We start from the raw sequence: 115,343 nt of genomic DNA on the forward strand, positions 1-115,343 counted from the left end.
CTCACCAAATTTTTGCTGCCTTACTACATGGGGGGCAACGGGGCGCTACTATAGGGAGTTGGAGCAAAACGGTCAAGAAGAATTTATTTAGATTGATTTGTTTGGTTACGCAATGAACACACGATTCATTCGCCCGAGATTATGGCCGTATGCGTTCTGGTCAATTGTTTATCAAAAGCTACGAGGGAAATATGAGAGTGAAGAAATACCAATCGACCCATTTTTTTAGAGTGACATGTAACTCATTGATTTTGTTTATTACTATTTTGACATCTCGAAAAAGGGTATGAACCTATGATTTTGTGATTTTTAACAGTAAATCAATCGGATAGTCTGCTATTATTTCAGTTCACTGCCGTACAGGCAGCTTAGAAAAATCAGGTCGTCAATTTTTCGCGGCTGTGTAAGTTCACTGCCGTACAGGCAGCTTAGAAAGCTGGCTTTAGCGCGTGAACAGTACTGTTAACGTTCACTGCCGTACAGGCAGCTTAGAAAGATCAGCATCCCGACAGCTTCCCCCATGGTCAGTTCACTGCCGTACAGGCAGCTTAGAAATCAATCCTCCCCGCCTGCGCCGCGTTGTAGTTGTTCACTGCCGTACAGGCAGCTTAGAAAACTGATGATAAGGGCGTCTGGTCACAACTCGTGTTCACTGCCGTACAGGCAGCTTAGAAAGATAACGGCATCAGTGTTCGTGCCTGGATTAAGTTCACTGCCGTACAGGCAGCTTAGAAACAGCTCAGAGAAAACCGCTTTCAGCCTTGATAGTTCACTGCCGTACAGGCAGCTTAGAAAAGTAGAAGACACGCAGATCGGCTGGAAAAATGGTTCACTGCCGTACAGGCAGCTTAGAAAGGATTACCCTGGACAGCCAGGGATGTTAACAAGTTCACTGCCGTACAGGCAGCTTAGAAACAGCAGTACAGCCTCTTCCATGCCGTCAGCGCGTTCACTGCCGTACAGGCAGCTTAGAAAGGCAGTGTGGCCACTTTTACGTTACGCGTAATGTTCACTGCCGTACAGGCAGCTTAGAAATCGGAAAGCTTGTCAGCGTTGCTCACGTAACTGTTCACTGCCGTACAGGCAGCTTAGAAAAAACCCCTCTGTCGTTACTTTGCATTCAGCCGGTTCACTGCCGTACAGGCAGCTTAGAAAACAGCAAACGGCGGGTGTATCGACTCGACGGGGTTCACTGCCGTACAGGCAGCTTAGAAAAACTGCGGCCTTTGAGTCGGTCCCCATCGCATGTTCACTGCCGTACAGGCAGCTTAGAAAACGATGCTGAATAAAATCACTGATATCATGAAGTTCACTGCCGTACAGGCAGCTTAGAAAGTAGTGATAAACTCCGGCGCACCAGACGACTGGTTCACTGCCGTACAGGCAGTTTTTAAAATCCATACCCCAATATTTATTTTCTTCCTTAATCCCGGGCGCAAAAAAGGCCGGTTAAACCGACCTTTTACTCGTTCTTTCTCTTCGCCCGTCAGGCGGCAAAACAATCAGCGACTACGGAAGACAATGCGGCCTTTGCTCAGGTCGTACGGGGTCAGTTCAACAGTCACTTTGTCGCCCGTCAGGATGCGGATGTAGTTTTTGCGCATTTTACCGGAGATGTGTGCAGTAACCACGTGACCGTTTTCTAACTCTACGCGGAACATGGTGTTAGGTAACGTTTCAAGAACAGTACCTTGCATTTCAATATTGTCTTCTTTGGCCATCTAATCCTCTGGGGTATCACTACCGTAATTTGAACCGGCAAGATAATGCCGAAGTTCTGTAAATAAGTAAAGATTTGCGCGCTAAATCGCAACAAACAGGTTTGGCACATAACTCCGAAAACACACGGCTAAGCCGCACCAAAAGCGCAACGTATAAGGGAACGGTGAGATAAACGATGGGCGTTACCTGACGCGAAAAATTCCTTATCGGCAGCGGAGTAATGAGCGTAACCAACTCTGCGAGCGCAATTATAACACTCTGGAGAGAAATGTGCCGAAAACATTCATTTCTGTGGCGAAAACAATTGCCGCGGCACCCAGAAATTATTCGGTAATCGTTCCGGGCGCATTTGATTGAGGTAATTGAGGTAATCCCGCCGGGGAATTTCGCAGGCTCCAAGCGAAGCCGTGTGATCATTAAGCACCTGGCAGTCGATCATTTTGCCGCCATGACGGATAAATTCTTCGCAGAAGATCATGAGCGCCGTTTTGGACGCATTTTCCATCCGGCTGAACATCGATTCGCCACAAAATAGCGTTCCCTGCGCTACGCCATATATGCCGCCGACAAGCTCGTCTTCATGCCAGACTTCAATGGAGTGGGCATGACCCAGCTCGTGTAAGCGGTGGTAGGCTTCAATCACATCGCGCGTAATCCAGGTTCCTTCTTCGCGATCGCTGGCACAGCCTTCAATGACCTGACCAAAGGCATGATTCATCGTGACACGGTAAGGCGAGCGTTTATGAAATCGTTTCATACTGCGACTGATGTGCAGTGATTCCGGCCATAATACTGCGCGTGGATCCGGCGACCACCAGAGAATGGGGTCGCCAGGAGAAAACCATGGGAAAATACCACGCTGATAAGCCATTAACAGGCGCGCGGGGCTAAGATCGCCCCCCAGCGCCAGCAGGCCGTTAGGCTCACGTAATGCGCCTTCCGGAGAAGGGAAGGCTATTGAATGGCGAGAAAGCTGAACCAGGCGCATGACCGCAAAACTCCACTACGCAAGTCGGATCGTTCAATAATAGCTTACAAACCCTGCTTAAACTGGTAATAACGCCCCTGTCTGGCAAGCAGTTCTGCGTGAGTACCTTGCTCAATAATTTGCCCGTTGTCCATCACTATTATTTGCTGGAAATGAGAGAGTCCGCGAAGTCGGTGAGTGACCATTAACACCGTTTTCTCACGCATCATTTCTGCAAGTAATTCAAGGATCTGACTTTCTGTTGTGGCATCTAAACCTTCGGTAGGTTCGTCCAGCAATACCAGCGGCGCATTGTGCAATAGTGCGCGGGCGATAGCCAGACGGCGCAGTTCACCACCAGAGAGTTGACGTCCGCCTTCACCTAACCAACTGTTGAGTCCTGCATCTTCGAGCAATTTCTCCAGACCGACGCGGCGCAAGATCTCCGCCAGAGCCTCATCACTACTGCCAGGCGAAGCGAGTAATAGATTATCTCGCAGCGTGGCGCTAAACAGATGCACACGCTGCGGCACAACGCTGATGGTCTGGCGCAGAGTCGCTTCGTTCAGGCTGGCAATGGGGCTACCGTTAAGCAGAATCTCGCCTTGTTGTGGATCCCATGCGCGAGTCAGCAGTTGTAACAGAGTTGATTTGCCGCATCCGGTTCGCCCGAGAATCGCAATATGTTCTCCGGCGTTTGCCTGAAGGGAAATCCCTTTAAGCGCTTGTTGTGATTGTTCCGGATAAGTGAACTGAACATCACGTAATGTCAGGGATACCTGATCGGCAACACTGGATTGGGTATCAGGAAAGGTAACTTCCGGCTTTTGGTCCGTTAAGTCAGTGATTCGCACGGCAGAGGCAATCACTTGCCCCAGATGCTGAAATGCGCCAGTCACCGGAGTCAGCGCTTCAAATGCAGCTAACGCGCAGAAGACAAACAGCGCAATTAACGCGCCAGGCTGATTATTACTACCAACGCCACCGGAGGCCATCCATAGCATCAGGATCACCGCCAGCGCGCCAATCAGCAGCATAATCGCTTGTGATAACGCGGTCAGTTCGGACTGGCGGCGTTGCGCTTCCAGCCACTGAATTTCGGTATTCTCTAACTGCGTGCGATAACGATCGCTGGCGCCAAAAATGGTCAGCTCGGCTTGCCCTTGCAGCCATGCGGTTAATTGTTGGCGATACTGACCGCGAAGGTGAGTCAGATTTTGCCCAGTGCTCTTTCCGGCGCGATAAAACAGCGGAGGCATCAGGAACAACGTCAGCAACATAATGCCGCCCAGCGTAAAGGCGAGGGTGAAATCAAGGAAGCTTAACCCGACGGTCACCACCATAATCACCACAAAAGCACCTACCAGCGGCGAAATAACGCGCAGATAAAGATGATCGAGCGTATCAACATCCGCCACGACACGGTTGAGTAATTCACCCTGGCGATAGCGGGCCAGCCCGGCAGGGGAGAGTGGCAATAGTTTGCTGAAGGTGTAAATGCGCAGATGCTGCAATACGCGGAAAGTCGCGTCATGACTCACCAGTCGTTCAAAATAGCGCCCGGCGGTACGGGTGATTGCCGCGCCACGCACACCTGCGGCGGGCAGCATATAGTTAAAACTATACAGGCCTGCGACACCGGCTACAGCCGATGCGGAGAGGAACCAGCCGGAAAGTGTTAACAGACCGATACTGGCGAGCAGAGTAATAATCGCCAGCACAATACCGAGGCTTAACATCCACTTATGGCGTTTATACAGTGCCAGATAGGGTAGCAAAGCGCGCATTTAAATCTCCTCCTGACGATGGGCCAGTAATGTGGCGAAAGGACCGTTAGCCACGCTTAACTCCGCGTAACGTCCTTGCTCGACAATCTGACCATCCTGCATTACCCAAATGGCATCCCAGTCAGCAAGATCTTCTAACTGGTGGGTGACCATTAACGTAGTCTGGCGCAGTGAGGCGGCATTCAGTGCTTCCATCACGCGCTGCTCGCTGTGAGCATCGAGGCTGGCAGCGGGTTCATCCAACAGTAATAGCGAGCAGGGATTTAGTAACGCACGAGCCACCGCCACGCGTTGCGCCTGACCCACGGAAAGGCGGGCTGCCTGGTCGCCAACAGGCGTATCAACACCTTGTGGCAGGAGCGGTAGAAACTCACTGACCCACGCGTTATCCAGTGCTGTTTGTAACTCTTGTTCGCTGGCATCAGGTCGCGCTAGCAGTACGTTATCCCGTAGTGTTGCCGCCGGTAATTGCGGATTCTGCCCAACCCAGGAGAGATGTTTGCGCCACGATTCCGGTGATAAATCGCTCAATTCTATGCCGTTGACTCGTAGCGATCCCTGATAGGAAAGAAAACCGGAAAGCGCATTCAATAGTGAGCTTTTACCTGAACCGCTACGACCAACTAACACCGCACGTTGGCCTGCTGGCAGAGTAAAATTCAGCGGGCCGACCAGCGTTTTACCTTCTGGTGAAGTGATAAACAGATCCTCGGCTTCAATGGTCACCGGATCGTTAGACGCTAACTCCGCCTCACCGCGTTGTGGATGAGCGAGTGGGGTTTCCATAAACGTTTTCAGGCTGTCGGCTGCGCCAACCGCCTGGGCTTTAGCATGATAAAACGTACCGAGATCGCGTAATGGCTGGAAAAACTCTGGCGCAAGGATGAGTGCGAGAAAACCCGCAGCCAGCGTCACCCCAGTATCGTAGTGACCAAAATCCAGCTCACCGAGGTAGGAGAAACCAAAGTAGACCGCTACCAGAGCAATTGACAGCGAGGTGAAGAATTCCAGAATGCCGGAGGATAAAAATGCCAGTCGCAGCACCTCCATCGTCCGTTGACGGAAATCTTCCGAAGCAGAACGAATGCTTTCAATTTCGGCTTCACCACGACCAAAAATACGCAGTGTTTCCATGCCGCGCAGGCGATCGAGGAAATGTCCACTTAAGCGAGCAAGCGCGAGAAAGTTACGTCGGTTCGCATCGGCTGCGCCCATCCCAACCAAAGCCATAAATAACGGGATTAATGGAGCGGTGCCCAGCAGAATGAGCGCCGCAGCCCAGTTAGAAGGGAAGATCGCGACCACAATCAGTAGCGGCACTGATACCGCCAGCGCCATTTGCGGCAGGTAGCGAGCATAGTAATCATGCATATCGTCAATTTGTTCAAGTACCAGCGTCGCCCAACTCCCGGCTGGCTTGCCCTGAATCCATGCAGGCCCTGCTTGTTGCAGGCGGTCGAGAACCTGGCGGCGAATGGCAAAACGGATATGCTGCCCGGCGTGATAACCCACCCGTTCGCGTAACCAGACCACCCATGCGCGCAGCACAAAGGTCAGTACCAGTAAAGTAAAGGGAAGCAGCAGGGCTTCGCGGGGAATATTCTCCATAATCACATGTTGCAGAATACGCGCCATGAACCAGGCCTGGGCAATTATTAATATGCCGCTCACAAAGCCCAGCAGACGAGAAATATTCAGCCAACGTTGGGAGATGACGCTTTGCTGTTTTAACCAGCGGGTTAACTCTTTTTGACGGGATTTATTCATTGCACGCTTAGCAGGTGAGTTATCAGAATTTTTTGCAGGGCAATGTTACAACGGGGAAATAATAAAGGCGACCCATAGTCGCATGGAGTCGCCTTTTTTACTTTTGTTACTGATATGTAAAATTATTTTTCGCCGTATAAACCGTCGAGGTAGCGTTCAGCATCAAGTGCCGCCATGCAACCTGTACCAGCAGAAGTAATGGCCTGGCGATAAATGTGATCCATTACATCACCTGCGGCAAACACGCCCGGGATACTGGTCTGGGTGGCATTGCCATGAATACCCGACTGTACTTTGATGTAGCCGTTTTCCAGTTCCAGTTGCCCTTCAAAAATGGCGGTGTTCGGACTGTGGCCGATAGCAACAAACAGGCCAGCAACGTCGAGTGATTCGATGTTATCGCTGTTTTGCGTATCGCGCAGACGAACGCCTGTGACGCCCATCTGATCGCCAGTCACTTCTTCCAGCGTGCGGTTGGTGTGCAGAATGATGTTGCCGTTCTCCACTTTATCCATCAGACGCTTAATGAGGATTTTTTCTGCGCGGAAACTATCGCGGCGGTGGATCAAATGTACTTCGGAAGCGATGTTAGACAGATACAGCGCCTCTTCAACCGCAGTATTGCCGCCGCCGATAACCGCTACTTTTTGGTTACGATAGAAGAATCCATCGCAAGTCGCACAGGCAGAGACACCACGACCTTTAAAAGCCTCTTCAGAGGGCAGGCCGAGATAGCGTGCAGAAGCCCCGGTGGCAATAATCAGCGCATCGCAAGTGTATTCGCCGCTGTCGCCAGTCAGGCGAAACGGACGATTCTGCAAATCCACTTTGTTGATGTGATCAAAGATGATTTCAGTTTCAAATTTGGTGGCATGTTCATGCATGCGCTCCATTAACAACGGTCCGGTCAGATCGTTTGCATCGCCTGGCCAGTTTTCCACTTCCGTGGTGGTGGTCAGTTGGCCGCCTTTTTCCATGCCGGTGATCAGCACCGGTTGCAGGTTGGCGCGTGCCGCGTAGACAGCAGCGGTATAGCCCGCCGGGCCTGAACCCAGGATAAGCAGTTTACTGTGTTTGGTCGTGCCCATGAGATCCCCATAGTTGTTGGCAGACAATAGGCAGGATTGTAGGGAATTTACAGGCGTAAAAAAAGAGTATGACGATTTTGTTAACGATTTGTGCAATCGTCAAAAGCGATAAGCGTGTCAAATTCTTCTGTCATTATCACCTCTGCTACTTAATTTTTCCGGTTTATAAGCCGATTAAATGATGATTAAACGCGACTGTTAATGAATATCTGGCATGTTGTACTAAAAAACGATGTTTTGCTTTGACAATCACCTGGCGTTTTGCGAAAACATTCGAGGAAGAAAAAAACAGTATTCTTATATGCGCATAATCATGCATGTAAATACCATGTTTACCGTGCTAGTGAAATCTACGCATGGCGTGGACAGACGCCATTCGTGATGTCGATAGCTGCCACAAGGCAACGGTCTTCTCACCGTAGACCCAGGCATTGCGCGCCGTGAATCTTAATGATTTCGGTCTATCGTGACGGGTAGCGACTCTGGACAGTGATGTTTTCAGGGTCAGACAGGAGTAGGGAAGGAATACAGAGAGACAATAATAATGGTAGATAGCAAGAAGCGCCCTGGCAAAGATCTCGACCGTATCGATCGTAACATTCTTAATGAGTTGCAAAAGGATGGGCGTATTTCTAACGTCGAGCTTTCTAAACGTGTGGGACTTTCCCCAACGCCGTGCCTTGAGCGTGTGCGTCGGCTGGAAAGACAAGGGTTTATTCAGGGCTATACGGCGCTGTTGAACCCGCATTATCTGGATGCATCACTTCTGGTATTCGTTGAGATTACTCTGAATCGTGGCGCTCCGGATGTGTTTGAACAATTCAATACCGCTGTACAAAAACTTGAAGAAATTCAGGAGTGTCATTTAGTATCTGGTGATTTCGACTACCTGTTGAAAACACGCGTGCCGGATATGTCAGCTTATCGTAAGCTGTTGGGGGAAACTCTGCTGCGTCTGCCTGGCGTCAATGACACACGGACATACGTTGTTATGGAAGAAGTCAAGCAGAGTAATCGTCTGGTTATTAAGACGCGCTAACACGGAACAGGTGCAAAATCGGCGTATTTTGATTACACTCCTGTTAATCCATACAGCAACAGTACTGGGGTAACCTGGTACTGTTGTCCGTTTTAGCATCGGGCAGGAAAAGCCTGTAACCTGGAGAGCCTTTCTTGAGCCAGGAATACACTGAAGACAAAGAAGTCACATTGACAAAGTTAAGCAGCGGGCGTCGACTTCTGGAGGCGTTGCTGATTCTTATTGTTCTGTTTGCCGTCTGGTTGATGGCAGCTTTATTAAGCTTTAATCCTTCGGATCCCAGTTGGTCACAAACGGCCTGGCATGAGCCTATCCATAATTTAGGTGGGGCACCTGGCGCATGGCTGGCCGATACCCTGTTCTTCATTTTCGGCGTCATGGCTTACACCATCCCCGTCATTATCATCGGTGGCTGTTGGTTTGCCTGGCGTCAGCAGGCCAGCGACGAATACATTGATTATTTTGCCGTCTCGCTGCGAATTATTGGTGTGCTGGCGATCATCCTTACTTCCTGTGGTCTGGCGGCGATCAATGCTGACGATATCTGGTATTTTGCCTCCGGTGGCGTAATCGGGAGTTTATTAAGCACTACGCTGCAGCCACTGTTACACAGTAGTGGGGGAACGATTGCGCTGCTTTGCGTCTGGGCGGCAGGCCTGACGCTGTTTACCGGTTGGTCCTGGGTGACTATTGCCGAAAAACTGGGCGGCTGGATTTTAAACATTCTCACATTTGCCAGTAACCGTACTCGTCGCGACGATACCTGGGTTGATGAAGATGAGTATGAAGACGACGAAGAGTATGAAGATGAGAGTCACGGCAAACAACATGAGTCGCGCCGTGCCCGGATCCTTCGTGGCGCATTAGCGCGTCGTAAACGTCTGGCCGAAAAATTCATTAATCCGATGGGGCGGAAAACTGACGCTGCGTTGTTCTCCGGCAAGCGGATGGATGATGAAGAAGAAATTACCTACACGGCGCGCGGTGTCGCCGCCGATCCTGATGACGTCCTCTTTTCGGGCAATCGTGCAACGCAGCCAGAATATGACGAATACGATCCGTTATTAAATGGTGCGCCGATTACCGAACCTGTAGCTGCTGCAGCGGCTGCGACCACTGTGACACAAAGCTGGGTTGCGCCGGTTGAACCGGTAACCCAGACACCACCATCTGCACCTGTTGATATTTCACCAACACAGCCCACAGTGGCCTGGCAACCTGTTCCTGGACCGCAAGCGGGTGAACCGATAATTGCACCTGTATCCGAAGGTTACCCGCAGCAACCGCAATATGTGCAGCCAGCGGTGCAATATAACGAATCGCTGCAACAACCGGCGCAGCCTCAGCAGCCATATTATGCGCCTGCGCCGGAACAACCGGTGGTTGGTAACACCTGGCAAGCTGAAGAATCGCAATCCACTTTTGCTCCACAACCTACTTACCAGCCGGAGCAAACTTATCAGCAGCCGACCGTTCAAGAGCCGTTGTATCAACAGCCACAACCTGTTGAACAGCAGCCTGTCGTTGAACCGGAACCTGTTGTTGAAGAGACAAAGCCTGCACGTCCGCCACTTTACTATTTTGAAGAAGTGGAAGAGAAGCGTGCGCGTGAACGTGAGCAACTTGCGGCCTGGTATCAACCGATTCCTGAACCGGTTAAAGAACCAGAACCGGTCAAGCCTGTTTTGGCACGACCAGGTGTTGCAGCAGTGCCGCCGGTAGAATCCGCAGCCGCAGTCTCACCGCTGGCATCTGGCGTGAAGAAAGCGACCTTGGCAACGGGAGCCGCAGCGACGGTGGCTGCACCTGTCTTCAGCCTGTCAAATAGCGGTGGACCGCGCCCGCAAGTGAAAGAGGGTATTGGCCCTCAGTTGCCAAGGCCGAAGCGTATTCGTGTTCCGACGCGTCGTGAACTGGCGTCATACGGTATTAAGCTGCCCTCACAGCGTGCAGCGGAAGAGAAGGCACGTGAAGCGCAGCGCAACCAGTACGATTCTGCCGGGCAGTATAACGATGATGAAATAGATGCAATGCAGCAGGATGAACTGGCTCGTCAGTTCGCCCAGACGCAGCAGCAACGCTATGGTGAACAGTATCAGCATGATGTGCCAGTTAACCCGGAAGATGAAATAGATGCCGCTGCAGAGGCAGAACTGGCTCGTCAGTTCGTCCAGACACAGCAGCAACGTTATTCCGGTGAACAACCTGCGGGGGCGAATCCGTTCTCGCTGGATGATTTTGAATTTTCACCGATGAAAGCATTAGTGGATGATGGTCCACACGAGCCGCTGTTTACGCCAATTGTTGAACCTGTTCAGCAGCCGCAACAACCGGTCGCGCCGCAGCCGCAATATCAGCAGCCGCAACAACCGGTCGCGCCGCAGCCGCAGTATCAACAGCCGCAACAACCGGTCGCGCCGCAGCCGCAGTATCAACAGCCGCAGCAACCAGTCGTGCCGCAGCCGCAGGATACCCTGCTTCATCCGCTGTTAATGCGCAATGGCGACAGTCGTCCGTTGCACAAGCCGACAACGCCGTTGCCATCGCTGGATTTGTTGACGCCGCCGCCGAGCGAAGTGGAGCCAGTAGATACCTTTGCGCTCGAACAAATGGCACGTCTGGTGGAGGCGCGCCTGGCTGATTTCCGCATTAAAGCCGATGTTGTTAACTACTCACCAGGGCCAGTTATCACTCGCTTTGAACTGAACCTGGCACCGGGTGTAAAAGCCGCGCGTATTTCTAACTTGTCACGTGACCTTGCCCGTTCGTTATCAACAGTGGCAGTCCGTGTAGTTGAAGTAATCCCAGGTAAACCTTATGTAGGTCTGGAATTACCGAATAAAAAACGCCAGACCGTTTATTTGCGCGAAGTGCTGGATAACGCCAGGTTCCGTGATAACCCATCACCGTTGACGATTGTATTGGGTAAAGATATTGCCGGTGAGCCGGTGGTTGCCGATCTGGCGAAAATGCCGCACTTATTGGTTGCGGGGACTACCGGTTCCGGTAAGTCTGTCGGTGTGAACGCTATGATCCTGAGTATGCTCTATAAAGCGCAGCCGGAAGATGTGCGTTTCATCATGATCGACCCGAAAATGCTGGAGCTTTCGGTTTATGAAGGTATCCCGCATCTGTTAACGGAAGTCGTTACCGACATGAAAGATGCAGCTAATGCTCTGCGCTGGTGTGTCAACGAGATGGAACGTCGTTATAAGCTGATGTCGGCACTTGGTGTGCGTAACCTGGCAGGTTATAACGAAAAAATTGCTGAAGCTGATCGTATGATGCGGCCAATTCCAGATCCGTACTGGAAGCCGGGCGATAGTATGGATGCACAGCATCCGGTGCTGAAAAAAGAGCCGTATATCGTGGTGCTGGTGGACGAATTTGCCGACCTGATGATGACGGTGGGTAAAAAAGTGGAAGAGCTGATTGCACGTCTGGCGCAAAAAGCCCGTGCCGCGGGTATCCACCTCGTACTGGCAACGCAACGTCCTTCGGTTGATGTTATTACTGGTCTGATTAAAGCGAACATTCCGACCCGTATCGCCTTCACGGTATCCAGCAAGATCGACTCACGTACCATTCTTGATCAGGCTGGCGCAGAATCGCTACTGGGAATGGGGGATATGCTCTACTCCGGGCCTAACTCCACCATGCCAGTACGTGTTCACGGTGCCTTTGTTCGCGATCAGGAAGTACATGCGGTGGTGCAGGACTGGAAAGCCCGTGGTCGTCCGCAGTATGTTGACGGCATCACTTCCGACAGCGAAAGTGAAGGTGGTGCGGGTGGCTTTGACGGTGCTGAAGAGCTGGATCCGTTGTTCGATCAGGCGGTGGCGTTTGTCACTGAAAAACGCAAAGCGTCTATTTCCGGTGTTCAGCGTCAGTTCCGCATCGGTTACAACCGTGCCGCACGCATCGTAGAACAGATGGAAGCGCAGGGGATCGTCAGCGAACAGGGTCACAACGGTAATCGTGAAGTGCTGGCCCCACCGCCATTTGACTAATTGGTGAATCGTAGGCCGGATAAGACGTGATAACGTTGCATCCGGCACTCCATCAACTGAAAATTCAGTATTTTCTTCTTTCCTCAAGCTGATTATTAGCCTGGAATAGAGAGTAGAGGGAACTCCCGTTTGGGAGTGACGTAATTTGAGGAACAATGATGAAAAAAATTGCCATCACCTGTGCATTACTCTCAAGCTTCGTGGCGAGCAGCGTTTGGGCTGACGCCGCAAGCGATCTGAAAAGCCGCCTGGATAAAGTCAGCAGTTTCCATGCCAGCTTTACGCAAAAGGTCACTGACGGTAGCGGCGCTGCTGTACAGGAAGGTCAGGGGGATTTATGGGTGAAACGCCCTAATCTGTTTAACTGGCATATGACTCAGCCGGATGAAAGTGTTCTGGTTTCTGACGGTAAAACACTGTGGTTCTATAATCCCTTTGTTGAACAAGCCACGGCAACCTGGCTGAAAGATGCCACCGGCAATACGCCGTTTATGCTGATTGCCCGTAACCAGTCCAGTGACTGGCAGCAATACAACATCAAACAGAATGGCGATGACTTTATCCTGACGCCGAAAGCCAGCAATGGCAATCTGAAGCAATTCACCATTAATGTGGGGCGCGATGGTACGATCCATCAGTTTAGTGCGGTAGAGCAGGACGATCAGCGCAGTAGTTATCAACTGAAATCCCAGCAAAACGGTGCTGTGGATGCAGCGAAATTTACCTTCACCCCGCCGCAAGGCGTAACGGTAGATGACCAACGTAAGTAGAGGCCCTGAGTGAGCAATCTGTCGCTCGATTTTTCGGATAATACTTTTCAACCTCTGGCCGCGCGTATGCGGCCAGAAAATTTAGCACAGTATATCGGCCAGCAGCATTTGCTGGCTGCGGGGAAACCGTTGCCGCGTGCTATCGAAGCGGGGCACTTGCATTCCATGATCCTCTGGGGGCCACCCGGTACTGGTAAAACGACCCTCGCAGAAGTCATTGCCCGCTATGCGAATGCTGATGTGGAACGTATTTCAGCCGTCACCTCTGGCGTTAAAGAGATTCGCGAGGCAATCGAGCGAGCGCGGCAGAACCGCAATGCCGGTCGGCGCACCATTCTGTTTGTTGATGAAGTTCACCGCTTCAACAAAAGTCAGCAGGATGCTTTTCTACCGCATATTGAAGATGGCACCATCACTTTCATTGGCGCGACGACTGAAAACCCGTCGTTTGAACTTAACTCGGCATTGCTTTCCCGTGCCCGAGTTTATCTGCTGAAATCCCTTAGCACAGAGGATATTGAGCAAGTACTGACTCAGGCGATGGAAGACAAAACCCGCGGTTACGGTGGGCAAGATATTGTTCTGCCAGATGAGACGCGTCGGGCGATTGCTGAACTGGTGAATGGCGATGCGCGCCGGGCGTTAAATACGCTGGAAATGATGGCGGATATGGCCGAAGTCGATAACAGCGGTAAACGTGTTCTGAAGACAGAATTATTGACGGAAATCGCCGGTGAGCGCAGTGCCCGCTTCGATAACAAAGGCGATCGCTTTTACGATCTGATTTCCGCGCTGCATAAATCTGTGCGCGGTAGCGCCCCCGATGCGGCGCTTTACTGGTATGCGCGAATTATTACTGCCGGTGGCGATCCGTTATATGTCGCACGTCGCTGCCTTGCAATAGCGTCGGAAGATGTCGGCAATGCTGATCCGCGTGCGATGCAGGTGGCAATAGCTGCCTGGGATTGCTTTACCCGCGTGGGTCCGGCAGAGGGCGAGCGCGCCATTGCCCAGGCGATTGTTTATCTGGCTTGCGCACCAAAAAGTAACGCTGTGTATACTGCGTTTAAAGCCGCGCTGGCCGATGCTCGCGAACGTCCGGATTATGACGTGCCAGTTCACTTGCGCAATGCGCCGACCAAACTGATGAAGGAAATGGGCTACGGGCAGGAATATCGTTACGCTCATGATGAAGCAAACGCTTATGCCGCCGGTGAGGTTTACTTCCCGCCGGAAATAGCACAAACACGCTATTATTTCCCGACCAACAGAGGCCTTGAAGGCAAGATTGGCGAAAAGCTCGCCTGGCTGGCTGAACAGGATCAAAATAGCCCCATAAAACGCTACCGTTAATGTTATCGTTGCGGTAATGTTGTTACTGTATCCCTGTGGTCGCAGGCTGTGGCCACATCTCCCATTTAATTCGATAAGCACAGGATAAGCATGCTCGATCCCAATCTGCTGCGTAATGAGCCAGACGCAGTCGCTGAAAAACTGGCACGCCGGGGCTTTAAGCTGGATGTAGATAAGCTGGGCGCTCTTGAAGAGCGTCGTAAAGTATTGCAGGTCAAAACGGAAAACCTGCAAGCGGAGCGTAACTCCCGATCGAAATCCATTGGCCAGGCGAAAGCGCGCGGGGAAGATATTGAGCCTTTACGTCTGGAAGTGAACAAACTGGGCGAAGAGCTGGATGCAGCAAAAGCCGAGCTGGATGCTTTACAGGCTGAAATTCGCGATATCGCGCTGACAATCCCTAACCTGCCTGCAGATGAAGTGCCGGTAGGTAAAGACGAAAATGACAACGTTGAAGTTAGCCGCTGGGGCACCCCGCGCGAGTTTGACTTTGAAGTTCGTGACCACGTGACGCTGGGTGAAATGCACTCAGGTCTTGACTTTGCAGCAGCAGTTAAGCTGACCGGTTCGCGCTTTGTGGTGATGAAAGGGCAAATCGCTCGCATGCACCGTGCGCTGTCGCAGTTTATGCTGGATCTGCACACCGAGCAGCATGGCTATAGCGAAAACTATGTCCCGTATCTGGTTAACCAGGACACGCTGTACGGTACTGGTCAGTTGCCGAAATTTGCTGGTGACCTGTTCCATACTCGTCCGCTGGAAGAAGAAGCTGACACCAGTAACTACGCGCTGATCCCGACGGCGGAAGTTCCGCTGACCAACCTGGTGCGCGGTGAAATCATCGATGAAGATGATCTGCCAATTAAGATGACCGCCCATACACCGTGCTTCCGTTCTGAAGCTGGTTCTTATGGTCGTGACACTCGCGGCCTGATCCGTATGCACCAGTTCGACAAAGTTGAAATGGTTCAGATCGTGCGTCCGGAAGACTCTATGGCGGCACTGGAAGAGATGACCGGTCATGCAGAAAAAGTCCTGCAACTGCTGGGTCTGCCGTACCGTAAAATCATTCTTTGCACTGGCGACATGGGCTTTGGCGCTTGCAAAACTTACGACCTGGAAGTATGGATCCCGGCACAGAACACCTACCGCGAGATCTCTTCCTGCTCTAACGTCTGGGATTTCCAGGCACGTCGTATGCAGGCACGTTGCCGCAGCAAGTCAGACAAGAAAACCCGTCTGGTTCATACCCTGAACGGTTCTGGTCTGGCTGTTGGTCGTACGTTGGTTGCGGTAATGGAAAACTATCAGCAGGCTGATGGCCGTATTGAAGTACCAGAAGTTCTGCGTCCGTACATGAACGGACTGGAATATATTGGCTAATATCTAAATATGCCGAATCTAAAAAGCGCCTACGGGCGCTTTTTTTGTCTCCTTTTGATACCAAACAATAATTACATTTCACTTACGCGTAATACTACTTTCGAGTGAAAATCTATCTATCTCGTTGATTTTCAAATCATTCGATGTATACAAGCCTATATAGCGCACCGCTATAAAAATAATTACACAATACGGTTTGTTACTGGAATCAATCGTAAGCAAGCTTGAGTGAGCCATTATGAAAACGAAAATCCCTGATGCGGTATTGGCTGCTGAGGTGAGTCGCCGTGGTTTGGTAAAAACGACAGCGATCGGCGGCCTGGCGATGGCCAGCAGCGCATTAACATTACCTTTTAGTCGAATAGCGCACGCTGTCGATAACGCCATTGCGGCAAATTCTGACGAGAAGGTTGTCTGGAGCGCCTGTACAGTTAACTGTGGCAGCCGCTGCCCGCTACGTATGCATGTCGTGGACGGTGAGATCAAATACGTCGAAACGGATAATACCGGTGATGACAATTACGACGGCCTGCATCAGGTGCGCGCCTGTCTGCGTGGGCGTTCCATGCGTCGTCGCGTTTATAATCCTGATCGTCTGAAATATCCGATGAAACGGGTAGGGGCGCGTGGTGAAGGCAAATTTGAGCGCATTAGCTGGGAAGAAGCCTACGACATTATCGCTACTAATATGCAGCGTCTGATTAAAGAATATGGCAACGAATCCATCTATCTGAACTATGGTACAGGTACGCTGGGCGGCACCATGACCCGCTCCTGGCCACCGGGAAATACCCTGGTGGCGCGTTTAATGAACTGCTGTGGCGGTTACCTGAACCATTATGGTGACTACTCCTCCGCGCAAATTGCGGAAGGTCTGAACTATACCTACGGCGGCTGGGCTGATGGCAACAGCCCGTCAGATATTGAAAACAGTAAGCTGGTGGTACTGTTTGGTAATAACCCGGGCGAAACGCGAATGAGCGGCGGCGGGGTGACTTATTACCTCGAACAGGCGCGTCAGAAATCAAATGCTCGCATGATCATTATCGATCCGCGCTATACAGACACCGGTGCCGGGCGCGAAGATGAATGGATCCCGATCCGTCCGGGAACAGATGCCGCACTGGTTAATGGTCTGGCATATGTCATGATCACTGAAAACCTGGTTGATCAAGAGTTTCTCGATAAATATTGTGTCGGTTACGACGAAAAAACGTTGCCTGCCAGTGCGCCGAAAAACGGTCACTATAAAGCCTACATTCTGGGTGAAGGGCCGGACGGCGTTGCTAAAACGCCGGAATGGGCTTCGCAAATTACGGGTATTCCGGCGGACAAAATCATCAAACTGGCGCGGGAAATTGGCAGCACTAAACCGGCGTTTATCAGCCAGGGTTGGGGACCACAACGCCACGCTAACGGTGAAATCGCCACTCGTGCTATCTCAATGCTGGCGATCCTCACCGGTAACGTCGGTATTAACGGTGGCAACACCGGGGCGCGCGAAGGCTCATACAGCTTACCGTTTGTCCGTATGCCGACCCTCGAAAACCCGATCCAAACCAGCATTTCCATGTTTATGTGGACCGATGCGATTGAACGCGGTCCGGAAATGACAGCGCTGCGTGATGGTGTGCGCGGTAAAGATAAGCTGGATGTTCCGATTAAGATGATCTGGAACTATGCCGGTAACTGCCTGATTAACCAGCACTCGGAAATCAACCGCACCCATGAAATCCTTCAGGATGATAAGAAGTGCGAATTGATTGTAGTTATCGACTGCCACATGACCTCATCAGCAAAATATGCTGACATCCTGTTGCCGGATTGCACCGCCTCTGAGCAGATGGACTATGCGCTGGATGCTTCCTGCGGAAATATGTCCTACGTAATTTTCAATGACCAGGTGATTAAACCGCGCTTTGAATGTAAGACCATCTATGAGATGACCAGCGAACTGGCAAAACGCCTTGGCGTCGAGCAACAGTTTACTGAAGGACGTACCCAGGAAGAGTGGATGCGCCACCTGTATGCCCAGTCGCGAGAAGCGATTCCTGAATTGCCGACCTTTGAAGAGTTTCGTAAGCAGGGGATCTTTAAAAAGCGTGATCCACAAGGGCATCACGTTGCTTATAAAGCCTTCCGGGAAGATCCGCAGGCAAATCCATTGACCACGCCATCGGGCAAAATTGAGATCTATTCACAGGCACTGGCTGATATTGCAGCTACCTGGGAATTGCCAGAAGGCGATGTGATCGATCCACTGCCGATCTACACGCCGGGCTTTGAAAGTTATCAGGATCCGCTGAATAAACAGTATCCGCTGCAACTTACAGGTTTCCACTACAAATCTCGTGTGCACTCCACCTACGGTAACGTTGATGTGCTGAAAGCGGCTTGTCGCCAGGAAATGTGGATCAACCCAATTGATGCGCAAAAACGCGGTATCAACAATGGCGATAAGGTGCGGATCTTTAACGATCGCGGTGAGGTTCATATTGAGGCGAAAGTAACGCCACGAATGATGCCGGGCGTGGTCGCATTGGGTGAAGGTGCCTGGTATGACCCCGATGCGAAACGTGTCGATCAGGGCGGTTGTATCAACGTACTGACCACTCAACGCCCATCTCCTCTCGCCAAGGGGAATCCGTCACATACAAACCTCGTTCAGGTTGAAAAGGTGTAAGGAGTAACCGATGACAACCCAGTATGGATTTTTTATTGATTCCAGTCGTTGCACCGGTTGCAAAACCTGCGAACTGGCTTGTAAAGACTACAAAGATTTGACACCAGAAGTCAGCTTCCGCCGAATTTATGAATATGCGGGCGGCGACTGGCAGGAAGATAACGGCGTCTGGCATCAGAACGTATTTGCCTACTATCTCTCGATTTCATGTAATCACTGCGAAGATCCGGCGTGTACCAAAGTCTGCCCGAGCGGCGCGATGCATAAACGTGAAGATGGTTTTGTCGTTGTCGATGAAGATGTGTGTATTGGCTGTCGTTACTGCCATATGGCTTGCCCGTATGGTGCGCCACAGTACAACGAAACCAAAGGACATATGACCAAATGTGATGGTTGTTATGATCGTGTCGCGGAAGGTAAAAAACCGATCTGTGTCGAGTCTTGCCCGCTGCGGGCGCTGGATTTCGGCCCTATCGACGAGTTGCGTAAAAAACATGGCGATCTGGCCGCCGTTGCGCCGTTGCCAAGAGCGCACTTTACCAAACCAAATATTGTGATCAAACCTAACGCCAACAGCCGCCCAACCGGGGATACCACTGGCTACCTGGCAAATCCGAAGGAGGTGTGAGATGGGAAGTGGATGGCATGAGTGGCCGTTGATGATCTTCACGGTCTTCGGGCAGTGTGTAGTGGGCGGTTTTATCGTTCTGGCATTTGCCTTGTTGAAAGGTGAACTTCGGGCCGATACCCAACAGCGGGTTATTGCCTGTATGTTTGGCTTGTGGGTACTGATGGGCATTGGCTTTATTGCCTCAATGCTTCACCTTGGTTCACCGATGCGCGCCTTTAACTCACTCAATCGGGTTGGCGCTTCGGCGTTGAGTAACGAAATCGCCAGCGGTTCGATCTTTTTTGCCGTTGGTGGCATCGGCTGGTTGCTGGCAATGCTGAAAAAGCTGTCACCGGTATTACGCGCGCTGTGGCTGGTGGTGACGATGGTTCTCGGTGTGGTATTTGTCTGGATGATGGTACGTGTGTATAACAGCATCGATACCGTACCGACCTGGTACAGCATCTGGACACCGATGGGCTTCTTCCTGACCATGTTTATGGGTGGCCCGCTGCTGGGATATCTGTTACTGCGTCTGGCGGGGGTTAATGGCTGGGTGATGCGTTTACTTCCGGCAATTTCAGTGCTGGCGTTGGTGGTGAGCGGTGTAATGCAGGGGGCTGAACTCGCTACGATTCACTCTTCTGTACAACAGGCTGCGGCGCTGGTGCCGGATTACGGTGCACTGATGGCCTGGCGGATTGTGCTTATCGCTGTGGCACTGTGCTTGTGGATTGCTCCGCAGTTAAAAGGTTTTCAGCCTGCGGTGCCGCTGCTTTCCGTGTCATTCATCCTGCTTCTTGCAGGGGAATTAATCGGTCGCGGCGTATTCTACGGTTTGCATATGACCGTGGGTATGGCTGTTGCCAGCTAAAGCGTTATAACCGGGGTTTCGGCCCCGGTTCTCTTTTATTTCTGTTTCGTTAAGGTGTCGTAACTGGTCATCAAATTACGATAATCAGGAATGTGGTTAGAGAACAGCGTCGCCAGGCCTTCGATATCGTTACGCCAGTCACGGTGCAGTTCGCAGGCGACACCAAACCACGTCATCAATTGCGCCCCCGCTTGTGACATGCGATCCCATGCCGAATGCCGGGTAATTTCGTTAAAGGTTCCTGACGCGTCAGTCACCACAAAGACATCAAACCCTTCTTCAATTGCGGAAAGTGCCGGAAATGCTACGCAAACCTCGGTTACCACCCCTGCAATAATCAGTTGTTTTTTACCTGTCGCTTTAACTGCTTTGACAAAATCTTCGTTATCCCAGGCGTTAATATTTCCAGGACGCGCAATATAAGGTGCATCCGGAAACTGTGCTTTCAGTTCAGGGACCAGTGGGCCGTTAGGACCAGTTTCAAAGCTGGTGGTAAGAATGGTAGGCAAATTGAAATATTTAGCTAAGTCACCCAGCGCCAGCACGTTATTTTTAAATTTGTCAGGTTCAATATCCCGCACAAGGGAAAGTAAACCAGCCTGGTGATCAACTAACAAAACAGCAGCATCATTTTTATCGAGACGAACATACGGTTTGGTCATTCTCTTCTCCTTTCGAGAGTCAGTGGTACGCCTGAAATCGTTCAGACGCGATGCGTTGCCCTGAAAGCATAGACGGGAAATCCAGGTTTGCTGTGACCATGAAATTTTTCGACTGAACGAAATGCATGAACTTTATGTTAGTTCAATAAAAACAAGTAGATGAGACTGATTATCTTTTCGTCATTAGTGTTATGAATGAGTAATATAAATCGATAATACAGCCGCTACGTTATGTACGTATTTTCACCCATTGACAATGTTTTTGGTGGTGGCATGATGCGCATGAAATTTGAGCTTCCTCACGGTTTTAATTCATGTCCACGTATACCCGGCCTGTCATGCTTTTGCTGTCTGGCTTACTTTTGTTGACTCTGGCGATCGCGGTGTTAAATACACTGGTGCCGCTATGGCTCGCCCAGGCGCATTTGCCCACATGGCAGGTCGGTGTCGTCAGTTCATCTTATTTTACCGGCAACCTGGTCGGTACTTTACTGACAGGGTATGTCATTAAACGCTTTGGGTTTAATCGCAGTTATTACCTTGCTTCCTTCATTTTTGCGGCAGGCTGTGTCGGGCTTGGTTTGATGATTGGATTCTGGAGCTGGTTAGCCTGGCGTTTCGTCGCAGGCGTCGGTTGCGCCATGATTTGGGTTGTGGTGGAAAGCGCGCTGATGTGCAGCGGAACGTCACGTAACCGTGGGCGGTTACTTGCTGCCTATATGATGGTTTATTATGTGGGGACGTTTTTAGGCCAGTTACTGCTCAGTAAAGTTTCAACCGAATTGATGAGCGTATTGCCGTGGGCTACGGGGTTGACCCTGGCGGGGATCTTGCCGCTGCTGTTTACTCGTATCCTGAATCAACAGGCTGAAAATCATGCTTCGACGCCCATGACGTCAATGCTAAAACTTCGCCAGGCACGACTTGGCGTGAATGGCTGCATTATCTCGGGAATCGTTCTGGGTTCTTTGTATGGTCTGATGCCTCTGTACCTCAATCATAAAGGGATTAGCAATGCCAGCATCGGATTCTGGATGGCGGTACTGGTTAGTGCCGGTATCCTCGGGCAATGGCCAATTGGCCGTCTGGCGGATAAATTTGGTCGTCTGCTGGTACTGCGTGTTCAGGTATTTGTCGTCATTCTCGGTAGTATCGCGATGTTAAGTCAGGCGGCAATGGCTCCAGCATTGTTCATCCTCGGTGCAGCCGGTTTTACGCTCTATCCGGTGGCGATGGCCTGGGCTTGTGAGAAAGTTGAACATCATCAACTGGTCGCAATGAATCAAGCATTGTTGTTGAGTTATACCGTGGGTAGTTTGTTTGGGCCGTCTTTTACTGCCATGCTAATGCAGAATTTTTCTGATAATCTGCTGTTTATCATGATCGCCAGTGTGTCGTTTATCTACTTACTGATGCTGCTACGCAATGCCGGACACACGCCAAAACCCGTTGCTCACGTCTAAATGAATTAGTGCAGAGTGTGAACTTGTTGTCCGCACTCTGTTTTCTTATTCCCTCTTTACACGAGCTTTCAGCAAAATTTATTTGTAAAAATAAAATGTACAGCAGATTGTAATTTTTATTCCACCATTTTCGCATTTCTTATTTTCCACACAATCCCCCTGTTTAGAGATATCTATTAAATATTAGCGAAAGATCGGTCTATGCTGAGAGCGTTCAGGAAAAACAGTTGCGCTGGTACAACATTGTGCTGATGTCATTTATCACCGATTGGGGTTTGGGCAGGAAATAGATTAAAAGAACGAGTCGATCTGATAACGCTAAAGTTAAGTTTTTCTTAAGAGATGAATGTTGATAAATGTTGTCGTGATAATACGAATTTAAGTTATCGGAAAGCTTTATTTTTAGATATGGTGATAATTTAAATTATTGGCTATTTTGCGCGTTATTATTCTGAGTTCCGCAGTGAACTATTTCTTATGGTAACAGTTTGATTTTTGAGGACAAAATTTAAACAACGCCCAGCACTATAAAATCGTTTTTTTTGATCTGCATCAACAATGTTGCATGTTATCACTTTTGGTTAAATTTGCTGAAAATAGTTGCAACTATTGTTTCGTTATGTAGAAAATACATTTCTAATCTGGTTTAAAATTCTGCTAATTTGATGTTTTATAGGATTTTAAACTTACAAAAACCTTCTCTCACTAGAATCTACTCATACCAGGCATGGTTCACAGACTATTGTTTTAAAAATAAAATAGTCGTCTGCCACTGCACCTTATTGTTTTATTGATCGTGTATTCCTCAACGTATTTATCTGTTCAGGTTGATGGGCGCTCTACAGCCTTAGCAATCAACTAATAATGACCACTTTCTCTAAGGTTATTGATTAATTTATTTGGGTTAAAAGAGTCACATTGCTCATATCTGAAGAACAGATAAATAAACGGAATGGATTGCTGAGATTACATATTAATGCCTCTTTTGGGTGGTAAAAGTGGCGATGGCGCAACTGTGCGGTATGTGACAGTTATGTCGACATTTATAAATATTTTCATATCTTAATTATTTCGTTGAAAATTAACGAAAGGCGGTAGCGTGGGCAAAAGAGACAAAAGCACGAATATTAAGTATAACAATGTTGGTTCAGTTAAAGTAAAAACTATGATAATCACTTTGGTAAATTAAGGAAAAATGAATCTTCTCATCATGGTATATTCGTTGGGAGGAAATGTTTCAAGTAATAAAATCATAATGAGGGATATTAACACCATCAATTATAAGTAATTTTATACGATGTAATATCGGAACTATTGATAACACTTTAGTCAGAACTCCAATATGTATAGCATTACTGAAAAATTAAATTCAAAATTTAACACTGCGCTTATATTAGCCGTTACAGTCTATATTATTTTGTCATTTATTACGGCGATTGATTTTCATAAAAAAATAGAAGAAAATTCTTCGCGTATTAATCTTATACTTATTAACAATAATTTAAATAATTTTTTTTCTAAAATTGAAAAAGAAGCTGATGCGTTAAAAGATGCTATTTATCTGTTACATGATGAAAATGAAATCAAACAAGCAGTCATTCATCGGATGAAAAAAATAGATTCCGTTAATCTAGTTGGGATAATGTTGAATAACGGGAAGTATCTTAGCTTTATTCGAACTGATGGTGGTGTGATTAAGTTTTTTGGCCAATCAGAACCCGGTAAACCTTTTACTGGGGTTGATGGTGAAATTAGCGATAAATACTTTGACCCTGAATCTCGCCCCTGGAATAAATTGCCGAAAGGGACTTATTCAAAATGGTCACCGTGGTATAACTGCTATGGCATTGCAGGGAAAAAATGTTTCTCGTTTTCATTACGTCCATCCGAAGAAGAAAAAAATTCGTTTGCTCTGAAGTTAATGCATTTAGATCTTGATGAAAGATATTTTAGTAATTATCTTAATAAATTGGCTGGTGAAGCTGATATTTTATTCATGGAGCAGAATAAAAAAATTATGGTAGGTAATGAAAAATCAATGCTGCATCTTATTGTTCGTAACTCATCAGGTAGTTATAACATAAGTAATGACAGTGGCAACTATACCGATAATGTCATATCACTCCCCAGACTTCCTGATGTCAGATTCCATTATTTTCACTATCAGAAATCAGAGGATGCAAACATCAATAAATATTTTACATTGATGTTTTTATGTGGTTTGGTTTGCTTCTGTTTATTATGGTATGTTGTTGAAAAGATAACAAAGAAAATTAAAAAAGAGTCCAATAAACTGATAGAGCATTTGAAAAAATTAGCGAATTCAGTATACCGCAACGACAAAATTGAAATTGTGCAAAATGACAGCAGTGAGATTATTGAGCTGAAAAAAATCATTAATAACATAAGTGATAAATACAAAGAACGAATGGAGCGGTTACTTAATCTTGTTTCTTGTGAGCAAGGAAGTTGCTTCTATATCAATAAATCTGTTATTGAAACCAACAATAAAACCTACTTAGCAGTTGGCATACTTTGTATCTATGGATTAGAGTTTGTTGAGGCGATACATGGAAGTAAAAAATATGACGAGATTATAAATGATATAAAATCAAAAATATCAGAAAAATATTCTCGATACTGTGACATACTGAAAGTCTCAACTGAAACATATTTGTTGCTATGTCATACTCATTGTGAAGAGTTCATCGAGCAATTATCAATTTTAAATCTCCCTGATCATATTATTTGTCTAAGAAATATTTATGTTCATAAAATTGCTATTTGCGAAACTTTTGTGGGGGAAAATGTATCAAACTATGAAGGCAAGCTGAAACTGGCATTAACGGCTATGCGAGAAAATAAAGAATCTGAATTTATGTTTTATGATGACATCAAGGCTCATGAACTTGATCAAAAAGTCTGGGTCGCTGGAAATATAAAAAAGGGGATTGCGAGTAGTGAGTTTTATTTAGTCTATCAACCTATTATTGATATGGCTAATAATAAGGTTGTAGGTGCGGAGGCGTTATGCCGTTGGTTGTCAGTTGAAAATGGCATAATACCACCATCAATTTTCGTACCTGTTGCTGAAGAAATTGGCTTAATTAAAGAATTGGGTGATTTTGTACTGGAAACGGCTATTGGAGAGTTTGGGGCATTTAGCCGTGAATATGAAATTACGAATGATTTTCTCCTGCATATTAATGTATCTCCGTGGCAATTAAATGAATTTGATTTCCACTTCCGGGTTTTGTCATTAATTAATACGTTTAGTATAAATGCTGATCAAATCTGCCTGGAGATCACCGAATCGGCAGTAAAAGACATAAATGATAGCTTTTACAATAATATAAATATTTTAAAAGAAAACGGTATTAAGATTTCACTTGATGATTTCGGCAGCGGTTTAGCTGATTTGAAAAAACTTTATAAAGTAAGGCCTGATAGCATTAAAATTGATTCGGAGTTTACCTCAGGAATTTTCGATGAAACAAACAGAATTGTCTATTTCATATCCAGTCTTGCCCGTGAAGAAAATATGCCGGTTATAGCTGAAGGTGTTGAAACCGAAAGCCAGGCCAGAGAATTACAAAAGTTAGGATTCTCTCATGTCCAGGGATACTTATACCAGAAACCGTTACCATTTTCAGAGTGGCATATAGACAATAAACCGAAAAAAAGAAAATAACGCAATGTTCAAATATAAAAAAAAGGCCGCAGGAATCTGTTTTTTGTATTTTTTGTGCGTCTCTGTAGTCACTTGTTATTTATACACTATGTATGTTAAAGACCGAGTTAATTCGGTAAAGGTATCTATTATTGATAGTGGGCTTGCTATTGCTAATGTGTCTGAGTATCGTCGTTCAGTATCTAATAATGTATTTTATGAACTAGAGATATCACCAGATGAACTGTTAAATAAAATACGCGATAGCTTTTCAAATTTCCAACATCCTGGATATTTATATGATCTGGGTCCTTATATGATTAGTGATGATAAATGTATCAAAATTACGTCAAAAGGAGATGATTTTTGTGACGACATAGTTTCCTCTGTTCGGGTAATTAACGAATTTGAAAGAGGTGTTATTAGTTTAAAAGATAAATACTATGTTTATTATGCACATCCCATAGCAAAAAGAACTAGTTTGATATCAGTAGTGGATCCAGAACGTTATTTATCTCTGATAAGAAATCAGTCAGGGGAACGAGAAGATATCTATGTCTCATTTTATGATATTAATGATAATGAAAAGAAAATTGCGGGTGATGATTTTTTGATAAATGATGCTGTATTTGAGATCTCGGCCATCACCCTGACATATTCTTACATCCCTGAAATGATATTTATCGTGGCTTACAAAAAAAGCAAGTATATTTATATGTGTTTGCTATTTGTTTTTGCTTCGGCGGTATCTGCAGTCATAATATATTACTATTATATTAATTTGCTGCAAAACATTATATATAAGGGTAGGTTGGAAAAAGAATCTATATTGTCGGATCATCATTATGGTTTACGTGGAGAAAATCTATTCTTTAATACTGAAGAGATCAATGCAATTAGAGAAATATATGATTTTGGTACTTATGATGCGCTTACACGGGCTTCTGGTCGCCGGAGTTTTGATAAAGATATCAAAATATTGAGCGAAAAATTTGGATACTTATGTCTGTTTGACATAGATAAATTTAAAACCATTAATGATAAGTTTGGCCATTTGTTTGGTGATGAGGTACTCATAAAAATAGTTAATCTTATTAAAGATGAATTGCCTCGCAGTAAAGGTGAAATTTATCGGTTTGGCGGCGATGAGTTCGCTATCATTTATCATGATAAAGATGTAAATCAACTAACAAGAATTTTGCACCGAATTGTTCATTTCTCGATGGGTGGGTTGAATTGTAGTTGCAGCATTGGCGTAGCTAATACTGACGAGTGTATGAATAATATTGAACGGTTGAAATTGTTGGCAGATGAACGATTATACAAAAGTAAGCAAAATGGTAGAGCTCAGATAACATGGTGTTAATGTGTTAAATTTCATTGAATTGGTTACTTATGTTTCAAAAAAACACACAGTTTGAATAATAGTATTAATGAATGACTAGATGCCATGATCTTTAAAAATAAAGAAGCATACAACAAAATCCTTCTGGTTGTTGCTATATTGCTATGTTTTGTTTTTATATCGATTGTCGAACAGCCTCTTGGACTTTATCAACAAATATTATTCTCTATTATCATTTGCATCTCTGTTTTTCTCATCAATTTTGTTAAGGGAAGGATAATTACCCTTATTTTGATGGGGATTGGCGTACTCATATCTTCCAGATATCTATGGTGGCGTTACTCTTCTTCAGTTATCCTGGATGAGGTTCCAGACAGCTTCTTTTCAGTAACGCTATTAGTTGCTGAGACGTATGCTTGGCTTGTCTTATTACTGGGTTACTTTCAGGTTTGCTTTCCATTGAACAGAGAGTGTATACCCTTACCAGACAATAAAGAAGAATGGCCTAATGTTGATATATTAATACCCACTTATAATGAACCTCTGACGGTTGTGAAGAATACAGTTTATGGTGCACTGGCATTAGACTGGCCAAAAGATAAATTACACGTCTGGATCCTTGATGATGGCGCCAGGCAAGAGTTTAGAAGATTCGCAGATGAATCAGGCATTCATTATGTCGCAAGAGAAACACATGAACATGCTAAGGCCGGAAACATAAATAATGCGCTTAAAATAGCTAACGGAGAATTTGTTGCTATTTTTGATTGCGATCATATACCTTCTGTTTCTTTTTTAACGAAAACAATGGGTTGGTTTATTGCTGATGAAAAACTATCGATGTTGCAAACACCACATCATTTTTTCTCCCCTGATCCTTTTGAGCGAAATCTGGGACAGTTTCGGCAAAAGCCAAATGAAGGGCATCTCTTTTATGGATTAATCCAGAATGGAACGGATACCTGGAATGCTTCATTTTTTTGTGGTTCGTGCGCAATTATCCGTAGATCTGCTTTGGATGAGGTGGGTGGCATTGCAGTCGAAACAGTAACGGAAGATGCGCATACGTCGTTACGTTTGCATCGTGCAGGTTACAGCTCTGCGTACCTTCGCTATCCTCTGGCTGCCGGACTTGCCACCGAAACATTATCAGCCCATATTGGGCAACGGATTCGGTGGGCCAGGGGAATGATCCAAATCTTGCGTATTGACAATCCATTATTAGGCAAAGGCCTGACATTATCACAGCGCCTTTGCTATCTCAGCAGCATGATGCACTTTTTATCAGGTGTGCCACGACTGATTTTCTTGTGTGCACCATTATGCCCCATTTTCTTTTCAGTTAATCTGATAGATGCATCGATAGCGGATATTATGTCTTATGTTTTGCCTTATCTATTTGTTATCGTTTTAACTAACTCAAGAATACAAGGAAAATACAGGCATTCTTTCTGGAATGAGATTTATGAAATGGTGCTGGCTTGGTACATTACGCTACCGACGCTTGTTGCATTACTTGCTCCGGCAAAAGGGCGCTTTAATGTTACGGCTAAAGGGGGATTAATAAAAAATAAGTTTGTTGACTGGCGAATATCATATCCCTACCTCATTTTTGCTATTTTAAACTTACTTGGATTGATAATGGGTATTGTTAATTTTTATAATTTGCAAGGGCATATTGCGATCCTGAATCTCTTTTGTTTAGTTTGGTTGCTTTATAATACAATTATTATTGGCGCAACTTTGGCTGTCTCTATTGAACAAAAACAGGTGCGTTTTTCTCCGCGTATCGACGTGTCTTTCAAAGGTGTGATCCAACTGACTGATGGGCGAAACTACCCTTGTTCTGTTCTTGATTTTTCCGAAGGAGGACTAGGGGTTATCATTGATAATATTTCCGACCTAAAAGATTTTGATAAAACACAGCAGTTGTCTCTTCATCTGGATGATGGTTACGGAAAATGCGATATTCCAGTACAAATAGTTCATGCTTACAATAATAAAATTGGCCTGAAGATTATGCCAATGAGCCATGAACAAAGTATTAATTATGTTAGAGCGACATTTTCTCGTGATTCAATATGGCAAGAATGGAATGATAAAATATCCCGGGATAATATTCTAAAGAGCTTTTTTGAAATATCTTTCATCTCTCTGAAAGGTTACTGTAATATGATTTTTTATATTCTCCAGAATATTAAAGGACGTTCTAAGGGTTAGTTTTGTTTCTGGTTGCTAACTAAATATTTATTGTGTGTATTTGTTTTTGGTTCTTGAGTTTTTAAAATGGGAAGAAAGTTTTTTAAGGCTGGTTTTGCAATAATTTTCTTGGGGTTGTTATGCATTTATCAGGCAAATGCAGCATCGACTACACATACAACGATTAATAAACCTACCACCGGGATAATATTACCTTCTGTGCAGAAGGAGAACGTTTCTATTTATGAGAAAGTGCCATCCCGCCAGTTAAAGCTCCCATTTACGCAAATAGCAGCAGTGCCAGGTAATATTGTTCTGAGTGGAGTCAACCCTCAGGGTCATATTGAGTTTGGTATGCGCAGTGATGAAATGGTTTCAGAAGCGAAACTAAAACTTGAGTATACCCCATCGCCGTCGTTACTCCCTGTCCAGTCACAACTTAAGGTTTATCTTAATGATGAGTTGATGGAGGTATTACCGATTTTCAAAGAACAACTGGGGAAAAAAACGTTGACGGAAATATCTCTCAATCCATTGTATTTCTCCGATTTTAACCGCTTGCGTTTCGAATTAATTAGTCACTACCAGAGTGCATGTGAAAATTTGACCAGCAGCAGCCTGTGGCTTGATATTGGGCGCAACAGCGAACTGGAACTGACGTTTCAGAGACTCAATCTGAAAAATGATCTTTCATATTTTCCGGTGCCATTCTTTGATCCACGAGATAACCGTACCAATACATTGCCGATGGTATTTGCCGGTACTCCTGACAAAGGGTTGCAGCAGGCATCAGCAATTGTCGCTTCGTGGTTTGGTGCACAATCGGGATGGCGTGGTCATCGATTCCCTGTTTTCTATGACCAGTTACCAGAAAGTAATGCAGTGGTATTTGCCACTAATAATAGACGACCAGACTTTCTACGTGATCATCCGTTGGTGAATGCACCTGTTATTGAAATGATCAACCATCCGCAAAATCCTTTCGTCAAATTGTTGGTACTTTTTGGTCGCGATGACAACGATTTATTACAGGCGGCAAAAGGCCTTGCGCAGGGAAATATACTGTTTCGCGGCGATAGTGTGGTCGTCAATGATGTGGAGCCGCTTTTGCCGCGCAAACCTTATGATGCGCCAAATTGGGTACGCACTGACCGTCCTGTAACTTTCGCAGAGCTTAAGACATATGAAGGGCAATTACAGGCAAGCGCCCTGGAGTCTGCGGCAATTAATATCTCATTTAATTTGCCACCAGATCTCTTTCTGCTACGTAACCGCGGTGTTGATATGAAGATTAACTATCGCTATACCACACCAATGGTGAGTGGTTCGCGCGTGGATGTCAGCCTTAATAATCAGTACCTGGAATCTTTTCGTCTAAATACTCAATCTGCTACGGATCGACTGCTGTTACGTTTACCGTTATTGCAAGAATTGTTGGATGACAATAATAAAATTACCGTTCCGGCGTTGACACTGGGGGCGCTCAATCAATTGCGATTTAATTTTGAATACGTTAATACGATACCGCGCGCTGATGCTGATAGCTGTATTATTTCCCGGCCTTTGAAAAATCATGCAGTCATTGCAGATGATTCCACTATCGATTTTTCAAAGTATCATCACTTTATCGCCATGCCTGATTTACGCGCCTTTGTCAGCGCAGGCTTTCCTTTTAGTCGAATGGCTGATTTATCAGAAACAGTTGTCGTTATGCCTGAAAAGCCTGGTGCAACGCAGGTTGAAATATTGCTAAATACCCTGGGATTGATTGGTGCTCAAACCGGGTTTCCAGCCATTAATCTGACAATTACTGATGATATAAGCTCCGTTCGGAGCAGGGATGCAGACATTCTGTTGATAGGGACACTTCCACAAGAATTAGAAGACAAACAGCAAATAAATCTGCTTATTGAGGCAACGACACGTTGGGTAAAAAGTCCAATGCGGCACGCTAAATATGTCCAAATTGAGGCAGATAAAAACGATCAAAATTCGGAAACACAATCAACCATAGTTTCCCCATCGCCAATGGCTGCGGTGGTTGGTTTTCAGTCCCCGTATCATACCCAACGTAGCGTAATTGCATTGATGACCGAAGGTGCACGCGGCGATGGGTTACTCAACAATGCGTTGGTTGATAGTGTAAAGCGCGGCAATATCTTTGGCTCAGTCGCGGTTATTCGTGAATCTGGTGTCGATAGTTTACGGGCTGGAGATACTTATTATGTGGGGGATCTTCCCTGGTTTGAGCGTATCCAATACGTGTTAGCGAGACATCCCGTTCTGTTGGCGGTGTTGGCAACACTCAGTGTGGTGCTATTGGCATGGGTGGCCTGGCGTCTGCTACGCATTATTAGCCGCCGTCGTCTGAATCCTCATCAACAGTAATTCATCGTCATTTTTATTTTGCAGCTCAATCCTGTCCTGGCCTTAAACAGGCAGGGCGGGGAGCTGCACTCATTCTGTTTCTAATAAAAAGTGAGTTAACACCTGATTGAGGCCAGGCATGTACAAATTTACCCTAAATTTGCTCACACTATCCCTTGGTTTGTCGATGCTGTCGATGGCGGAAGCCGCGCCAACTGCTCATCAGTTGTTGATGGCGCAGGTTCGGTTAGGCGAAGACACTCACCGCGAAGAGCTGGTCGAGCAATCGCTTTATCGTCTTGAATTGGTGGAACCCAATAATCCAGATGTCGTTGCGGCTCGTTTTCGCTATCTGCTGCGAAGGGGAAATATTGACGGTGCACAAAAACAACTTACCAGGCTTTTCCTGCTCGCACCGGATTCAAAAATATATCAAGCATCACACACGGCTATGCGACTTTCCTCGCCTGATGGCCGTCAGGCACTGCAAATGGCACGTTTACAAGCTATCTCCGGGCGTCACAAAGAGGCTATTGCCAATTACGACAGGCTATTTAATGGGGCACCGCCAGATGTCGAAATGGCGATGGAGTACTGGAGTACAGTGGCGCAAATAGCATCCCGTCGCAACGAAGCGATTAGTCAGTTGAGAATACTTAATAATGATAACCCTGACACTGGTGCAATATTGGGGGCGCTGGGCCTAGCGGTTGATCTCCAGCACGATGCGCACTTGATGCAACAAGACCTTCTTTCATTCAATGTCAGTACTGAAAATGATGACACTGAAGATGCTTTACCGTGGCATGCACGGCTGAAAGAGCGGTTAAGCAGTTTTACTGCGCGCCGGGCTGTCACGGCACCGACAGCGACAGAAATTATGACTACCTCAATCCAGGTGCTGGAAAACCGCCTCAAACGAAACCGCATGGCTGGAGACCCGCCTGATATTCTGATTCAACCTTTATGTCCGCAGATATCTACCCTGGATTTTCATCGTGCCAACGCCGCGATTGCGGCAGGACAATTGGCGGTAGAAAAGAAAATGGATGAACTTTTACCGCTGGTTCGAACTAACGTTTTAATCTGATTTTTTATCTACACTTAAGTTAATTCTGACAGGCACTGATGGCAATAGCATGTCACTATTGAATAAAGCCAGTCAGGGGAGAGAACATGACGCAGCCATTGGTCGGAAAACAGATTCTCATAGTTGAAGATGAGCCAGTCTTTCGCTCGCTTCTGGATTCGTGGTTTTCCTCATTGGGAGCGACAACGGTACTGGCGGCTGATGGGGTGGATGCCCTTGAGCTACTGGGAGGTTTCACACCCGATCTGATGATATGTGATATTGCAATGCCAAGAATGAATGGCTTAAAAATGCTGGAGCATATCCGTAACCGGGGGGATCAAACCCCTGTCCTGGTGATTTCTGCTACGGAAAATATGGCAGATATTGCGAAAGCGTTACGCCTGGGGGTAGAAGATGTTTTGCTGAAACCGGTTAAAGATCTTAATCGCCTGCGTGAGATGGTTTTTGCTTGTCTTTATCCCAGCATGTTTAACTCCCGGGTTGAGGAAGAAGAAAGACTTTTTCGCGACTGGGATGCAATGGTGGATAATCCCACCGCTGCCGCGAAATTATTGCAAGAATTACAACCACCGGTTCAGCAGGAGATTTCCCATTGCCGGGTTAATTATCGCCAACTCGTAGCTGTTGATAAACCTGGTCTGGTACTTGATATTGCAGCACTATCGGAAAATGATCTGGCTTTTTATTGTCTTGATGTAACCCGAGCTGGACATAATGGCGTCCTTGCCGCTTTGTTATTACGTGCGCTGTTTAATGGCTTATTACAGGAACAGCTTGCGCACCAAAATCAACGTTTGCCAGAGTTAGGCGCGTTATTGAAGCAGGTAAACCATTTACTACGCCAGGCCAATTTGCCTGGTCAGTTTCCGCTATTAGTCGGCTATTATCATCGTGAATTGAAAAATCTCATTCTGGTTTCCGCAGGCTTGAATGCGACGTTGAATGCGGGCGAACACCAGATTCAAATCAGTAATGGCGTTCCGTTAGGGACATTAGGTAATGCCTATTTGAATCAATTGAGTCAGCGATGTGATGCCTGGCAATGCCAAATTTGGGGAACCGGTGGAAGGCTGCGGTTGATGTTGTCTGCGGAATGAGCAAACGATAATTTTGGATAAAATTGCATTACCCGCTAATGTTGGCTGGTGGTACTATCGTCGCCATTCGTATAAGTAATTGTCTTAATTATGTTAACTCACATCCTTTTCGGAACCAGGCCTTGTCAGGGTACTGATATACTGGGATGTGATACAGAAATATGAACACGTTCAATACACGAACAGTCCAGGAGAATTTAAATGGCTGCCATTAACACGAAAGTCAAAAAAGCCGTTATCCCGGTAGCGGGATTAGGAACCAGGATGTTGCCGGCGACAAAAGCTATCCCGAAAGAGATGCTACCGCTTGTCGATAAGCCATTAATTCAATACGTCGTGAATGAATGTATTGCGGCTGGCATTACTGAAATTGTGCTGGTTACTCACTCATCTAAAAACTCTATTGAAAACCACTTTGATACCAGTTTTGAACTGGAAGCTATGCTGGAGAAACGTGTAAAACGCCAGTTGCTTGATGAAGTGCAGTCTATTTGTCCGCCGCACGTGACTATTATGCAAGTTCGTCAGGGGCTGGCGAAAGGTCTGGGGCACGCGGTATTGTGTGCTCACCCGGTCGTTGGTGATGAACCTGTGGCTGTTATTTTGCCAGACGTTATTCTGGATGAATACGAATCCGATTTGTCGCAGGATAACCTTGCAGAGATGATCCGCCGCTTTGATGGAACTGGTCATAGCCAGATCATGGTTGAACCTGTTGCTGATGTGACAGCATATGGTGTTGTGGATTGCAAAGGTGTGGAATTAGCGCCTGGTGAAAGTGTGCCGATGGTTGGTGTAGTAGAAAAACCGAAAGCAGATGTTGCACCATCTAATCTCGCTATTGTTGGTCGTTACGTACTTAGCGCTGATATTTGGCCGCTGCTGGCAAAAACTCCTCCGGGAGCAGGCGATGAAATTCAACTGACCGATGCTATTGATATGCTGATCGAGAAAGAAACGGTTGAAGCCTATCATATGAAAGGGAAGAGCCATGACTGTGGTAATAAATTAGGTTACATGCAGGCATTTGTCGAATACGGTATTCGTCACAATACACTGGGTACTGAATTTAAAGCCTGGCTTGAAGAAGAGATGGGCATTAAGAAGTAACATCTATAGCGATGTTTTCTACGGAACGGCATTGAGTTATCAATGCCGTTTTTTTATAGCTTATTCTTATTGGATAGTCTTAAAACGGACAATAAAAAATCCCGCCAATGGCGGGATTTTAAGCAAGCTGAATCTAAAAAAGATTATTGCTTGATCAGGAAATCGTCGAGAGATTTACCTTGCTCATCCATTGCTTTTTTGATTACTGCCGGAGTACGACCCTGGCCAGTCCAGGTTTTGGTTTCGCCGTTCTCGTCAACGTAGCTATATTTAGCCGGACGCTGTGCACGTTTAGCTTTGGTGCCAGATTTAACAGCAGCCATGCTATTCAGCAGTTCGTTCGGGTCAATACCGTCAGCGATCAGCATTTCACGATATTGCTGCAGTTTACGAGTGCGCTCTTCAACTTCAGCAGCAGCCGCACTTTCTTCTTCGCGACGTTCGTTAACGACAACTTCTAATTTTTCCAGCATTTCTTCCAGCGTTTCAAGTGTACATTCTCTTGCCTGCGCACGAAGAGTACGGATGTTGTTCAGAATTTTAAGTGCTTCGCTCATTGTAGTAATCTCAAACTTATATTGGGGTGGTTTGTTGAGGTAATAATAGAGCCTTAAATTCAGTTGTGCAATAGCCAGGAATGTAAGGAATTCAAAATTGTTCTTTATTTTGTGCCGCCAATAAATATCTTTTCATAAAATTAGTCAGAAAAGACGCGGCATATAGCCCTATTTGCATCGGTACTTTTGCACCACCTAAGGTTAAAACTTCCTGATTCATGTCACATTTTATGTAGGGATTAACATGTGCTGGCACCTTTTACTCTTCGGTATTAGTCATGTTTACGAAATCCCCTATTAAGCGAATGATGAAAAGTAGAACAGTTGCAATAAGTGCAGGGACTTTGTATTGCCGTATGCTGGAGGTCAACAGGGGGTTATTACTTGTGCAACAAGTTAAAGATTGTGAATAGTTACCAGGAGTCATTTACGCAGTTATAACAAGCAAAGCAGTCGCAATGATAGCTCTGAAGGATTATGCCATCCTTCTAAAAGAATGACGTATATACCTCTTCTGCGCGTACTGTTGCACTGTAAAACTGGCGAATTATGATAAACTTCAACCAACTTTATTTCATATCATTGAGGGTCTGTGGCTGATGGCACAGCTATATTTCTACTATTCCGCAATGAATGCGGGTAAGTCTACGGCATTGTTGCAATCTTCATACAATTACCAGGAACGCGGTATGCGCACTGTCGTATATACGGCGGAAATTGATGATCGTTTCGGAGCTGGGAAAGTCAGTTCGCGTATAGGCTTGTCATCACCTGCAAAATTATTTAACCAAAATTCATCATTATTTGATGAGATTCGTGCGGAGCATGAACAACAGGCAATTCATTGTGTATTGGTTGATGAATGCCAGTTTTTAAGCAGACAACAAGTATATGAATTATCGGAGGTTGTCGATCAACTCGATATACCTGTACTTTGTTATGGTTTACGTACCGATTTTCGCGGTGAATTATTTACCGGCAGCCAATACTTACTGGCATGGTCAGACAAACTGGTCGAATTAAAAACCATCTGCTTTTGTGGCCGTAAGGCAAGCATGGTGTTACGTCTCGATCAGGAGGGTAGACCTTATAACGAAGGCGAGCAGGTGGTTATTGGTGGTAATGAGCGTTATGTCTCAGTTTGCCGTAAACACTATAAAGAAGCGTTAGAAGTCGGCTCTCTGACGGCTATTCAGGAAAAACACCAACACGATTAATAAGATTTTCTTTACTGACAGGATGAACGGGACGCCTTTATCCTGTCAGTTCGTTTTACTAACTTCTTCCGGGTCATAAATCCTTCCCTACTCTTAACCATCGCTAAAAGTGTAACCAAACGGTTTTAGTGCTCCGATGCTTCGTCATCTACGAAGTAGAGTCGTTTACAGGTTATCGCAGTTTTCGCACATTAGATAACAGTATAAATATGAGAATACTAACGCTGCTGAGTTATTTGATCTTGCATAGTATCGGTTTATGACAAAAACAAAAAACGGCCCCAAAAGGGACCGTTTATACTGTTATACAGAGTTATTGATTAAGCGGATTTCTTCGCTTTTTTCTCTGCTTTAGCCGGAGCTGCTTCCTTTGCTGCTGGTGCACCTTCTACATAATCACGACCATAGTAGGTATCCAGCAGAATCTGTTTCAGCTCGGAGATCAGCGGATAACGCGGGTTAGCGCCGGTGCACTGGTCATCGAATGCATCTTCAGACAGTTTATCTACGTTCGCGAGGAAGTCAGCTTCCTGAACGCCAGCCTCACGGATAGATTTCGGAATACCCAGTTCTGCTTTCAGCGTTTCCAGCCATGCCAGCAGTTTCTCGATCTTAGCAGCAGTACGGTCGCCCGGTGCGCTCAGACCCAGGTGGTCTGCAATTTCAGCATAACGACGGCGTGCTTGCGGACGGTCATACTGGCTGAATGCAGTCTGCTTGGTCGGGTTGTCGTTTGCGTTGTAACGAATAACGTTACAAATCAGCAAGGCGTTTGCCAGACCGTGCGGAATATGGAACTGGGAACCCAGTTTGTGCGCCATTGAGTGACATACACCCAGGAAGGCGTTCGCAAACGCGATACCTGCGATAGTTGCCGCACTGTGAACACGCTCGCGTGCTACCGGGTTTTTAGCCCCTTCGTGGTAGGACGCTGGCAGGTATTCTTTCAGCAGTTTCAGCGCTTGCAGAGCCTGACCATCAGAGAACTCAGAAGCCAGTACAGAAACATAAGCTTCCATAGCGTGAGTGACTGCATCCAGACCGCCGAAAGCACACAGGGACTTCGGCATATCCATAACCAGGTTGGCGTCAACAATCGCCATATCCGGGGTCAGCGCATAGTCTGCCAGCGGATATTTCTGACCAGTAGCGTCGTCAGTTACAACCGCAAACGGAGTAACTTCAGAACCTGTACCGGAAGTGGTGGTGACTGCGATCATTTTCGCTTTCACGCCCATTTTCGGGAACTTGTAGATACGTTTACGGATGTCCATAAAACGCAGCGCCAGTTCTTCGAAGTGAGTTTCCGGGTGTTCGTACATAACCCACATGATCTTCGCAGCGTCCATCGGGGAACCACCACCCAGCGCGATAATGACGTCCGGTTTGAAGGAGTTCGCCAGTTCTGCGCCTTTACGTACGATGCTCAGAGTCGGGTCTGCTTCAACTTCGAAGAAGACTTCAGTTTCTACGCCAGCCGCTTTCAATACGGAAGTGATCTGGTCAGCATAGCCGTTGTTGAACAGGAAGCGGTCAGTCACGATGAGCGCACGTTTGTGGCCATCAGTAATCACTTCATCCAGCGCGATTGGCAGGGAGCCACGGCGGAAGTAGATAGATTTCGGAAGTTTGTGCCACAACATGTTTTCAGCTCGCTTAGCAACGGTTTTCTTGTTGATCAGGTGTTTCGGACCAACGTTTTCAGAGATGGAGTTACCACCCCAGGAACCACAACCCAGAGTCAGGGAAGGTGCGAGTTTGAAGTTATACAGGTCACCGATACCACCCTGAGACGCCGGGGTGTTGATCAGGATACGGGCAGTTTTCATTTTCTGACCGAAGTAAGAAACGCGTGCCGGTTGGTTATCCTGGTCGGTGTACAGGCAAGAGGTATGTCCGATACCGCCCATAGCAACCAGTTTCTCTGCCTTATCTACCGCGTCTTCGAAATCTTTCGCACGGTACATTGCCAGAGTCGGGGACAGTTTTTCATGAGCGAACGGCTCACTTTCATCAACAACAGTCACTTCACCGATCAGAATCTTAGTATTTTCTGGAACAGAGAAGCCTGCCAGTTCAGCAATTTTATACGCCGGTTGACCAACGATAGCTGCGTTCAGCGCGCCATTTTTCAGGATAACGTCCTGAACTGCCTTCAGTTCTTTGCCCTGCAGCATGTAGCCGCCGTGGGTCGCGAAACGTTCACGCACAGCATCATAAACAGAATCAACCACAACAACAGATTGTTCAGAAGCACAGATTACGCCGTTGTCGAAGGTTTTGGACATCAGTACAGATGCAACAGCACGTTTGATATCAGCAGTTTCATCAATAACAACTGGGGTGTTACCTGCACCTACGCCGATAGCTGGTTTACCGGAGCTGTATGCCGCTTTAACCATACCTGGACCACCGGTTGCAAGGATCAGGTTAATGTCAGGGTGGTGCATCAACGCGTTGGAGAGTTCAACAGAAGGTTGATCGATCCAGCCGATCAGATCTTTCGGCGCACCAGCAGCGATAGCAGCCTGCAGAACGATGTCAGCAGCTTTGTTAGTTGCATCTTTTGCACGCGGGTGTGGAGAGAAAATGATGGCGTTACGGGTCTTCAGGCTGATCAGCGATTTGAAGATAGCGGTTGAAGTCGGGTTAGTGGTCGGAACGATACCGCAAATAATACCGATTGGTTCAGCGATAGTGATAGTACCGAAAGTGTCGTCTTCGGACAGAATACCGCAGGTTTTTTCATCTTTATACGCGTTGTAGATATATTCTGAAGCGAAGTGGTTTTTAATCACTTTGTCTTCAACAATACCCATGCCGGATTCAGCAACGGCCATTTTCGCGAGTGGGATTCGAGCATCTGCGGCAGCCAGAGCGGCGGCGCGGAAGATTTTGTCAACTTGCTCTTGAGTGAAACTGGCATATTCACGCTGGGCTTTTTTTACACGCTCTACGAGTGCGTTAAGTTCAGCGACATTAGTAACAGCCATAATGCTCTCCTGATAATGTTAAACTTTTTTAGTAAATCATCTGCTCGAATACGAGAGTATAGTCAGTGCGATGATGATTTGCTTAACCTTTGAAAATCAAAATCTTACTCGTGCTCACACTCACTGTGATTTACTAAAAGAGTTTAAACATTAGAGTCATTGAACTCTAATGCGTCACTTCCAGGTGGCGTAAGCAAGATTACTCACTTCTGGGTACTGATTGCGTGATCTAGATCAAAATTCAGCAAAGCTGACACCTTTCAGCTCCGCTTTTAGCTACAAAAGCTAATAGTTAATAAATTGTAGTATTTATTGTTGGCTACATTAGCATGTTTTGTACGTCTAGATAACAATAATGAATGATAGTGATTTTAAGCAGTTAGGAGGTGAAAAATGCTGCCAAAAGGCGTATTGTCAGCGCGTATTTTTTACCCTTGGTTATGACTAACATTATCCGGCCTTTGCTTCGGAGCTAACTGTGATTCAGACACTCTTTGATTTTCCCGTTTATTTTAAGTTTTTTATCGGGTTATTTGCGCTGGTTAACCCTGTTGGGATCATCCCTGTGTTCATCAGTATGACCAGCTATCAGACCGCGGCAGCGAGAAACAAAACAAATCTGACCGCCAACCTGTCGGTAGCGATCATCTTGTGGATTGCGCTTTTTCTTGGCGACACGATTCTGCAACTTTTTGGCATCTCGATTGATTCGTTCCGTATCGCGGGCGGCATTCTGGTGGTCACAATTGCGATGTCGATGATCAGTGGCAAACTTGGCGAGGATAAACAGAACAAACAAGAAAAATCAGAAACCGCAATTCGTGAAAGCATCGGCGTTGTACCGCTCGCATTGCCTTTGATGGCAGGGCCGGGAGCGATCAGCTCAACTATCGTTTGGGGAACGCGTTATCACAGCATTGGTTACTTGTTCGGTTTTTTTGTGGCAATCGCGTTGTTTGCTTTATGTTGTTGGGGCTTATTCCGTATGGCTCCCTGGCTGGTAAGGGTTCTGCGCCAGACCGGCATCAACGTGATTACCCGTATTATGGGGTTGTTACTGATGGCATTAGGGATTGAATTTATTGTTAATGGAATCAAAGGGATTTTCCCTGGCCTGCTCAATTAATTCCTTTCATCCGAAACGGAGTCATAGTGCTCCGTTTTTTCGTCATTATTTTTACTTTGGCCCAACGCAGTTATCAGAAGCAAACGAAATAGATAAATATTTTTTCTCATATTACAGCCAGTTATAAGAATATCCTTACCTCGCGCTCCTCCTCATCATGTTATTTTCGCGACATCATAATTCAGGGTCTTGCTGAAGAATAATTGAAATGATATTAGTAATTCCACTGGATTTGGTAGAGGAATGTGCTAAATAATGAGCTGTTGTTAAATTATTGTGCATTTCTCTATCATAATGGTTACCAGAAAAGACAGTCTTGCTTCCTGATTTTCTATCTTTATGTTTTTAAATGACTTTATTGGCAGCTTGATGGGGGTTTAGGTACTGTCATGGTCAATAAAAGAGAATTGCTTAACAATTTTGCAAAATGTATTGGCGAGCAAGAAGCGCATTTGATACTTTCCGGCCAACCATCAGGCAATTTTATTGGTAATGGGAATTATTAACAATAAAAATTGCTGCAGTAAATAAATGTGTCTCGACAGGGGGGGCACAGTAAGAATCGACGTAAGGTGGTCGTCCGAATCACCAGAATAAACAAAGTCGGTGATAGTAAAGCGTAACGATAAAGTAACCTGGCAGCAGAAAGTCTCCGAATCTGTCCAGGGTCCCAATCCGGGATTACACATGCTGGTTCAAACCAGTAATTATAATGAGGGAGTCCAAAAAACAATGACCAACATCACCAAGAGAAGTTTAGTCGCAGCAGGCGTTCTGGCTGCGCTTATGGCAGGGAATGTCGCGTTGGCGGCTGATGTGCCCGCGGGTGTTCAGCTCGCAGAAAAACAAACGCTGGTGCGCAATAATGGTTCTGAAGTTCAATCATTAGATCCGCACAAAATTGAAGGGGTTCCGGAGTCTAATATCAGCCGCGACTTGTTTGAAGGCTTATTGGTCAGCGATCTCGACGGCCATCCGGCTCCGGGCGTTGCTGAATCCTGGGATAATAAAGACGCTAAAGTCTGGACATTCCATCTGCGTAAAGATGCGAAATGGTCTGATGGCACGCCAGTCACTGCGCAAGACTTTGTATATAGTTGGCAACGTTCTGTTGATCCGAACACGGCGTCTCCCTATGCAAGTTATCTGCAATATGGGCATATTGCCGGTATTGATGAAATTCTCGAAGGGAAAAAACCGATTACCGATCTCGGCGTGAAAGCCATCGATGATCACACGTTAGAAGTTACATTAAGTGAGCCTGTTCCGTACTTCTATAAATTGTTGGTTCACCCGTCTACTTCTCCGGTGCCAAAAGCCGCCATTGAGAAATTTGGCGAAAAATGGACTCAGCCGGGTAATATCGTCACCAACGGTGCCTATACATTAAAAGATTGGGTCGTTAACGAACGTATCGTTCTTGAGCGCAGCCCGACTTACTGGAACAACGCGAAAACGGTTATTAATCAGGTGACTTATTTGCCGATCGCTTCTGAAGTTACCGATGTAAACCGCTATCGCAGCGGTGAAATCGATATGACTTATAACAACATGCCGATCGAGCTGTTCCAGAAACTGAAAAAAGAGATCCCGGACGAAGTTCACGTCGACCCATATCTGTGTACCTACTATTACGAAATTAATAACCAGAAAGCGCCATTCAACGACGTGCGCGTGCGTACAGCGCTGAAACTGGGTATGGACCGCGATATCATCGTTAATAAAGTTAAAGCACAGGGCGATATGCCAGCCTATGGTTACACACCTCCTTATACTGATGGTGCAAAATTAACTCAGCCAGAATGGTTTGGCTGGAGCCAGGAAAAACGTAACGAAGAAGCTAAAAAACTGCTGGCCGAAGCGGGTTATACTGCAGACAAACCGTTAACGATTAACCTGCTATATAACACGTCCGATCTGCATAAAAAGCTGGCCATTGCCGCCTCTTCGCTGTGGAAGAAAAACATAGGTGTTAACGTCAAACTGGTTAACCAGGAATGGAAAACCTTCCTTGACACCCGTCACCAGGGAACTTTTGATGTGGCTCGTGCAGGTTGGTGTGCCGACTACAACGAACCGACCTCCTTCCTGAACACCATGCTGTCGAACAGCTCGATGAACACCGCGCATTATAAGAGCCCGGCGTTTGACAGTATTATGGCGGAAACGCTGAAAGCCACTGACGAGGCGCAGCGCACGGCGTTGTACACCAAAGCAGAGCAACAGTTGGATAAAGATTCGGCCATTGTTCCGGTTTATTACTACGTGAACGCGCGTCTGGTAAAACCGTGGGTTGGAGGTTATACCGGTAAAGATCCGCTGGATAACACCTACACCAGAAATATGTACATTGTGAAGCACTAATGGCAATACGTGGGGTAGGCGAGTCCTGCTCCACGGTGTCTGGTTTTTATCGCATTACAGAAGGCACAGGCCAGAAGGTACGGCAATGTTAAAATTTATTCTACGTCGCTGTCTGGAAGCGATTCCGACGCTATTTATTCTTATTACTATTTCGTTCTTTATGATGCGCCTCGCCCCGGGAAGTCCTTTTACTGGTGAACGCACGTTACCGCCAGAAGTGATGGCCAATATCGAAGCGAAATATCATCTTAATGATCCGATCATGACACAGTATTTCAGCTACCTGAAACAACTGGCGCATGGCGATTTCGGTCCGTCTTTTAAATATAAAGATTATTCGGTCAATGACCTGGTAGCATCCAGTTTTCCTGTTTCTGCAAAATTGGGTGCCGCTGCATTTTTCCTCGCGGTGGTGCTGGGTGTGAGTGCTGGCGTTATTGCCGCATTAAAACAAAACACCAAATGGGACTATACCGTGATGGGGCTGGCAATGACCGGGGTGGTTATCCCCAGTTTTGTGGTTGCGCCATTATTAGTCATGATATTCGCGATCATTTTGCATTGGCTACCCGGCGGCGGATGGAATGGCGGGGCGCTGAAATTCATGATATTACCGATGGTGGCGTTGTCACTCGCCTATATCGCCAGTATCGCGCGTATTACCCGTGGTTCAATGATTGAAGTTTTACACTCCAACTTTATTCGCACTGCCCGCGCGAAAGGTTTACCTATGCGCAGAATTATCCTTCGCCACGCATTAAAACCTGCGCTGTTACCCGTACTTTCATATATGGGACCCGCATTTGTCGGCATTATTACCGGTTCTATGGTCATCGAAACCATTTATGGTTTACCTGGGATCGGGCAATTGTTTGTTAATGGCGCGTTGAACCGTGACTATTCATTGGTTTTAAGCCTGACCATTCTGGTTGGTGCATTAACCATTTTGTTCAATGCCATTGTCGATGTGCTATATGCGGTTATCGACCCGAAAATCCGTTACTGATACTGGAGCTCGCGATGATGTTAAGTAAGAAAAACAGCGAGACGCTGGAAAATTTCAGTGAAAAGCTGGAGGTCGAAGGGCGCAGTTTATGGCAGGACGCACGCCGTCGTTTTATGCATAACCGTGCGGCGGTCGCCAGTCTCATTGTACTGGTGCTGATTGCTCTGTTTGTTATCCTGGCACCGATGCTTTCGCAATTTGCCTATGACGATACCGATTGGGCGATGATGTCCAGCGCTCCAGATATGGAGTCCGGTCACTACTTTGGTACTGACTCATCCGGACGCGATCTGCTGGTACGTGTTGCAATTGGTGGGCGTATCTCACTCATGGTCGGGGTTGCTGCGGCGCTGGTGGCTGTAGTCGTAGGTACGCTTTACGGTTCGCTTTCCGGTTATCTTGGCGGCAAGGTGGACTCGGTAATGATGCGTTTGCTGGAAATCCTCAATTCCTTCCCATTCATGTTCTTCGTCATTTTGCTGGTGACCTTCTTTGGCCAAAACATTCTGCTGATTTTCGTGGCGATTGGCATGGTTTCCTGGCTGGATATGGCGCGTATCGTACGTGGGCAAACCCTTAGTCTGAAGCGCAAAGAGTTTATTGAGGCAGCACAAGTTGGTGGAGTCTCTACGCCCGGTATCGTGATTCGCCACATTGTGCCGAACGTGCTCGGCGTAGTGGTGGTGTACGCATCGCTACTGGTGCCAAGCATGATCCTCTTTGAGTCTTTCCTTAGCTTCCTGGGGCTGGGTACGCAAGAGCCGTTAAGTAGTTGGGGCGCATTGCTAAGTGATGGTGCGAACTCGATGGAAGTCTCGCCCTGGTTGCTGCTGTTTCCGGCCGGTTTCCTTGTGGTGACGCTGTTTTGTTTCAACTTTATCGGGGATGGCTTACGTGATGCCCTCGACCCGAAAGATCGTTAAGGAGTGCAGCCATGAGCGTAATTGAAACTGCAACCGTACCGCTTGCACAGCAACAGGCTAACGCACTGCTGAACGTGAAGGATTTGCGAGTGACATTTAGTACCCCGGACGGCGACGTCACAGCGGTCAATGATTTGAATTTTTCTCTGCGTGCCGGAGAAACGTTGGGTATCGTAGGTGAGTCTGGTTCCGGTAAGTCGCAAACCGCGTTTGCTTTAATGGGACTGCTGGCCGCGAACGGACACATTGGTGGATCGGCCACTTTTAATGGCCGTGAGATCCTCAACCTGCCAGAACGCGAACTCAATAAACTGCGCGCTGAACAAATCTCGATGATTTTTCAGGACCCGATGACTTCGTTGAACCCGTATATGCGCGTCGGTGAGCAGTTGATGGAAGTGCTGATGCTGCATAAGAGTATGAGCAAGGCTGAAGCGTTTGAAGAGTCGGTGCGGATGCTTGATGCCGTAAAAATGCCGGAAGCGCGTAAGCGCATGAAGATGTTCCCGCATGAATTTTCTGGCGGTATGCGTCAGCGTGTAATGATTGCGATGGCATTGTTGTGTCGGCCTAAATTGCTGATTGCTGACGAACCTACCACTGCGCTGGACGTGACTGTGCAGGCGCAAATCATGACGCTATTGAATGACCTGAAACGGGAATTCAATACTGCCATCATTATGATCACCCACGATCTGGGTGTGGTGGCGGGGATCTGTGACAAAGTATTGGTGATGTACGCCGGGCGCACCATGGAATACGGCAACGCGCGCGATGTCTTTTATCAGCCCGTTCATCCTTACTCTATCGGTTTACTCAATGCGGTGCCGCGTCTTGATGCGGAAGGTGAAGCTATGTTGACCATACCGGGAAATCCACCAAACCTGCTACGTTTACCAAAAGGTTGCCCGTTCCAGCCGCGCTGTCCACATGCGATGGAAATTTGTAGCAGTGCGCCGCCGCTGGAAGAGTTCACGCCAGGTCGCCTGCGCGCCTGTTTTAAACCAGTGGGGGAACTGTTATGAATGCTGTTACGGAAGAAAGAAAAGTTCTCCTGGAAATTGCCGATCTGAAAGTTCACTTTGAGATTAAAGATGGCAAACAGTGGTTCTGGCAACCGGCGAAAACCCTGAAAGCCGTTGATGGAGTCACACTTCGACTTTATGAAGGGGAGACATTAGGCGTAGTAGGGGAATCCGGTTGCGGTAAATCCACCTTTGCCCGCGCTATTATCGGCCTGGTTAAAGCGACCGATGGGCGCGTCGCGTGGTTAGGAAAAGAGTTGTTAGGGATGAAGCCTGATGAATGGCGTGCCGTTCGCAGTGATATCCAGATGATTTTTCAGGACCCGCTGGCGTCTCTTAACCCACGTATGACGATTGGCGAGATCATCGCTGAACCGCTGCGTACCTATCATCCGAAAATGTCACGCCAGGAAGTCCGTGAGCGCGTGAAGGCGATGATGATGAAAGTCGGCTTGCTACCTAACCTGATTAACCGCTATCCGCATGAGTTCTCCGGGGGGCAGTGCCAGCGTATCGGAATTGCACGTGCACTCATTCTTGAACCGAAACTGATTATCTGCGATGAGCCTGTTTCGGCGCTGGACGTGTCAATTCAGGCACAGGTGGTGAACCTGCTCCAGCAGTTGCAACGTGAGATGGGATTGTCATTAATTTTTATTGCTCACGATCTGGCAGTGGTAAAACACATTTCCGATCGCGTGCTGGTGATGTATCTCGGACACGCGGTGGAGCTGGGGACGTATGATGAGGTCTACCACAATCCGCTGCATCCTTATACCAAAGCCTTGATGTCGGCGGTGCCAATTCCTGATCCGGATCTGGAGAAGAACAAATCCATCCAGTTACTGGAAGGGGAATTGCCTTCGCCCATCAATCCTCCGTCTGGTTGTGTGTTCCGCACACGTTGCCCGATCGCCGGCCCGGAATGTGCCAAAACGCGCCCGGTGCTGGAGGGCAGTTTCAGACATGCGGTCTCTTGCCTGAAAGTCGATCCGCTTTAAAAACAAAAGGGCTGACAACCGTCAGCCCTTTTTCACACCAAAAGCGATATTTATTCACGCCAGATGATATGGCAAAGTTTGTGATCTTTTTCGCGACATAACAGGATACGGGCGAAAACATCGTTAATTTCACCATCTTCACTGTCCGCCAGACCAATCACCACTTCTGCAAAAAAGTCCGGGTTCAAATCGTAATCAACATGTTCCTGCCAGTCTTCTGCCGGGTCGAATAACTCCGCACCGCCACGTTCTTCAAACTGAAGATTGAACAGCAGAACATCCGCCGGATCGAGATTATCTGCGGCCAGTTCGAGAAAAATATCATAAGCCTGCTCAAGCGTTTCATCTTCAGTCAGGCGATTGTTTAAATCCATATCCATAGTCACTACCCGTTTAACATCTGTTGGCGACGTTTTACAGCAACGGACTGAAGAAGTAAAACAGTCGCTCGGCAACGCGCTGCCAGAGCGGTCGTTTTGCCCACAGCCGCGCATCAAGCAGACGTGAGCGCGAGATATAATCGTCCTGAACAGCAGCCAGGTCAGCACCAAAACCTTTATCGTCGATCGCCAGCGTGATCTCAAAATTTAACCACAGGCTGCGCATATCAAGGTTCACAGTCCCCACCAGACTTAGTTCGCCATCGACCAGCACGCTCTTGGTATGTAATAACCCGCCTTCAAACTGATAAATTTTAACCCCAGCGGCCAACAGTTCAGTAAAGAATGCGCGGCTGGCCCAGCCTACCAGCATTGAGTCATTTTTACGCGGCAGAATAATACTGACATCAACTCCGCGCTGTGCTGCTGTGCAAATCGCGTGAAGTAAGTCATCGCTGGGCACGAAGTAGGGCGTCGTCATGATTAAATATTCGCGTGCTGAATATGCAGCGGTGAGTAACGCCTGGTGAATCAGGTCTTCCGGGAAGCCGGGGCCAGAAGCTATGGTATGGATCGTATGACCGCTGGACTGTTCAAACGGCATAATATTGACATCAGGCGGCGGTGGCAGAATGCGTTTTCCGGTTTCAATCTCCCAGTCGCAGGAATAAATAATCCCCATGGCGGTAGCAATAGGACCTTCCATGCGGGCCATCAGGTCAATCCATTGTCCTACTCCCGCATCCTGTTTGAAGAAACGTGGATCGACCATATTCATGCTACCGGTATAGGCAATGTAATTATCGATCATGATCATCTTGCGGTGCTGGCGCAGATCCATGCGGCGTAAAAATACGCGCATCAGGTTAACCTTTAAGGATTCGACCACTTCGATACCAGCATTACGCATCAGCTCCGGCCACGGGCTGCGAAAGAAAGCCACACTCCCGGCAGAGTCGAGCATCAGTCGGCAATGAATACCGCGGCGTGCTGCGGCCATCAACGACTCAGCCACCTGATCTGCCATGCCGCCGGGCTGCCAGATGTAAAACACCATCTCAATATTATGGCGAGCCAGTTGGATGTCACGGATCAACGCCTGCATCACATCATCAGACTCGGTCATCAGTTGCAGTTGGTTACCTTTAACGCCCGCGATACCCTGACGGCGCTCGCAGAGCTTAAATAACGGCCCGGCGACACTGCTATTTTCTTCCGCGAAAATGTGTTTACAGGCTTTAAGATCGTTAAGCCATTTAGCCGTAGAAGGCCACATCGCTCTTGCACGTTCGGCGCGGCGCTTGCCTAAATGCAGTTCACCGACTGCCAGATAGGCAATAATTCCGACCAGAGGCAGAATGTAAATGACCAACAGCCAGGCCATAGCGGAGGGAACGGCGCGTCGTTTCATTAGAATGCGTAATGTTACGCCTGCAATGAGCAACCAGTATCCCAGAATGGCCAACCAACTCACCAACGTATAAACGGTTGTCATAGATTAGAAATCCTTTTGAAAGCGCATTGTTATGAGTTTACGCATATGGATTCATCTGGCAAATAAAAACACCGGAAAAGCACTGGTCAGCGTCGGGGGCGGAGGTATAATGACCACTCTGTTATTGCATAGAGTAGTTAACATGAAGCGGAGTAGAACGGAAGTGGGGCGCTGGCGCATGCAGCGTCAGGCTAGCCGACGGAAATCGCGTTGGCTTGAGGGGCAGTCGCGCCGAAATATGCGTATCCACAGCATCAGGAAGTGCCTTCTAAACAAACAGCGTAACTCGTTATTGTTTGCGATCTACAATATCTGAATGAGCCGGGCACCATCACGGTGCCCATCCGGTTTTATTTTTTCACAGTTTCGTTGCCATCATCGTCGTTCTTATCGCTGAAAATACCATGCCCGGAGTTCAGCAACATTGAGACGAGCATATCATTATTAACTTCTTCACCATTGAGAATACGCGCCAGGATTTCACTGCCGAACAGTTGCGGCGAGAGAATGATGTCCGGATGTACCATTTTAATTTTGTTGAGATTTTTGCTATCACTGACGGCAAGCACTGTTTTGACATCTTTGCTCATATCTTTAGCCGACAGGACGACAAAAGCGTTATCTGCATCGTTATCACTGAGCGCCAGAATAGCCCGGCAGTGATCGATTCCCGCTTTCTTTAATACCGAACTGTCATTGCTGTCCCCGGAAATAACATCAGCATTGTCACCTAATCGCTGTTCGAGTTGTTTGATGTCATCTTCTGGCAGATTACTGATAACAGTCACATTTTGTCCGCGTTGATTCAGTTGCAGAATCGTGTTGATTGCCAGAATGGAGTGCCCGCAAACAATAAAGTGATCTTTACGATTCATCGTATGCTTGTTTCCTTTCACAAGTTTATTGAATCCTCCGCGGATAAGCGGACCAAAAATAGACGTCATGGAGGTGGCGAAAACAGTAATGCCGGAAATAATGACCGAAATAGTAAACAGACGTGCCGATTCAGAAACAGGGACGATATCGCCATAGCCCACCGTTGACATCGTTTCTATCGAAAAATAGAAGGCCGTCATCAGACTCTCTATTCTCGGATTAAAACCTTCGCTTAAATAAAGCGCGCCATAGGTGGAATAAAACAGTAACGTCGTAAAACTAATAAAAGCGAAAATTGTTCCGGCTGCGGCACTACTGTGGGAGAAGTCTTTGCGCAGCACCAGCAAAATCACCAGTGTAAAGATGCAAAACCCAATGCTGAATTTCAGCCAGGGATAGAAGTGTAGGGTGTAGATAAGTGTAATCAGCAATAAAATGATACTGATCGCCCACGCCAGTTTTGCCCGAAACAGCAAGCCGATTGAGTTCAGTACAAGAAAGACACCCAGCATAAACAGAGGCGCATTCGCCAGAAGGGAGAGGTCAAGTTCTGAAAATGCCTGGATATGGAAAATATCGAGCAGATTGACCGACATGCCATAGATTGTTTTGAAAATAAGCAATCCATTTAGAAAGACGGCCAACGCGATAATATCGTGCCGTAGTGTCACCCATAAATTTACCGCTGTTTGCCGGAATGTAGCCCAGTGACTCACTGATACCTCTGTAACCACAATTTTGTTTAATTATCTTTACGCGTACATAATGTGAACATACATACGACTCATGAATGTGTTAATCAATAGTAGATGACTTTATCCGTCGCAATCAAAGGTTTTAAGGCGCTCTGTCGCATAAGGGGAGGATATTATGTATTTTTCCCCTGAATATGCTGATGATATATCAGGATATACAGATAAAGTTATTAACTGTTTGTTGCTGCTGGAGCAATCATTGTGTGGTGTACCTAAGCCAGGAAACAATAAATAAGGGCACGATTTTCACCATCGTGCCCCTTAGAAGAAGAGAAAATGTTCAGAATACTTTTTTGAAGGGTTTCACTGATACTTGTTCATATACACCGGCCGCTACGTAAGGATCGGCATCGGCCCAGGCTTGCGCTGCTTCCAGAGATTCAAATTCAGCAATCACCGTCGATCCGGTAAAACCCGCGGCACCCGGATCATTGCTATCAACCGCAGGCATTGGTCCTGCCGTCAGTAAACGGCCTTCATCATGCAGTAATTGTAAACGTGCTAAATGTGCCGGACGAACGGAAAGACGTTTTTCGAGGCTATCAGCTTTGTCTTGAGCGTAAATAACATACAACACGGGCGCAACTCCTTGTTCGGAAAAGTTGTAAAGTACGTTATTTGAAAGGACAAAGATCTGCAACGGAAAGATGATGTCTTTGTTAAGGCTGTACTTAAAGTAAGGTCAATTGAGCCAAAAAATGCATTTTCACTGATCCTGATCGCCTTGCCTTATTGAATATGATTGCTATTTGCATTTAAAATCGAGGCCTGGTTTTTCTACTGAAACGATTATGACTTCAATGACCCTTGATTTACCTCGCCGCTTCCCCTGGCCGACGTTACTTTCGGTCTGCATTCATGGTGCTGTTGTGGCGGGTCTACTCTATACCTCGGTACATCAGGTTATTGAACTACCTGCGCCTGCGCAGCCGATTTCTGTCACCATGGTTGCACCAGCGGATCTTGAACCGCCACAAGCTGTTCAACCGCCGCCAGAGCCGGTGGTGGAGCCAGAACCGGAACCTGAGCCGATACCAGAGCCGCCAAAAGAAGCGCCGGTGGTCATTGAAAAGCCGAAGCCGAAACCTAAGCCGAAACCGAAGCCGGTGAAAAAGGTGCAGGAACAGCCAAAACGCGATGTTAAACCGGTAGAATCGCGCCCGGCGTCACCGTTTGAAAATACGGCACCGACTCGCCCGACATCCAGTACGGCAACGGCTGCAAGCAGCAAGCCAGTTACCAGTGTGGCGTCAGGTCCGCGCGCACTAAGCCGTAATCAGCCGCAGTATCCAGCGCGCGCGCAGGCATTGCGCATTGAAGGGCAGGTCAAGGTTAAGTTTGACGTTACACCGGATGGCCGGGTGGATAACGTACAAATTCTTTCTGCCAAACCTGCGAATATGTTTGAGCGTGAAGTGAAAAACGCGATGCGCAGATGGCGTTACGAGCCGGGTAAACCAGGGAGTGGAATTGTGGTAAACATTCTGTTTAAAATTAATGGCACTACCGAAATTCAGTAAGCAAAAACTCAAAAGCCTCCAACAGGAGGCTTTTGACTATTACTCAACGGGTAAAGTGCGAGGCTTTCCTTCAGGATCAACAGCGACATACTTAAATAACGCTTCTGTCGCTTTATAGCGTTGCCCAATCGGTTCGGACGCCACTTTTTTCACCCACACTTCAATATTGATACTGACCGATGTTGTCCCTTTTTGGACACAGCGTGCATAGCAGCACACCACATCACCGACTGCTACAGGTCGCAGAAAGGTCATGCCTTCCACGCGAACGGTCACGACGCGACCGTGTGCAATTTCTTTTGCCAGAATGGCACCGCCAATATCCATTTGCGACATCAACCAACCACCAAAAATATCGCCATTAGCATTGGTATCGGCAGGCATGGCTAAAGTTCGTAAAACCAGATCGCCCTGGGGGACGTTATGTGTTGTTGACATGGTAAAACCGACTAAAAAGGAAAATCACAGGCGCGATGCTACTATGATTTTCCTGATGAGAACAGAGGAGATGCAGCGCCAGTCCCGCAGGACTGGCTGGCAGATTATGATTTATCTTCCTGTGGCATGTGGCGATAGATATAGATACCGCTTAACAGTGTGAAGATTAAAGTGAGGGCGGTCAGACCAAACACTTTGAAGTTGACCCAAATATTTTGTGGCAGCCAGAATGCGATGTAGATGTTCGCCAGCCCACAAAGGATAAAAAAGATTGCCCAGGCCAAATTCAGCTTCGACCACACCGGTTGTGGCAGAGTAAGCTCTTTACCCAACATACGTTGAATCAGCGGTTTCTTCATTACCCATTGGCTAACCAACAGGGCACCGGCAAACAGAGCGTAAATGACGGTGACCTTCCATTTAATAAACTCATCATTGTGGAAGAACAGCGTCAGACCACCGAAGACGGCCACCAGAACAAAGGTGATCAGGGCCATCTTCTCAACTTTACGAAAGCGAACCCAGCTATAAATAAGCACAATCGCCGTGGCGACGATCAGCGCCGCAGTTGCCGCATAGATGTCATAAATCTTGTAGAACGCGAAGAAGACAACCAACGGTAAAAAATCAAGAAACTGCTTCATTTTACGATTCCGTAATCAAATGCTTCAGGATTATTGGCGAATTAACATGTACAGGCGGAACAGATAGATGAGCAATACGGCTGAAATCAGATTGCTCAAGGTGTTCGCCAGTACAGCGCCAATTTCTGGGGTTAATGCGGCAAACGAAGAGGCAAACAGCAACAACAATGTTTTTGCCAGTAACCAGCTCAATACCGCAGGTGCCACCAGACGCATATTCGCCCATGTCAGTCGCATACTGCTGCGCATGGAGGCGAAAACGCCCATTTTATCCTGGACCAGCATCACGGGGGCCAGTGCTAACAGGATGGCCATGATGATACCAGGAACGACCACCAGCATGATGCCTATTTGCACAATTAACGTCGTCAGAAGGATTAGCAAGAATAACTTCGGTAATACCGGAGCGCTCGCGCCAATTGCCCGTAATGCGCTGACCCGCTGACCTGCGGACACTAGCTGGATAATTAATAATACGCCGCCCGCGAGAATGGCGTTACCGATTAATCCTGAAAAGGTGGACGCGGCAGACGCACGCAGCAAAATTTGCTGCTGTTCCGGGGACATATTTTGTACCAGATCGAACAACCCACCGCTGCCACTAACGGGAACACCGTCATTGAGCTGCGCAAGTTGTGCGTCACTGGGTGAGAAAACATGTCCTGACACCACTGTGATAAATGCACATAGCAGTGATACCAGCAGAATGGTCATAAATTGATTACGGAAGAAATTTCCGGTGTCACGGTATACGGACTGCGCCGTGATAGACATGCACTCTCCTTGAGTTTTATGCAGGTGTTAATTAGCGGGCAATTGTACCCTGGTTAGCCTCTCAGTGGCAGCATCAGGACATGTATGGAAAAGCATATCTTTGTAAAGCACTGGTAATCCGCCGAGGGCGTGGGCGCGATTACAGGTTTCGTTGATTTCCCAGACTTCTCCTGATATGGCAAATTTCTGCCATATGGACGGTCTGTTTGCATAAATACCGCAGTTTACCGTTTTCCAGAGGTGCTTTTCAGAGCGACACACTGACGGTTTTTTGGGGGGGGGCAGAGCAAAAAGGAACCAGATTCAAGAGGCAATAAGGTAGCAAAAGGATGTATTTGGAGTGAAATACGGTGGAATTGATTTACATCACATTAACTAGGATTTGCAATGCAACTTCTAAATTAATCCAGATCAATAAATGGTGATTTAGAAAATGTAGTGTGATCTGTGTAGGATCACTTGTTACTCCAATGTGGGTATATTCGTCACGTTTTTATAACCATAACGACGGAGCGAGCATGAAAAAATTAACAGTGGCGGCATTGGCAGTAAGTACACTTCTCTCTGGCAGCGTTTATGCGCATGAAGCAGGTGAGTTCTTCATTCGAGCAGGTTCAGCGACTGTACGTCCAACTGAAGGCGCGGGTGGGACTCTGGGAAGCCTGGGTGGATTTAGTGTGACCAATAACACCCAACTGGGGCTGACCTTTACCTATATGGCGACCGATAACATTGGCGTTGAACTGCTGGCAGCATCACCGTTCCGCCATAAAGTTGGCACAGCCACGACCGGAGATATTGCGACAGTCCACCATTTACCGCCAACATTGATGGCGCAGTGGTATTTTGGTGATGCCAGCAGTAAATTCCGTCCTTACGTCGGTGCTGGTATTAACTACACCACCTTCTTTAATAATGACTTCAATGATACCGGTGAAGGTCTTGGATTATCCGATCTTAGTCTGAAGGATTCATGGGGAGTGGCGGGGCAAGTTGGTCTGGATTATCTCATCAACCGTGACTGGTTGCTTAATATGTCGGTCTGGTACATGGATATCGATACCGACGTGAAATATAAATCCAACGGCGCAGTACTGCCGGCAGGACATTATTCTGACCATGTGCGCCTTGACCCGTGGGTGTTTATGTTCTCTGCGGGTTATCGTTTTTAATTCTTTGCTATCAACAAACCGCCAGATACTTTCTGGCGGTTTGTTGATGCCGGATGCGGTGTGAACGTCTTGTTTGGCTTACAAAATATTGAAAAATCAATGTATTGTATGGTGTATGCAGGCCAGATAAGCGTAGCGCATCAGGTAGTTTTGCATTTGTCATCAGTCTCAAAGACGCGTGGCGTCTTTCATCGGGCGAACAAACGTTTTCAGCTCTGCCAGCATTTTCTCTGGCTGATTAATATGTTGCTCAATGATTTTCACAATTGCTGACCCAGAAATAGCCCCCGCAGCGCCTGCCTCAATCGCCGCTTTTACCTGTTCCGGCGCGGAGATACCGAACCCTTGTAATGGAGGCGCAGCGTTATACTCTTTCAGCTTCGTGACCAGATGATTAAGCGGTAATGCCGCGCGGTTTTCCGCACCCGTCACACCCGCACGCGACAACAAATAGGTATAGCCACGACCATAAGAGGCAATCTGGCGCAGCAAATCATCGTCGGCATTCGGCGGACAGATGAAGATAGGTGTGACGTTATGGCGCAACGCGGCCTGGCGGAAAGGCGCGGACTCTTCTACAGGTACATCAGCAACCAGCACTGAATCGACGCCGACTTTCTCGCACTGCGCATAAAACTCATCAATGCCTTTGTTAAATACCAGATTGGCATACATCAGCAGGCCAATGGGAATGGTTGGGTGCTTCTGGCGAATCAGCGCCAGCATTTCAAAACACTGAGCCGGAGTTACGCCTGCGGCAAAAGCCCGCAGGGTCGCGTTTTGAATAGTTGGCCCATCAGCCAGCGGGTCGGAGAAAGGAATGCCCAACTCCAGCGCGTCGGCACCTGCTTCAATCAAGGCATCGATAATTTTCAGCGACTGTTCAATGCCGGGGTCACCGAGGGTAACAAAAGGAACAAATGCGCCTTCGTTGCGCTCCTTCAATTGGGCAAACAGAGTTTCATAGCGTTCCATCAGATTTCCCCTCGTGCTTTCAAAATATCGTGAACGGTGAAGATGTCTTTATCGCCGCGGCCAGAAAGGTTAACCACCAGCAGTTGCTCTTTCTCTGGGGCTTCGCGCATCATTTTTAGTGCATGGGCAAGGGCGTGGGAGGATTCCAGCGCCGGGATGATCCCTTCATGCAGGCACAGTGTTTTGAACGCTTCCAGTGCTTCATCATCGGTAATTGAAACGTAATCTGCGCGCCCAATGCTGTTGAGATACGCATGTTGTGGGCCGACGGACGGGAAATCCAGACCGGCAGAAATGGAGTAAGACTCTTCAATCTGCCCGTCTTCGGTCTGCATCATCGGTGATTTCATACCGAAATAGATGCCCACGCGACCATGTTTCAACGGTGCACCGTGCTCGCCGGTTTCGATGCCATGACCACCTGGCTCAACACCTATCAGACCGACGTCAGTTTCATTAATGAAATCAGCAAACATACCGATAGCATTCGAGCCGCCGCCAACGCAGGCAATGACGGCATCCGGCAGGCGACCTTCTCTTTCCAGAATTTGCGCTTTCGTTTCTTCGCCAATCATCCGCTGGAACTCTCGCACAATGGTTGGGTAAGGGTGCGGGCCGGCAGCAGTACCCAGCATATAGTGAGCAGTTTCGTAGCTACCAGACCAGTCGCGTAACGCCTCGTTACAGGCATCTTTCAGTGTTGCGGAACCGCTATGTACAGGAATCACTTCTGCACCCATTAAGCGCATCCGAAAAACGTTTGGCGACTGGCGTTCGACATCTTTGGCACCCATATAGATGCGACATTTCAGACCGAGCAGGGCGCTGGCAAGCGCAGAAGCCACACCATGCTGACCGGCCCCGGTTTCCGCGATGATTTCGGTTTTACCCATCCGCTTTGCCAACAATGCCTGCCCCAACACCTGGTTGGTTTTATGCGCGCCGCCGTGGAGTAAATCTTCACGTTTCAGGTACAGCGTGGTGTTAGTTCCCGCCGTGATGTTCTGGCATTTGGTGAGTGCGGTCGGACGCCCGGCATAATTTTTCAGCAGGTCGTTAAACTGCGCCTGAAACTCAGGATCTTTTTGCGCGCTGACGAAGGCTTCTTCCAGTTGGCGCAGAGCAGGCATCAGGATTTGTGGCACGTACATGCCGCCAAATTCACCAAAATAGGGGTTAAGTAATGTTGTCATTGTTCCTTTCCTTAATATGCGCGCAGTGTCTGGAAAACCGAGGCCAAAACGCGTGCATCTTTAATGCCCGGTTGAGACTCTACAGCAGAATTAAAATCAAGCCCGGCGCAGCCGGTTTGTGCCGCTTCCACGCAGTTATCTGCGCCTAAACCACCCGCCAGCAGAACGTTGCTTAGCGATTGACCATGTAACAGTGACCAGTCGAAACGTTGTCCGCTGCCGCCCTGGCCGTTGTCGAAAATATATTTATCGACGAACTGAAGATCGCGTGCAGGCAGGACTTCACCGACGCTTAATGCTTTCCAGATGGCAACATTTTCAGGCAGAGCGTCACGTAGGGCGTCGATATACTCCTGATCTTCACTGCCATGCAGTTGTACTGCCGCCAATGCCAGGGTATTCGCTTTATCAACGACCTCATTAATATCGTGATTGCGGAACACGCCGACATATTGCAATGGTGCTGCAGCTATCACTTCCAGCGCCTGTTCAACGCTGATATAGCGCGGTGATGTGGCAACAAAAATCAATCCGCCGTAAATAGCACCAGCGTCATAAGCCGCTCTGGCATCTTGCCCACGAGTCAGGCCACACACTTTATTCTCACCCAGTAACACCCGACGCACGGCGGCGTTCAAATCGTCATGGGCCATCAGCGCCGAACCAATCAGAAAGCCGTTAGCAAAGTGGCTCAACTCGCGCACCTGAGCATAAGTATTGATTCCGGATTCGCTGATCACCGTCACGTTGTGCCCCAGTTTCGGCGCAAGCTCACGGGTACGGTTGAGATCAATCGACAAATCACGCAGATCGCGGTTGTTGATGCCAACGACTTTTGCTCCCAGCACAATGGCGCGTTCCAGTTCCTCTTCATTACTGACTTCGGTCAGCACGCCCATACCCAGACTATGGGCGACGGCGGAGAGCTGGCGATACTGTTCATCGTCCAGCACTGAAAGCATTAATAAGCAGGCATCAGCCTGATAATAGCGAGCCAGATAGATCTGGTAAGGGTCGATAATAAAGTCTTTACATAAAATTGGCTGTGGTGCGATTTGGCTGACAATAGGGAGGAAATCAAAACTCCCCTGGAAATATTTTTCATCAGTCAGCACCGAAATTGCTGAAGCGTAATGTTTATAAATGGAGGCAATACGTGCAGGATCGAAATCATCACGGATCACACCTTTTGATGGCGATGCTTTTTTGCACTCCAGAATAAACGCGGTGCGTGCGCCCTGCAGCGCATCATAAAAATGTCGCGTGCTCGGCTGAATTTCATTCTGGAAACTGGCCAGCGGTTGTTGCTGTTTGCGGGCTTCTACCCAAATCGCCTTGTCTGCGACAATTTTCGCTAAAACGGTTTGCATCATTTACCCTCGTGCCGCCAGTGCGGTGACTCTGTCGTAAGCGGAACCACTGCGCAGTACCGCAAGAACGGTTTGCGCATTGGCTTGCAGATCTTCATGGCCATGCAGGCGCATTAACATGGCGACATTCGCCGCGACGGCTGCTTCATGAGCGGCGTCACCTTTACCTTGTAACAAGCGTGTTAAAATGTCACGGTTTTCTTCCGGAGTCCCACCAGCCAGTTGCTCCTGGTGGTAGGGCGTCAGGCCAAAATCTTCAGCAGTCAGTTGATAACTTTTGATTTCTCCATCGTGCAATTCCGCAACAATCGTTGGCGCGTGCAAAGAAACTTCATCCATTCCGCCGCTATGCACCACTGCTGCACGTTGATACCCCAGTACGCGCAGGGTTTCGGCAATAGGCAGTACCAGTTCCGGGCTATAAACACCTATTAACGCCAGCGGCGGATGCGCCGGGTTAATCAATGGCCCCAGCACGTTAAACAGGGTGCGGGTTTTCAGTTGCTGGCGAACTGGCATCGCGTGGCGAAAACCGCTGTGGTACTTCGGCGCGAAGAGGAAACAGACACCTAACTCGTCCAGCGCCTGGCGCGATTTATCGGCATTCATATCCAGGTTAATACCAAATGCTGCCAGCAGATCGGACGAACCGGATTTACTGGAAACGCTGCGGTTGCCGTGTTTCGCAACTTTCAGTCCACAAGCCGCGGCGACAAAAGCACTGGCGGTAGATATGTTGATGCTGTTGCTGCCGTCACCGCCGGTGCCGACGATATCGGCAAACAGATAATCAGGTCGCGGGAACGGCGCAGCATTTTCCAGCAGGGCAGTTGCCGCCCCGGCGATTTCATTCGGGTGCTCGCCGCGAATTTTCATGCTCACCAGCGCCGCCGCCAGTTGTTCGGACTTCAGTTCGCCGCGAACTACGGCTGAAAATAACAGGTGGCTCTCCTGCTGGCTAAGCGTCTGTGCCTGATACAGCTTTTCCAGAATCGGTTGCAGCGTGTTGGCCGGTTCCAGCTTCTGTTGCGCCCACGCCAGCGTTTGCTCCAGCAGTTGTGCGCCCTGGGTGGTGAGAATCGATTCCGGATGGAACTGGAAACCGCAAACGCGATCTGCATCATGACGCACCGCCATCACCATGCCATTAAAATGGGCGTTGATGGTTAAACCGGCCGGAATGTTACTGCCAACCAGCGAGTGATAACGCGCCACCGGCAGCGGGTTGCTTAACCCGGCAAACATCGCCTGACCATCATGTTCAATACTGGAAGCTTTGCCGTGGAGTATTTCCCCCGCCTGGCCGACATAACCGCCGTAAGCCTCGACAATCGCCTGATGACCGAGGCAAATACCGATAATCGGCAGCTTGCCACGCAGACGGGTGAGTAGCTCCGGCATACACCCGGCTTCACTCGGCACACCGGGGCCGGGTGAAAGCATCAGCACCGGATTGCTCATCGTCGCCAGACGTTCAATTAAGGTTTGCGCCGGAATATGGTTGCGGTAAATCACCACGTTATGACCATTGCTGCGCAACTGATCTGCCAGGTTGTAAGTAAAAGAGTCGATATTATCGAGCAGCAGAATGTCAGCCATCAGAAAATCTCCTGTGCATGATGCGCGGTGGCGATAGCGCGCAGTACAGCGCGGGCTTTATTACGGGTTTCGTCGGCTTCCGACTGCGGAACAGAATCAAGCACCACGCCAGCACCGGCTTGCACGGTAGCGACGCCGTTTTCCACCAGCGCCGAACGGATGACAATGCAGGTATCGAGATCGCCGTGCGCGGTGAAATAACCTACCGCGCCGCCGTAGCTGCCGCGTCGACGACCTTCTGCTTCGGCAATTAACTGCATGGCGCGCACTTTCGGCGCACCGCTTAACGTGCCCATATTCATACAGGCGCGGTAAGCGTGCAGGGCGTCAAGGTCGTGGCGCAGTTCACCGACCACGCGGGAGACGAGGTGCATCACGTAGGAATAACGGTCAACTTTGGTGAGGTCGGCTACGTAGCGGCTGCCGGGGGTGCAAATGCGCGCGAGGTCGTTACGGGCGAGATCCACCAGCATCAGATGCTCGGAAAGCTCTTTATGGTCGGTACGCATCGATAGTTCAATCCGGCTGTCGAGGTCTCTGTCCAGTGAACCATCGGCGCGACGACCGCGTGGGCGTGTTCCGGCAATCGGGTAGATTTCAATCTGACGACTGGTGGCGTCGTATTTGAGTGAACTTTCCGGCGACGCGCCGAACAGAGTGAAATCATCATCCTGCATAAAAAACATGTACGGGCTGGGGTTACTCTTTTTCAGCACGTAATAAGCTGCCAGCGGTGACGGGCAGGGCAGTGAGAAACGGCGAGATGGCACGACCTGGAAAATCTCTCCGGCGCGAATCGCTTTTTGCAACGAACGCACGACACCGCCGAACTCTTCATCGCTCTGATTACATTCACAACGCATATGCGGCACGGAAACCACTGGCAGTGGCGGCGCGATTTCGGTGAGTTGCTGGCGAAGTTCGTTCAGGCGAGCAGTGAGGCGCTGTTTTTCTTCTTCATTCTGACCAAAAAGGCTGGCCTGGATGCGTGTGCTTTTCTTCTGATGGTCAATCACCATCAGCGTTTCAGCAAGATAAAAACAGAAATCAGGGCAGTTATTTTCAGCCGCCAGTTGCGGTAAATCTTCAAATCCTGCGACCAGGTCGTAAGAGAACAGGCCGCCAAAGAACATCGCTTCTCGTTCTTCCTTCGGCACATTCACCAGATCCTGCAACAAACGAAAAGTGTCAAAAACCGAAAGGGAGCATAAACGGGCATCTTCATCCAAAAGAGTGCTGACGGGCGGAAAACGCAGCACGCGACAATCTGGCGATTGTTCATTTTCTACGCCAGCAGGCAGAGTGCTATCCAGCAATGCAAGCAGAGATGTCCCATTGTCAGTTAGCGCTTTAATTGTGACAGTGTCACCTAATGCGGTAATACGCAGCGCACTATCCACTAACAGCAGACTTTTCAGATCATCTTTGCTGTCAATATCTGCCGATTCCAGCAGCAGCGTAGCAGAGCGTGCTCCGCACAACTGGTGAAAAAGCGCGGTCGGATTATCGCGATAAGCACCTGCGCAGGTTAACAGTTCGAGAGTCGGTTTTTGTGTTTGCATTGTTATTCTCTAATTTTGTTCAAAAAAAAGCCCGCTCATTAGGCGGGCTGGGTATCTGGTTGCTTTACGCATGGTGAATACACTGCCCGTTTCAGGAAGTGCGCCACCAACCTTTCAGTACGAAAATCGCTTTCATTGTCGATACCCTTTTTACGTGAACTTGCGTACTAGTTAACTAGTTCGATAGTTAATTGTCAACAGCTCATTTCAGAATATTTGCCAGAACCGTTATGATGACGACGCAAAAAACATTATCCAAAATGGGAGTGCGCCTTGAGCGACACGAATTACGCAGTCATTTATGACCTGCACAGCCATACTACGGCTTCCGATGGCTGCCTGACACCGGAAGCGCTGGTACACCGTGCCGCAGAAATGCGCGTCGGCACCCTGGCGATCACCGACCATGACACCACGGCAGGGATCTCGCCAGCAAGAGAAGAAATTTCACGTTCGGGACTGGCACTGAATCTTATTCCTGGCGTGGAAATTTCCACCGTATGGGAAAATCATGAAATTCATATTGTCGGGTTGAATATTGATATTTCTCATCCGGCAATGTGTGAATTCCTGGCACAGCAAACTGAACGGCGTAATCAGCGGGCGCAGTTAATCGCAGAAAGGCTGGAAAAAGCGCAAATACCGGGCGCGCTGGAAGGGGCGCGAAGACTAGCGCAGGGCGGCGCGGTAACTCGCGGACATTTTGCTCGTTTTCTGGTCGAGTGTGGCAAAGCCAGTTCAATGGCGGACGTCTTTAAAAAATATCTGGCGCGCGGGAAAACCGGATACGTTCCGCCACAGTGGTGTACAATAGAACAAGCTATTGATGTCATTCATCATTCTGGCGGTAAGGCGGTGCTGGCTCATCCAGGGCGGTACAATCTTAGTGCTAAATGGCTGAAAAGATTGGTTGCGCATTTTGCCGAACATCACGGCGACGCGATGGAAGTCGCGCAATGCCAGCAATCGCCCAATGAACGCACCCAACTGGCGACACTTGTACGCCAGCACCATTTATGGGCATCACAAGGCTCTGATTTTCATCAGCCGTGCCCGTGGATTGAACTGGGGCGTAAACTCTGGCTGCCCGCAGGCGTTGAAGGCGTCTGGCAGCTTTGGGAACAGCCACAGAACAAGACAGAGAGGGAAGTATGAGTCAGTTTTTTTATATCCATCCAGATAATCCGCAACAGCGTCTGATCAACCAGGCGGTGGAGATTGTGCGTAAAGGTGGGGTGATTGTTTATCCTACCGATTCAGGCTACGCACTGGGCTGTAAAATTGAAGATAAAAACGCGATGGAGCGTATTTGTCGCATTCGCCAGTTGCCGGACGGTCACAACTTTACCCTGATGTGTCGTGATCTTTCCGAACTCTCGACCTATTCCTTTGTTGATAACGTCGCGTTTCGCCTGATGAAAAACAACACGCCAGGTAACTACACCTTTATCCTGAAGGGAACGAAAGAGGTGCCGCGCCGACTGTTGCAGGAAAAACGTAAAACCATTGGTATGCGCGTGCCATCTAACCCCATCGCCCAGGCATTACTTGAGGTGCTGGGTGAACCGATGCTTTCTACCTCGCTGATGCTACCTGGCAGTGAATTTACCGAATCCGATCCGGAAGAAATTAAAGATCGTCTGGAAAAACAGGTGGATTTGATTATTCACGGCGGCTATCTCGGACAGAAACCGACAACGGTTATCGATCTCACTGATGACACACCAGTCGTGGTGCGTGAAGGCGTAGGTGATGTGAAACCTTTCTTATAAGAAATTGCGTTCCACGGATGGAAGATTATGGCAGGGATATATCGCTGCATTTTGCTGTTGATAGTTGGGCTTTTTTTCTCTTCGTTGAGTTATGCGAAAAACACGGAGATCCCTTCATATGAAGAAGGGATCTCGCTCTTTGATGTTGAAGCCACTCTGCAACCGGATGGGGTGCTCGACATCAAAGAGAATATTTATTTTCAGGCGCGAAATCAGCAGATTAAGCACGGATTTTCTCGTGATTTACCACGACTATGGATGCAGTCTAATGGGGACGCTGCACTGCTGAACTATCGTATTGTTGGCGTTACCCGTGACGGCGTTCCTGAACCCTGGCATCTTGACTGGCATATTGGGTTAATGAGTATTGTCGTGGGCGATAAACAACGTTTCTTGCCTCAAGGCGACTATCATTATCAAATTCATTATCAGGTTAAAAATGCTTTCCTGCGTGAGGGAGATTCTGACCTGCTAATCTGGAACGTGACCGGTAGCAACTGGCCGTTTGAAATCTATAAGACCCGATTTTCACTCAAGTTCTCTAATATTGCGGGTAATCCATTTAGTGAAATCGATATCTTTACCGGAGATGAGGGCGACACATATCGAAATGGCCGCATCCTTGAGGACGGAAGAATTGAATCTCGCGATCCGTTTTATCGAGAAGACTTCACGGTTCTCTACCGTTGGCCTCATGCCTTGCTGGATAATGCCCCAGCACAACACACGACGAATATTTTTAGCCATCTTTTTGGACCCTCAACATCGTCTCTTATCATTTGGTTACCGTGTTTGCTCTTGGCGTGTGGATGGTTATATCTCTGGAAGCGCAGGCCGCAATTTACGCCGGTAGATGTGATTGAAACCGATGTCATTCCGCCAGATTACACGCCCGGAATGTTACGTCTCGATGCGAAGCTGGTTTACGACGATAAAGGTTTTTGTGCCGATATCGTAAATCTGATTGTGAAAGGAAAAATTCATCTGGAAGATCAGTATGACAAAAATCAGCAAACCCTGATCCATGTTAATGAAGGCGCCACCAGAAATAATGCGGTATTACTGCCCGCAGAGCAGTTATTACTGGAAGCGTTATTTCGTAAAGGCGATAAGGTCGTTCTCACGGGGAGGCGCAACAGCGTCTTACGCAGAGCATTTTTACGGATGCAGAAATTTTATCTGCCGCGTAAAAAGTCTTCCTTTTACCGACCTGATGCGTTTTTGCAATGGGGGGGAATGGCGATATTGGCGGTCATTCTCTACGGTAATCTGAGTCCCATAGGTTGGGCAGGAATGAGTCTGGTGGGCGATATGTTTATTATGATCTGCTGGCTTCTTCCTTTTTTATTTTGTTCCCTTGAGCTTTTGTTGGCCCGCGATGATGACAAGCCTTGCGTTAATCGTGTAATAATCACTTTGTTTTTACCACTGATTTGTTCAGGCGTGGCCTTCTATTCTCTCTACATCAATGTCGGAGATGTATTCTTTTACTGGTATATGCCAGCGGGTTATTTTAGCGCTGTTTTCCTGACCGGTTATCTCACTGGCATGGGGTATATTTTTCTGCCAAAGTTTACCCAAACTGGGCAGCAACGTTATGCCCACGGTGAAGCTATCGTTAACTATCTTGCGCGTAAAGAGGCGGCAACGCACAGTGGGCGGCGGCGGAAAGGGGAAACACGGAAACTGGATTACGCTTTGTTAGGTTGGGCTATATCAGCAAATTTGGGGAGGGAATGGGCGTTACGCATCGCCCCTTCGCTCTCTTCGGCTATTCGCGCTCCAGAGATTGCCCGTAACGGCGTTTTATTCTCATTACAGACGCACCTGAGTTGCGGGGCCTATACCAGTTTGTTGGGGCGGAGCTATTCCGGTGGTGGTTCTGGCGCTGGTGGCGGTGCGGGAGGTGGAGGCGGTGGTGGTTGGTAACCAAACCGATGTTAATCGAAACAAGCTTTAACCATAAAGATAGTGTAGTATGTTGCGCCTCAAAGCCAGGCCAGTTAAAACGTCGAGTCGTTTACTTAAGGCCTGAAGAGTTCAAACAGACTTTACTATCAGTGAGTCAGATGTAAGTTCTGACTCATTGTTGCACAAAAGCATATCAGACGCCTGGGAAGGCGACACCAAAAGGAAGCTCTATGAGCGAAAAGCTACAGAAAGTGCTGGCGCGTGCCGGCCACGGTTCTCGCCGTGAAATTGAATCTATTATTGAAGCCGGTCGTGTGAGTGTTGATGGCAAAATTGCTAAACTCGGCGATCGCGTTGAAGTTACCCCTGGGCTGAAAATCCGTATCGATGGTCACCTGATTTCGGTACGCGAGTCCGCTGAACAAATTTGTCGCGTTCTGGCCTATTACAAGCCAGAAGGCGAGTTGTGTACTCGTAATGACCCGGAAGGGCGTCCGACCGTGTTTGATCGTCTGCCGAAGCTGCGTGGGGCGCGCTGGATTGCCGTTGGCCGTCTCGACGTTAACACCTGTGGTCTGTTGCTGTTCACCACCGATGGTGAACTGGCAAACCGCTTAATGCACCCAAGCCGTGAAGTTGAACGTGAATATGCCGTGCGTGTATTTGGTCAGGTTGACGATGCAAAACTGCGTGATTTGAGTCGCGGCGTGCAACTGGAAGATGGTCCGGCAGCCTTTAAAACCATCAAGTTCAGTGGCGGTGAAGGGATCAACCAGTGGTATAACGTCACTCTTACCGAGGGCCGTAACCGTGAGGTTCGTCGTCTTTGGGAAGCGGTTGGCGTGCAGGTTAGCCGCCTGATTCGTGTGCGCTACGGTGATATTCCACTGCCGAAAGGCCTGCCACGCGGTGGCTGGACGGAGCTGGATCTCGCCCAGACTAACTATCTGCGTGAGCTAGTGGAACTGCCGCCAGAAACCAGTTCTAAAGTTGCCGTAGAAAAAGATCGTCGTCGTATGAAGGCGAATCAAATTCGACGTGCGGTGAAACGTCACAGTCAGGTGAGCGGCGGTCGTCGTTCTGGCGGACGTAATAATAACGGTTAATTTAAGTTAAGTATAAAATAAAGGCCCTGCGGGGCCTTTTCTTCATTTGAAGCATGATAAATAGTCGCAGCATTTTAATTTAATTTCATACTTGCTTATGAATAATGCCCGGAAATAGCCACATTACTATTTAATTATCTGAGATAAACTCAACGTCAAGAGGTGGGTTATGATTAGATATAGTGGAGTATTTCTATCGCTGTTAATGATTTCAGGTTGTGCAACCGATGCTTTGAAAAATGAACAAGCTGAAACTGTTATTACTGCGGGTAACAAGGCGGTGGCGGCGAATGCAAGTTTCTTTAAACAATACTATGCTTCTCGTGAAAACTTTCTTGTTAATTTTTATGCGACTAATCCGGAGTGTGCACCCCGACCAGATTATGAGGTAGTTATTGAAAACAGTACCAGTAATGAGTCATTGTGTCAGCAACCTGGAGATAAGCACAAAAAATCTCAAGAAGATCTTTTTACTACAAAGATAGTCGCTACTGAAAAAGAAAGATTGCTGGCTTCTATGGAAATCATTAGCAGTATGAGTTCTTATGTCGAACTTTTGAATGAGGATTTAGATGTTAAAGACAGCAAACAGTTCATATTGCTTAAACAAGCTCTGGATCACGCGAATAATGCGGGGGCACTTCTGGGTATCAATGATGGTGGAACATTAACAAAATCTGCAGCAGCGGTTAAAGATTTAGTGGTTTATTTCAATGGGTTGTATAATACAAGGGTAAGCGCAGGGAATATAGGTAGTACGGTAAATAATCATTGGCAAAGAATAAAAAATGATCTAACTGATATACGAAACGATATCGCGACAAAAGGTAAACAAACCGGAAGAAATACCTTTGCGACGGTACATAATAATCTCGTTTATTACAATGCCTCCTTAAAAAAAGGAGGAGGTAATGAATTTAAGACATTGAAGAGCAGACAAGAATTCCTGGCTGCGATTATCAGCATTAATGAAACACGTCTTCGTGCAGCAGATCCAGCAATTCCAGCAATACAAGCACTGAACTCATTTCTTGACGAGGGGAATCACCTTAAGGATTTATACACTAATAAAACACGCACAGCGGCTGAACAAAAAAGGCTAAATGAAATATTACGTGCACAAGTAATTAGTGGGTTAAAGGCGTCTGAGGGGCTGGCAAAACTACTTATTGCTAGCGGAATAATGTTATAGGAGGCTTTTTATGAACGATGTACAAAATCGTAGAATACTGGCATTACTCGACATGCTGTATAATACACTGGGCAATAAAACCACATGTAAGGTTTGTCATAAATATTTTATCCTTATCCTCTCGATTATGAACAACCTGACGATTAACTATGGTTCTGAAACCTCACCAGAGTTAAGCGGAATTAGTTATGAAGATGCGAATGCGTTAATTACTGAACTGATATTATTTATTGAAGATGTTGACGCTGAGAATCATGAAGCATATCCGGGACATTTGAATGAGATTAAACGCATTCTGAATTTCGCTATTGCCGCTTGAATATAATTATGATTAAAGCACCTCAAGAGGCAATCTTTTGAGGTGCTTTCACTTAATAATCAATCCCGATTTGTGCTTTAACTCCTGCATCAAACGCATGTTTGACGGGGCGTAATTCACTGACGGTATCTGCCAGTTCAAGTATATCCCGATGACAGCCACGACCCGTGATAATCACCGTTTGCTGATGTGGACGCTCATTTAAGGCTTGCACCACTTCTTCCAGTGGCAAATAGTCATACGCCACCATATACGTCAGCTCATCGAGCAAAACCATATCCAGCGAGGAATCAGCCAGCATTCGCTTTGCATGTTGCCAGACTTCACGGCAGGCAGCGGTATCAGCTTCGCGGTTTTGCGTATCCCAGGTAAAACCTGTTGCCATCACCTGAAACTCGACGCCGTGTGGTTCCAGTAGATTGCGCTCGCCGTTAGGCCAGGTGCCTTTAATAAACTGCACGACGCCCACTTTTTTTCCGTGACCTACCGCGCGTGTTGCCGAACCAAATGCCGCAGTGGTTTTGCCTTTTCCATTGCCAGTAAAAACAATAATAATGCCGCGCTCATCCTGGGCCTGCGCCACGCGGGCATCCACTTTTTCTTTAACACGTTGCTGACGCTGTTGGTAGCGTTCGTCACTCATTGGGAAATTCCTGGTTTACGGCCCGGTTGGGCGTCAAAGGTCATACCGGTTTTACGGCGGCTGTCATCGCCCATCAGCCAGAGGTATAGCGGCATGATATCGGCGGGTGTTTTGAGCTTCAGCGGATCTTCCGTAGGGAAGGCACTGGCACGCATGGCAGTGCGCGTACCGCCCGGGTTAATGCAGTTCACACGCAGACGCTGCTGATATTCATCGGCCAGTACTTGCATCATCCCTTCGGTGGCAAATTTAGAGGCAGCATATGCGCCCCAGTTGGCACGCCCCTGACGTCCAACGCTTGATGAGGTAAAGACCAGCGAACCGGCGTCCGATTTGAGTAATAAAGGAAGAAGTGCCTGGGTCAGCATAAAGGTAGCATTTACGTTGACCTGCATGACATCCTGCCAGACCTGCGGATTTTGCTCGCTCATCGGGCAAACTTCGCCAAGCAATCCGGCATTATGCAGAACGCCGTCCAGACGCGGATAATTAACGGCAATGCGCTGTGCCAGTTGATGACAATCTTCGGATGTGCAGGTCAGCAAATCGAGAATAAACCACTGTGGCTGGTGTCCGGTCTCTTCGAACATACGCCGGGCGACCTGACGTAATTTTTCTTCGTTACGACCCAGTAAAATCACCGTCGCGCCATAACGCGCATAAGTCTGAGCGGCTTCACGACCAATTCCGTCGCTGGCACCGGTCACCAGGATAATACGATCATTGAGTAAATCTTGTTTTGGTTGGTAATGCATGGCTACTCCTCAACGACATTATCCGTCGCGTTGCCAGTGTACTTATGACTTTGAGGGGTTATGCCTTAAACAGAGGCGCATTTCAATCAGCCAGGAGCGATAACGCCGTAAAATGAATACTTTGTCATACTTTCTCGTCAAGAATATCTCTGCGAGACGGCTTAACATGCCTGTTGTAAACTGTGAAGCAAAGCGTTGTTTAACCAAGGTGGGACTCGTGGAATTGTTGTCTGAATATGGTTTGTTTTTGGCGAAAATTGTCACTGTTGTGGTGGCGATTGCGGCTATTGCCGCCATTATTGTCAATGTTGCCCAACGTAATAAGCGCCAGCGTGGCGAGTTACGGGTTAATAATCTCAGCGAACAATATAAGGAGATGAAAGAAGAACTGGCCGCAGCGCTGATGGATACACATCAGCAAAAACAGTGGCATAAAGCGCAGAAGAAAAAGCACAAGCAAGAAGCGAAAGCAGCGAAAGCGAGAGCCAAACTGGGCGAGGTGGTGACTGACAGTAAGCCCCGTGTCTGGGTGCTGGATTTCAAAGGCAGCATGGACGCGCATGAAGTGAACTCGCTGCGTGAAGAGGTCACTGCGGTACTCGCGGCATTTAAGCCGCGTGACCAGGTGGTTTTGCGTCTGGAAAGCCCCGGCGGTATGGTTCATGGTTACGGTCTGGCAGCTTCGCAGTTGCAGCGTCTGCGCGATAAAAACATTCCTTTAACCGTTACGGTAGACAAAGTGGCTGCCAGCGGCGGCTACATGATGGCCTGTGTTGCGGATAAAATTGTTTCCGCACCGTTTGCCATTGTTGGCTCCATCGGTGTGGTGGCGCAAATGCCCAACTTTAACCGCTTCCTGAAAAGTAAAGATATTGATATCGAACTGCATACTGCCGGGCAATATAAGCGGACGTTGACATTGCTGGGTGAAAACACCGAAGAAGGGCGTGAGAAATTCCGTGAAGAACTGAACGAAACACATCAGCTATTTAAAGCTTTTGTAAAACGTATGCGTCCGTCTCTGGATATTGAAGAGGTGGCTACTGGCGAACACTGGTACGGGCAACAGGCGGTAGAGAAAGGTCTGGTTGACGAAATAAACACCAGTGATGAAGTGATTCTGAGTCTGATGGAAGGCCGTGAAGTGGTTAACGTGCGTTATATGCAGCGTAAACGGTTAATAGACCGATTTACCGGCAGTGCGGCAGAGAGCGTCGACCGATTGTTGTTACGCTGGTGGCAGCGCGGGCAAAAGCCTTTGATGTAAAAGACAAACGCGAGGTTCAGGCCTCGCGTTTTGCTTTAATCTACCAGATGATATTTTTCCGAGAGCACGTGAGCCAGGTGTTTAAACATATTAAACACCGCGGTGCTTTTCGCAGTCGGCAATCCTTGTTCATCTAAAAAGTAATCGCCGGTAAACACCAGTACGCCATTACGCTGCGTAACGCCGGTGGCTTCAATTCCTGCGAGCGTATCCTCATGCTCACGAATGATTTTGTTGGCCTCTTTCAACAGCGTTTCGCGGTCGATGGGTTGTGTCTCTTTGTTCATTATTTACTCCTTAAACAAGGACATTAGTCTACGCCAGGCATGGCTTGCAGACAAATATACCACGCTGGCGTCAGGTGCGCCTTACTGGCAACTTTGGATTTTGCATGCTAATAAAGTTGCGTAACGGATTTTATCAGGTACAGTGTGACGCTTTCGTCAATCTGGCAATAGATTTGCTTGACATTCGACCAAAATTCCGTCGTGCTATAGCGCCTGTAGGCAAAGACCTGCTAACTCAGTCACCTGAATTTTCGTGAACAGAGTCACGACAAGGGGTTGATATCCGCAGAGAGCGAGTCCATATCGGTAACTCGTTGCCAGTGGAAGGTTTATCAATGTGCGACGCATTCCTGGAAGAATCAAATTAGGTAAGGTGAATATGGGTAAAGCTCTTGTCATCGTTGAGTCCCCGGCAAAAGCCAAAACGATCAACAAGTATCTGGGTAGTGACTACGTGGTGAAATCCAGCGTCGGTCACATCCGCGATTTGCCGACCAGTGGCTCAACTACTAAAAAGAGTGCCGACTCTACCTCCACCAAGACGGCTAAAAAGCCTAAAAAGGATGAACGTGGCGCTCTCGTCAACCGTATGGGGGTTGACCCGTGGCACAATTGGGAGGCGCACTATGAAGTGTTGCCTGGTAAAGAGAAGGTCGTCTCTGAACTGAAACAACTGGCTGAAAAAGCCGACCACATCTATCTCGCAACCGACCTTGACCGCGAAGGGGAAGCCATTGCATGGCACCTGCGGGAAGTGATTGGTGGTGATGATGCGCGCTATAGCCGGGTGGTGTTTAACGAAATTACTAAAAACGCGATCCGCCAGGCTTTCAACAAACCTGGTGAGCTGAATATTGATCGTGTTAATGCCCAGCAGGCGCGTCGCTTTATGGATCGTGTGGTGGGTTATATGGTTTCTCCGCTGCTGTGGAAAAAGATTGCTCGCGGTCTTTCTGCCGGGCGTGTGCAATCAGTGGCGGTTCGCCTAGTGGTCGAGCGTGAACGAGAAATTAAAGCGTTCGTACCGGAAGAGTTCTGGGAGGTGGATGCCAGCACGACCACACCATCAGGCGAAGCGTTGGCCTTGCAGGTGACCCATCAGAACGACAAACCGTTCCGCCCGGCGACTAAAGAACAAACTCAGGCAGCGGTAAGTCTGCTGGAAAAAGCGCGCTATAGCGTGCTGGAACGTGAAGACAAACCGACAACCAGTAAACCTGGCGCGCCTTTTATTACTTCCACATTGCAACAGGCTGCCAGTACCCGTCTTGGTTTTGGCGTGAAAAAAACCATGATGATGGCGCAGCGTCTGTATGAAGCTGGCTATATCACTTACATGCGTACCGACTCCACTAACCTGAGTCAGGACGCGGTAAATATGGTTCGTGGATATATCAGCGATAATTTCGGTAAGAAATATCTGCCGGAAAGCCCGAACCAATACGCCAGTAAAGAAAACTCTCAAGAAGCGCACGAAGCGATTCGTCCTTCTGACGTCAATGTAATGGCAGAATCGCTGAAAGATATGGAAGCGGATGCGCAGAAACTGTACCAGTTAATCTGGCGTCAGTTCGTTGCATGTCAGATGACCCCGGCGAAATATGACTCCACCACGCTGACCGTTGGCGCAGGTGATTTCCGCCTGAAAGCGCGCGGACGTATTTTGCGTTTCGACGGCTGGACGAAAGTGATGCCCGCGCTGCGTAAAGGCGATGAAGATCGTATTTTACCGGCTGTCGATAAAGGTGACTCACTGTCGCTTGTTGAGCTGACACCTGCTCAGCACTTTACCAAACCGCCAGCCCGTTTCAGTGAAGCTTCGCTGGTTAAAGAACTGGAAAAACGCGGTATTGGTCGTCCTTCCACCTATGCGTCGATCATTTCGACCATTCAGGATCGTGGTTATGTGCGCGTAGAAAACCGTCGTTTCTATGCGGAAAAAATGGGTGAGATCGTAACTGATCGCCTGGAAGAAAATTTCCGTGAGTTAATGAACTACGACTTTACCGCGCAGATGGAAAACAGCCTCGACCAGGTGGCGAATCACGAAGCAGAGTGGAAAGCCGTACTGGATCACTTCTTCTCGGATTTCACCCAGCAGCTCGATAAAGCGGAAAAAGATCCGGAAGAGGGCGGTATGCGGCCGAACCAGATGGTTCTGACCAGTATCGATTGCCCGACCTGTGGCCGCAAAATGGGTATTCGTACTGCCAGTACCGGGGTATTCCTCGGCTGTTCCGGCTATGCGCTACCGCCGAAAGAGCGTTGCAAAACCACCATCAACCTGGTGCCGGAAAACGAAGTGCTTAACGTGCTGGAAGGCGAAGATGCTGAAACCAACGCGCTGCGCGCCAAACGTCGTTGCCAGAAGTGTGGCACGGCGATGGATAGCTATCTCATCGATCCGAAACGTAAATTGCATGTCTGTGGTAATAACCCAACCTGCGACGGTTACGAGATCGAAGAGGGCGAATTCCGCATTAAAGGTTATGACGGCCCGATCGTTGAGTGTGAAAAATGTGGTTCTGAAATGCATCTGAAAATGGGGCGTTTCGGTAAATACATGGCCTGCACTAACGAAGAGTGTAAAAACACGCGTAAGATTTTACGTAACGGTGAAGTCGCGCCGCCGAAAGAAGATCCGGTTCCGCTGCCAGAATTACCGTGCGAAAAATCGGATGCTTATTTCGTGCTGCGTGATGGTGCTGCCGGTGTGTTCCTGGCTGCCAATACCTTCCCTAAATCACGTGAAACGCGTGCACCGCTGGTGGAAGAGCTTTATCGCTTCCGCGACCGTTTACCGGAAAAATTGCGTTATCTGGCCGATGCGCCGCAGCAGGATCCGGAAGGTAATAAGACAATGGTTCGCTTTAGCCGTAAAACCAAACAGCAATATGTCTCTTCGGAAAAAGATGGAAAGGCAACTGGCTGGTCAGCATTTTATGTAGATGGCAAATGGGTTGAAGGGAAAAAATAACCTTTAACTTTTTCCGGTTTTTATAAACAAAGGGTCGCGAAAACGGCCCTTTTTTATTACATATTATTTTTTCTGCACACCTATACACTAAAGCTATAAATGATATAGTGGTTATAGTTATCGCTTTTTTTATTATTAAATCGTATTAGTCACCCGCCAGGTGTGACGAAAAAACGATGTTCAGATGGCGTCTAAGTGGATGGTTTAACATGAAATTACAACAACTTCGCTATATTGTTGAGGTGGTCAATCATAACCTGAATGTCTCATCAACGGCTGAAGGACTTTACACATCACAACCTGGGATCAGTAAGCAAGTCAGAATGCTGGAAGATGAGTTGGGCATTCAAATTTTTTCCCGCAGCGGCAAGCATTTGACGCAGGTTACTCCAGCCGGGCAGGAAATAATTCGTATTGCTCGTGAAGTCCTGTCGAAAGTAGATGCCATTAAATCGGTTGCCGGAGAGCACACCTGGCCAGATAAAGGCTCATTATATATTGCTACTACTCACACTCAGGCACGCTATGCGTTACCAAACGTTATCAAAGGTTTTATTGAGCGTTATCCTCGCGTTTCTTTGCATATGCACCAGGGATCACCGACACAAATTGCCGATGCAGTCTCTAAAGGTAATGCCGATTTCGCTATTGCCACGGAAGCACTTCATTTGTATGAAGATTTGGTGATGCTGCCATGCTATCACTGGAACCGGGCTATTGTGGTGACCCCGGACCACCCACTGGCAGGCAAAAATGCAATCACCATTGAAGAACTGGCGCAGTATCCGTTGGTGACGTATACCTTCGGTTTTACCGGACGCTCTGAACTGGATACCGCTTTTAACCGTGCAGGGTTGACGCCGCGTATCGTCTTCACGGCAACGGATGCTGATGTCATTAAAACCTACGTCCGGTTGGGACTGGGGGTAGGGGTGATTGCCAGCATGGCGGTCGACCCGGTTGCTGACCCTGACCTGGTTCGTGTCGATGCACACGACATTTTCAGCCATAGCACAACCAAAATTGGTTTTCGTCGCAGTACGTTTTTACGCAGTTATATGTATGATTTCATTCAGCGTTTTGCCCCGCATTTAACGCGAGACGTCGTTGATGCCGCTGTGGCACTGCGTTCTAATGAAGAAATTGAGGTCATGTTTAAAGATATCAAGTTGCCTGAAAAATAATTACCTGCGTTATTTCCGGCACCTTTATGTTACCAGGGGGCCGGAATATATTCTCTGCTCCTTCTTATTCGTACGCACCCACAATATAATTACCCCTGAAATCTTTATGGTAAATCGATCATAAAGTAGTGCCTAATTACCCGCCTCGCAAACTTCAATCTTCAAATATCTATATCAGGTCAAAAGATTGAATTATTCACTGGATACGATTCGTAAATTAGCTGGATTTTTGGCTAAAGTTTCATTAGGATTTGTCTCATCGTTTGATTAATTTTACCAATTGGTTAACGTCTTACTGATAAGTGATGGCGATCATATGAGGTTAGCAATGCCTTCTGGAAATCAGGAACCCCGCCGGGACCCTGAATTAAAACGCAAAGCCTGGCGTGCAGTATTTCTTGGTTCTGCACTCTTCTGGGTGGTTGTCGCACTACTGATATGGAAAGTGTGGGGATAACGATGGTTGTTCAGGAGCAGCATCAGGAATCGTCACCATTATGTCAGCATAGTGACAACGAAATGGAAACGAAACGAGAATGTTCCGTCGTTATTCCAGATGACTGGAAACTAACGTCGCAGCAGCAAGCCTTTATAGAGATGTTTGCTGAAGATGATCAGCAGAAACAATAATTATCATCATTCTTATTATCCGATATATTCGTGAATTAAACGCTTTTTAATACACCACTGCAATAAAAGGTTGAGTAATTTCAACATAAAGTAATAACAAATAAAGGGTGTAGCCTATGATCATCACAAATACGAAATACTGGTCCTGGATGGGCGCATTTTCTCTGTCGATACTCTTCTGGTCCGAACTCATCTGGATAGTTGCTCACTAATCTCTGACCTCGCTGCGGCGAGGTTTTTCTTTGTGTGCCGGGCATGTTCAGCAGCTCGGGGGTGAAAGTCCCCTGTCCAGCCTGATGGTGGCGAAGGACTAGCGAAGCGCAAGGGCGTCGTCGTGAGGCGGGGTCTGAAGGAAGCGTGAAGCAAATCCATGACCTGACGAACAGAAATCCGATACGAGGCCTACCCGGTTGGCGGAGCAAGCAAAGAATTGCGAAGGCCATAACCATCAAGAACCGGGGCGGTAAATCGGACAGGTGTGTGGTGAAGGCGGCTGAACTTACCCCGGGAGGCCTGTCCGTCGTTCTGTATCCAGAACTGAGCGTACCATAAGGGGCGCTGACCGGCGGACAGGAGTCAGCAGAGGGCATAGTAGGGCATGACACCCGAAGGCCCGAACGGTAATGAGTGACGAGTATCAACGGAGGTTCTGAACGGTCATGCAGCAGAAAACGCATCGCGACCCTGAGGCCGGGGAACGGGGTGAAGCCCCGAACGCCGCCCTTCCGGGGGCTGAAACCGTGCAGGCACCGACGAACAGAGAAAGTCCGTCGTCAACAGTGTGGCTGATGGAAGCCATTTGTGAACCAGTCAATCTCAGGCAAGCCCTGAAAAGAGTTAAAGCCAACAAAGGTGCAGCGGGAGTCGATGGTATGGCGTAAGCGAACTGCCGGACTACCTGAGGCACCACTGGCCAGAGCTGAAAGCGCAACTGCTGTCCGGCAGATACCGCCCATCTCCTGTGAGAAGAGTGTCCATACCGAAGCCCGGCGGCGGCGAACGTCTGCTGGGCATCCCGACGGTGGTGGATCGCTTCATCCAGCAGGCGATGATGCAGGTATTGCAGGCACAGTGGGATAGCTCGTTCAGCGACAACAGCTACGGGTTCCGTCCCGGTCGTTCGGCCCATCAGGCAGTGATACAAGCCCGGGAACATATCGGGGCCGGGTATCACTGAGTGGTCGACCTCGATCTGGAGAAGTTCTTCGACCGGGTAAATCACGATGTGCTGATGAGCCGGATAGAGAAACGAGTATCGGATAAACGGGTGTTGTCACTTATCCGCAGGTTCCTGAATGTAGGGGTGATGGACGCAGGTCTGGTAAGGCCGGTGACAGAAGGAACGCCGCAGGGCGGCCCACTGTCGCCGCTGCTATCGAACCTGCTGCTTGACGACCTCGACAAGGAACTGGAGAAACGTGGTCTGAAGTTCGTGCGGTACGCAGACGACTGTAATGTCTACGTGAAAAGCGAACGGACAGGCAACCGGATCATGGCGGGGTTGACGCACTGGCTGAGCCATAAACTGAAGCTGAAGGTCAACGCGAAGAAGAGTGCTGTAGCACGCCCTGAAACGCGCAAGTTCCTTGGATACAGCTTCATAAGGGGGTGGAAGGTATGGTGCGTGGTATCGCCGAAGTCGATAAAACGGTTCAAAATGCGGATAAGAGCACTGACCGGACGCAACACAGGGAGAAGCCTTGAACAGCTAACCCAGCCGCTAAGACGATATCTGACGGGCTGGAAAAGTTACTACGGGCTGAACCAGAGGCCATCGCTGATGCGAGAGCTGAACGGATGGATAAGGCGCAGGCTGCGAAGCATACTCTGGAAACAGTGGAAAACGGGCCGCAACCGCTTCAGGGAGTTGCGCAGTCGAGGCGTAAGCAAGGACCTTGCGGCGCAAACAGCAGGAAGCTGCCATAAAGAGTGGCGGATAAGCTGTAGTCCGGCACTGAATGTAGCACTCCCCAATAAGCTGTTCTCCAGACTGGGCCTGCCAGAAGTATAGGCAGGCGACGATCAACATAACCGAACCGCCGTATACGGCCCCGTACGTACGGTGGTGTGGGAGGAAGCTGATCGTGAGATCAGCTCCTATCCCGATTTATCCCTGTAAGGCCTCTCCTCTTTTATCAATTTGGGTTGTTATCAAATCGTTACGCAGTGTTTGTGTTATCTTTAATATTCACCCTGAGGAGAATCAGGGTATCGCAACCCTGTCATTAAGGAGGAGCTATGTCGTCAACCCTACGAGAAGCCACTAAGGACACGTTGCAGGCTAAAGATAAAACCTACCATTACTACAGTCTGCCGCTTGCTGCCAAATCACTGGGCGATATTACCCGTCTGCCTAAGTCACTCAAAGTTTTGCTCGAAAACCTGCTGCGCTGGCAGGATGGCAACTCTGTTACCGAAGAAGATATACATGCGCTGGCAGGATGGCTGAAAAATGCCCATGCTGACCGTGAAATCGCTTACCGTCCGGCAAGAGTGCTGATGCAAGACTTTACCGGCGTGCCTGCTGTCGTTGACCTTGCGGCGATGCGTGAAGCGGTAAAACGTCTCGGCGGCGATACCGCGAAGGTGAACCCGCTCTCACCCGTCGATCTGGTGATTGACCACTCGGTGACCGTCGATCGGTTTGGTGATGATGAGGCCTTCGAGGAAAACGTGCGCCTGGAAATGGAGCGCAATCACGAACGTTATGTATTCCTGAAATGGGGACAGCAGGCGTTCAGTCGTTTTAGGGTGGTGCCGCCAGGCACTGGGATTTGCCATCAGGTTAACCTCGAGTATCTCGGTAAAGCGGTGTGGAGCGAATTGCAGGGCGGTGAGTGGATTGCTTACCCGGATACGCTTGTCGGCACCGACTCGCACACCACGATGATCAACGGTCTTGGCGTGTTGGGGTGGGGTGTTGGTGGGATCGAAGCGGAAGCAGCAATGTTAGGTCAGCCGGTTTCCATGCTTATCCCGGATGTTGTGGGCTTTAAACTCAGCGGAAAATTACGTGAAGGTATCACCGCCACAGACCTGGTTCTTACCGTCACTCAGATGCTGCGTAAACATGGCGTAGTGGGTAAATTCGTCGAATTTTACGGCGATGGACTGGATTCGCTGCCGCTGGCAGATCGCGCGACAATTGCCAACATGTCACCGGAGTACGGCGCGACCTGCGGCTTCTTCCCAATAGATTCGGTTACCCTCGATTACATGCGTTTAAGTGGACGCAGTGAAGATCAGGTCGAACTGGTCGAAAAATACGCCAAAGCGCAAGGAATGTGGCGTAACCCGGGCGATGAACCGATTTTTACCAGTACATTAGAACTGGATATGAATGACGTTGAAGCCAGTCTTGCCGGACCAAAACGGCCGCAGGATCGCGTTGCGCTGGCAGATGTACCAAAAGCTTTTGCCGCCAGTAACGAACTGGAAGTGAATGCCACGCATAAAGATCGCCAGCCCGTCGATTATGTTATGAACGGGCATCAGTATCAGTTGCCTGATGGCGCAGTGGTTATTGCCGCAATAACATCGTGTACCAACACGTCTAACCCCAGCGTGTTGATGGCTGCCGGGTTGCTGGCGAAAAAAGCCGTAACTCTGGGGCTGAAACGACAACCGTGGGTTAAAGCGTCGCTGGCTCCCGGCTCGAAAGTGGTTTCTGACTATCTGGCAAAAGCCAAACTGACACCGTATCTCGATGAACTTGGCTTTAATCTTGTAGGCTATGGCTGTACAACCTGTATCGGTAACTCTGGCCCATTACCCGATCCTATCGAAACGGCGATCAAAAAAGGTGATTTAACCGTTGGAGCGGTGCTGTCTGGTAACCGTAACTTTGAAGGGCGTATTCATCCACTGGTTAAAACCAACTGGCTGGCCTCGCCGCCGCTGGTTGTTGCTTATGCGCTGGCGGGCAATATGAACATCAACCTCGCTTCCGATCCACTTGGACATGATCGCAAAGGCGATCCGGTATATCTGAAAGATCTCTGGCCATCAGCACAAGAAATTGCTCGCGCGGTTGAGCAAGTCTCAACAGAAATGTTCCGTAAAGAATATGCGGAAGTTTTTGAAGGCACGGCGGAGTGGAAAGAGATTAACGTTGCGCGATCAGATACCTACGGATGGCAGGATGATTCGACCTATATTCGGTTATCGCCTTTCTTTGATGAGATGCAGGTAACACCAGCGCCAGTGGAAGACATTCACGGTGCGCGAATCCTGGCAATGTTGGGGGATTCGGTTACCACTGACCATATTTCTCCGGCAGGCAGTATTAAGCCCGACAGCCCGGCAGGGCGATATTTGCAGGGTCGTGGCGTTGAGCGTAAAGACTTTAACTCCTACGGTTCGCGGCGTGGTAACCATGAAGTGATGATGCGCGGCACGTTTGCCAATATTCGCATTCGTAACGAAATGGTGCCTGGCGTTGAAGGAGGGATGACGCGCCATTTGCCTGCCAGCGAGGTTGTCTCTATTTACGATGCAGCGATGCGCTATAAGCAGGAGAAAACACCGCTGGCGGTGATTGCCGGGAAAGAGTATGGATCTGGTTCCAGCCGTGACTGGGCAGCAAAAGGTCCGCGTCTGCTCGGTATTCGTGTGGTTATTGCCGAATCGTTTGAACGTATTCACCGTTCGAATCTAATTGGTATGGGTATACTGCCGCTGGAGTTCCCTCCAGGCGTGACGCGTAAAACGTTAGGGCTGAGCGGGGAAGAAAAGATTGATATTACCGATCTACAAAGTCTACAACCGGGCGCGACGGTTCCGGTGACGCTAACGCGAGCGGAGGGGAGTCAGGAAATTGTGCCGTGCCGTTGTCGTATCGACACCGCGACGGAATTAACCTATTACCAGAACGACGGTATTTTGCATTATGTCATTCGTAATATGTTGAAGTAACTGTGCTTTACTTGCCGGATGAGGGGCATCCGGCAAGCAGGCCGAATTTGCATTAAACGAGGATTATTTGTTCAGCAAATGGCCCATTTTTTCCGCTTTGGTATCGAGATAATGCTCGTTATTTGGGTTACGACCGACAATCAACGGCACGCGTTCAACAATGTTAATCCCTGCTTCGGTCAGAATTTCGACTTTTTTCGGGTTGTTGGTTAACAGACGGACTTCGTTGACACCAAGTAACTTGAACATATCGGCGCAAAGAGTGAAATCGCGTTCATCAGCGGCGAAGCCTAACTGGTGATTAGCCTCTACGGTATCGTAGCCTTGATCCTGCAACGCGTAAGCGCGAATTTTATTCAGCAGACCAATGTTACGTCCTTCCTGACGGTGATACAGCAAAATACCACGGCCTTCTTCGGCTATTTGTGTCAGTGCCGCTTCAAGCTGGAAGCCACAATCGCAGCGCAAGCTGAACAGGGCGTCACCGGTCAGACATTCGGAATGGACGCGCGCAAGTACCGGGGTATGCCCGGAAATATCGCCATAGACTAGCGCGACATGATCGTGTCCGGTTGCCAGTTCTTCAAATCCCACCATCAGGAAATCGCCCCAGGGGGTTGGCAGTTTAGCTTCTGCCACACGTTTAAGCTGCATGAAATTCTCCAGATAATGCTGGTTCTGTATCGGCTTATTTTGCCATAACGCGAAGGTGTTCACCTAATCACGACGCGTCAATCGTTCACTGAATGGCACAAATCTGTCAATTTTTCCAGGTCAGAGCATTTTCAGTTATGATTGTGAGACTTATAAGGAAGGAGAGACCATGCGTTCGATTGCCAGACGTACCGCAGTTGGAGCAGCACTATTACTTATCATGCCGGTAGCGGTATGGATTTCTGGCTGGCGTTGGCAACCTGGAGATCAAAGTTGGCTGTTAAAAGCGGCCTTTTGGGTCACTGAAACCGTCACTCAGCCCTGGGGCGTCATTACGCATCTTATTTTATTCGGCTGGTTTCTCTGGTGTCTGCGTTTTCGCCTCAAAGCCGCAGTTATGTTATTTGCTATTCTGGCAGCGGCAATTCTTGTCGGACAGGGAGCTAAATCCTGGATCAAAGGTAAAGTTCAGGAGCCACGCCCTTTTGTTATCTGGCTGGAAAAAACACATCATATTCCGGTTGATGAGTTCTACACTTTAAAGCGAGCAGAGCGCGGTAATTTAGTGAAAGAACAGTTGGCTGAAGAAAAAAATATCCCGCAATATTTACGTGCTCATTGGCAGAAAGAGACGGGGTTTGCCTTTCCTTCCGGTCACACGATGTTTGCCGCCAGTTGGGCCTTGCTCGCCGTTGGGCTGTTGTGGCCACGTAGGCGAACTTTAACCATTGCGCTCTTGCTGGTCTGGGCAACGGGAGTAATGGGAAGCCGCTTGCTGCTGGGGATGCATTGGCCGCGCGATCTGGTGGTGGCTACGTTGATTTCGTGGGCGCTGGTGGCGGTGGCAACCTGGCTCGCGCAACGTATTTGTGGGCCATTAACACCACCGCCGGAAGAAAATCGTGAGATAGCGCAGCGAGAACAAGAAAGTTAAAACTGGTTGAATTTCCGAATTTAACCCTCAAATCATCAACAATGATTGTGGCTACCATTTCGCAGACGTCGTGAAAATGGTACTTTAAAGGGCTATTGCGGTAAGTTGACCATAATTTATTCGCTCTAACCACATAACGGGAAGTAATGTGAAATATTTACTCATTTTCTTACTGGTGTTAGCGATTTTTGTGATTTCTGTCACGTTAGGTGCGCAGAATGATCAGCAGGTAACGTTTAATTATCTGTTAGCGCAAGGGGAGTATCGTATCTCTACTTTGCTGGCGGTATTGTTTGCTGCGGGGTTTGCTATCGGTTGGTTGATTTGCGGCCTGTTCTGGCTGCGAATTCGTGTTTCTCTGGCACGCGCTGAACGTAAAATAAAGCGACTGGAAAACCAGCTTTCACCTGCGACTGGCGTGGCGGTAGCGCCTGATTCGTCAGTAGCGAAGGAATAACTTTCTATGCTGGAGTTGTTGTTTCTGCTCTTGCCTGTAGCCGCTGCCTATGGCTGGTATATGGGCCGCAGAAGTGCGCAACAAAACAAGCAAGATGAAGCCAACCGCCTGTCACGCGATTACGTAGCAGGGGTTAACTTCCTGCTTAGTAATCAACAGGACAAAGCGGTGGATCTGTTCCTCGATATGCTGAAAGAGGATACAGGCACCGTTGAAGCCCACCTTACGCTCGGAAACTTATTCCGTTCGCGTGGCGAAGTCGATCGCGCTATTCGTATTCATCAAACCTTAATGGAAAGTGCCTCGTTGACCTATGAGCAGCGTCTGCTGGCAATTCAGCAACTGGGGCGTGATTACATGGCGGCGGGTTTATACGATCGCGCGGAAGATATGTTTAATCAACTGACTGATGAAACCGACTTCCGAGTTGGCGCATTGCAACAACTGTTGCAAATCTATCAGTCCACTAGTGAATGGCAGAAAGCAATTGATGTTGCAGAACGCCTGGTGAAGCTTGGTAAAGATAAACAGCGAGTCGAAATCGCCCATTTCTACTGTGAATTAGCCCTTCAGCACATGGCCAGTGACGATCTCGATCGCGCTATGGCCTTGTTGAAAAAAGGGGCGGCAGCCGACAAAAACAGCGCCCGCGTGTCCATTATGATGGGACGTGTTTTCATGGCAAAAGGGGAGTACGCAAAAGCGGTCGAGAGCCTGCAACGCGTTATCTCCCAGGACAGAGAGCTGGTCAGCGAAACGCTGGAAATGCTGCAAACCTGCTATCAGCAACTGGATAAAACTGCCGAATGGGCAGAGTTTCTCCAGCGTGCGGTGGAGGAGAATACGGGGGCAGATGCTGAACTGATGCTTGCCGACATCATTGAAGCGCGCGATGGCAGCGAAGCCGCACAGGTCTATATTACGCGCCAGCTACAACGCCATCCGACGATGCGCGTGTTCCACAAGTTGATGGATTACCACCTTAACGAAGCGGAAGAAGGGCGCGCCAAAGAGAGCCTGATGGTGTTGCGTGACATGGTGGGCGAGAAGGTGCGTAGTAAGCCGCGTTACCGCTGCCAGAAGTGTGGTTTTACTGCATACACGCTTTACTGGCATTGTCCGTCCTGCCGTGCCTGGTCAACCATTAAACCGATTCGTGGCCTGGATGGACTGTAATTTATAAAAAAAACTATCTTTAGTTACAACATACTAAGGGTTATTTTTACAAATAGCTTCGGTAACGCCTGAGCAGAAAAAGACTGGCAGGGGGAAAATCGTAACTGTTAATTTTTTATTTCCACGGGTAGAATGCACGCCGTTTACCTGTTTTGCGCCACTTCCGGTGCCCATCATCAAGAAGGTCTGGTCATGACGTTAACTGCTTCATCTCCTTCCCGCGCTGTTACTCATTCTCCTGTTGTTGTTGCCCTTGATTATAATAATCGTGACGCTGCGCTGGCGTTTGTCGACAAGATCGACCCACGCGATTGCCGTCTGAAAGTAGGCAAAGAGATGTTTACACTGTTTGGGCCGCAGTTTGTTCGTGAACTGCAACAACGTGGTTTTGATATCTTCCTCGACCTGAAATTCCACGATATTCCCAATACCGCAGCGCACGCCGTGGCAGCGGCGGCTGACTTAGGCGTGTGGATGGTAAACGTTCATGCCTCTGGCGGCGCACGTATGATGACCGCAGCACGTGAGGCGTTGGTTCCGTTTGGCAAAGATGCGCCGCTATTAATCGCTGTGACTGTACTCACTAGTATGGAAGCCAGCGATCTGGCCGATCTTGGTGTGACACTGTCACCGGCAGATTATGCAGAGCGTCTGGCGGCGCTGACGCAAAAATGCGGCCTTGACGGTGTTGTGTGTTCAGCCCAGGAAGCTGTGCGGTTTAAACAAGCATTTGGTCAGGATTTCAAACTGGTGACGCCGGGTATTCGCCCGCAGGGGAGCGACGCTGGCGATCAGCGCCGCATCATGACCCCGGAACAGGCGCTGGCGGCAGGCGTTGATTATATGGTGATTGGTCGCCCGGTAACGCAATCGGCGGCCCCGGCGCAAACGCTGAAAGCGATCAACACCTCGTTACAACGGAGTGCATGATGAGTGATTCTAACAGCCGTCTGGTCTACTCAACGGAAACTGGACGTATTGATGAACCCAAAGCGACCCCTGTACGACCAAAAGGCGACGGAGTGGTGCGCATCCAACGGCAAACCAGTGGGCGTAAAGGTAAGGGCGTATGCCTGATTACCGGCGTCGATCTCGATGATGCCGAACTGACAAAGCTGGCGGCTGAACTGAAGAAAAAATGCGGCTGCGGCGGGGCAGTAAAAGATGGAATTATCGAAATCCAGGGGGATAAGCGTGATTTATTAAAATCACTGCTTGAAGCGAAAGGGATGAAGGTAAAACTCGCCGGCGGTTAACAAAAAAAGCCACGGAAATATTTTCGTGGCTTTCGTTTATTTCACTGTGTGTATTATTCAGTTATTTCGTACTGAACCGAGTCAAGCGTATTATAATAGCGAGTTGCTAATCGACATTTATTTACGATTATTTACCGACCTGGTGACCGATAATACCACCAACTGCTGCACCACCTAATGTACCCAGCGTGCTGCCATCAGTCAGTACTGCACCGCCTAAAGCCCCTGCACCTGCACCGATTGCGGTGTTTCGGTCCCGTTTAGACCAGTTAGAACAGGCACTTAGAGACATTGCCAGTGTAATTGCCAGAACAGCCGCGGTCATTTTTTTGCTCGTTACAAACATAATACTCTCTCCTGAATTTATGATTCACGGAAGTAAGCTCTCTATAACTATAATAGTTCAGAATAGGCTATGTAAAATTATTCCGTGAAATCCTCTCGCGCGCAGGGTTATATCACGCAGGTGATAGTGACTTCCTGTTATATCGCTGATAATAAGTTTATAACGTTAGGGTGTTAATAACAGGTAAATAGTCTTAATTATCAACCAGGAATCATCTTAGTGCGGATGATTTGCGTTAGAGCAAATCATCCGTAAGGAAGGAAAGTGATTATATGTCAACGACGTGAACGATTAATTTACTGTGTTCCAAAGACATCAGATCGCTGGCGCTAATCTTTGAATCGGTTATAACGCGTTTGATTCTCTCAACAGGGCCGATGGAGTAAGAATGTACGGCACCAAACTTTGAGCTGTCAGTCAGGACAATGGTTTCGCACTCTTTTTCCAGTACAGCATTGACCACATCGGTACGCATCATGTCGCGACCTGTAAACCCGGTTTCAGGTTGCCAGCCATCGATACCAATAAATGCCTTACTGAAATGCACCTGTTGGATACACTGACGTGTCAGAGGACCAACCATACTTTCGCTTTTTTTCTGGTACACACCGCCAAGTAAAATGACTTCACAAGGGGCGTCTTTCAATAAATGCGCTATATAGCTGCTGACCGTAATGATGGTGACATTTTTCTTTTGCTCACCCAATGTGCGGGCCAGAAGGGCATTACTGCTGCCATTCTCGATAAAGATGGTTTCTCCCGCTTGAACCAGTGAGGCGGCAAACTCAGCGAGTTCACGTTTCAGCGTATAATTATTCATCATACGGGTTTCGACATCATCGCTATCAAGCGAAACAGCAAAACCATGTGCACGGCGTAGATAGCTAAGTTTTTCGAGGGTGTTGAGATCCTGGCGGATAGTAACTTCGGAAACTCCAGTGGCTTTCGCCAGATCGGTTACGCTAACCTGACCCTGGTCAATGACCATCTGTAGAATAGTTTGTTGTCGGGAATTCATCGCTGTAATTCTTATAACGTTATAATACTCAATAAAAAATGCTGACGCGCCGGGCATCCTTAAATAGGGAAAACTGAAAGCACGATTGTTAAATCTCCCATGGTGCCTTCGGGATGTCTGGCGTAGATGCAGCAACCTGGCGCAAGAGTTCTGCTTTAAGTATCTCAAGATTATGGATCGCAGAGTGGTAATCGCCTGCCACAAGGATATCTAACACAATATCAATACGTTCGGCAACGCGCTGGGCATCAAATTCAGACATCAAGGGTATCCTTAAGGCAAAAAAGGTGAAAATAAATAATGCAAAAATTGCCACTAAAAGAGAAGTGCTTAACGGCAAAGGTTAATTATCATTCACGAATACGATATGTAATGGAATTATATACCGTTAAATATATATATTCGTCTCTTTATGCGCGTTTCAGATAACGTTTATACCAGCGTTCAAACGCTACGGCGGGCATCGGTTTGGCAAACAAGAATCCTTGTCTCTCATTGATGCCGTTTTTGGTTAAAAAAGCATCTTCTTTTGCGCTTTCTACGCCTTCGGCAATAACCTGCAGGTTCAAGGCCTGAGCTACGGCGACAATTGCCCGTACCAGCGACTGTGAGACAGGTTGTTTGTGAATATCACGGACAAAAACCTGGTCGAGTTTAATGGCATCGATAGGAAATCGTGCCAGTTGAGAAAGGGAAGAGTAGCCAGTGCCGAAATCATCCAGGTGAACCTGTGCGCCTAATTGACTGAATTGCTGAATAACGGAAAGCGCCAGCTCGTCGTTTTCAATCAGGCAGCTTTCAGTCAGCTCGACATCAATAGGGCAATACTCAAATTTAAGTTCCTGGAGTACCTGTTTCAGGTCAGTGAAAATAGTTTGATCAGCGAGTTGGCGTGCTGAGACATTGACTGCCACCCGAAGATTGATGCCTTTATCTCGCCATTTTGCCACCTGGCGAACGACGTCAAGAATAACCCAACGACCCAGAGGCACAATCAGACCGGACTCTTCCGCATAGGAAATAAAGTCCAGTGGGGGAATTAGTCCGCGTTCGGGCGACTGCCAGCGCACCAGAGCTTCCAGACTGCGCACTTCACCGCGCCAGGTGATTTTCGGTTGATAGTGAATAACTAACTGATCGTTTTCCAGTGCTTTACGCAGGTTGGTATCCAACCACAGATATTCAAATACCCGTTGATTCATTTCCGGTGAAAAAACGCAAAATTGCCCTCGACCGCCTTCTTTGGCACTGTACATTGCCGTATCGGCGTGGCGAATAATTGCCGCACTGTCTGGGCCATGTTGCGGTGAAAGTGAAATACCGATCGAACAGCCAGTATAAACTTCGATTAAACCAATGCGAAAAGGCTGACGCAGGCGGGTCAAAATCCGCGATGCCATTGCTTCCAGGGCACTTTGTGAGGTGTTTGGTGCGAGTACCAGAAATTCATCGCCGCCAGAGCGCGCCAGTACCTGATCCGGCTCAAGACAGCTTAAAATGGCCAGTGAAACCTCGCGTAACAACTGGTCGCCAAACAAATGCCCGTAGGCATCGTTCACTTTTTTAAAATTGTCTAAATCGAGATAAACCACGCCGACTTTACTTTCATCCACCTGATTAATGGCGTGATCGATTAATTCCTGCATAGCGTTACGATTCGGCAGCCCTGTAATGCTGTCGGTGTTAGCCAGAATTCGCAAGCGCTCCTGGGCGTGGCGTTCTTCGGTGATATCGGTGCCGGAGCAGATTAAATAGATCTCATTTTTGCCGCTGCCGCTATGCACGAATTTGTTGCGAAACAGAAACAGCCGCTGGCCTTTACGCGTGGGTATCCAGATTTCTACCTCATATGCATTGCCGTTTCGAAAAAATCCACGGTTATTGCGCATGGATGCCGCAGCTTCACGACGACTCATAAACAGTTTAAACACACTTTGCCCGATGACATCGTGTTCTTTCAGCCCCGTGTACTCTTCACATAACCGGTTAAAACGCTGGATATTTCCCCGACTGTCCAGAATCACTATTGCAGAGTGGGCTTCAGAAACCACTTGTTCTGCAAAGGACAGTCCGTGTGATAAATCACGAGCTACCGCCGGTGTGTCATGCCATGCTGACGCGTTTCCACCCCATTCACGCTTATTGATTTTTCGTCCCACCAGATGAACAGAAAGATCACTCTCATCGACTGTCAGGCTCATCATCAGGCTGGAGGTGATAACCGTCATTTCCCGGATACGAGCAGCCTGTTCGGCAGATAACTGCAGAGTACGTTCAGGTTCCGTTGTTTCGGTGGCGGAAAAACGCAAAACATCACTGTTTTCCGACAACCGCCAGTATGGGTTGTGCGATCCGAGAAAGTTGTACAACGTTGTGGACTCCCTAATGGTTTTCATGATGCATACCCTCCGGTTAACAGCGGAGTCCCGCAGTTAAATGAACGGTTCATATGGCTTACATGAAATTAATGGCGGTTAAACGTATTGTTTTTTTTATATATTTATTTGTAATCCAGTTTTGGGAAAACGCCAGTTTTCAAACGGATGTCATTAAAAAAAATCTGCTGAGATAAACGAATGTGGGGGAAGGGAAAAGCAAACGGCCCATCCGTAATGAATGGGCCGTAAAAAGAGATTACGCGACAGGGCGCGCAATAATGCTGCGGGTTTCCATGCGTACTTCGGCAATGGTGACGTCGATAACGTCGGTTACTTTGTAAACTGTTTCACCTTTAATTTGTACGGTGCCGTTTTCCTGACTGCAAACCAGCTCATCGCGCACGGCGTGTAAGAACGGTGCAGGGATAAAGGCGATAGCGCCGTTATCGACCAGACGCACACGCATACCGCCCCGGCTGATATCGACGATTTCTGCCGCAAAACGGGTGTCAGTGCCCGCTTTGTCTTTCAGGAAACGCGCGTACAACCAGTCCCCGACATCACGTTCTGCCATCCGGTTGAGACGACGACGCTCTGCCATTTGGGTGGTGATCTCATCCTGCGGACGCGTCGCCGTTTCGCCTTTGATGATCGCTTTCAGCAAACGATGGTTGATCATGTCGCCATACTTGCGAATTGGTGAAGTCCAGGTGGCATACGCTTCCAGACCGAGGCCAAAGTGAGGACCCGGTTCGGTGCTGATTTCCGCAAAAGACTGAAAACGGCGAATGCGGCTGTCGAGGAAGCCAGTCGGTTGCGCATCCAGCTCACGACGCAGTTTGCAGAAACCGTCCAGTGTGAGCACTTCTTCGGCATCAACATGCAGGCCATGCGTTTTCAGCAATGCTGCCAGCGCCTCGGCATTTGCCGGATCAAAGCCCATATGCACGTTATAGATACCGAAACCGAGCTTATCGCGCAGCACGCGGGCCGCACAAATGTTAGCGGCGATCATCGCTTCTTCGACAATACGGTTAGCAATACGGCGTGGTTCAGCGACGATATCCAACACTTCACCTTTTTCACCGAGAATAAAACGGTAATCCGGGCGATCTTTAAACACCAACGCATGGTTATTACGCCATTCGCCGCGACGCTGGCAAATTTGCGCTAACAGGCGGATTTGTCCGGCAATCGCATCACTTTCTGGCTGCCAGTCGCCGGTGTTTTCCAGCCAGTCGGAAACCTGGTCATAAACCAGTTTGGCTTTGGATTCGATGGTAGCGGCAAAAAATTCGATGTTGTCTTCAATGGTGCCATCAGCAGACAACGTCATCCGACATGCCAGTACCGGGCGCACTTCATTGGCACGCAGTGAGCAGAGATCGTCAGAAAGCTCGCGCGGCAGCATCGGGATGTTGAAGCCCGGCAGATAGTTGGTGAATGCGCGAATTTTCGCTGCTTTGTCCAGCTTGCTGCCTTCGGCAATCCACGCGGTTGGATCGGCAATTGCGACAATTAACTGCAGTTTGTCATCCGGTAACGCCTTCGCGAAGAGGGCATCATCCATATCTTCCGTGCTGGCACTGTCGATGGTGACAAAGTCCAGCGCGGTGAGATCTTCACGAACCAAACCCTCATCGAGCATTTCGGTGGCGACGCCATCTGGTGCTTCTTTTTCCAGGTTATGGCGCGCCAGGGTTACCCACCAGGGCACGAAGTGGTCATCACCAAAAGTGATGTATTGAGTCAGGTCAGCATAGAAAGAACGATCGCCTTTCAGCGGATGGCGGCGCATTTCGGCAACCGCCCAGTCGCCTTCTTTAAACTCATGATTCAGCCCGCGGGCAGCGCGGCAAGGAATAGCGTCTTTTAAGAGTGGATGATCAGGCACGATGGCCAGACGGTCATTCTTGCCCTGAACTTTACCCACGAAACGAGTCAGAAACGGTTCAACCAGTTCTTCTGGCTCTGCGGATTCACGATCTTTTTCACTGTGGATCACCGCGATAATTCGGTCGCCATGCATGACTTTTTTCATCTGCGGCGGCGGAATGAAATAACTTTTCTGTGCGTCGACTTCCAGGAAGCCAAAGCCTTTTTCAGTGGCTTTTACCACCCCTTCAGCGCGGGGCGTCTGGGAGTGCAGTTGCTGTTTAAGCTGCGCTAGCAGCGGGTTGTCCTGAAACATAATTGTCTATTTTGGTGGCCATTAGAGCGGCTGACAGTTTTACGCGATTCTGCCTGACGCAGCAAGGTTAATGTGTCTCACCCAACGCGATTTTTAAGCGATTTATCCAACCACAAAACCCGCTCCATACCAGCAGATTGATAACCTGCGCTGATGATGTTTCATGTTCGAGTAACGGGCTAAACTGGGCGGCGCTAAAGCGATCGGGTGCTCGTGTCAGCCATTGTATCGCCTGAACCGTGGCACGCTCAACAAAATGGCAGTCAGCCCACTGGTTTATTTCGTTTTCGCCCTGACGCAGAATGGATATTGCTTCTTTATATTCAAATGTTGAATGTATGAGAGAGGTGAAACAGGCAGCACTGCCGTTAATTCGTGCGCTGAGTAAAGCCGCAAGTTGATGGCTGGATTTTGTTGTTACCAACGGGCTGGATAACAACGCCACAAAGAGTGAAAACGATGCAGGATGCAGATTCAGGATTGCTGCCAGTTGGCGAAGTTCAGAGCCTGGCAACAGGAGAGCATTCGTCTCTTGCTCTCCAGAGAATTTTTCCCCTTCGTAGCAGGCACGCCAGCCGGTTGATACTTCAGCAAAAAGTGAGCTGTCAGCGTAGCTTTGCACGTCCAGACCGGGTAACCAGCGTACAGGTTGTCCAAGATAAGCCTGAAAAGTCGCAATTGCTCGCGCCTGAAAACCAACAAAACCAATAATTTGATTGATAATTACACAGTCCCAGGCGGTAAGCCCGACATCGTGAAGATGCTGGCGCGATCGGTTGTCGATAATCGATGGAGAGCCGGCCAGTTGACGGGCATATTGCGTGATTTGTGCCAGACGATGATTACTATCCCTGGAGGAGTCTGGTCCGGGAAGCGGTGTCAGACGCGCGGAATAGTAGTTGCATAAACGCTGGACGCCGCAGACCTGAGCAACGGTCAGAGCGGTCGACAGGCGTTCATAGGCGGTGAATGTCTGTAAACGGGTCACCGCAAGCTGATTGGGAAATAGCTCTACAGCAAGAGTACGCGCCGGGATCAGCCACGAATGAAAGGGATCAAGTGTTTCTTCGTCAAGGATCACGTCGAGCAGAAAAGGATCGGTAACCTGTGCAGCTTCCGGAACCAGAGGCAGAACGTCATGTTCTGCAGTGCTGGATTGCGTTTCGTGATACCAGTGGCTTTTGCCTGAACTGTGGCGTTGTTCCATGGGCGTTCCTTGGTCATAACGGAAATCGTTATCCTGACGCAAGGCGGAGAGGGGAGAAAGACGGATCGGTGATAACAAATATCAGAAAGGTATAACAGAAAAATGGGCGGCGTAACGCCGCCCATCATTACCCACAGAACGATTATTTCAGTTCCAGCTCGTTCATTGCAGCGATGCTGAAACCGCCGTCAACGTGAACCACTTCACCGGAGATACCGGCAGAGAGATCGGAACACAGGAACGCTGCGGAGTTACCCACATCCTCAATGGTAACCGTACGACGAATCGGAGTAACCGCTTCGCAGTGTGCCAGCATTTTACGGAAGTCTTTGATGCCAGAAGCGGCCAGAGTGCGGATCGGGCCAGCAGAGATGGCGTTAACGCGCACACCTTCCGGACCCATCGCGTTAGCCATATAGCGCACGTTCGCTTCCAGAGACGCTTTCGCCAGACCCATAACGTTGTAGTTCGGGATAGCGCGCTCAGCGCCCAGATAGGAAAGAGTCAGCAGGGCAGAACCCGGATTCAGCATAGAACGGCAAGCTTTTGCCATTGCAACGAAGCTGTAAGAGCTGATGTCGTGGGCAATTTTGAAGCCTTCACGAGTCACGGCGTTAACATAGTCGCCATCCAGCTGATCGCCAGGTGCAAAACCAATAGAGTGTACGAAACCGTCAAATTTCGGCCAGACTTTACCCAGTTCTGCGAACATGGTGTCGATGCTGGCATCTTCGGCAACATCGCACTGCAGAACGATGCTGGAACCTAATTGAGCGGCAAATTCTTCTACGCGGCCTTTCAGTTTATCGTTCTGGTAGGTGAATGCCAGTTCAGCTCCTTCGCGGTGCATCGCCTGAGCGATACCGTAGGCGATGGACAGTTTACTGGCAACACCGGTTACCAGAATGCGCTTACCGGAAAGAAAACCCATAGCTTTAATCCTTATTGTTGATGCTTGTTGTGCCTGAAAATCAGGCGATTCGTCGTTTTAGTAAACAGTACGAACAGATAAACGGTTATTATAATCAACCTGGCTGTGGGTGGCTATAGTTGCGCTTTCTGTACGGGGGAGAAGCTACAGTACAGAACATTTTGTTCTATCTGATCCTGACATCTTCAGGGGCAGGTTATGGGAATATCTCATAGAATCTGGCGACAACACGTCGCTGCCTTTCTCTGATGAACTGACATCAACGTAATATTTCAACCATCTTCACAGAATCTCCACAATCTCTTCATTATCAGAATATGCATCATGAATAAGATAAAAATACTTTCCATTACTTTGGAGAAACGTATAATTAGCCAAAATGAGAATGATCATTCTCACTAAGTGGAAGGCCAGGAGACAGAAATGACTAGCAAGCTGGAGATACGTCACAAACAGCGCCAGGATGAAATCATCAACGCCGCCCGTCGGTGTTTTCATCGCTGCGGTTTTCATGCCGCCAGTATGTCGCAAATTGCCAGCGAAGCTCAGCTTAGCGTCGGGCAGATCTACCGTTACTTCGCCAATAAAGACGCCATTATTGAAGAGATGGTTCGCCGTATCATCGACTTTCGTATTGCTCAGATGGACATTGACGCGCGTACCGATCGCTTCCCGGAAGTCCTTGCCTTGCGGAAATCCTTAAATGAAGACGACGACGCGTTGATGCTGGAAGTGGCCGCAGAAGCAACACGCAACCCGCGGGTGATGGCAATGCTCGAGGAAGCTGACGCCAGAATGTTCGCTAACGGTTGTGCGCATATGAAAAGAATGCATCCCCATCTTAGCGATGAGCACATTCGTTGTTGCGTTGAGGTGCTCGCCACTATGATGGAAGGTACGGTTTATCGTCGTTTAACACCGCAAAAAAGCGATCCACAACGTCTGCAGGAAATATATCAGGATATTATTAGTATGTTGATAAATAAATAAGAACAGAATTAACCGATAGCGGGGGATATTAATCCCCCTTATTTCATCGCGAAATAAATTTCGCGATGCGGGTTTGTTATATCTGAATATCCCTGACATATCCTCATTAATTTTAATGAGGAGGGTATTGTTCACCCTGGAGAAAATAATGAAGTATATAGCAACGTCTGTAGTGGCAATGCTGCTCTTATCTGGTTGTGATAATACGCAAAATAACAATTCATCCCCGTCGGAAACAGAAGTGGGCGTTGTTACGCTCAAATCTCAACCGGTTTCTGTAGTCAGTGAATTAACCGGGCGCACCAGTGCGGCACTCAGTGCTGAAGTACGTCCGCAGGTTGGGGGAATTATCCAGAAACGCTTATTTAAGGAAGGTGATCTGGTTAAGGCCGGACAGCCGCTCTACCAGATTGATTCGGCCAGTTATCGGGCGACATGGAATGAAGCCCGTGCTGCGTTGCAACAGGCGCAGGCACTGGTAAAAGCCGATTGCCAGAAAGCGCAGCGTTATGCCCGACTGGTGAAAGATAGCGGCGTGTCACAACAGGATGCTGATGATGCTCAGTCTACCTGTGCACAAGATAAAGCCAGTGTAGAAGCGAAAAAAGCTGCACTGGAAACCGCGCGAATTAATCTTGACTGGACCACGGTCACCGCGCCGATTTCCGGGCGCATAGGCATTTCGTCGGTGACGCCTGGCGCACTGGTGACCGCGTCGCAGGATACGGCGTTAACGACTATTCGTGGTCTGGAAACGATGTATGTTGATCTCACTCGCTCCAGTGTCGATTTACTGCGTCTGCGCAAACAGTCGCTGGCAACCAACAGCGATACCATGAGCGTCTCACTTATCCTGGAAGATGGTACAACGTATAGCGAAAAAGGTCGGCTGGAACTCACCGAAGTGGCCGTTGATGAATCTACCGGTTCGGTAACATTACGGGCGATTTTCCCTAATCCACAGCAGCAGTTGTTACCGGGTATGTTTGTTCGCGCTCGTGTCGATGAAGGCGTGATGGAAAACGCTATTCTCGCGCCGCAACAAGGTGTTACGCGTGATGCTAAAGGTAATGCTACCGCGCTGGTGGTGAATAAAGACAATAAAGTAGAGCAGCGCACGCTCGAAACGGGAGAAACCTACGGTGATAAATGGCTGGTGTTGGACGGCCTGCACAACGGTGACCGACTGATTGTCGAAGGTTCCGCCAAAGTAACTTCAGGGCAGACCGTCAAGGCCGTTGAGGTTCAGGCTAATGGAGGCAATGCCTGATGTTTTCGCGTTTTTTTGTTCGCAGACCCGTCTTTGCCTGGGTTATCGCCATTTTGATTATGTTGGCGGGGATTCTGGCCATTCGCACATTACCCGTCGCGCAATATCCTGATGTTGCGCCGCCGACCATCAGAATTTCAGCTACTTATACCGGTGCTTCTGCCGAAACGCTGGAAAACAGTGTAACTCAGGTTATCGAACAACAACTTACCGGGCTGGATAATTTGCTCTACTTCAGTTCCACCAGTAGTTCGGATGGCTCAGTCAGTATTAATGTGACGTTTGAACAAGGCACTGACCCTGATACCGCGCAGGTGCAGGTACAAAATAAAATACAGCAGGCGGAGTCACGTTTACCGAGCGAAGTACAGCAAACCGGTGTCACGGTGGAGAAATCACAAAGCAACTTTTTGCTGATTGCTGCCGTATATGACACTACCGACAAAGCGACCAGTTCCGATATTGCTGACTGGCTGGTGAGTAATCTTCAGGACCCGCTGGCGCGTGTTGAAGGCGTAGGGAGTCTGCAAGTTTTTGGGGCTGAATATGCGATGCGCATCTGGCTTGATCCAGCCAAACTGGCCTCATACTCGCTGATGCCATCCGATGTACAAAGTGCAATTGAAGCGCAAAACGTGCAAGTTACTGCCGGGAAAATCGGTGCTTTACCGTCATCGAACACGCAACAATTGACGGCAACAGTTCGTGCTCAGTCACGCCTGCAAACCGTTGAGCAATTTAAAAATATTATTGTTAAAAGCCAGTCAGACGGCGCGGTTGTTCGCATCAAGGATGTGGCTCGCGTTGAGATGGGTAGCGAAGATTATAACGCCATCAGTAAGTTGAACGGTCATCCGGCCGCAGGGGTAGCCGTGATGCTCTCACCGGGAGCGAATGCGTTAAACACGGCGACGCTGGTAAAGGATAAAATCGCAGAATTTCAGCGCAACATGCCACAGGGATACGACATCGCTTACCCAAAAGACAGCACTGAATTTATTAAAATCTCCGTAGAGGACGTAATTCAGACGCTGTTTGAAGCCATCGTACTGGTGGTTTGTGTGATGTATTTATTCCTGCAAAACCTGCGCGCTACGCTGATCCCGGCGTTAGCCGTGCCGGTCGTCTTGCTGGGGACGTTTGGCGTTCTTGCGTTGTTTGGCTATTCGATTAATACCCTGACGTTATTTGCAATGGTACTGGCGATCGGCCTGTTGGTGGACGATGCCATTGTGGTGGTGGAGAACGTCGAACGTATTATGCGTGACGAAGGACTGCCTGCGCGTGAAGCAACGGAAAAATCAATGGGCGAAATTTCTGGCGCTCTGGTTGCTATTGCTCTGGTACTGTCTGCCGTATTTCTGCCAATGGCGTTCTTTGGGGGATCTACGGGGGTAATTTATCGTCAGTTTTCGATAACCATTATTTCCGCCATGCTGCTTTCCGTGGTGGTCGCATTAACGCTGACTCCTGCGCTTTGTGGTTCTGTCCTCCATCATGTTCCACCGCATAAAAAAGGTTTTTTCGGCGCATTCAACCGCTTTTACCGTCGTACTGAAGAAAAGTACCAGCATGGCGTCCTTTATGTTTTGCGTCGTGCGGTGCGGGCTATGGGTGTCTATGTCGTGCTGGGCGGTGGAATGGCTCTGATGATGTGGAAACTGCCGGGCAGTTTCTTACCCACTGAAGACCAGGGCGAAATCATGGTGCAGTACACGCTGCCAGCCGGAGCGACTGCAGCTCGTACAGCAGAAGTAAACCGCCAGATTGTTGACTGGTTCCTGGTAAACGAAAAAGCAAACACTGATGTCATTTTTACCGTTGATGGTTTTAGTTTTAGTGGTAGCGGGCAGAACACCGGGATGGCGTTTGTCTCGTTGAAAAACTGGTCACAACGTAAGGGTGCCGAAAATACCGCCCAGGCCATTGCCTTACGGGCAACCAAAGAGTTAGGGGCAATTCGTGATGCTACGGTATTTGCCATGACTCCACCTGCGGTTGATGGTCTGGGGCATAGCAATGGCTTTACGTTTGAATTAATGGCAAGTGGTGCTACTGACCGTGAAACCTTACTTCAAATGCGTAACAAGTTGATTGAACAGGCTAATCAAAGCCCTGAGCTGATTTCTGTACGTGCCAATGACCTGCCGCAAATGCCGCAATTGCAGGTAGATATTGATAACAATAAAGCTGTATCGCTGGGTTTGAGTTTAAGTGATGTCACCGATACGCTGGCCAGCGCGTGGGGCGGTACTTATGTGAATGACTTTATTGACCGTGGCCGTGTGAAAAAAGTCTACATTCAGGGCGACAGTGAGTTTCGTTCTGCGCCGTCAGACTTAGGGAAATGGTTTGTGCGTGGTAGCGATAACGCCATGACGCCATTCTCTGCTTTTGCTACTACGCGCTGGATCTATGGCCCGGAAAAACTGGTGCGTTACAACGGCTCCGCGGCTTATGAAATTCAGGGGGAAAACGCGAGTGGTTTTAGTTCTGGCGACGCGATGGCAAAAATGGAAGCTCTGGCAAACAACCTTCCGGCAGGGACAACCTGGGCCTGGAGTGGCTTGTCATTGCAGGAGAAACTGGCCAGCGGTCAGGCACTGAGTCTGTATGCGGTCTCTATTCTGGTGGTTTTCCTCTGCCTTGCAGCACTATACGAAAGTTGGTCAGTTCCGTTCTCGGTCATTCTGGTGATCCCGCTGGGGCTGCTCGGTGCGGCGCTGGCGGCCTGGATGCGTGATTTAAACAACGACGTTTACTTCCAGGTGGCGCTATTAACCACTATCGGTTTGTCGTCGAAAAACGCCATTCTGATTGTGGAATTTGCCGAAGCGGCGGTTGCTGAGGGCTATTCCCTGAGTCGTGCGGCATTACGCGCGGCGCAGACCCGTTTACGTCCAATCATCATGACCTCGCTGGCGTTTATTGCGGGGGTTATGCCGCTGGCGATGGCGACCGGTGCAGGTGCGAACAGCCGCATCGCCATTGGTACGGGCATTATTGGCGGTACGCTGACCGCTACATTACTGGCCATCTTCTTCGTTCCTCTGTTTTTTGTGCTGGTTAAACGTTTGTTTGCCGGTAAACCGCGCCGTCAGGAGTAAGTTATGTTGCGTCGTTCTCTAATTTTTCTGGTGCTGTTGAGTGCGGGATGTGTCTCGCTCGATCCCCACTACAGCACGCCCGAATCCCCAATCCCGGCGAGCTTGCCGGGAGCACAGGGGCAGGGGAAGGCAATCAGCCATGACTGGCAACAGGTGATCCACGATCCCCGATTGCAGCAAGTGGTGACCATTGCACTGAACAGTAACCGCGATGTGCAAAAAGCGATTGCTGATATTGACTCAGCGCGGGCGCTCTATGGGCAAACTAATGCGTCGTTATTCCCGACGGTGAATGCAACCTTAAGTTCGACCCGCAGTCGTTCGCTGGCGAATGGCACGGGGACCACTGCTGAGGCTGACGGTACGGTGTCCAGTTTTACGTTAGATCTGTTTGGTCGTAATCAGAGTTTGTCACGGGCAGCGCGAGAAACCTGGCTTGCCAGTGAATTTACAGCCCAGAACACCCGTTTAACGCTGATTGCCGAAATCAGCACCGCCTGGCTGACCCTGGCGGCCGATAACAGCAACCTGGCTCTGGCAAAAGAAACGATGGCCAGCGCAGAGAACTCATTGAAAATTATCCAGCGCCAGCAGCAGGTTGGCACGGCGGCAGCGACAGATGTCAGCGAGGCGATGAGTATCTATCAGCAGGCGCGCGCCAGCGTTGCCAGCTACCAGACGCAAGTGATGCAGGATAAAAATGCCCTGAACTTACTGGCGGGTACAACACTTACGGAAAATCTGCTACCGGGAACACTGGAAAGCCTGCCGGAGCAGATGATAAGCCTGGTTCCTGCGGGAGTGTCATCTGACGTTTTGCTGCGTCGCCCGGATATCCAGGAAGCGGAACATAATCTGAAGAGCGCCAATGCTGATATTGGTGCCGCGCGGGCTAACTTTTTCCCGACGATTTCGCTGACTGCAAGTGCTGGCGTCGGCAGCGACGCATTATCGTCGCTGTTCAGCCACGGAATGCAGGTCTGGTCATTTGCGCCCTCGGTAACATTACCGCTGTTCACCGGCGGTAGTAATCTGGCGCAGCTTCGTTACGCAGAAGCACAAAAGCGCGGGCTTATTGCCACCTATGAGAAAACCGTTCAGAGCGCTTTCAAAGATGTTGCTGACGCGCTGGCTCGTAGAGCAACAGTTGAAGAACAACTGGATGCACAGCGTCAGTATGTTAAAGCTGAACAACAAACGGTCGATATTGGCCTGCGCCGCTATCAGGCCGGTGTCGGTGATTACCTGACCGTGTTGACGGCACAACGCACTTTGTGGAGCGCACAGCAGGCGTTACTGGCATTGCAACTGACTGATTTCACTAACCGGGTAACACTCTGGCAGTCGCTGGGCGGCGGCATGTCATCACTTAAGTAAGGAATAGTATGGCTAGAGTCTCTCTTTTATGGGCATTGATTCTTGGTCTTTTAGCCGGTATCGGCCCGATGTGTACTGACCTTTATTTGCCCGCATTACCTGAGATGTCGGAGCAACTGGCGACAACCACGACCATAACGCAATTGACGTTGACCGCGTCACTAATCGGTCTTGGCGTAGGGCAACTGTTATTTGGCCCTCTGAGCGACAAAATAGGGCGTAAACGCCCGTTAATCTTGTCGTTACTATTGTTTATTGTCTCCTCCATTTTGTGCGCGACAACTAACAATATTTACTGGCTGGTGGTCTGGCGTTTTATTCAGGGGATCGCGGGGGCAGGTGGTTCGGTGCTCTCTCGTTCTATTGCTCGTGACAAATATCAGGGGGTAACGCTGACCCAGTTCTTTGCACTGTTAATGACGGTGAATGGCCTGGCTCCGGTATTGTCGCCAGTGCTGGGAGGTTACATTGTCAGCACCTTTGACTGGCGCACTTTATTCTGGGTAATGGCTGAAATTAGCACCGTACTGTTGCTGGGCTGTCTGTTATTTATCCATGAGACATTGCCAGAAAATAAAAGGGGCTCATCATTACTATTAACCGGACGAAGTGTGGTGCAGAACCGCCGTTTCATGCGTTTTTGCCTGATTCAAAGTTTTATGCTGGCTGGCTTGTTTGCGTACATCGGTTCTTCGTCTTTCGTATTACAGAAAGAATTTGGCTTTAGCCCAATGCAATTCAGCCTGGTGTTTGGCCTTAACGGCATCGGGCTTATCATCGCTTCATGGGTCTTCTCACGACTGGCCCGACGACTTAACCCGATGAAATTGTTGAGAGGCGGCCTGGTAGCGGCGATTCTGTGTGCATTGCTCACTGTCTTATGTGCATGGTTGCAGTTACCCATTCCGGCACTGGTGGCATTATTTTTCACCATCGCATTTTGTAGCGGCATAGGCACTGTTGGTGGGGCTGAGGCAATGAGTGCTGTAGGGACGCAAGAATCAGGAACGGCATCTGCGCTGATGGGGATGAGTATGTTTGTCTTTGGCGGTATAGCTGCGCCGTTATCGGGAGTAGGTGGGGAAACTCTGTTAAAAATGAGTCTGGCGATTACGGTGTGTTACACGTTGGCATTGCTGGTTGCTCTCACCAGAATCGACAGTCAGAAGTAATGGATTAATGAATGCCTCATTCTGACGGGGATTTCCCCCTGTCAGAATGAGGCGCCGAAGATTAACGATCTTTGCGCCACGCATCTGCCGTCAACGCTTCGCCAAAGTGCCCGGAAATGAGCCGCTTGGTGAGTTCATGTAGCGGCGATGCCAGCACGTCAGCCGTACTGCCGCGCTCGACCACTTCGCCCTGATGCATGACCAGAACCTGGTCGCTGATATGCTTCATCATCCCGATGTGTTGGGTAACATAAATATAAGAAATGCCCTGTTTCTCTTGTAACTCCAGCATCAGGTTAATCAACTGCGAACGCATCGACATATCCAGCGAGGCGAGAGCTTCATCCGCGATAATGACTTTAGGGCGCAATATTAGTGCGCGAGCCAGACCCAGACGCTGTTTTTGCCCTGGTGCCAACATATGCGGATAGTAACTGACGTGATCCGGCAGCAGTCCGACCATACGCATCGTTTCAATAATCTGTTTGCGCCGCTGCTCAGGCTCGAGGTCAGTGTTCAGGCGCAGCGGAAAATCCAGGATCTGCGAGATACGTTGACGTGGATTCAACGAGGTCGACGGGTCCTGAAAGATCATGCGAATCCGCTGGCTGCGGAAAGAGTAATCGCCAAAATGCAGCGGATGATCGTCAATCAATAACTCACCGCTGGTTGGCTCAATCATTCCCGCCAGCATTTTCGCCAGCGTCGATTTTCCGGAACCGTTCTCGCCAATAATCGCCAGCGTCTGGCGTTCACGCAGAGTAAAGCTCAAGGGTTTTACGGCTTCTACGGTCTGACGACGAAACCAGCCGGTTCGGTAGCGGAACGTTTTGCTTAAATTACGCACTTCGAGCAGGGTTTCTATCATCTCACTCTTTCTCCATGTTCAGCGGGAAATGACAGGCATAGAGATGATTTTTCGCCCCCGTCAAACGCGGCGTCACAATACATTCTCGTTGTGCATACGGGCAACGTGGTCCCAGACGACAGCCAATCGGTAATTGTTCCAGCAGAGGGATGGCACCGGGCAGCGTATTGAGGCGACTTTTATGCGGCATCGCGCTGCCGAAGTCCGGTATCGCGCGGATCAACGCCTGGGTATAAGGATGATGCGGCATCGTCACCAGCTCCTTACTTGGCGCGGATTCCACCGTTTGGCCACAGTAAAGCACGTTAATTTTATCCGCCCATTGGCTAAGCATTTGTAAGTCATGGCTGATAAGCAAAATGGTGGTGTTACTGTTCTGATTCAGACGCGTCAGCAGGCGAAAAATTTGCGCCTGGGTGGTTGGCTCCATCGAGTTTGTCGGTTCGTCAGCTATCAGCAGACGTGGTTGATTTGCCAGCGCGATGGCAATCATCACTTTCTGGCATTCACCTTCGGTTAACTCATACGGAAAGCTGCGCATCGCATCTTTGTGATCTTTAATCCCCACACGGTGCAGCAGCTCAATGGCACGGCGTTTGCGCCAGCCAAAACGCTGCCACCAACGCCCTTTGTAGGTCCAGGCCGGGATGTTTTGCATCAACTGACGACCCACACGTTCAGAAGGGTCGAGACACGATTGCGGTTCCTGAAAGATCATCGATACATTGTGCCCAACCAGCTTGCGCCGTTCGCGCGCGGAGAGACGCAACAGATCGATATCATCAAAACGCATACGGTCAGCGGTAACACGCCAGTTATCTTTATTAACGCCACAAATCGCTTTCGCAATCAAACTTTTGCCGGAGCCAGACTCGCCAACAAGGCCACGGATTTCACCTTCGGTTAAGGTCATACTCACGCGGTCAACGGCTTTAACCCACTCATCACCGGTTTTAAATTCAATGGTCAGGTTACGAATATCCAGTAACGGCATTATTCCACCCCCGCAATAATCGCACGACGTACACCATCGCCAAGGAGGTTAACCAACAACACGCTGATCATAATTGCCGCTCCCGGCAGCATCACGGTCCACGGGGCGACATAAATCAGCTCCAGTGCATCGCCAAGCATCGCTCCCCATTCAGGCGAGGGGAGTTGCGCGCCGAGATCGAGAAAGCCCAGCGCGGCGATATCAAGAATTGCCATCGACAGTGCGCGGGTGATCTCTGTGACCAGTCCGGCGGTAATGTTCGGCAACACGGCAAACCAGAGAATATTCAGCGTCGTTGCGCCATCCAGACGGGCAGCAATAACGTACTCTTTTTCCAGCTCATCATGCACCATGCTGTAGACCGAACGCACCATACGCGGCAGTAACGCCAGCCAGACGGCAAACATTGCGTGCGACAAACTCGGCCCGGCAAACGCGACGACGATAATCGCCAGCAGCAGGGACGGGATCGCCAGTAAAGTATCCAGAATATGGTTAAGCACCGCTGACCGTAAACCATGCGTAGCACCGGCAAAGGTGCCGAGCACAAGACCACAGATTGTCGCGGCAAGCGTCACCACAAATGCGCCGCCGACGGTAGGCGCAGCACCGCTCAGTAAACGGCTTAAAACATCGCGACCAAGGTCATCGGTGCCGAGGAAAAAAGAGACTTCTCCGTAGCGCGACCATGACGGCGGCAACAATTGATAACCGAGAAATTGCTGGTCGATGTCGTAAGGCGCAAACCAGCCGCCAAAAATACACAACACAGCCAGCCCCGCGCAGCCGTACAGGCCGACCATTGCAGCGGCATCACCATAGAATTTGCGCCAGGCGGTACGCAGCGTGCCGGGCGGGCGCTTCTCGCTGTATACGCTATCGTAAGGCATACCATTCCTTATGTTTCAGAGGGTTAGCCATGGCACCCAAAATATCAGAAATCACGTTAACAATAATGACCAGTGAACCGCAGACCATCACTCCGGCGGAAATGGCTGCGTAATCCTGCTGGCGGATGGCGTTAATTAACCAGCGGCCAAGTCCAGGCCAGCTAAAGACCATTTCGGTGATCATCGCCAGTGTCAGCATGGTGGAGAACTGTAATCCCAGGCGAGGGATGACAGGAGGTAACGCGTTATGTAACACGTGGCGACGCAAAATAGTAAAGCGCGACAAACCGCGGGTTGCCGCTGCTTTCACATAGTTCTGGTCATACACTTCGATGGTGCTGATACGCATCAGACGGATCACTTCGGTAGTCGGTGCAACCGACAGGGTGATGACTGGCAATACCATATGACGCATTGCGCTCATGATCATTTCATCCCGCCACGGTGAGTCCGAAAGCCAGGCATCAATCAACGCAAAACCGGTAATCGGTTTCACTTCGTAGAGCAGATCGAAACGCCCTGAAACGGGCAGCCAGCCTAATGTAAGCGAACAAAACAGCGTCAACAGAAGCGCCAGCCAGAAAACAGGGATTGAAAAGCCCAATAACGCGATGGCGTTGATCAAATTATCCTGCCACTTATGGCGTGTAATTCCGGCAATCATCCCCACGGGGATCCCAACAATCAGCGCAAAACCGAAGGCGAGAATGCACAGCTCCATCGTCGCCGGGAAGACCTCTTTTAACTGCTCGGCAATCGGCTGACCGTTAATGCTGGAAACGCCAAAATCCCAGTGGATCAGGCCGTTAAACCAGAACACCCATGCATTCCACAGCGACGCGCCTTGTAACGGCGCATGTGGCGTGAAATAGCTCAAACTGAAGCCAACAAAGGTCAGCAGGAACAAGGTCACGATCAATAACAAAATGCGGCGTAAGGTGAAGATAATCATGGTTTTTTCACCTCATTTTGCTTTTCGCGGTACACCCCTGCGAAGGAGGCGTTACCAAACGGGCTAAGAACCAGCCCTTTGATATCGTAACGGTAGGCCTGCAAGCGCAGTGACGAGGCCAGCGGCAGAATGGGCAACTCCTGCGCCAGAATACTTTGCGCTTCGTCATAGGCTTCAATACGCGCAGCCAGTTGCTGCGAGGAGAGCGCCTTACGCAATACGCTGTCAAATTTCGGATCGCACCAGTGGGCAAGGTTGGTCTGGGAGTGAATGGCCGCACAGCTCAGTAACGGACGGAAGAAACTGTCCGGATCATTACTGTCCGTCGCCCAACCGGATAACGTCAGATCATGGCTCATATCCATCAATCGCGCCTCCTGAAAACGACCTTCTACCGGTACAATCACCACTTTCACGCCGACCTGCGCCATATCCGCCTGAATGAGTTCGGCGGTCTTCAGCGGGCTGGGGTTCCACGCCTGTGAGCGCGTCGGCACCCACAGTTTCAGCGTTAAGTTTTCCAGCCCCAACGCCTTCAACTGTTCGCGTGATTTCGCTGGATTGTATTCGGTAATTTTAGCCTCGTTGTCATAAGCCCACGAGGCGCGCGGTAAAATTGAGGCCGCAGTTTCAGCCGTACCGTAATAGATAGATTGCATCAGGCGCTGGTTATTGATCGACAACGCCAGCGCGTGGCGGACTGCTGGATTATTTAGCGGCGGTTTGGCGGTGTTAAACGCCAGATAGGCAACGTTCATCCCCGGACGCAGCGTTAAACGCAAACGCGGGTCATCGCGCAAAATAGATAGCTGACTGGCAGCGGGCCAGGCCAGAACGTCACATTCACCGGTCAAGAGTTTCGACAGCCGTCCGGTGCCGCCAGAGCCTAAATCCACCACCACCTGCGGCATCAACGGCTTGCCTCGCCAGAATTCATCATGACGTTGTAAGCGAATATATTGCCCCGTGCGATTTTCCGACAGTTTATACGGTCCGGTGCCGACGGGCTGGCGGTCGAGTTGCTCCTGGCGATCTTCTTGCTCTAACTTCTGGGCGTATTCGGCAGACATTACCGACGCATAGTGGGTTGCCAGGTGCCATAAAAAGGAGGCGTCAGGCTGGGACAGACGGAACTCAACGGTGTGATTATCCAGCTTGCGGACGCTTTTAACGTTGTCGGCAAATTGCAGACTGTCGAAATAGGGGAAGTTGCTACCGTTGACGTTATGCCACGGGTTGCTGCGGTCAAAAATTCGCTGGAAGGTAAACACCACATCATCGGCATTCATTTTGCGCGTGGGAGTAAACCAGGCCGTTTTTTGAAACGGGACATCGCGGCGCAGGTGGAAGCGATAGGTCGCGCCGTTGTCGAGCACTTCCCAGCTTTCGGCAAGTTCCGGCATCAGACGATAGGTATAAGGATCGACATCCAGCAGTCGATCATAAAACTGGGCGGCAAGGGTATCGACAATTAACCCACTGCTCGCTTTGGATGGGTTAAAGGTGTTGACTTGTCCGCTGACGCAATAGACAAAACCGCTGTCGCGGATATCAGCGTGCGGGGCGGGTTCAGGCGCGGCTATTGCCTGACCACTCACAAGTCCAGCAATCACCAAAAGAGACGATAATACCTGGCGCATAATATTAAGGGATTTTATGTAAAGAGGCTATCTTACTAATATTTAATGACATTTGCCATTACCGTTTGTGTTCAGGGGTCGTAATGAGGGCCGTGTGGTTGGTCGTTGAACAGGTGGCGTCGCCATCTGTTCAACATTCGTACCCGTGATTTCTTTATAACTATAACTCACAGAACAACTTAGCGAGGTGCAGACAGGCGCGATCGTGAGACTGACTGCAGATTGCTGACAAGGTGTGTCTCATTTTTAGCCGGATGCGGTACGGCCTACAATCCTGGCCGGGCGTCCACTATTAAATGATTACTCATTACCCCATTGATTCAAGAACTCTGCGATCTCATCAATGTGCGCGGGATTAATCCCTGCTTCAGCGGCCATTTCATGCTGGGCTTCTTCGCTGATCTCTTCATTGTTCATCAAACGGGTGAGCAGTAACTGGAAGTAGTGGGCCAGCGCCGTGCGCTCAGATTCTGCGACAGATTTTGCGCATTCGCTCGCGTATTCATCGGCAATATCGAAATATTTCAGTGGGATATCGTGGTTCATGGTTTACCCTGGGGTTAATGCGTTAAGCATAGGGGCGGATGATAGCACTCGTGATCCGGGTCATACATCTTTTTATAGATAACGGCGCTGCGCACCGCCAGTGCGCCAGGCTGCGTCTGGCGAAACCCGTATCATGCACTAGCTGACAGTATATTGAATTTAAACGGTTTTGTTGGTCGAACAGGACGTTTACGCCGCATCCGGCAAGTGACATTGCCTAACCCCGCTAAATCTGGTGCTTTTTCAACAATGCGCGGAACTGATGATAGGTTAATCCCAGTAATTCAGCCGCGCGTTTCTGGTTATATTTCCCCTGTTGCAAACTGAGCTGAAGTAACTCTTTTTCCTGCAGCATCTGAAATTCGCGCAAATCCACTGGCAACGCCGGAAGTGATGTCGTTTCTGAAACGGCGATAGCTTCTTCCGGTGGACGCTGTTTAAAGGGATCAATAATGATGTCATCAAGCGGATAATCGCTGGTGCCGTGGCGATACACCGAACGTTCCACCACGTTTTTCAATTCACGAATATTTCCCGGCCAGCGATAATTTAGCAGCGTTTCTCTGGCGCGTTCCGTAAAACCCGGGAATAGAGGCAGTTTGATTTCCCGACACATTTGGATGGCAAAGTGTTCCGCCATCAGCATAATATCGCCTTCACGCTCACGCAGCGGCGGCAGTTGCACCACGTCGAAAGCCAGACGGTCGAGCAGGTCGGCGCGAAAAGTGCCTTCATTGACCATCGCCGGAAGGTCGGCGTTCGTGGCACATACCAGCCGCACATTGACCTGTAATGGCTGACTACCGCCGACGCGTTCCAGTTCACCATACTCGATCACGCGCAACAATTTTTCCTGCACCATCATCGGTGCCGTAGCGAGTTCATCAAGAAACAACGTGCCGCCGTCTGCGCGTTCAAATCGTCCCGGATGACGTTTTTGCGCGCCGGTAAACGCGCCAGCTTCATGGCCAAACAGTTCGGAATCCAGCAGATTTTCATTTAACGCCGCGCAGTTAAGAGAAATAAACGGCCCTTGCCAACGCGAAGAAAGGTAGTGCAGGCGGCTGGCGATCAACTCTTTACCGGTGCCGCGCTCGCCAATAATCAACACTGGTTTGTCCAGCGGCGCGAGATGCGAAACCTGTTCCAGCACTTCGAGAAAGCTGTTCGCTTCACCGAGTAAGTTATCTTTGTATTCAGCCATGATGAAATTCGCCACTTGTTAGTGTAATTCGCTAATTCATCCTGGCATGTTGCTGTTGAATCTTCAATCAGATCTTTATAAATCAAAAAGATAAAAATTGGCACGCAAATTGTATTAACAGTTCAGCAGGACAATCCTGAACAAAGAAATCAAGAGGACAACATTATGGGTATTTTTTCTCGCTTTGCCGACATCGTGAATGCCAACATCAACGCCCTTTTAGAGAAGGCGGAAGACCCGCAGAAACTGGTGCGTCTGATGATCCAGGAGATGGAAGACACTTTGGTTGAAGTGCGTTCTACTTCGGCGCGTGCGCTGGCGGAAAAGAAACAACTGACTCGCCGGATTGAACAAGCGTCGGCTCGTGAAGTTGAGTGGCAGGAAAAAGCCGAACTGGCACTGCTGAAAGAGAGAGAAGATCTGGCGCGTGCAGCGTTAATTGAAAAACAGAAACTGACCGATCTGATTAAGTCCCTGGAACATGAAGTGACGTTGGTGGACGATACGCTGGCGCGCATGAAGAAAGAGATAGGCGAACTGGAAAACAAGTTGAGCGAAACCCGCGCTCGCCAGCAGGCATTAATGCTGCGTCATCAGGCGGCGAATTCGTCGCGCGATGTGCGCCGTCAGTTGGATAGCGGAAAACTTGATGAAGCGATGGCGCGTTTCGAATCTTTCGAACGTCGTATCGACCAGATGGAAGCAGAAGCAGAAAGCCACAGCTTTGGTAAACAACGATCGCTGGATGAGCAATTTGCTGAACTGAAAGCCGATGACGCAATCAGCGAGCAACTGGCGCAATTAAAAGCCAAAATGAAGCAAGATAATCAATAATAACACCCCAGGCGGCGTCTGAACGCGCCGCCGCTCATCGTCTAAGGAGTACTTATGAGCGCGCTATTTCTGGCTATTCCGTTAACCATTTTTGTGCTGTTTGTTTTGCCTATCTGGTTATGGCTGCATTACAGCAACCGCTCCAGCCGTGGTGAATTGTCGCAAAGTGAACAGCAGCGATTAGCGCAACTGGCAGATGAGGCAAAACGGATGCGTGAGCGTATTCAGGCGCTGGAGTCCATTCTTGATGCTGAACATCCGAACTGGAGGGATCGCTAATGGCGGGTATTAATCTCAATAAAAAATTATGGCGCATCCCACAACAGGGCATGGTGCGTGGTGTCTGCGCAGGGATTGCCAATTATTTTGATGTGCCCGTAAAACTGGTGCGTATTCTCGTGGTGCTGTCGATATTCTTCGGCCTGGCGCTGTTTACCCTGGTCGCTTACGTCATCTTGTCATTTGCCCTTGACCCGATGCCGGACAACATGGCGTATGGTGAACAACAACCTTCCAGCAGCGAATTGCTGGATGAAGTCGACCGTGAACTGGCGGCCAGTGAAACGCGTTTACGCGAGATGGAACGTTATGTCACTTCCGACACTTTCTCGCTACGTAGTCGTTTCCGTCAACTGTGAGGAAAGTTATGAATATTCGTTGGCAACAGGCCGGGCAAAAGGTGAAGCCTGGTTTCAAATTAGCAGGCAAGCTGGTACTTCTTACCGCACTGCGCTATGGCCCGGCGGGCGTTGCTGGTTGGGCGATAAAATCTGTTGCTCGTCGGCCGCTGAAAATGTTGCTGGCTGTGGCGCTGGAACCGCTGTTAAGTCGGGCCGCTAATAAACTGGCACAGCGCTATAAAAGGTGAGGGGAGTTTCGCAAAAATTGTTAAATCTCAGGCGTATAATGGATAGCAATTTTCATCCATAGAAGGACGCTTACATGTTTAAAAAAGGGTTACTAGCGCTGACGCTGGCGTTTTCACTGCCTGTTTTTGCCGCTGAACACTGGATCGATGTTCGTATTCCAGAACAGTATCAGCAAGAGCACGTTCAGGGAGCCATCAATATTCCCCTGAAGGAAGTGAAAGAGCGTATTGCCACCGCCGTTCCGGATAAAAACGACACCGTTAAAGTGTATTGCAACGCAGGGCGTCAGTCCGGACAGGCAAAAGAAATCCTCAGCGAAATGGGGTACACCCACGTTGAAAACGCCGGTGGTCTTAAAGATATTGAGATGCCGAAGGTCAAAGGTTAAAAGAATTCACCATGAGCGGCGCTTATGCGCCGTTTTTTTCTGTCACACCTTATTTACATCCCCATAGATTATTTGCGTCAGCTCACAAATACGCTTTTTCCCTGGTAAAAAATGATTTCCTGCGTGACTAAAACCCTTGTGCTCAATTGACAGTTTATTTTCTGCGGAGTAGTCTCTCGCTTCATGGGACCGCTACCACGGAAAGGCAACATGAAACAGAAAATTACGGATTACCTGGACGAAATCTACGGTGGAACATTTACCGCAACTCATTTACAGAAACTTGTAACGCGTCTTGAGAGTGCGAAACGATTAATTACACAGCGACGTAAAAAACACTGGGATGAAAGTGATGTCGTGTTAATTACCTATGCCGATCAATTTCACAGTAATGATTTAAAACCACTACCCATATTTAATCAGTTCTACCATCAATGGCTGCAAAGCATTTTTTCACATGTTCATTTATTACCTTTTTACCCATGGTCATCTGATGATGGATTTTCGGTAATTAATTATCATCAGGTCGCCAGTGAAGCGGGGGAGTGGCAGGATATTCAGCAGCTCGGTGAATGCAGTCATTTAATGTTTGATTTTGTCTGCAACCATATGTCGGCAAAAAGTGAATGGTTTAAAAACTATTTGCAACAGCTTCCGGGTTTTGAAGATTTCTTTATTGCGGTTGATCCGAAAACCGATCTCAGTGCCGTCACCCGTCCGCGTGCGTTACCGCTATTAACGCCGTTTCAAATGGATGATAATTCCACGCGCCTTTATGGACCACCTTTAGCGACGATCAAATTGACCTCAATTACCGTAGCCCTGACGTGTTGCTGGCGATGGTGGATGTTTTGCTTTGTTACCTGGAAAAGGGCGCAGAGTATGTCCGCTTGGATGCCGTTGGCTTTATGTGGAAAGAGCCTGGAACAAGCTGCATCCATCTGGAAAAAACACATCTGATTATCAAACTGTTACGAACGATTATTGATGAAGTCGCGCCAGGTACGGTGATTATTACTGAGACGAATGTTCCGCATAAAGATAACATTGCTTACTTTGGCGAAGGCGATGACGAAGCGCATATGGTGTACCAGTTCTCGCTGCCGCCGCTGGTGTTACATGCGGTGCAAAAACAGAACGTCGAGGCGCTGTGCCAGTGGGCGCAAAGTCTGAGCTTGCCCTCCGGTAAAACGACCTGGTTTAACTTCCTCGCCTCTCACGATGGCATCGGGCTGAACCCACTGCGGGGCTTGTTACCAGAAAGCGAAATATTAGCGCTGGTCGAGGCATTACAGCAGGAAGGTGCATTAGTAAACTGGAAAAATAATCCCGACGGTACGCGCAGTCCCTATGAAATAAATGTCACCTATATGGATGCGTTAAGCCGCCGCGAGAGTAGCGATGAAGAACGTTGCGCCAGGTTTATCCTTGCCCATGCGATTTTGTTAAGTTTCCCCGGTGTGCCAGCGATATATATTCAAAGTATTCTGGGCTCGCGTAATGATTACGCAGGTGTCGAAAAACTCGGATATAATCGCGCGATTAATCGTAAAAAATATCACAGTGAAGAGATAACACGAGAACTGAACGATGAAGATACATTAAGGCATGCGGTATATCATGAGTTGTCGCGTTTAATTACACTTCGTCGCAGCCATAACGAGTTTCATCCGGATAATAATTTTACCATCGATACGGTTAATTCATCCGTAATGCGTATTCAAAGAAGTAACGCAGAGGGTAATTGTCTGACTGGATTGTTTAATGTCAGTAAAAATATTCAGCATGTAAATATTACTGATCTGCATGGTCGGGATCTGATTAGTGAAGTTGATATATTGGGTAATGAAATAACGCTGCGCCCCTGGCAGGTTATGTGGATTAAATAAAAAAGGAACATCTCATGATTAAATCAAAAATCGTGCTGTTATCAGCACTGGTTTCCTGCGCCCTGATTTCAGGCTGTAAAGAAGAAAATAAAACCCATGTATCCATCGAATTTATGCATTCTTCGGTGGAGCAGGAGCGTCAGGCAGTTATTAGTAAATTGATTGCCCGTTTTGAAAAAGAAAACCCAGGTATCACCGTTAAACAAGTGCCCGTGGAAGAGGACGCTTATAACACCAAAGTCATCACCCTTTCACGTAGCGGCTCGCTGCCGGAAGTGATCGAAACCAGCCATGACTACGCCAAAGTTATGGACAAAGAGCAGCTTATCGATCGCAAAGCGGTTGCCACGGTCATCAGCAACGTTGGTGAAGGCGCGTTTTACGATGGCGTACTGCGTATTGTGCGCACCGAAGATGGTAGCGCATGGACCGGTGTTCCCGTCAGCGCCTGGATTGGCGGCATCTGGTATCGCAAAGATGTGCTGGCAAAAGCGGGGCTGGAGGATCCGAAAAACTGGCAGCAACTGCTGGATGTCGCGCAAAAACTCAACGATCCAGCGAATAAAAAATACGGTATTGCGCTGCCTACGGCAGAAAGTGTGCTGACGGAACAATCTTTCTCCCAGTTTGCCTTATCCAACCAGGCCAACGTCTTTAACGCTGAAGGCAAAATCACCCTTGATACCCCAGAGATGATGCAGGCGCTGACCTATTACCGCGACCTTGCCGCCAACACGATGCCGGGTTCTAACGACATCATGGAAGTGAAAGACGCCTTTATGAACGGCACCGCGCCGATGGCGATTTACTCCACCTATATCCTTCCGGCTGTGATTAAAGAAGGCGACCCGAAAAACGTCGGTTTCGTGGTGCCAACCGAGAAAAACTCTGCGGTCTACGGCATGTTGACCTCGCTGACCATTACCGCCGGGCAAAAGACCGAAGAGACGGAAGCGGCGGAAAAATTTGTCACCTTTATGGAGCAGGCCGACAACATTGCCGACTGGGTGATGATGTCACCAGGCGCGGCGCTACCGGTGAACAAAGCGGTTGTCACTACCGCCACCTGGAAAGACAACGACGTGATCAAGGCGCTGGGAGAACTGCCGAATCAGCTAATCGGTGAACTGCCAAATATTCAGGTCTTTGGCGCAGTAGGGGATAAAAACTTTACCCGCATGGGTGATGTGACGGGGTCTGGCGTGGTGAGTTCAATGGTGCATAACGTCACCGTGGGTAAAGCCGATCTCCCTGGCACGCTGCAAACGAGCCAGAAAAAGCTGGATGAACTGATCGAACAGCACTAAACCCAGGACAGGAATCCGCAATGAACAGGCTTTTTTCAGGTCGTTCCGATATGCCCTTTGCGCTGTTGCTTCTCGCGCCCAGCTTATTACTGCTGGGGGGGCTGGTGGCGTGGCCGATGGTGTCGAATATCGAAATCAGTTTTTTACGTCTGCCGCTTAATCCCAACATCGAGTCAACGTTTGTTGGGGTGAGCAACTATGTGCGTATCCTCTCCGATCCCGGCTTCTGGCACTCGCTGTGGATGACGGTCTGGTATACCGCGCTGGTGGTGGCGGGCAGCACCGTGCTCGGGCTGGCCGTGGCGATGTTTTTCAACCGCGAGTTCCGCCTGCGCAAAACCGCGCGTTCGCTGGTGATCCTCTCCTACGTAACGCCGTCTATTTCGCTGGTGTTCGCCTGGAAATACATGTTCAACAACGGCTACGGCATTGTGAACTACCTCGGTGTCGATCTTCTGCATCTCTATGAGCAGGCACCGCTGTGGTTCGATAATCCGGGCAGTAGCTTTGTGCTGGTGGTGCTGTTCGCCATTTGGCGCTACTTCCCGTATGCCTTTATCTCGTTTCTGGCGATTTTGCAGACCATCGACAAATCGCTGTACGAAGCGGCAGAGATGGATGGCGCTAATGCCTGGCAGCGGTTTCGCATCGTCACGCTGCCCGCGATTATGCCGGTCCTGGCGACGGTGGTGACCCTGCGCACCATCTGGATGTTCTACATGTTCGCGGATGTTTATCTGCTGACGACCAAGGTCGATATTCTTGGTGTCTATCTCTACAAAACTGCTTTTGCCTTTAATGATTTAGGGAAAGCGGCGGCGATCTCGGTGGTGCTCTTCATCATTATTTTCGCTGTCATTCTGCTGACCAGGAAACGGGTGAACCTCAATGGCAACAAATAAACGCACACTCAGTCGTATCGGATTTTACTGCGGGCTGGCGCTGTTTCTCATCATCACGCTGTTTCCGTTTTTTGTGATGCTGATGACCTCGTTCAAAAGCGCGAAAGAGGCGATATCGCTGCATCCTACGCTGCTGCCGCAACAGTGGACGCTGGAGCATTACGTCGACATTTTTAACCCGATGATTTTCCCGTTTGTCGACTACTTCCGTAACAGCATGGTGGTGTCGGTGGTTTCCTCCGTGGTGGCGGTATTTCTCGGCATTCTCGGAGCTTACGCGCTTTCCCGCCTGCGCTTTAAAGGCCGGATGACCATCAACGCCAGCTTTTACACGGTGTATATGTTCTCTGGCATTTTGCTGGTGGTGCCGCTGTTCAAAATCATCACCGCGCTTGGTATTTACGACACCGAGATGGCGCTGATCATTACCATGGTGACGCAAACCCTGCCCACCGCCGTGTTTATGCTGAAAAGCTACTTCGACACCATCCCTGATGAGATCGAAGAAGCGGCGATGATGGATGGCCTCAACCGTCTGCAAATCATCTTCCGTATCACCGTGCCCCTGGCGATGTCCGGGCTGATATCGGTGTTCGTCTACTGCTTTATGGTGGC

Annotated in this window: 100 protein-coding genes, 1 tRNA gene, 4 pseudogenes, 1 CRISPR repeat array and 1 other annotated feature (2 of these 107 only partly in view); of the genes and pseudogenes, 64 read left to right on the forward strand and 41 right to left on the reverse strand. The window is 48.7% G+C overall.

All coding sequences use genetic code 11. The features are described 5' to 3' along the window. The 6 genes from ESM_RS0109165 to trxB form a co-directional block, all read right to left on the reverse strand. Window positions 1–6 (reverse strand) — tRNA-Ser (locus tag ESM_RS0109165); it reaches 82 nt to the left of the window's first position. 341 nt (window positions 7–347) lie between these two features. Further along, window positions 348–1,395: direct repeats of the CRISPR family, unit length 28 nt; unit sequence GTTCACTGCCGTACAGGCAGCTTAGAAA. 107 nt (window positions 1,396–1,502) lie between these two features. Next, window positions 1,503–1,721, reverse strand: coding sequence for a translation initiation factor IF-1 (infA, locus tag ESM_RS0109170; RefSeq protein WP_001040187.1), 219 nt, complete (start codon window positions 1,719–1,721; stop codon window positions 1,503–1,505). A 284-nt stretch (window positions 1,722–2,005) separates the two neighbouring features. After that, window positions 2,006–2,710 carry a leucyl/phenylalanyl-tRNA--protein transferase gene (gene aat / locus ESM_RS0109175; protein WP_001241663.1) on the reverse strand — a complete coding sequence of 235 codons (705 nt, stop codon included), beginning with the start codon at window positions 2,708–2,710 and terminating at the stop codon, window positions 2,006–2,008. Between the two features lie 44 nt (window positions 2,711–2,754). Further along, window positions 2,755–4,476 (reverse strand): heme ABC transporter ATP-binding protein/permease CydC, encoded by a 1,722-nt coding sequence (cydC, locus tag ESM_RS0109180; protein ID WP_001202150.1) that lies wholly within the window; start codon window positions 4,474–4,476, stop codon window positions 2,755–2,757. After that, complete coding sequence (gene cydD / locus ESM_RS0109185; protein WP_001043634.1) at window positions 4,477–6,243, reverse strand: heme ABC transporter permease/ATP-binding protein CydD; 1,767 nt, start codon at window positions 6,241–6,243, stop codon at window positions 4,477–4,479. A 122-nt stretch (window positions 6,244–6,365) separates the two neighbouring features. After that, a complete protein-coding gene (trxB, locus tag ESM_RS0109190; protein WP_000537399.1) occupies window positions 6,366–7,331 on the reverse strand; it encodes a thioredoxin-disulfide reductase in 966 nt (321 codons plus the stop codon). Window positions 7,332–7,875: 544 nt separating this feature from the next. Here trxB and lrp point away from each other — a divergent pair. From lrp to ESM_RS0109230, 8 genes are all read left to right on the forward strand, one after another. After that, window positions 7,876–8,370, forward strand: coding sequence for a leucine-responsive transcriptional regulator Lrp (lrp, locus tag ESM_RS0109195; protein ID WP_000228473.1), 495 nt, complete (start codon window positions 7,876–7,878; stop codon window positions 8,368–8,370). 134 nt (window positions 8,371–8,504) lie between these two features. Beyond that, entirely contained in the window at window positions 8,505–12,380 is a 3,876-nt protein-coding gene (locus ESM_RS0109200; RefSeq protein ID WP_000076986.1) for a DNA translocase FtsK, read from the forward strand. Window positions 12,381–12,538: 158 nt separating this feature from the next. Then, the gene (gene lolA / locus ESM_RS0109205; RefSeq protein ID WP_001516101.1) at window positions 12,539–13,150 is read left to right on the forward strand and encodes an outer membrane lipoprotein chaperone LolA; all 612 of its coding nucleotides are present in this window, start codon (window positions 12,539–12,541) and stop codon (window positions 13,148–13,150) included. 9 nt (window positions 13,151–13,159) lie between these two features. Further along, complete coding sequence (rarA, locus tag ESM_RS0109210) at window positions 13,160–14,503, forward strand: replication-associated recombination protein RarA (RefSeq protein WP_000067764.1); 1,344 nt, start codon at window positions 13,160–13,162, stop codon at window positions 14,501–14,503. 90 nt (window positions 14,504–14,593) lie between these two features. Continuing rightward, entirely contained in the window at window positions 14,594–15,886 is a 1,293-nt protein-coding gene (serS, locus tag ESM_RS0109215) for a serine--tRNA ligase (protein ID WP_000886683.1), read from the forward strand. 238 nt (window positions 15,887–16,124) lie between these two features. Beyond that, complete coding sequence (gene dmsA, locus ESM_RS0109220; RefSeq protein WP_000850276.1) at window positions 16,125–18,569, forward strand: dimethylsulfoxide reductase subunit A; 2,445 nt, start codon at window positions 16,125–16,127, stop codon at window positions 18,567–18,569. 10 nt (window positions 18,570–18,579) lie between these two features. Next, window positions 18,580–19,197: a dimethylsulfoxide reductase iron-sulfur subunit DmsB gene (dmsB, locus tag ESM_RS0109225; RefSeq protein ID WP_000213098.1), complete on the forward strand. Its 618-nt coding sequence runs from the start codon at window positions 18,580–18,582 to the stop codon at window positions 19,195–19,197. Window position 19,198: 1 nt separating this feature from the next. Continuing rightward, a complete protein-coding gene (locus ESM_RS0109230; RefSeq protein ID WP_000534709.1) occupies window positions 19,199–20,053 on the forward strand; it encodes a dimethyl sulfoxide reductase anchor subunit family protein in 855 nt (284 codons plus the stop codon). A gap of 35 nt (window positions 20,054–20,088) precedes the next feature. Here ESM_RS0109230 and ycaC read toward each other — a convergent pair whose 3' ends face one another. After that, window positions 20,089–20,715, reverse strand: coding sequence for an isochorismate family cysteine hydrolase YcaC (ycaC, locus tag ESM_RS0109235; protein WP_000165876.1), 627 nt, complete (start codon window positions 20,713–20,715; stop codon window positions 20,089–20,091). Between the two features lie 314 nt (window positions 20,716–21,029). On the opposite strand from ycaC, the gene ESM_RS0109240 reads away from it, so the two are divergent. The 9 genes and pseudogenes from ESM_RS0109240 (at window position 21,030) to galU (ending at window position 35,059) form a co-directional block, all read left to right on the forward strand. Further along, on the forward strand, window positions 21,030–22,178 hold the full coding sequence (locus ESM_RS0109240) for an MFS transporter (RefSeq protein ID WP_000109280.1): 1,149 nt from the start codon (window positions 21,030–21,032) through the stop codon (window positions 22,176–22,178). Window positions 22,179–22,360: 182 nt separating this feature from the next. Beyond that, window positions 22,361–22,459, forward strand: a pseudogene (locus ESM_RS1000000129065) (hypothetical protein); the annotation flags it as partial. Window positions 22,460–23,520: 1,061 nt separating this feature from the next. Continuing rightward, window positions 23,521–25,869, forward strand: coding sequence for an EAL domain-containing protein (locus tag ESM_RS0109245; protein WP_000286956.1), 2,349 nt, complete (start codon window positions 23,521–23,523; stop codon window positions 25,867–25,869). A gap of 4 nt (window positions 25,870–25,873) precedes the next feature. Next, on the forward strand, window positions 25,874–27,214 hold the full coding sequence (locus ESM_RS0109250) for a GGDEF domain-containing protein (RefSeq protein ID WP_000477637.1): 1,341 nt from the start codon (window positions 25,874–25,876) through the stop codon (window positions 27,212–27,214). Window positions 27,215–27,298: 84 nt separating this feature from the next. Continuing rightward, window positions 27,299–29,413, forward strand: a complete 2,115-nt coding sequence (bcsA, locus tag ESM_RS01000000124435; RefSeq protein ID WP_000576412.1) for a UDP-forming cellulose synthase catalytic subunit — start codon at window positions 27,299–27,301, stop codon at window positions 29,411–29,413. A gap of 66 nt (window positions 29,414–29,479) precedes the next feature. Then, window positions 29,480–31,780 carry a cellulose biosynthesis cyclic di-GMP-binding regulatory protein BcsB gene (bcsB, locus tag ESM_RS0109260; protein WP_071985560.1) on the forward strand — a complete coding sequence of 767 codons (2,301 nt, stop codon included), beginning with the start codon at window positions 29,480–29,482 and terminating at the stop codon, window positions 31,778–31,780. 118 nt (window positions 31,781–31,898) lie between these two features. Beyond that, the gene (locus ESM_RS1000000129510; RefSeq protein ID WP_138922588.1) at window positions 31,899–32,849 is read left to right on the forward strand and encodes a cellulose synthase; all 951 of its coding nucleotides are present in this window, start codon (window positions 31,899–31,901) and stop codon (window positions 32,847–32,849) included. A gap of 86 nt (window positions 32,850–32,935) precedes the next feature. Further along, complete coding sequence (gene rssB, locus ESM_RS0109270) at window positions 32,936–33,949, forward strand: two-component system response regulator RssB (RefSeq protein ID WP_000193439.1); 1,014 nt, start codon at window positions 32,936–32,938, stop codon at window positions 33,947–33,949. Window positions 33,950–34,150: 201 nt separating this feature from the next. Beyond that, the gene (gene galU / locus ESM_RS0109275) at window positions 34,151–35,059 is read left to right on the forward strand and encodes a UTP--glucose-1-phosphate uridylyltransferase GalU (RefSeq protein ID WP_000719000.1); all 909 of its coding nucleotides are present in this window, start codon (window positions 34,151–34,153) and stop codon (window positions 35,057–35,059) included. A 143-nt stretch (window positions 35,060–35,202) separates the two neighbouring features. Here the strand turns inward: galU and hns are convergent, their stop codons facing one another. Further along, window positions 35,203–35,616 carry a histone-like nucleoid-structuring protein H-NS gene (gene hns / locus ESM_RS0109280; RefSeq protein WP_001287385.1) on the reverse strand — a complete coding sequence of 138 codons (414 nt, stop codon included), beginning with the start codon at window positions 35,614–35,616 and terminating at the stop codon, window positions 35,203–35,205. 599 nt (window positions 35,617–36,215) lie between these two features. On the opposite strand from hns, the gene tdk reads away from it, so the two are divergent. Further along, entirely contained in the window at window positions 36,216–36,833 is a 618-nt protein-coding gene (gene tdk / locus ESM_RS0109285; RefSeq protein WP_000068068.1) for a thymidine kinase, read from the forward strand. Between the two features lie 320 nt (window positions 36,834–37,153). On the opposite strand, the gene adhE is transcribed toward tdk, so the two are convergent. Further along, window positions 37,154–39,826 carry a bifunctional acetaldehyde-CoA/alcohol dehydrogenase gene (adhE, locus tag ESM_RS0109290; RefSeq protein WP_000301631.1) on the reverse strand — a complete coding sequence of 891 codons (2,673 nt, stop codon included), beginning with the start codon at window positions 39,824–39,826 and terminating at the stop codon, window positions 37,154–37,156. 478 nt (window positions 39,827–40,304) lie between these two features. On the opposite strand from adhE, the gene ychE reads away from it, so the two are divergent. The 6 genes from ychE (at window position 40,305) to oppF (ending at window position 47,271) form a co-directional block, all read left to right on the forward strand. Then, complete coding sequence (gene ychE, locus ESM_RS0109295; protein ID WP_000616766.1) at window positions 40,305–40,952, forward strand: NAAT family transporter YchE; 648 nt, start codon at window positions 40,305–40,307, stop codon at window positions 40,950–40,952. Window positions 40,953–41,684: 732 nt separating this feature from the next. Next, window positions 41,685–43,316, forward strand: coding sequence for an oligopeptide ABC transporter substrate-binding protein OppA (gene oppA, locus ESM_RS0109300; RefSeq protein WP_010377652.1), 1,632 nt, complete (start codon window positions 41,685–41,687; stop codon window positions 43,314–43,316). An 85-nt stretch (window positions 43,317–43,401) separates the two neighbouring features. Beyond that, window positions 43,402–44,322 carry an oligopeptide ABC transporter permease OppB gene (gene oppB, locus ESM_RS0109305; protein ID WP_000911114.1) on the forward strand — a complete coding sequence of 307 codons (921 nt, stop codon included), beginning with the start codon at window positions 43,402–43,404 and terminating at the stop codon, window positions 44,320–44,322. A 14-nt stretch (window positions 44,323–44,336) separates the two neighbouring features. Beyond that, window positions 44,337–45,245 (forward strand): oligopeptide ABC transporter permease OppC, encoded by a 909-nt coding sequence (oppC, locus tag ESM_RS0109310; RefSeq protein WP_000979659.1) that lies wholly within the window; start codon window positions 44,337–44,339, stop codon window positions 45,243–45,245. 11 nt (window positions 45,246–45,256) lie between these two features. Next, a complete protein-coding gene (gene oppD / locus ESM_RS0109315) occupies window positions 45,257–46,270 on the forward strand; it encodes a murein tripeptide/oligopeptide ABC transporter ATP-binding protein OppD (RefSeq protein WP_000110968.1) in 1,014 nt (337 codons plus the stop codon). Beyond that, complete coding sequence (gene oppF / locus ESM_RS0109320) at window positions 46,267–47,271, forward strand: murein tripeptide/oligopeptide ABC transporter ATP-binding protein OppF (protein WP_000994879.1); 1,005 nt, start codon at window positions 46,267–46,269, stop codon at window positions 47,269–47,271. Before oppD ends, oppF begins: the two co-directional genes overlap by 4 nt. 50 nt (window positions 47,272–47,321) lie before the next feature. Here the strand turns inward: oppF and ESM_RS0109325 are convergent, their stop codons facing one another. Together ESM_RS0109325 and cls are read right to left on the reverse strand one after the other, a co-directional pair. Beyond that, window positions 47,322–47,651 (reverse strand): HI1450 family dsDNA-mimic protein, encoded by a 330-nt coding sequence (locus ESM_RS0109325; protein ID WP_000366964.1) that lies wholly within the window; start codon window positions 47,649–47,651, stop codon window positions 47,322–47,324. A gap of 34 nt (window positions 47,652–47,685) precedes the next feature. Then, complete coding sequence (gene cls, locus ESM_RS0109330; RefSeq protein WP_000214527.1) at window positions 47,686–49,146, reverse strand: cardiolipin synthase; 1,461 nt, start codon at window positions 49,144–49,146, stop codon at window positions 47,686–47,688. A 142-nt stretch (window positions 49,147–49,288) separates the two neighbouring features. On the opposite strand from cls, the gene ESM_RS1000000128385 reads away from it, so the two are divergent. Continuing rightward, window positions 49,289–49,462 carry a YciY family protein gene (locus tag ESM_RS1000000128385; RefSeq protein ID WP_122983112.1) on the forward strand — a complete coding sequence of 58 codons (174 nt, stop codon included), beginning with the start codon at window positions 49,289–49,291 and terminating at the stop codon, window positions 49,460–49,462. A 34-nt stretch (window positions 49,463–49,496) separates the two neighbouring features. Here the strand turns inward: ESM_RS1000000128385 and kch are convergent, their stop codons facing one another. Then, window positions 49,497–50,738 carry a voltage-gated potassium channel protein gene (gene kch / locus ESM_RS0109335; protein WP_000020081.1) on the reverse strand — a complete coding sequence of 414 codons (1,242 nt, stop codon included), beginning with the start codon at window positions 50,736–50,738 and terminating at the stop codon, window positions 49,497–49,499. A gap of 319 nt (window positions 50,739–51,057) precedes the next feature. Next, window positions 51,058–51,354 carry a YciI family protein gene (locus ESM_RS0109340; RefSeq protein WP_000967596.1) on the reverse strand — a complete coding sequence of 99 codons (297 nt, stop codon included), beginning with the start codon at window positions 51,352–51,354 and terminating at the stop codon, window positions 51,058–51,060. Between the two features lie 223 nt (window positions 51,355–51,577). Between ESM_RS0109340 and tonB the strand changes: the two genes are divergently transcribed. Further along, on the forward strand, window positions 51,578–52,297 hold the full coding sequence (gene tonB / locus ESM_RS0109345; protein WP_001516503.1) for a TonB system transport protein TonB: 720 nt from the start codon (window positions 51,578–51,580) through the stop codon (window positions 52,295–52,297). Window positions 52,298–52,336: 39 nt separating this feature from the next. Here the strand turns inward: tonB and yciA are convergent, their stop codons facing one another. The 4 genes and pseudogenes from yciA to ESM_RS1000000129515 all read right to left on the reverse strand — a co-directional run. Then, on the reverse strand, window positions 52,337–52,735 hold the full coding sequence (gene yciA, locus ESM_RS0109350) for an acyl-CoA thioester hydrolase YciA (protein ID WP_000108161.1): 399 nt from the start codon (window positions 52,733–52,735) through the stop codon (window positions 52,337–52,339). A 104-nt stretch (window positions 52,736–52,839) separates the two neighbouring features. Then, window positions 52,840–53,379: a septation protein A gene (locus ESM_RS0109355; protein WP_000808656.1), complete on the reverse strand. Its 540-nt coding sequence runs from the start codon at window positions 53,377–53,379 to the stop codon at window positions 52,840–52,842. Between the two features lie 30 nt (window positions 53,380–53,409). Then, entirely contained in the window at window positions 53,410–54,153 is a 744-nt protein-coding gene (locus ESM_RS0109360; RefSeq protein ID WP_000028560.1) for a YciC family protein, read from the reverse strand. A gap of 27 nt (window positions 54,154–54,180) precedes the next feature. Further along, window positions 54,181–54,446, reverse strand: a pseudogene (locus ESM_RS1000000129515) (YkgJ family cysteine cluster protein); the annotation flags it as partial. A gap of 225 nt (window positions 54,447–54,671) precedes the next feature. Here ESM_RS1000000129515 and ompW point away from each other — a divergent pair. Further along, window positions 54,672–55,325 (forward strand): outer membrane protein OmpW, encoded by a 654-nt coding sequence (ompW, locus tag ESM_RS0109365; RefSeq protein ID WP_000737210.1) that lies wholly within the window; start codon window positions 54,672–54,674, stop codon window positions 55,323–55,325. Window positions 55,326–55,493: 168 nt separating this feature from the next. Here the strand turns inward: ompW and trpA are convergent, their stop codons facing one another. The 6 genes from trpA to trpL all read right to left on the reverse strand — a co-directional run bounded on the left by trpA (window position 55,494) and on the right by trpL (window position 62,160). Beyond that, window positions 55,494–56,300, reverse strand: coding sequence for a tryptophan synthase subunit alpha (gene trpA / locus ESM_RS0109370; protein WP_000443101.1), 807 nt, complete (start codon window positions 56,298–56,300; stop codon window positions 55,494–55,496). Next, window positions 56,300–57,493 (reverse strand): tryptophan synthase subunit beta, encoded by a 1,194-nt coding sequence (gene trpB, locus ESM_RS0109375; RefSeq protein WP_000209515.1) that lies wholly within the window; start codon window positions 57,491–57,493, stop codon window positions 56,300–56,302. Before trpB ends, trpA begins: the two co-directional genes overlap by 1 nt. An 11-nt stretch (window positions 57,494–57,504) precedes the next feature. Next, on the reverse strand, window positions 57,505–58,866 hold the full coding sequence (gene trpCF / locus ESM_RS0109380) for a bifunctional indole-3-glycerol-phosphate synthase TrpC/phosphoribosylanthranilate isomerase TrpF (RefSeq protein WP_000983852.1): 1,362 nt from the start codon (window positions 58,864–58,866) through the stop codon (window positions 57,505–57,507). Continuing rightward, window positions 58,867–60,462, reverse strand: a complete 1,596-nt coding sequence (gene trpD / locus ESM_RS0109385; RefSeq protein ID WP_000763504.1) for a bifunctional anthranilate synthase glutamate amidotransferase component TrpG/anthranilate phosphoribosyltransferase TrpD — start codon at window positions 60,460–60,462, stop codon at window positions 58,867–58,869. After that, window positions 60,462–62,024 carry an anthranilate synthase component I gene (gene trpE / locus ESM_RS0109390; RefSeq protein WP_001194558.1) on the reverse strand — a complete coding sequence of 521 codons (1,563 nt, stop codon included), beginning with the start codon at window positions 62,022–62,024 and terminating at the stop codon, window positions 60,462–60,464. Before trpE ends, trpD begins: the two co-directional genes overlap by 1 nt. A 21-nt stretch (window positions 62,025–62,045) precedes the next feature. Continuing rightward, window positions 62,046–62,139 (reverse strand) — a sequence feature (Trp leader region). Further along, entirely contained in the window at window positions 62,116–62,160 is a 45-nt protein-coding gene (gene trpL / locus ESM_RS1000000126515; protein ID WP_001700591.1) for a trp operon leader peptide, read from the reverse strand. (Overlaps the previous feature by 24 nt.) 137 nt (window positions 62,161–62,297) lie before the next feature. Between trpL and rnm the strand changes: the two genes are divergently transcribed. From rnm to ESM_RS0109420, 6 genes are all read left to right on the forward strand, one after another. Then, window positions 62,298–63,179 (forward strand): RNase RNM, encoded by an 882-nt coding sequence (rnm, locus tag ESM_RS0109395; protein ID WP_001285652.1) that lies wholly within the window; start codon window positions 62,298–62,300, stop codon window positions 63,177–63,179. Beyond that, complete coding sequence (locus tag ESM_RS0109400) at window positions 63,176–63,796, forward strand: L-threonylcarbamoyladenylate synthase (RefSeq protein WP_001516499.1); 621 nt, start codon at window positions 63,176–63,178, stop codon at window positions 63,794–63,796. The genes rnm and ESM_RS0109400 overlap by 4 nt, the downstream gene beginning before the upstream one ends. Window positions 63,797–63,823: 27 nt before the next feature. Beyond that, window positions 63,824–65,725, forward strand: a complete 1,902-nt coding sequence (locus ESM_RS0109405; protein ID WP_010377673.1) for a DUF2207 domain-containing protein — start codon at window positions 63,824–63,826, stop codon at window positions 65,723–65,725. A gap of 212 nt (window positions 65,726–65,937) precedes the next feature. After that, the gene (rluB, locus tag ESM_RS0109410; RefSeq protein WP_001291217.1) at window positions 65,938–66,813 is read left to right on the forward strand and encodes a 23S rRNA pseudouridine(2605) synthase RluB; all 876 of its coding nucleotides are present in this window, start codon (window positions 65,938–65,940) and stop codon (window positions 66,811–66,813) included. Window positions 66,814–66,982: 169 nt separating this feature from the next. Continuing rightward, the gene (locus ESM_RS0109415) at window positions 66,983–68,005 is read left to right on the forward strand and encodes a hypothetical protein (RefSeq protein ID WP_000622032.1); all 1,023 of its coding nucleotides are present in this window, start codon (window positions 66,983–66,985) and stop codon (window positions 68,003–68,005) included. A 10-nt stretch (window positions 68,006–68,015) separates the two neighbouring features. After that, window positions 68,016–68,324, forward strand: a complete 309-nt coding sequence (locus tag ESM_RS0109420; protein WP_001516496.1) for a hypothetical protein — start codon at window positions 68,016–68,018, stop codon at window positions 68,322–68,324. Window positions 68,325–68,376: 52 nt separating this feature from the next. On the opposite strand, the gene cobO is transcribed toward ESM_RS0109420, so the two are convergent. After that, window positions 68,377–68,967, reverse strand: coding sequence for a cob(I)yrinic acid a,c-diamide adenosyltransferase (cobO, locus tag ESM_RS0109425; RefSeq protein WP_001278879.1), 591 nt, complete (start codon window positions 68,965–68,967; stop codon window positions 68,377–68,379). Continuing rightward, window positions 68,964–69,722: a YciK family oxidoreductase gene (locus ESM_RS0109430; RefSeq protein ID WP_000559299.1), complete on the reverse strand. Its 759-nt coding sequence runs from the start codon at window positions 69,720–69,722 to the stop codon at window positions 68,964–68,966. The genes cobO and ESM_RS0109430 overlap by 4 nt, the downstream gene beginning before the upstream one ends. 217 nt (window positions 69,723–69,939) lie before the next feature. Between ESM_RS0109430 and sohB the strand changes: the two genes are divergently transcribed. Further along, window positions 69,940–70,989, forward strand: coding sequence for a protease SohB (gene sohB / locus ESM_RS0109435; RefSeq protein ID WP_000422073.1), 1,050 nt, complete (start codon window positions 69,940–69,942; stop codon window positions 70,987–70,989). A gap of 35 nt (window positions 70,990–71,024) precedes the next feature. Here the strand turns inward: sohB and ESM_RS0109440 are convergent, their stop codons facing one another. Next, window positions 71,025–71,276: a YciN family protein gene (locus ESM_RS0109440; RefSeq protein ID WP_001031530.1), complete on the reverse strand. Its 252-nt coding sequence runs from the start codon at window positions 71,274–71,276 to the stop codon at window positions 71,025–71,027. Window positions 71,277–71,655: 379 nt separating this feature from the next. Here ESM_RS0109440 and topA point away from each other — a divergent pair, with 379 nt between their 5' ends. The 9 genes and pseudogenes from topA to acnA all read left to right on the forward strand — a co-directional run bounded on the left by topA (window position 71,656) and on the right by acnA (window position 80,981). Next, window positions 71,656–74,253 (forward strand): type I DNA topoisomerase, encoded by a 2,598-nt coding sequence (topA, locus tag ESM_RS0109445; protein ID WP_001516492.1) that lies wholly within the window; start codon window positions 71,656–71,658, stop codon window positions 74,251–74,253. Between the two features lie 209 nt (window positions 74,254–74,462). Then, window positions 74,463–75,437 (forward strand): HTH-type transcriptional regulator CysB, encoded by a 975-nt coding sequence (gene cysB, locus ESM_RS0109450; protein WP_000776256.1) that lies wholly within the window; start codon window positions 74,463–74,465, stop codon window positions 75,435–75,437. A gap of 316 nt (window positions 75,438–75,753) precedes the next feature. Continuing rightward, the gene (locus tag ESM_RS01000000124465) at window positions 75,754–75,894 is read left to right on the forward strand and encodes a YmiA family putative membrane protein (protein WP_077627674.1); all 141 of its coding nucleotides are present in this window, start codon (window positions 75,754–75,756) and stop codon (window positions 75,892–75,894) included. A gap of 2 nt (window positions 75,895–75,896) precedes the next feature. After that, a complete protein-coding gene (yciX, locus tag ESM_RS01000000124470; protein WP_000261428.1) occupies window positions 75,897–76,067 on the forward strand; it encodes a protein YciX in 171 nt (56 codons plus the stop codon). Between the two features lie 116 nt (window positions 76,068–76,183). Next, window positions 76,184–76,279, forward strand: coding sequence for a small membrane protein YmiC (gene ymiC, locus ESM_RS1000000128390; protein WP_122983110.1), 96 nt, complete (start codon window positions 76,184–76,186; stop codon window positions 76,277–76,279). Window positions 76,280–76,726: 447 nt separating this feature from the next. Further along, window positions 76,727–76,948, forward strand: a complete 222-nt coding sequence (locus ESM_RS1000000127740; protein ID WP_077627675.1) for a hypothetical protein — start codon at window positions 76,727–76,729, stop codon at window positions 76,946–76,948. Between the two features lie 143 nt (window positions 76,949–77,091). After that, window positions 77,092–77,604, forward strand: a pseudogene (locus tag ESM_RS1000000129070) (reverse transcriptase domain-containing protein); the annotation flags it as partial. A gap of 120 nt (window positions 77,605–77,724) precedes the next feature. Continuing rightward, window positions 77,725–78,078 (forward strand): group II intron maturase-specific domain-containing protein, encoded by a 354-nt coding sequence (locus ESM_RS1000000129075; protein WP_237708219.1) that lies wholly within the window; start codon window positions 77,725–77,727, stop codon window positions 78,076–78,078. Between the two features lie 227 nt (window positions 78,079–78,305). Beyond that, window positions 78,306–80,981, forward strand: coding sequence for an aconitate hydratase AcnA (acnA, locus tag ESM_RS0109480; RefSeq protein WP_000099564.1), 2,676 nt, complete (start codon window positions 78,306–78,308; stop codon window positions 80,979–80,981). A gap of 63 nt (window positions 80,982–81,044) precedes the next feature. On the opposite strand, the gene ribA is transcribed toward acnA, so the two are convergent. Beyond that, complete coding sequence (ribA, locus tag ESM_RS0109485) at window positions 81,045–81,635, reverse strand: GTP cyclohydrolase II (RefSeq protein ID WP_001176295.1); 591 nt, start codon at window positions 81,633–81,635, stop codon at window positions 81,045–81,047. Window positions 81,636–81,804: 169 nt separating this feature from the next. On the opposite strand from ribA, the gene pgpB reads away from it, so the two are divergent. The 5 genes from pgpB to yciH all read left to right on the forward strand — a co-directional run bounded on the left by pgpB (window position 81,805) and on the right by yciH (window position 85,458). Further along, window positions 81,805–82,569, forward strand: coding sequence for a phosphatidylglycerophosphatase B (gene pgpB / locus ESM_RS0109490; protein ID WP_001256523.1), 765 nt, complete (start codon window positions 81,805–81,807; stop codon window positions 82,567–82,569). Between the two features lie 148 nt (window positions 82,570–82,717). Then, window positions 82,718–83,026: a lipopolysaccharide assembly protein LapA gene (lapA, locus tag ESM_RS0109495; RefSeq protein ID WP_000876278.1), complete on the forward strand. Its 309-nt coding sequence runs from the start codon at window positions 82,718–82,720 to the stop codon at window positions 83,024–83,026. A 6-nt stretch (window positions 83,027–83,032) separates the two neighbouring features. Beyond that, a complete protein-coding gene (gene lapB, locus ESM_RS0109500) occupies window positions 83,033–84,202 on the forward strand; it encodes a lipopolysaccharide assembly protein LapB (protein WP_000891363.1) in 1,170 nt (389 codons plus the stop codon). Between the two features lie 192 nt (window positions 84,203–84,394). Next, complete coding sequence (gene pyrF, locus ESM_RS0109505; protein WP_000176253.1) at window positions 84,395–85,132, forward strand: orotidine-5'-phosphate decarboxylase; 738 nt, start codon at window positions 84,395–84,397, stop codon at window positions 85,130–85,132. Further along, window positions 85,132–85,458, forward strand: a complete 327-nt coding sequence (yciH, locus tag ESM_RS0109510; protein ID WP_010377698.1) for a stress response translation initiation inhibitor YciH — start codon at window positions 85,132–85,134, stop codon at window positions 85,456–85,458. The genes pyrF and yciH overlap by 1 nt, the downstream gene beginning before the upstream one ends. Before the next feature lie 127 nt (window positions 85,459–85,585). Here yciH and osmB read toward each other — a convergent pair whose 3' ends face one another. From osmB to ESM_RS01000000124485, 3 genes are all read right to left on the reverse strand, one after another. Then, entirely contained in the window at window positions 85,586–85,804 is a 219-nt protein-coding gene (gene osmB / locus ESM_RS0109515; RefSeq protein WP_000498252.1) for an osmotically-inducible lipoprotein OsmB, read from the reverse strand. 268 nt (window positions 85,805–86,072) lie between these two features. Further along, on the reverse strand, window positions 86,073–86,822 hold the full coding sequence (gene yciT / locus ESM_RS0109520) for a DNA-binding transcriptional regulator YciT (protein ID WP_001088603.1): 750 nt from the start codon (window positions 86,820–86,822) through the stop codon (window positions 86,073–86,075). A gap of 88 nt (window positions 86,823–86,910) precedes the next feature. Further along, window positions 86,911–87,084, reverse strand: a complete 174-nt coding sequence (locus tag ESM_RS01000000124485) for a YciZ family protein (RefSeq protein ID WP_001288366.1) — start codon at window positions 87,082–87,084, stop codon at window positions 86,911–86,913. 38 nt (window positions 87,085–87,122) lie between these two features. On the opposite strand from ESM_RS01000000124485, the gene ESM_RS1000000129080 reads away from it, so the two are divergent. Next, the gene (locus tag ESM_RS1000000129080) at window positions 87,123–87,251 is read left to right on the forward strand and encodes a hypothetical protein (protein WP_214678595.1); all 129 of its coding nucleotides are present in this window, start codon (window positions 87,123–87,125) and stop codon (window positions 87,249–87,251) included. On the opposite strand, the gene pdeR is transcribed toward ESM_RS1000000129080, so the two are convergent. Continuing rightward, window positions 87,233–89,218, reverse strand: a complete 1,986-nt coding sequence (pdeR, locus tag ESM_RS0109530) for a cyclic di-GMP phosphodiesterase (protein WP_000849463.1) — start codon at window positions 89,216–89,218, stop codon at window positions 87,233–87,235. The genes ESM_RS1000000129080 and pdeR overlap by 19 nt on opposite strands. 53 nt (window positions 89,219–89,271) lie before the next feature. Here pdeR and ESM_RS01000000124490 point away from each other — a divergent pair, with 53 nt between their 5' ends. Continuing rightward, the gene (locus tag ESM_RS01000000124490) at window positions 89,272–89,394 is read left to right on the forward strand and encodes a hypothetical protein (RefSeq protein WP_000323866.1); all 123 of its coding nucleotides are present in this window, start codon (window positions 89,272–89,274) and stop codon (window positions 89,392–89,394) included. Between the two features lie 62 nt (window positions 89,395–89,456). On the opposite strand, the gene ESM_RS0109540 is transcribed toward ESM_RS01000000124490, so the two are convergent. The 3 genes from ESM_RS0109540 to fabI all read right to left on the reverse strand — a co-directional run bounded on the left by ESM_RS0109540 (window position 89,457) and on the right by fabI (window position 93,529). Further along, the gene (locus tag ESM_RS0109540; RefSeq protein WP_000484960.1) at window positions 89,457–91,391 is read right to left on the reverse strand and encodes an exoribonuclease II; all 1,935 of its coding nucleotides are present in this window, start codon (window positions 91,389–91,391) and stop codon (window positions 89,457–89,459) included. A 67-nt stretch (window positions 91,392–91,458) separates the two neighbouring features. Next, a complete protein-coding gene (locus ESM_RS0109545; protein WP_000437866.1) occupies window positions 91,459–92,598 on the reverse strand; it encodes a CMD domain-containing protein in 1,140 nt (379 codons plus the stop codon). Between the two features lie 142 nt (window positions 92,599–92,740). Next, on the reverse strand, window positions 92,741–93,529 hold the full coding sequence (fabI, locus tag ESM_RS0109550; protein ID WP_000506507.1) for an enoyl-ACP reductase FabI: 789 nt from the start codon (window positions 93,527–93,529) through the stop codon (window positions 92,741–92,743). A gap of 423 nt (window positions 93,530–93,952) precedes the next feature. Here fabI and ESM_RS0109555 point away from each other — a divergent pair, with 423 nt between their 5' ends. The 5 genes from ESM_RS0109555 to ESM_RS0109575 all read left to right on the forward strand — a co-directional run bounded on the left by ESM_RS0109555 (window position 93,953) and on the right by ESM_RS0109575 (window position 101,445). Continuing rightward, window positions 93,953–94,519: a TetR/AcrR family transcriptional regulator gene (locus ESM_RS0109555; protein ID WP_000202112.1), complete on the forward strand. Its 567-nt coding sequence runs from the start codon at window positions 93,953–93,955 to the stop codon at window positions 94,517–94,519. A gap of 148 nt (window positions 94,520–94,667) precedes the next feature. Next, complete coding sequence (locus tag ESM_RS0109560) at window positions 94,668–95,789, forward strand: efflux RND transporter periplasmic adaptor subunit (protein ID WP_000873794.1); 1,122 nt, start codon at window positions 94,668–94,670, stop codon at window positions 95,787–95,789. Then, window positions 95,789–98,896, forward strand: coding sequence for an efflux RND transporter permease subunit (locus tag ESM_RS0109565; protein ID WP_000492824.1), 3,108 nt, complete (start codon window positions 95,789–95,791; stop codon window positions 98,894–98,896). Before ESM_RS0109560 ends, ESM_RS0109565 begins: the two co-directional genes overlap by 1 nt. Window positions 98,897–98,899: 3 nt before the next feature. Beyond that, window positions 98,900–100,273, forward strand: coding sequence for an efflux transporter outer membrane subunit (locus tag ESM_RS0109570; protein WP_000946209.1), 1,374 nt, complete (start codon window positions 98,900–98,902; stop codon window positions 100,271–100,273). A gap of 8 nt (window positions 100,274–100,281) precedes the next feature. Continuing rightward, entirely contained in the window at window positions 100,282–101,445 is a 1,164-nt protein-coding gene (locus tag ESM_RS0109575; protein WP_000135008.1) for a multidrug effflux MFS transporter, read from the forward strand. A gap of 61 nt (window positions 101,446–101,506) precedes the next feature. On the opposite strand, the gene sapF is transcribed toward ESM_RS0109575, so the two are convergent. From sapF to pspF, 7 genes are all read right to left on the reverse strand, one after another. Continuing rightward, the gene (gene sapF / locus ESM_RS0109580) at window positions 101,507–102,313 is read right to left on the reverse strand and encodes a peptide ABC transporter ATP-binding protein SapF (protein ID WP_000573415.1); all 807 of its coding nucleotides are present in this window, start codon (window positions 102,311–102,313) and stop codon (window positions 101,507–101,509) included. Window position 102,314: 1 nt separating this feature from the next. Then, window positions 102,315–103,307, reverse strand: a complete 993-nt coding sequence (gene sapD / locus ESM_RS0109585) for a peptide ABC transporter ATP-binding protein SapD (RefSeq protein ID WP_001128856.1) — start codon at window positions 103,305–103,307, stop codon at window positions 102,315–102,317. Next, window positions 103,307–104,197, reverse strand: a complete 891-nt coding sequence (gene sapC / locus ESM_RS0109590; RefSeq protein ID WP_001146144.1) for a peptide ABC transporter permease SapC — start codon at window positions 104,195–104,197, stop codon at window positions 103,307–103,309. The genes sapD and sapC overlap by 1 nt, the downstream gene beginning before the upstream one ends. Then, window positions 104,184–105,149 (reverse strand): putrescine export ABC transporter permease SapB, encoded by a 966-nt coding sequence (gene sapB, locus ESM_RS0109595; RefSeq protein ID WP_000583280.1) that lies wholly within the window; start codon window positions 105,147–105,149, stop codon window positions 104,184–104,186. Before sapB ends, sapC begins: the two co-directional genes overlap by 14 nt. After that, window positions 105,146–106,789, reverse strand: coding sequence for an ABC transporter substrate-binding protein SapA (gene sapA / locus ESM_RS0109600; protein WP_001250188.1), 1,644 nt, complete (start codon window positions 106,787–106,789; stop codon window positions 105,146–105,148). The genes sapB and sapA overlap by 4 nt, the downstream gene beginning before the upstream one ends. Before the next feature lie 300 nt (window positions 106,790–107,089). Next, complete coding sequence (locus tag ESM_RS0109605; RefSeq protein ID WP_001015094.1) at window positions 107,090–107,335, reverse strand: YmjA family protein; 246 nt, start codon at window positions 107,333–107,335, stop codon at window positions 107,090–107,092. A gap of 226 nt (window positions 107,336–107,561) precedes the next feature. Continuing rightward, window positions 107,562–108,539, reverse strand: a complete 978-nt coding sequence (pspF, locus tag ESM_RS0109610; protein WP_001516479.1) for a phage shock protein operon transcriptional activator — start codon at window positions 108,537–108,539, stop codon at window positions 107,562–107,564. 165 nt (window positions 108,540–108,704) lie between these two features. Here pspF and pspA point away from each other — a divergent pair, with 165 nt between their 5' ends. The 9 genes and pseudogenes from pspA to ESM_RS0109655 all read left to right on the forward strand — a co-directional run. Next, on the forward strand, window positions 108,705–109,373 hold the full coding sequence (pspA, locus tag ESM_RS0109615) for a phage shock protein PspA (RefSeq protein ID WP_000511027.1): 669 nt from the start codon (window positions 108,705–108,707) through the stop codon (window positions 109,371–109,373). A 54-nt stretch (window positions 109,374–109,427) separates the two neighbouring features. Next, window positions 109,428–109,652 (forward strand): envelope stress response membrane protein PspB, encoded by a 225-nt coding sequence (pspB, locus tag ESM_RS0109620; RefSeq protein WP_001274965.1) that lies wholly within the window; start codon window positions 109,428–109,430, stop codon window positions 109,650–109,652. Beyond that, on the forward strand, window positions 109,652–110,011 hold the full coding sequence (gene pspC, locus ESM_RS0109625; protein ID WP_000907392.1) for an envelope stress response membrane protein PspC: 360 nt from the start codon (window positions 109,652–109,654) through the stop codon (window positions 110,009–110,011). The genes pspB and pspC overlap by 1 nt, the downstream gene beginning before the upstream one ends. A gap of 8 nt (window positions 110,012–110,019) precedes the next feature. Continuing rightward, window positions 110,020–110,241 carry a phage shock protein PspD gene (gene pspD / locus ESM_RS0109630; protein WP_001469239.1) on the forward strand — a complete coding sequence of 74 codons (222 nt, stop codon included), beginning with the start codon at window positions 110,020–110,022 and terminating at the stop codon, window positions 110,239–110,241. 74 nt (window positions 110,242–110,315) lie between these two features. Further along, window positions 110,316–110,630 carry a thiosulfate sulfurtransferase PspE gene (gene pspE, locus ESM_RS0109635; RefSeq protein WP_000473116.1) on the forward strand — a complete coding sequence of 105 codons (315 nt, stop codon included), beginning with the start codon at window positions 110,316–110,318 and terminating at the stop codon, window positions 110,628–110,630. Between the two features lie 210 nt (window positions 110,631–110,840). Continuing rightward, a pseudogene (gene ycjM / locus ESM_RS01000000124500) lies at window positions 110,841–112,519 on the forward strand (glucosylglycerate phosphorylase). Between the two features lie 14 nt (window positions 112,520–112,533). Continuing rightward, complete coding sequence (locus ESM_RS0109645; RefSeq protein ID WP_000597428.1) at window positions 112,534–113,826, forward strand: ABC transporter substrate-binding protein; 1,293 nt, start codon at window positions 112,534–112,536, stop codon at window positions 113,824–113,826. 20 nt (window positions 113,827–113,846) lie between these two features. Further along, the gene (locus tag ESM_RS0109650) at window positions 113,847–114,728 is read left to right on the forward strand and encodes a carbohydrate ABC transporter permease (protein WP_001080790.1); all 882 of its coding nucleotides are present in this window, start codon (window positions 113,847–113,849) and stop codon (window positions 114,726–114,728) included. Continuing rightward, window positions 114,715–115,343, forward strand: the 5' portion of a protein-coding gene (locus ESM_RS0109655; protein ID WP_000224666.1) for a carbohydrate ABC transporter permease. 214 nt of this gene lie beyond the right edge of the window; only the first 629 of its 843 coding nucleotides appear in the window; the start codon lies at window positions 114,715–114,717; its stop codon lies off the right edge, out of view. The genes ESM_RS0109650 and ESM_RS0109655 overlap by 14 nt, the downstream gene beginning before the upstream one ends.

It is taken from the genome of Escherichia sp. TW09308 (assembly GCF_000208565.1).
In the GTDB taxonomy this organism is placed as follows: domain Bacteria; phylum Pseudomonadota; class Gammaproteobacteria; order Enterobacterales; family Enterobacteriaceae; genus Escherichia; species Escherichia marmotae.

Excerpts from the sequence above, each read along its gene's own strand:
- infA (WP_001040187.1), bottom strand. The coding sequence starts at position 1,721 with ATGGCCAAAGAAGACAATATTGAAATGCAAGGTACTGTTCTTGAAACG.
- aat (WP_001241663.1), bottom strand. The coding sequence starts at position 2,710 with ATGCGCCTGGTTCAGCTTTCTCGCCATTCAATAGCCTTCCCTTCTCCG.
- cydC (WP_001202150.1), bottom strand. The coding sequence starts at position 4,476 with ATGCGCGCTTTGCTACCCTATCTGGCACTGTATAAACGCCATAAGTGG.
- cydD (WP_001043634.1), bottom strand. The coding sequence starts at position 6,243 with ATGAATAAATCCCGTCAAAAAGAGTTAACCCGCTGGTTAAAACAGCAA.
- trxB (WP_000537399.1), bottom strand. The coding sequence starts at position 7,331 with ATGGGCACGACCAAACACAGTAAACTGCTTATCCTGGGTTCAGGCCCG.
- lrp (WP_000228473.1), top strand. The coding sequence starts at position 7,876 with ATGGTAGATAGCAAGAAGCGCCCTGGCAAAGATCTCGACCGTATCGAT.
- lolA (WP_001516101.1), top strand. The coding sequence starts at position 12,539 with ATGAAAAAAATTGCCATCACCTGTGCATTACTCTCAAGCTTCGTGGCG.
- serS (WP_000886683.1), top strand. The coding sequence starts at position 14,594 with ATGCTCGATCCCAATCTGCTGCGTAATGAGCCAGACGCAGTCGCTGAA.
- dmsA (WP_000850276.1), top strand. The coding sequence starts at position 16,125 with ATGAAAACGAAAATCCCTGATGCGGTATTGGCTGCTGAGGTGAGTCGC.
- dmsB (WP_000213098.1), top strand. The coding sequence starts at position 18,580 with ATGACAACCCAGTATGGATTTTTTATTGATTCCAGTCGTTGCACCGGT.
- ESM_RS0109230 (WP_000534709.1), top strand. The coding sequence starts at position 19,199 with ATGGGAAGTGGATGGCATGAGTGGCCGTTGATGATCTTCACGGTCTTC.
- ycaC (WP_000165876.1), bottom strand. The coding sequence starts at position 20,715 with ATGACCAAACCGTATGTTCGTCTCGATAAAAATGATGCTGCTGTTTTG.
- ESM_RS0109240 (WP_000109280.1), top strand. The coding sequence starts at position 21,030 with ATGTCCACGTATACCCGGCCTGTCATGCTTTTGCTGTCTGGCTTACTT.
- ESM_RS0109245 (WP_000286956.1), top strand. The coding sequence starts at position 23,521 with ATGTATAGCATTACTGAAAAATTAAATTCAAAATTTAACACTGCGCTT.
- ESM_RS0109250 (WP_000477637.1), top strand. The coding sequence starts at position 25,874 with ATGTTCAAATATAAAAAAAAGGCCGCAGGAATCTGTTTTTTGTATTTT.
- bcsA (WP_000576412.1), top strand. The coding sequence starts at position 27,299 with ATGATCTTTAAAAATAAAGAAGCATACAACAAAATCCTTCTGGTTGTT.
- bcsB (WP_071985560.1), top strand. The coding sequence starts at position 29,480 with ATGGGAAGAAAGTTTTTTAAGGCTGGTTTTGCAATAATTTTCTTGGGG.
- ESM_RS1000000129510 (WP_138922588.1), top strand. The coding sequence starts at position 31,899 with ATGTACAAATTTACCCTAAATTTGCTCACACTATCCCTTGGTTTGTCG.
- rssB (WP_000193439.1), top strand. The coding sequence starts at position 32,936 with ATGACGCAGCCATTGGTCGGAAAACAGATTCTCATAGTTGAAGATGAG.
- galU (WP_000719000.1), top strand. The coding sequence starts at position 34,151 with ATGGCTGCCATTAACACGAAAGTCAAAAAAGCCGTTATCCCGGTAGCG.
- hns (WP_001287385.1), bottom strand. The coding sequence starts at position 35,616 with ATGAGCGAAGCACTTAAAATTCTGAACAACATCCGTACTCTTCGTGCG.
- tdk (WP_000068068.1), top strand. The coding sequence starts at position 36,216 with ATGGCACAGCTATATTTCTACTATTCCGCAATGAATGCGGGTAAGTCT.
- adhE (WP_000301631.1), bottom strand. The coding sequence starts at position 39,826 with ATGGCTGTTACTAATGTCGCTGAACTTAACGCACTCGTAGAGCGTGTA.
- oppA (WP_010377652.1), top strand. The coding sequence starts at position 41,685 with ATGACCAACATCACCAAGAGAAGTTTAGTCGCAGCAGGCGTTCTGGCT.
- oppB (WP_000911114.1), top strand. The coding sequence starts at position 43,402 with ATGTTAAAATTTATTCTACGTCGCTGTCTGGAAGCGATTCCGACGCTA.
- oppC (WP_000979659.1), top strand. The coding sequence starts at position 44,337 with ATGATGTTAAGTAAGAAAAACAGCGAGACGCTGGAAAATTTCAGTGAA.
- oppD (WP_000110968.1), top strand. The coding sequence starts at position 45,257 with ATGAGCGTAATTGAAACTGCAACCGTACCGCTTGCACAGCAACAGGCT.
- oppF (WP_000994879.1), top strand. The coding sequence starts at position 46,267 with ATGAATGCTGTTACGGAAGAAAGAAAAGTTCTCCTGGAAATTGCCGAT.
- ESM_RS0109325 (WP_000366964.1), bottom strand. The coding sequence starts at position 47,651 with ATGGATATGGATTTAAACAATCGCCTGACTGAAGATGAAACGCTTGAG.
- cls (WP_000214527.1), bottom strand. The coding sequence starts at position 49,146 with ATGACAACCGTTTATACGTTGGTGAGTTGGTTGGCCATTCTGGGATAC.
- ESM_RS1000000128385 (WP_122983112.1), top strand. The coding sequence starts at position 49,289 with ATGAAGCGGAGTAGAACGGAAGTGGGGCGCTGGCGCATGCAGCGTCAG.
- tonB (WP_001516503.1), top strand. The coding sequence starts at position 51,578 with ATGACCCTTGATTTACCTCGCCGCTTCCCCTGGCCGACGTTACTTTCG.
- yciA (WP_000108161.1), bottom strand. The coding sequence starts at position 52,735 with ATGTCAACAACACATAACGTCCCCCAGGGCGATCTGGTTTTACGAACT.
- ESM_RS0109355 (WP_000808656.1), bottom strand. The coding sequence starts at position 53,379 with ATGAAGCAGTTTCTTGATTTTTTACCGTTGGTTGTCTTCTTCGCGTTC.
- ESM_RS0109360 (WP_000028560.1), bottom strand. The coding sequence starts at position 54,153 with ATGTCTATCACGGCGCAGTCCGTATACCGTGACACCGGAAATTTCTTC.
- ompW (WP_000737210.1), top strand. The coding sequence starts at position 54,672 with ATGAAAAAATTAACAGTGGCGGCATTGGCAGTAAGTACACTTCTCTCT.
- trpA (WP_000443101.1), bottom strand. The coding sequence starts at position 56,300 with ATGGAACGCTATGAAACTCTGTTTGCCCAATTGAAGGAGCGCAACGAA.
- trpB (WP_000209515.1), bottom strand. The coding sequence starts at position 57,493 with ATGACAACATTACTTAACCCCTATTTTGGTGAATTTGGCGGCATGTAC.
- trpCF (WP_000983852.1), bottom strand. The coding sequence starts at position 58,866 with ATGATGCAAACCGTTTTAGCGAAAATTGTCGCAGACAAGGCGATTTGG.
- trpD (WP_000763504.1), bottom strand. The coding sequence starts at position 60,462 with ATGGCTGACATTCTGCTGCTCGATAATATCGACTCTTTTACTTACAAC.
- trpE (WP_001194558.1), bottom strand. The coding sequence starts at position 62,024 with ATGCAAACACAAAAACCGACTCTCGAACTGTTAACCTGCGCAGGTGCT.
- ESM_RS0109400 (WP_001516499.1), top strand. The coding sequence starts at position 63,176 with ATGAGTCAGTTTTTTTATATCCATCCAGATAATCCGCAACAGCGTCTG.
- ESM_RS0109405 (WP_010377673.1), top strand. The coding sequence starts at position 63,824 with ATGGCAGGGATATATCGCTGCATTTTGCTGTTGATAGTTGGGCTTTTT.
- rluB (WP_001291217.1), top strand. The coding sequence starts at position 65,938 with ATGAGCGAAAAGCTACAGAAAGTGCTGGCGCGTGCCGGCCACGGTTCT.
- ESM_RS0109415 (WP_000622032.1), top strand. The coding sequence starts at position 66,983 with ATGATTAGATATAGTGGAGTATTTCTATCGCTGTTAATGATTTCAGGT.
- ESM_RS0109420 (WP_001516496.1), top strand. The coding sequence starts at position 68,016 with ATGAACGATGTACAAAATCGTAGAATACTGGCATTACTCGACATGCTG.
- cobO (WP_001278879.1), bottom strand. The coding sequence starts at position 68,967 with ATGAGTGACGAACGCTACCAACAGCGTCAGCAACGTGTTAAAGAAAAA.
- ESM_RS0109430 (WP_000559299.1), bottom strand. The coding sequence starts at position 69,722 with ATGCATTACCAACCAAAACAAGATTTACTCAATGATCGTATTATCCTG.
- ESM_RS0109440 (WP_001031530.1), bottom strand. The coding sequence starts at position 71,276 with ATGAACAAAGAGACACAACCCATCGACCGCGAAACGCTGTTGAAAGAG.
- topA (WP_001516492.1), top strand. The coding sequence starts at position 71,656 with ATGGGTAAAGCTCTTGTCATCGTTGAGTCCCCGGCAAAAGCCAAAACG.
- cysB (WP_000776256.1), top strand. The coding sequence starts at position 74,463 with ATGAAATTACAACAACTTCGCTATATTGTTGAGGTGGTCAATCATAAC.
- ESM_RS01000000124465 (WP_077627674.1), top strand. The coding sequence starts at position 75,754 with ATGAGGTTAGCAATGCCTTCTGGAAATCAGGAACCCCGCCGGGACCCT.
- yciX (WP_000261428.1), top strand. The coding sequence starts at position 75,897 with ATGGTTGTTCAGGAGCAGCATCAGGAATCGTCACCATTATGTCAGCAT.
- ymiC (WP_122983110.1), top strand. The coding sequence starts at position 76,184 with ATGATCATCACAAATACGAAATACTGGTCCTGGATGGGCGCATTTTCT.
- ESM_RS1000000127740 (WP_077627675.1), top strand. The coding sequence starts at position 76,727 with ATGCAGCAGAAAACGCATCGCGACCCTGAGGCCGGGGAACGGGGTGAA.
- ESM_RS1000000129075 (WP_237708219.1), top strand. The coding sequence starts at position 77,725 with ATGCGGATAAGAGCACTGACCGGACGCAACACAGGGAGAAGCCTTGAA.
- acnA (WP_000099564.1), top strand. The coding sequence starts at position 78,306 with ATGTCGTCAACCCTACGAGAAGCCACTAAGGACACGTTGCAGGCTAAA.
- ribA (WP_001176295.1), bottom strand. The coding sequence starts at position 81,635 with ATGCAGCTTAAACGTGTGGCAGAAGCTAAACTGCCAACCCCCTGGGGC.
- pgpB (WP_001256523.1), top strand. The coding sequence starts at position 81,805 with ATGCGTTCGATTGCCAGACGTACCGCAGTTGGAGCAGCACTATTACTT.
- lapB (WP_000891363.1), top strand. The coding sequence starts at position 83,033 with ATGCTGGAGTTGTTGTTTCTGCTCTTGCCTGTAGCCGCTGCCTATGGC.
- pyrF (WP_000176253.1), top strand. The coding sequence starts at position 84,395 with ATGACGTTAACTGCTTCATCTCCTTCCCGCGCTGTTACTCATTCTCCT.
- yciH (WP_010377698.1), top strand. The coding sequence starts at position 85,132 with ATGAGTGATTCTAACAGCCGTCTGGTCTACTCAACGGAAACTGGACGT.
- osmB (WP_000498252.1), bottom strand. The coding sequence starts at position 85,804 with ATGTTTGTAACGAGCAAAAAAATGACCGCGGCTGTTCTGGCAATTACA.
- yciT (WP_001088603.1), bottom strand. The coding sequence starts at position 86,822 with ATGAATTCCCGACAACAAACTATTCTACAGATGGTCATTGACCAGGGT.
- ESM_RS01000000124485 (WP_001288366.1), bottom strand. The coding sequence starts at position 87,084 with ATGTCTGAATTTGATGCCCAGCGCGTTGCCGAACGTATTGATATTGTG.
- ESM_RS1000000129080 (WP_214678595.1), top strand. The coding sequence starts at position 87,123 with ATGCAAAAATTGCCACTAAAAGAGAAGTGCTTAACGGCAAAGGTTAAT.
- pdeR (WP_000849463.1), bottom strand. The coding sequence starts at position 89,218 with ATGAAAACCATTAGGGAGTCCACAACGTTGTACAACTTTCTCGGATCG.
- ESM_RS01000000124490 (WP_000323866.1), top strand. The coding sequence starts at position 89,272 with ATGGCTTACATGAAATTAATGGCGGTTAAACGTATTGTTTTTTTTATA.
- ESM_RS0109540 (WP_000484960.1), bottom strand. The coding sequence starts at position 91,391 with ATGTTTCAGGACAACCCGCTGCTAGCGCAGCTTAAACAGCAACTGCAC.
- ESM_RS0109545 (WP_000437866.1), bottom strand. The coding sequence starts at position 92,598 with ATGGAACAACGCCACAGTTCAGGCAAAAGCCACTGGTATCACGAAACG.
- fabI (WP_000506507.1), bottom strand. The coding sequence starts at position 93,529 with ATGGGTTTTCTTTCCGGTAAGCGCATTCTGGTAACCGGTGTTGCCAGT.
- ESM_RS0109555 (WP_000202112.1), top strand. The coding sequence starts at position 93,953 with ATGACTAGCAAGCTGGAGATACGTCACAAACAGCGCCAGGATGAAATC.
- ESM_RS0109560 (WP_000873794.1), top strand. The coding sequence starts at position 94,668 with ATGAAGTATATAGCAACGTCTGTAGTGGCAATGCTGCTCTTATCTGGT.
- ESM_RS0109565 (WP_000492824.1), top strand. The coding sequence starts at position 95,789 with ATGTTTTCGCGTTTTTTTGTTCGCAGACCCGTCTTTGCCTGGGTTATC.
- ESM_RS0109570 (WP_000946209.1), top strand. The coding sequence starts at position 98,900 with ATGTTGCGTCGTTCTCTAATTTTTCTGGTGCTGTTGAGTGCGGGATGT.
- ESM_RS0109575 (WP_000135008.1), top strand. The coding sequence starts at position 100,282 with ATGGCTAGAGTCTCTCTTTTATGGGCATTGATTCTTGGTCTTTTAGCC.
- sapF (WP_000573415.1), bottom strand. The coding sequence starts at position 102,313 with ATGATAGAAACCCTGCTCGAAGTGCGTAATTTAAGCAAAACGTTCCGC.
- sapD (WP_001128856.1), bottom strand. The coding sequence starts at position 103,307 with ATGCCGTTACTGGATATTCGTAACCTGACCATTGAATTTAAAACCGGT.
- sapC (WP_001146144.1), bottom strand. The coding sequence starts at position 104,197 with ATGCCTTACGATAGCGTATACAGCGAGAAGCGCCCGCCCGGCACGCTG.
- sapB (WP_000583280.1), bottom strand. The coding sequence starts at position 105,149 with ATGATTATCTTCACCTTACGCCGCATTTTGTTATTGATCGTGACCTTG.
- sapA (WP_001250188.1), bottom strand. The coding sequence starts at position 106,789 with ATGCGCCAGGTATTATCGTCTCTTTTGGTGATTGCTGGACTTGTGAGT.
- ESM_RS0109605 (WP_001015094.1), bottom strand. The coding sequence starts at position 107,335 with ATGAACCACGATATCCCACTGAAATATTTCGATATTGCCGATGAATAC.
- pspF (WP_001516479.1), bottom strand. The coding sequence starts at position 108,539 with ATGGCTGAATACAAAGATAACTTACTCGGTGAAGCGAACAGCTTTCTC.
- pspA (WP_000511027.1), top strand. The coding sequence starts at position 108,705 with ATGGGTATTTTTTCTCGCTTTGCCGACATCGTGAATGCCAACATCAAC.
- pspB (WP_001274965.1), top strand. The coding sequence starts at position 109,428 with ATGAGCGCGCTATTTCTGGCTATTCCGTTAACCATTTTTGTGCTGTTT.
- pspC (WP_000907392.1), top strand. The coding sequence starts at position 109,652 with ATGGCGGGTATTAATCTCAATAAAAAATTATGGCGCATCCCACAACAG.
- pspD (WP_001469239.1), top strand. The coding sequence starts at position 110,020 with ATGAATATTCGTTGGCAACAGGCCGGGCAAAAGGTGAAGCCTGGTTTC.
- pspE (WP_000473116.1), top strand. The coding sequence starts at position 110,316 with ATGTTTAAAAAAGGGTTACTAGCGCTGACGCTGGCGTTTTCACTGCCT.
- ESM_RS0109645 (WP_000597428.1), top strand. The coding sequence starts at position 112,534 with ATGATTAAATCAAAAATCGTGCTGTTATCAGCACTGGTTTCCTGCGCC.
- ESM_RS0109650 (WP_001080790.1), top strand. The coding sequence starts at position 113,847 with ATGAACAGGCTTTTTTCAGGTCGTTCCGATATGCCCTTTGCGCTGTTG.